This window comes from Pseudomonas sp. BB438 (genome assembly GCF_057180225.1).
In genome coordinates this window covers 4,600,282-4,710,891 of sequence record NZ_CM170001.1, presented here as the reverse complement: position 1 = coordinate 4,710,891, position 110,610 = coordinate 4,600,282, and the positions used below count along the sequence as shown (strand labels likewise).

Annotated in this window: 114 protein-coding genes and 5 tRNA genes (1 of these 119 only partly in view); 93 read left to right on the top strand and 26 right to left on the bottom strand. The window is 65.0% G+C overall.

Annotated elements, in window-relative coordinates; translation table 11 throughout:
- The 3 genes in view from flgK to AC1ZV1_RS21575 are tightly spaced (at most 22 nt apart) and all read left to right on the top strand, a layout consistent with a single transcriptional unit that may run on beyond the window.
- Positions 1-487: the end of a flagellar hook-associated protein FlgK gene (flgK, locus tag AC1ZV1_RS21585; protein ID WP_484293543.1), read on the top strand. It extends 1,511 nt beyond the left edge of the window; the window shows 487 of its 1,998 coding nt (coding positions 1,512-1,998); its start codon lies off the left edge, out of view; its stop codon occupies positions 485-487.
- A gap of 10 nt (positions 488-497) precedes the next feature.
- On the top strand, positions 498-2,093 hold the full coding sequence (locus AC1ZV1_RS21580; protein ID WP_484293542.1) for a flagellar hook-associated protein 3: 1,596 nt from the start codon (positions 498-500) through the stop codon (positions 2,091-2,093).
- A gap of 22 nt (positions 2,094-2,115) precedes the next feature.
- A complete protein-coding gene (locus tag AC1ZV1_RS21575) occupies positions 2,116-2,721 on the top strand; it encodes a class I SAM-dependent methyltransferase (RefSeq protein WP_484293541.1) in 606 nt (201 codons plus the stop codon).
- A 30-nt stretch (positions 2,722-2,751) separates the two neighbouring features.
- Here AC1ZV1_RS21575 and AC1ZV1_RS21570 read toward each other — a convergent pair whose 3' ends face one another.
- Positions 2,752-4,059, bottom strand: coding sequence for an FkbM family methyltransferase (locus AC1ZV1_RS21570; RefSeq protein WP_484293540.1), 1,308 nt, complete (start codon positions 4,057-4,059; stop codon positions 2,752-2,754).
- Positions 4,060-4,079: 20 nt separating this feature from the next.
- Positions 4,080-5,717: a tetratricopeptide repeat protein gene (locus AC1ZV1_RS21565; RefSeq protein WP_484293539.1), complete on the bottom strand. Its 1,638-nt coding sequence runs from the start codon at positions 5,715-5,717 to the stop codon at positions 4,080-4,082.
- 214 nt (positions 5,718-5,931) lie between these two features.
- Here AC1ZV1_RS21565 and AC1ZV1_RS21560 point away from each other — a divergent pair, with 214 nt between their 5' ends.
- From AC1ZV1_RS21560 to AC1ZV1_RS21485, 16 genes are all read left to right on the top strand, one after another.
- Positions 5,932-7,074 (top strand): flagellin N-terminal helical domain-containing protein, encoded by a 1,143-nt coding sequence (locus AC1ZV1_RS21560; RefSeq protein WP_484293538.1) that lies wholly within the window; start codon positions 5,932-5,934, stop codon positions 7,072-7,074.
- A gap of 77 nt (positions 7,075-7,151) precedes the next feature.
- Complete coding sequence (locus tag AC1ZV1_RS21555) at positions 7,152-7,493, top strand: flagellar protein FlaG (protein WP_484293537.1); 342 nt, start codon at positions 7,152-7,154, stop codon at positions 7,491-7,493.
- A 101-nt stretch (positions 7,494-7,594) separates the two neighbouring features.
- Entirely contained in the window at positions 7,595-8,995 is a 1,401-nt protein-coding gene (gene fliD, locus AC1ZV1_RS21550; protein WP_484293536.1) for a flagellar filament capping protein FliD, read from the top strand.
- A 138-nt stretch (positions 8,996-9,133) separates the two neighbouring features.
- Positions 9,134-9,514, top strand: coding sequence for a flagellar export chaperone FliS (gene fliS, locus AC1ZV1_RS21545; RefSeq protein ID WP_484293535.1), 381 nt, complete (start codon positions 9,134-9,136; stop codon positions 9,512-9,514).
- Between the two features lie 26 nt (positions 9,515-9,540).
- The gene (gene fliT, locus AC1ZV1_RS21540) at positions 9,541-9,837 is read left to right on the top strand and encodes a flagellar protein FliT (RefSeq protein WP_484293534.1); all 297 of its coding nucleotides are present in this window, start codon (positions 9,541-9,543) and stop codon (positions 9,835-9,837) included.
- Positions 9,838-10,106: 269 nt separating this feature from the next.
- On the top strand, positions 10,107-11,582 hold the full coding sequence (locus AC1ZV1_RS21535) for a sigma-54 dependent transcriptional regulator (RefSeq protein ID WP_484293533.1): 1,476 nt from the start codon (positions 10,107-10,109) through the stop codon (positions 11,580-11,582).
- Positions 11,583-11,704: 122 nt separating this feature from the next.
- On the top strand, positions 11,705-12,934 hold the full coding sequence (locus AC1ZV1_RS21530; protein WP_484293532.1) for a sensor histidine kinase: 1,230 nt from the start codon (positions 11,705-11,707) through the stop codon (positions 12,932-12,934).
- Positions 12,935-12,939: 5 nt separating this feature from the next.
- Positions 12,940-14,355, top strand: coding sequence for a sigma-54-dependent response regulator transcription factor FleR (gene fleR, locus AC1ZV1_RS21525; RefSeq protein WP_484293531.1), 1,416 nt, complete (start codon positions 12,940-12,942; stop codon positions 14,353-14,355).
- A 273-nt stretch (positions 14,356-14,628) separates the two neighbouring features.
- Positions 14,629-14,958, top strand: coding sequence for a flagellar hook-basal body complex protein FliE (gene fliE, locus AC1ZV1_RS21520; RefSeq protein WP_484293530.1), 330 nt, complete (start codon positions 14,629-14,631; stop codon positions 14,956-14,958).
- A 19-nt stretch (positions 14,959-14,977) separates the two neighbouring features.
- Complete coding sequence (gene fliF / locus AC1ZV1_RS21515; RefSeq protein WP_484293529.1) at positions 14,978-16,771, top strand: flagellar basal-body MS-ring/collar protein FliF; 1,794 nt, start codon at positions 14,978-14,980, stop codon at positions 16,769-16,771.
- Positions 16,764-17,780, top strand: coding sequence for a flagellar motor switch protein FliG (fliG, locus tag AC1ZV1_RS21510; RefSeq protein ID WP_045212107.1), 1,017 nt, complete (start codon positions 16,764-16,766; stop codon positions 17,778-17,780). Before fliF ends, fliG begins: the two co-directional genes overlap by 8 nt.
- A gap of 1 nt (position 17,781) precedes the next feature.
- Complete coding sequence (gene fliH, locus AC1ZV1_RS21505; protein WP_484293528.1) at positions 17,782-18,579, top strand: flagellar assembly protein FliH; 798 nt, start codon at positions 17,782-17,784, stop codon at positions 18,577-18,579.
- Positions 18,569-19,924, top strand: coding sequence for a flagellar protein export ATPase FliI (fliI, locus tag AC1ZV1_RS21500; protein ID WP_045212103.1), 1,356 nt, complete (start codon positions 18,569-18,571; stop codon positions 19,922-19,924). Before fliH ends, fliI begins: the two co-directional genes overlap by 11 nt.
- 28 nt (positions 19,925-19,952) lie before the next feature.
- A complete protein-coding gene (gene fliJ, locus AC1ZV1_RS21495; RefSeq protein ID WP_484293527.1) occupies positions 19,953-20,399 on the top strand; it encodes a flagellar export protein FliJ in 447 nt (148 codons plus the stop codon).
- A 61-nt stretch (positions 20,400-20,460) separates the two neighbouring features.
- Positions 20,461-21,297 (top strand): aminoglycoside phosphotransferase family protein, encoded by an 837-nt coding sequence (locus tag AC1ZV1_RS21490; protein ID WP_484293526.1) that lies wholly within the window; start codon positions 20,461-20,463, stop codon positions 21,295-21,297.
- Positions 21,285-21,938 carry a DUF1345 domain-containing protein gene (locus AC1ZV1_RS21485; RefSeq protein ID WP_484293525.1) on the top strand — a complete coding sequence of 218 codons (654 nt, stop codon included), beginning with the start codon at positions 21,285-21,287 and terminating at the stop codon, positions 21,936-21,938. Before AC1ZV1_RS21490 ends, AC1ZV1_RS21485 begins: the two co-directional genes overlap by 13 nt.
- A gap of 9 nt (positions 21,939-21,947) precedes the next feature.
- Here the strand turns inward: AC1ZV1_RS21485 and AC1ZV1_RS21480 are convergent, their stop codons facing one another.
- From AC1ZV1_RS21480 to AC1ZV1_RS21470, 3 genes are all read right to left on the bottom strand, one after another.
- Positions 21,948-22,565, bottom strand: a complete 618-nt coding sequence (locus AC1ZV1_RS21480; protein ID WP_484293524.1) for a LysE family translocator — start codon at positions 22,563-22,565, stop codon at positions 21,948-21,950.
- 48 nt (positions 22,566-22,613) lie between these two features.
- The gene (locus AC1ZV1_RS21475) at positions 22,614-23,414 is read right to left on the bottom strand and encodes an AraC family transcriptional regulator (RefSeq protein ID WP_484293523.1); all 801 of its coding nucleotides are present in this window, start codon (positions 23,412-23,414) and stop codon (positions 22,614-22,616) included.
- 148 nt (positions 23,415-23,562) lie between these two features.
- Positions 23,563-24,279 carry a TorF family putative porin gene (locus tag AC1ZV1_RS21470; protein WP_484293522.1) on the bottom strand — a complete coding sequence of 239 codons (717 nt, stop codon included), beginning with the start codon at positions 24,277-24,279 and terminating at the stop codon, positions 23,563-23,565.
- A gap of 250 nt (positions 24,280-24,529) precedes the next feature.
- Between AC1ZV1_RS21470 and AC1ZV1_RS21465 the strand changes: the two genes are divergently transcribed.
- The 31 genes from AC1ZV1_RS21465 to AC1ZV1_RS21315 all read left to right on the top strand — a co-directional run bounded on the left by AC1ZV1_RS21465 (position 24,530) and on the right by AC1ZV1_RS21315 (position 53,358).
- On the top strand, positions 24,530-24,835 hold the full coding sequence (locus tag AC1ZV1_RS21465) for an STAS domain-containing protein (protein WP_081519284.1): 306 nt from the start codon (positions 24,530-24,532) through the stop codon (positions 24,833-24,835).
- Positions 24,836-24,863: 28 nt separating this feature from the next.
- Positions 24,864-26,564, top strand: a complete 1,701-nt coding sequence (locus tag AC1ZV1_RS21460) for an ATP-binding SpoIIE family protein phosphatase (protein WP_484293521.1) — start codon at positions 24,864-24,866, stop codon at positions 26,562-26,564.
- A 55-nt stretch (positions 26,565-26,619) separates the two neighbouring features.
- Positions 26,620-26,961: an Hpt domain-containing protein gene (locus AC1ZV1_RS21455; protein ID WP_484293520.1), complete on the top strand. Its 342-nt coding sequence runs from the start codon at positions 26,620-26,622 to the stop codon at positions 26,959-26,961.
- Positions 26,962-27,027: 66 nt separating this feature from the next.
- Complete coding sequence (locus AC1ZV1_RS21450) at positions 27,028-28,335, top strand: flagellar hook-length control protein FliK (protein ID WP_484293519.1); 1,308 nt, start codon at positions 27,028-27,030, stop codon at positions 28,333-28,335.
- 461 nt (positions 28,336-28,796) lie between these two features.
- A complete protein-coding gene (gene fliL, locus AC1ZV1_RS21445) occupies positions 28,797-29,321 on the top strand; it encodes a flagellar basal body-associated protein FliL (RefSeq protein ID WP_484293518.1) in 525 nt (174 codons plus the stop codon).
- Positions 29,322-29,330: 9 nt separating this feature from the next.
- Positions 29,331-30,302, top strand: coding sequence for a flagellar motor switch protein FliM (fliM, locus tag AC1ZV1_RS21440; RefSeq protein ID WP_484293517.1), 972 nt, complete (start codon positions 29,331-29,333; stop codon positions 30,300-30,302).
- A gap of 22 nt (positions 30,303-30,324) precedes the next feature.
- Entirely contained in the window at positions 30,325-30,792 is a 468-nt protein-coding gene (gene fliN, locus AC1ZV1_RS21435) for a flagellar motor switch protein FliN (protein ID WP_081519290.1), read from the top strand.
- A 1-nt stretch (position 30,793) separates the two neighbouring features.
- Complete coding sequence (gene fliO, locus AC1ZV1_RS21430; RefSeq protein ID WP_484293516.1) at positions 30,794-31,273, top strand: flagellar biosynthetic protein FliO; 480 nt, start codon at positions 30,794-30,796, stop codon at positions 31,271-31,273.
- A gap of 77 nt (positions 31,274-31,350) precedes the next feature.
- A complete protein-coding gene (fliP, locus tag AC1ZV1_RS21425; protein WP_484297598.1) occupies positions 31,351-32,061 on the top strand; it encodes a flagellar type III secretion system pore protein FliP in 711 nt (236 codons plus the stop codon).
- A gap of 34 nt (positions 32,062-32,095) precedes the next feature.
- Positions 32,096-32,365, top strand: coding sequence for a flagellar biosynthesis protein FliQ (gene fliQ / locus AC1ZV1_RS21420; protein ID WP_045212070.1), 270 nt, complete (start codon positions 32,096-32,098; stop codon positions 32,363-32,365).
- Entirely contained in the window at positions 32,365-33,141 is a 777-nt protein-coding gene (fliR, locus tag AC1ZV1_RS21415; RefSeq protein ID WP_484293515.1) for a flagellar biosynthetic protein FliR, read from the top strand. The genes fliQ and fliR overlap by 1 nt, the downstream gene beginning before the upstream one ends.
- The gene (flhB, locus tag AC1ZV1_RS21410) at positions 33,141-34,277 is read left to right on the top strand and encodes a flagellar biosynthesis protein FlhB (protein ID WP_484293514.1); all 1,137 of its coding nucleotides are present in this window, start codon (positions 33,141-33,143) and stop codon (positions 34,275-34,277) included. The genes fliR and flhB overlap by 1 nt, the downstream gene beginning before the upstream one ends.
- A gap of 88 nt (positions 34,278-34,365) precedes the next feature.
- Complete coding sequence (locus AC1ZV1_RS21405; RefSeq protein ID WP_484293513.1) at positions 34,366-35,658, top strand: TPM domain-containing protein; 1,293 nt, start codon at positions 34,366-34,368, stop codon at positions 35,656-35,658.
- A gap of 94 nt (positions 35,659-35,752) precedes the next feature.
- On the top strand, positions 35,753-36,187 hold the full coding sequence (locus tag AC1ZV1_RS21400) for a hypothetical protein (protein ID WP_484293512.1): 435 nt from the start codon (positions 35,753-35,755) through the stop codon (positions 36,185-36,187).
- Positions 36,184-37,440, top strand: coding sequence for a TPM domain-containing protein (locus AC1ZV1_RS21395; RefSeq protein WP_484293511.1), 1,257 nt, complete (start codon positions 36,184-36,186; stop codon positions 37,438-37,440). Before AC1ZV1_RS21400 ends, AC1ZV1_RS21395 begins: the two co-directional genes overlap by 4 nt.
- A 74-nt stretch (positions 37,441-37,514) precedes the next feature.
- The gene (locus AC1ZV1_RS21390) at positions 37,515-38,099 is read left to right on the top strand and encodes a hypothetical protein (RefSeq protein WP_484293510.1); all 585 of its coding nucleotides are present in this window, start codon (positions 37,515-37,517) and stop codon (positions 38,097-38,099) included.
- A gap of 114 nt (positions 38,100-38,213) precedes the next feature.
- Entirely contained in the window at positions 38,214-40,337 is a 2,124-nt protein-coding gene (flhA, locus tag AC1ZV1_RS21385) for a flagellar biosynthesis protein FlhA (protein ID WP_484293509.1), read from the top strand.
- A 15-nt stretch (positions 40,338-40,352) separates the two neighbouring features.
- On the top strand, positions 40,353-41,663 hold the full coding sequence (gene flhF / locus AC1ZV1_RS21380) for a flagellar biosynthesis GTPase FlhF (RefSeq protein ID WP_484293508.1): 1,311 nt from the start codon (positions 40,353-40,355) through the stop codon (positions 41,661-41,663).
- A gap of 164 nt (positions 41,664-41,827) precedes the next feature.
- A complete protein-coding gene (fleN, locus tag AC1ZV1_RS21375; protein WP_017520297.1) occupies positions 41,828-42,655 on the top strand; it encodes a flagellar synthesis regulator FleN in 828 nt (275 codons plus the stop codon).
- Entirely contained in the window at positions 42,652-43,401 is a 750-nt protein-coding gene (fliA, locus tag AC1ZV1_RS21370) for an RNA polymerase sigma factor FliA (RefSeq protein ID WP_416745112.1), read from the top strand. The genes fleN and fliA overlap by 4 nt, the downstream gene beginning before the upstream one ends.
- 197 nt (positions 43,402-43,598) lie before the next feature.
- The gene (locus AC1ZV1_RS21365; protein ID WP_085988857.1) at positions 43,599-43,973 is read left to right on the top strand and encodes a chemotaxis response regulator CheY; all 375 of its coding nucleotides are present in this window, start codon (positions 43,599-43,601) and stop codon (positions 43,971-43,973) included.
- A 19-nt stretch (positions 43,974-43,992) separates the two neighbouring features.
- Positions 43,993-44,775: a protein phosphatase CheZ gene (locus AC1ZV1_RS21360; RefSeq protein WP_138520542.1), complete on the top strand. Its 783-nt coding sequence runs from the start codon at positions 43,993-43,995 to the stop codon at positions 44,773-44,775.
- A gap of 31 nt (positions 44,776-44,806) precedes the next feature.
- Entirely contained in the window at positions 44,807-47,020 is a 2,214-nt protein-coding gene (locus AC1ZV1_RS21355) for a chemotaxis protein CheA (protein ID WP_484293507.1), read from the top strand.
- Positions 47,021-47,092: 72 nt separating this feature from the next.
- The gene (locus AC1ZV1_RS21350; RefSeq protein ID WP_484293506.1) at positions 47,093-48,205 is read left to right on the top strand and encodes a protein-glutamate methylesterase/protein-glutamine glutaminase; all 1,113 of its coding nucleotides are present in this window, start codon (positions 47,093-47,095) and stop codon (positions 48,203-48,205) included.
- Positions 48,205-48,945, top strand: a complete 741-nt coding sequence (locus tag AC1ZV1_RS21345; RefSeq protein ID WP_236173954.1) for a flagellar motor protein — start codon at positions 48,205-48,207, stop codon at positions 48,943-48,945. The genes AC1ZV1_RS21350 and AC1ZV1_RS21345 overlap by 1 nt, the downstream gene beginning before the upstream one ends.
- A gap of 16 nt (positions 48,946-48,961) precedes the next feature.
- Positions 48,962-49,846, top strand: a complete 885-nt coding sequence (gene motD, locus AC1ZV1_RS21340) for a flagellar motor protein MotD (protein ID WP_484293505.1) — start codon at positions 48,962-48,964, stop codon at positions 49,844-49,846.
- Positions 49,847-49,891: 45 nt separating this feature from the next.
- Positions 49,892-50,680, top strand: a complete 789-nt coding sequence (locus AC1ZV1_RS21335) for a ParA family protein (protein ID WP_484293504.1) — start codon at positions 49,892-49,894, stop codon at positions 50,678-50,680.
- 97 nt (positions 50,681-50,777) lie between these two features.
- Entirely contained in the window at positions 50,778-51,728 is a 951-nt protein-coding gene (locus AC1ZV1_RS21330) for a CheW domain-containing protein (RefSeq protein WP_484293503.1), read from the top strand.
- 74 nt (positions 51,729-51,802) lie between these two features.
- Positions 51,803-52,282 (top strand): chemotaxis protein CheW, encoded by a 480-nt coding sequence (locus tag AC1ZV1_RS21325; RefSeq protein WP_484293502.1) that lies wholly within the window; start codon positions 51,803-51,805, stop codon positions 52,280-52,282.
- A gap of 1 nt (position 52,283) precedes the next feature.
- The gene (locus tag AC1ZV1_RS21320; protein ID WP_484293501.1) at positions 52,284-52,691 is read left to right on the top strand and encodes a DUF2802 domain-containing protein; all 408 of its coding nucleotides are present in this window, start codon (positions 52,284-52,286) and stop codon (positions 52,689-52,691) included.
- Between the two features lie 169 nt (positions 52,692-52,860).
- The gene (locus AC1ZV1_RS21315; RefSeq protein WP_484293500.1) at positions 52,861-53,358 is read left to right on the top strand and encodes a hypothetical protein; all 498 of its coding nucleotides are present in this window, start codon (positions 52,861-52,863) and stop codon (positions 53,356-53,358) included.
- Positions 53,359-53,364: 6 nt separating this feature from the next.
- Here the strand turns inward: AC1ZV1_RS21315 and AC1ZV1_RS21310 are convergent, their stop codons facing one another.
- Together AC1ZV1_RS21310 and fliK are read right to left on the bottom strand one after the other, a co-directional pair.
- Positions 53,365-53,706: an EscU/YscU/HrcU family type III secretion system export apparatus switch protein gene (locus AC1ZV1_RS21310; RefSeq protein WP_484293499.1), complete on the bottom strand. Its 342-nt coding sequence runs from the start codon at positions 53,704-53,706 to the stop codon at positions 53,365-53,367.
- Positions 53,703-55,313: a flagellar hook-length control protein FliK gene (gene fliK, locus AC1ZV1_RS21305; protein WP_484293498.1), complete on the bottom strand. Its 1,611-nt coding sequence runs from the start codon at positions 55,311-55,313 to the stop codon at positions 53,703-53,705. The genes AC1ZV1_RS21310 and fliK overlap by 4 nt, the downstream gene beginning before the upstream one ends.
- 461 nt (positions 55,314-55,774) lie before the next feature.
- Here fliK and AC1ZV1_RS21300 point away from each other — a divergent pair, with 461 nt between their 5' ends.
- The 11 genes from AC1ZV1_RS21300 (at position 55,775) to AC1ZV1_RS21250 (ending at position 63,850) form a co-directional block, all read left to right on the top strand.
- Complete coding sequence (locus tag AC1ZV1_RS21300; RefSeq protein ID WP_484293497.1) at positions 55,775-56,293, top strand: serine acetyltransferase; 519 nt, start codon at positions 55,775-55,777, stop codon at positions 56,291-56,293.
- A gap of 142 nt (positions 56,294-56,435) precedes the next feature.
- Positions 56,436-57,092: a cytochrome c biogenesis heme-transporting ATPase CcmA gene (ccmA, locus tag AC1ZV1_RS21295; RefSeq protein WP_484293496.1), complete on the top strand. Its 657-nt coding sequence runs from the start codon at positions 56,436-56,438 to the stop codon at positions 57,090-57,092.
- Positions 57,089-57,760, top strand: a complete 672-nt coding sequence (gene ccmB / locus AC1ZV1_RS21290; RefSeq protein WP_484293495.1) for a heme exporter protein CcmB — start codon at positions 57,089-57,091, stop codon at positions 57,758-57,760. Before ccmA ends, ccmB begins: the two co-directional genes overlap by 4 nt.
- 65 nt (positions 57,761-57,825) lie before the next feature.
- Entirely contained in the window at positions 57,826-58,572 is a 747-nt protein-coding gene (locus AC1ZV1_RS21285; protein ID WP_484293494.1) for a heme ABC transporter permease, read from the top strand.
- Positions 58,569-58,745, top strand: a complete 177-nt coding sequence (gene ccmD, locus AC1ZV1_RS21280) for a heme exporter protein CcmD (RefSeq protein WP_484293493.1) — start codon at positions 58,569-58,571, stop codon at positions 58,743-58,745. The genes AC1ZV1_RS21285 and ccmD overlap by 4 nt, the downstream gene beginning before the upstream one ends.
- Positions 58,742-59,227, top strand: coding sequence for a cytochrome c maturation protein CcmE (ccmE, locus tag AC1ZV1_RS21275; protein ID WP_484293492.1), 486 nt, complete (start codon positions 58,742-58,744; stop codon positions 59,225-59,227). Before ccmD ends, ccmE begins: the two co-directional genes overlap by 4 nt.
- Positions 59,228-59,229: 2 nt before the next feature.
- A complete protein-coding gene (locus tag AC1ZV1_RS21270) occupies positions 59,230-61,203 on the top strand; it encodes a heme lyase CcmF/NrfE family subunit (RefSeq protein ID WP_484293491.1) in 1,974 nt (657 codons plus the stop codon).
- A 2-nt stretch (positions 61,204-61,205) separates the two neighbouring features.
- The gene (dsbE, locus tag AC1ZV1_RS21265; protein ID WP_484293490.1) at positions 61,206-61,748 is read left to right on the top strand and encodes a thiol:disulfide interchange protein DsbE; all 543 of its coding nucleotides are present in this window, start codon (positions 61,206-61,208) and stop codon (positions 61,746-61,748) included.
- Complete coding sequence (locus AC1ZV1_RS21260) at positions 61,745-62,215, top strand: cytochrome c-type biogenesis protein (RefSeq protein WP_484293489.1); 471 nt, start codon at positions 61,745-61,747, stop codon at positions 62,213-62,215. Before dsbE ends, AC1ZV1_RS21260 begins: the two co-directional genes overlap by 4 nt.
- Positions 62,212-63,420, top strand: a complete 1,209-nt coding sequence (ccmI, locus tag AC1ZV1_RS21255; RefSeq protein ID WP_484293488.1) for a c-type cytochrome biogenesis protein CcmI — start codon at positions 62,212-62,214, stop codon at positions 63,418-63,420. The genes AC1ZV1_RS21260 and ccmI overlap by 4 nt, the downstream gene beginning before the upstream one ends.
- A gap of 22 nt (positions 63,421-63,442) precedes the next feature.
- Positions 63,443-63,850, top strand: coding sequence for a hypothetical protein (locus tag AC1ZV1_RS21250; RefSeq protein WP_484293487.1), 408 nt, complete (start codon positions 63,443-63,445; stop codon positions 63,848-63,850).
- A gap of 163 nt (positions 63,851-64,013) precedes the next feature.
- Here the strand turns inward: AC1ZV1_RS21250 and AC1ZV1_RS21245 are convergent, their stop codons facing one another.
- Positions 64,014-65,216, bottom strand: coding sequence for a GGDEF domain-containing protein (locus tag AC1ZV1_RS21245; protein ID WP_484293486.1), 1,203 nt, complete (start codon positions 65,214-65,216; stop codon positions 64,014-64,016).
- A 240-nt stretch (positions 65,217-65,456) separates the two neighbouring features.
- On the opposite strand from AC1ZV1_RS21245, the gene AC1ZV1_RS21240 reads away from it, so the two are divergent.
- The 3 genes from AC1ZV1_RS21240 (at position 65,457) to AC1ZV1_RS21230 (ending at position 68,963) form a co-directional block, all read left to right on the top strand.
- Positions 65,457-66,170, top strand: coding sequence for a lipoate--protein ligase family protein (locus AC1ZV1_RS21240; RefSeq protein WP_484293485.1), 714 nt, complete (start codon positions 65,457-65,459; stop codon positions 66,168-66,170).
- A 58-nt stretch (positions 66,171-66,228) separates the two neighbouring features.
- Complete coding sequence (locus tag AC1ZV1_RS21235; RefSeq protein WP_484293484.1) at positions 66,229-68,043, top strand: monovalent cation:proton antiporter-2 (CPA2) family protein; 1,815 nt, start codon at positions 66,229-66,231, stop codon at positions 68,041-68,043.
- An 83-nt stretch (positions 68,044-68,126) separates the two neighbouring features.
- Positions 68,127-68,963 carry an enoyl-CoA hydratase/isomerase family protein gene (locus AC1ZV1_RS21230; RefSeq protein ID WP_484293483.1) on the top strand — a complete coding sequence of 279 codons (837 nt, stop codon included), beginning with the start codon at positions 68,127-68,129 and terminating at the stop codon, positions 68,961-68,963.
- Positions 68,964-68,982: 19 nt separating this feature from the next.
- Here the strand turns inward: AC1ZV1_RS21230 and AC1ZV1_RS21225 are convergent, their stop codons facing one another.
- Together AC1ZV1_RS21225 and AC1ZV1_RS21220 are read right to left on the bottom strand one after the other, a co-directional pair.
- Positions 68,983-69,249: a hypothetical protein gene (locus AC1ZV1_RS21225; protein WP_484293482.1), complete on the bottom strand. Its 267-nt coding sequence runs from the start codon at positions 69,247-69,249 to the stop codon at positions 68,983-68,985.
- Positions 69,250-69,499: 250 nt separating this feature from the next.
- Complete coding sequence (locus AC1ZV1_RS21220; protein ID WP_484293481.1) at positions 69,500-70,222, bottom strand: RNA pseudouridine synthase; 723 nt, start codon at positions 70,220-70,222, stop codon at positions 69,500-69,502.
- 104 nt (positions 70,223-70,326) lie between these two features.
- Here AC1ZV1_RS21220 and AC1ZV1_RS21215 point away from each other — a divergent pair, with 104 nt between their 5' ends.
- On the top strand, positions 70,327-70,950 hold the full coding sequence (locus AC1ZV1_RS21215) for a hypothetical protein (protein ID WP_484293480.1): 624 nt from the start codon (positions 70,327-70,329) through the stop codon (positions 70,948-70,950).
- A gap of 12 nt (positions 70,951-70,962) precedes the next feature.
- Here AC1ZV1_RS21215 and AC1ZV1_RS21210 read toward each other — a convergent pair whose 3' ends face one another.
- The 3 genes from AC1ZV1_RS21210 to AC1ZV1_RS21200 form a co-directional block, all read right to left on the bottom strand.
- Positions 70,963-71,571 carry a DUF4893 domain-containing protein gene (locus AC1ZV1_RS21210; RefSeq protein ID WP_484293479.1) on the bottom strand — a complete coding sequence of 203 codons (609 nt, stop codon included), beginning with the start codon at positions 71,569-71,571 and terminating at the stop codon, positions 70,963-70,965.
- Between the two features lie 56 nt (positions 71,572-71,627).
- Positions 71,628-72,737: an AI-2E family transporter gene (locus AC1ZV1_RS21205; protein WP_484293478.1), complete on the bottom strand. Its 1,110-nt coding sequence runs from the start codon at positions 72,735-72,737 to the stop codon at positions 71,628-71,630.
- 208 nt (positions 72,738-72,945) lie between these two features.
- A complete protein-coding gene (locus tag AC1ZV1_RS21200; RefSeq protein WP_024765957.1) occupies positions 72,946-73,146 on the bottom strand; it encodes a hypothetical protein in 201 nt (66 codons plus the stop codon).
- Between the two features lie 157 nt (positions 73,147-73,303).
- Here AC1ZV1_RS21200 and AC1ZV1_RS21195 point away from each other — a divergent pair, with 157 nt between their 5' ends.
- Together AC1ZV1_RS21195 and AC1ZV1_RS21190 are read left to right on the top strand one after the other, a co-directional pair.
- A complete protein-coding gene (locus tag AC1ZV1_RS21195) occupies positions 73,304-75,073 on the top strand; it encodes an ABC transporter transmembrane domain-containing protein (protein ID WP_484293477.1) in 1,770 nt (589 codons plus the stop codon).
- A gap of 111 nt (positions 75,074-75,184) precedes the next feature.
- Positions 75,185-76,021 (top strand): CvfB family protein, encoded by an 837-nt coding sequence (locus AC1ZV1_RS21190; protein ID WP_484293476.1) that lies wholly within the window; start codon positions 75,185-75,187, stop codon positions 76,019-76,021.
- A gap of 4 nt (positions 76,022-76,025) precedes the next feature.
- Here AC1ZV1_RS21190 and AC1ZV1_RS21185 read toward each other — a convergent pair whose 3' ends face one another.
- From AC1ZV1_RS21185 to AC1ZV1_RS21175, 3 genes are all read right to left on the bottom strand, one after another.
- Positions 76,026-76,439: a DUF5064 family protein gene (locus AC1ZV1_RS21185; protein WP_484293475.1), complete on the bottom strand. Its 414-nt coding sequence runs from the start codon at positions 76,437-76,439 to the stop codon at positions 76,026-76,028.
- 76 nt (positions 76,440-76,515) lie between these two features.
- Positions 76,516-77,946: an arginine-ornithine antiporter gene (arcD, locus tag AC1ZV1_RS21180; protein WP_484293474.1), complete on the bottom strand. Its 1,431-nt coding sequence runs from the start codon at positions 77,944-77,946 to the stop codon at positions 76,516-76,518.
- Between the two features lie 189 nt (positions 77,947-78,135).
- Positions 78,136-78,690, bottom strand: coding sequence for a magnesium transporter (locus tag AC1ZV1_RS21175; RefSeq protein ID WP_484293473.1), 555 nt, complete (start codon positions 78,688-78,690; stop codon positions 78,136-78,138).
- A 238-nt stretch (positions 78,691-78,928) separates the two neighbouring features.
- Here AC1ZV1_RS21175 and def point away from each other — a divergent pair, with 238 nt between their 5' ends.
- The gene (def, locus tag AC1ZV1_RS21170; RefSeq protein ID WP_484293472.1) at positions 78,929-79,468 is read left to right on the top strand and encodes a peptide deformylase; all 540 of its coding nucleotides are present in this window, start codon (positions 78,929-78,931) and stop codon (positions 79,466-79,468) included.
- Positions 79,469-79,585: 117 nt separating this feature from the next.
- On the opposite strand, the gene AC1ZV1_RS21165 is transcribed toward def, so the two are convergent.
- Positions 79,586-80,443, bottom strand: coding sequence for a MurR/RpiR family transcriptional regulator (locus tag AC1ZV1_RS21165; protein WP_484293471.1), 858 nt, complete (start codon positions 80,441-80,443; stop codon positions 79,586-79,588).
- A gap of 186 nt (positions 80,444-80,629) precedes the next feature.
- Between AC1ZV1_RS21165 and zwf the strand changes: the two genes are divergently transcribed.
- From zwf to AC1ZV1_RS21150, 3 genes are read left to right on the top strand one after another with little or no spacing between them, the layout of a single operon-like run.
- Entirely contained in the window at positions 80,630-82,099 is a 1,470-nt protein-coding gene (gene zwf, locus AC1ZV1_RS21160; RefSeq protein ID WP_484293470.1) for a glucose-6-phosphate dehydrogenase, read from the top strand.
- Positions 82,086-82,802, top strand: coding sequence for a 6-phosphogluconolactonase (gene pgl, locus AC1ZV1_RS21155; RefSeq protein ID WP_484293469.1), 717 nt, complete (start codon positions 82,086-82,088; stop codon positions 82,800-82,802). The genes zwf and pgl overlap by 14 nt, the downstream gene beginning before the upstream one ends.
- A gap of 17 nt (positions 82,803-82,819) precedes the next feature.
- Positions 82,820-83,467 (top strand): bifunctional 4-hydroxy-2-oxoglutarate aldolase/2-dehydro-3-deoxy-phosphogluconate aldolase, encoded by a 648-nt coding sequence (locus AC1ZV1_RS21150; protein WP_484293468.1) that lies wholly within the window; start codon positions 82,820-82,822, stop codon positions 83,465-83,467.
- A gap of 146 nt (positions 83,468-83,613) precedes the next feature.
- On the opposite strand, the gene AC1ZV1_RS21145 is transcribed toward AC1ZV1_RS21150, so the two are convergent.
- From AC1ZV1_RS21145 to AC1ZV1_RS21130, 4 genes are all read right to left on the bottom strand, one after another.
- Complete coding sequence (locus AC1ZV1_RS21145; RefSeq protein WP_484293467.1) at positions 83,614-85,446, bottom strand: ABC transporter ATP-binding protein; 1,833 nt, start codon at positions 85,444-85,446, stop codon at positions 83,614-83,616.
- 76 nt (positions 85,447-85,522) lie between these two features.
- Positions 85,523-86,083 carry a peptidylprolyl isomerase gene (locus AC1ZV1_RS21140; RefSeq protein ID WP_484297597.1) on the bottom strand — a complete coding sequence of 187 codons (561 nt, stop codon included), beginning with the start codon at positions 86,081-86,083 and terminating at the stop codon, positions 85,523-85,525.
- Between the two features lie 29 nt (positions 86,084-86,112).
- Positions 86,113-86,904 (bottom strand): alpha/beta fold hydrolase, encoded by a 792-nt coding sequence (locus tag AC1ZV1_RS21135; protein WP_484293466.1) that lies wholly within the window; start codon positions 86,902-86,904, stop codon positions 86,113-86,115.
- Between the two features lie 31 nt (positions 86,905-86,935).
- Positions 86,936-87,862 carry a PA3225 family LysR-type transcriptional regulator gene (locus tag AC1ZV1_RS21130; protein WP_484293465.1) on the bottom strand — a complete coding sequence of 309 codons (927 nt, stop codon included), beginning with the start codon at positions 87,860-87,862 and terminating at the stop codon, positions 86,936-86,938.
- 55 nt (positions 87,863-87,917) lie between these two features.
- Here AC1ZV1_RS21130 and AC1ZV1_RS21125 point away from each other — a divergent pair, with 55 nt between their 5' ends.
- The 9 genes from AC1ZV1_RS21125 (at position 87,918) to AC1ZV1_RS21085 (ending at position 95,584) form a co-directional block, all read left to right on the top strand.
- A complete protein-coding gene (locus tag AC1ZV1_RS21125; protein WP_484293464.1) occupies positions 87,918-88,232 on the top strand; it encodes a cupin domain-containing protein in 315 nt (104 codons plus the stop codon).
- Between the two features lie 148 nt (positions 88,233-88,380).
- Positions 88,381-88,980, top strand: coding sequence for an FMN-dependent NADH-azoreductase (locus AC1ZV1_RS21120; RefSeq protein ID WP_484293463.1), 600 nt, complete (start codon positions 88,381-88,383; stop codon positions 88,978-88,980).
- A gap of 197 nt (positions 88,981-89,177) precedes the next feature.
- Positions 89,178-89,462 carry an integration host factor subunit beta gene (gene ihfB, locus AC1ZV1_RS21115; RefSeq protein ID WP_015478091.1) on the top strand — a complete coding sequence of 95 codons (285 nt, stop codon included), beginning with the start codon at positions 89,178-89,180 and terminating at the stop codon, positions 89,460-89,462.
- A 33-nt stretch (positions 89,463-89,495) separates the two neighbouring features.
- Positions 89,496-89,801: a lipopolysaccharide assembly protein LapA domain-containing protein gene (locus AC1ZV1_RS21110; protein WP_484293462.1), complete on the top strand. Its 306-nt coding sequence runs from the start codon at positions 89,496-89,498 to the stop codon at positions 89,799-89,801.
- The gene (locus AC1ZV1_RS21105) at positions 89,794-90,945 is read left to right on the top strand and encodes a tetratricopeptide repeat protein (RefSeq protein WP_484293461.1); all 1,152 of its coding nucleotides are present in this window, start codon (positions 89,794-89,796) and stop codon (positions 90,943-90,945) included. The genes AC1ZV1_RS21110 and AC1ZV1_RS21105 overlap by 8 nt, the downstream gene beginning before the upstream one ends.
- A 113-nt stretch (positions 90,946-91,058) precedes the next feature.
- Positions 91,059-91,964, top strand: a complete 906-nt coding sequence (locus AC1ZV1_RS21100; RefSeq protein ID WP_484293460.1) for a UDP-glucose 4-epimerase family protein — start codon at positions 91,059-91,061, stop codon at positions 91,962-91,964.
- Positions 91,961-92,986, top strand: a complete 1,026-nt coding sequence (locus AC1ZV1_RS21095) for an MraY family glycosyltransferase (protein ID WP_484293459.1) — start codon at positions 91,961-91,963, stop codon at positions 92,984-92,986. Before AC1ZV1_RS21100 ends, AC1ZV1_RS21095 begins: the two co-directional genes overlap by 4 nt.
- Positions 92,987-93,057: 71 nt before the next feature.
- Positions 93,058-95,046, top strand: coding sequence for a polysaccharide biosynthesis protein (locus tag AC1ZV1_RS21090; RefSeq protein WP_484293458.1), 1,989 nt, complete (start codon positions 93,058-93,060; stop codon positions 95,044-95,046).
- A gap of 196 nt (positions 95,047-95,242) precedes the next feature.
- On the top strand, positions 95,243-95,584 hold the full coding sequence (locus AC1ZV1_RS21085; RefSeq protein ID WP_484293457.1) for a ComEA family DNA-binding protein: 342 nt from the start codon (positions 95,243-95,245) through the stop codon (positions 95,582-95,584).
- Positions 95,585-95,698: 114 nt separating this feature from the next.
- Here the strand turns inward: AC1ZV1_RS21085 and AC1ZV1_RS21080 are convergent.
- Positions 95,699-95,774 (bottom strand) — tRNA-Asn (locus AC1ZV1_RS21080).
- Between the two features lie 69 nt (positions 95,775-95,843).
- Positions 95,844-97,040, bottom strand: a complete 1,197-nt coding sequence (locus tag AC1ZV1_RS21075) for an amino acid aminotransferase (RefSeq protein WP_484293456.1) — start codon at positions 97,038-97,040, stop codon at positions 95,844-95,846.
- A 184-nt stretch (positions 97,041-97,224) separates the two neighbouring features.
- On the opposite strand from AC1ZV1_RS21075, the gene uvrB reads away from it, so the two are divergent.
- A complete protein-coding gene (uvrB, locus tag AC1ZV1_RS21070; RefSeq protein WP_484293455.1) occupies positions 97,225-99,240 on the top strand; it encodes an excinuclease ABC subunit UvrB in 2,016 nt (671 codons plus the stop codon).
- A 140-nt stretch (positions 99,241-99,380) separates the two neighbouring features.
- Here uvrB and AC1ZV1_RS21065 read toward each other — a convergent pair whose 3' ends face one another.
- Positions 99,381-100,940: an MDR family MFS transporter gene (locus tag AC1ZV1_RS21065; RefSeq protein WP_484293454.1), complete on the bottom strand. Its 1,560-nt coding sequence runs from the start codon at positions 100,938-100,940 to the stop codon at positions 99,381-99,383.
- On the bottom strand, positions 100,930-101,964 hold the full coding sequence (locus AC1ZV1_RS21060; protein WP_484293453.1) for an HlyD family secretion protein: 1,035 nt from the start codon (positions 101,962-101,964) through the stop codon (positions 100,930-100,932). The genes AC1ZV1_RS21065 and AC1ZV1_RS21060 overlap by 11 nt, the downstream gene beginning before the upstream one ends.
- Positions 101,965-102,072: 108 nt before the next feature.
- On the opposite strand from AC1ZV1_RS21060, the gene AC1ZV1_RS21055 reads away from it, so the two are divergent.
- The 11 genes from AC1ZV1_RS21055 (at position 102,073) to AC1ZV1_RS21005 (ending at position 109,148) form a co-directional block, all read left to right on the top strand.
- Complete coding sequence (locus tag AC1ZV1_RS21055; protein ID WP_484293452.1) at positions 102,073-102,993, top strand: LysR family transcriptional regulator; 921 nt, start codon at positions 102,073-102,075, stop codon at positions 102,991-102,993.
- 61 nt (positions 102,994-103,054) lie between these two features.
- On the top strand, positions 103,055-104,539 hold the full coding sequence (gene gltX / locus AC1ZV1_RS21050) for a glutamate--tRNA ligase (RefSeq protein ID WP_045211929.1): 1,485 nt from the start codon (positions 103,055-103,057) through the stop codon (positions 104,537-104,539).
- Positions 104,540-104,820: 281 nt separating this feature from the next.
- A tRNA-Ala gene (locus tag AC1ZV1_RS21045) sits at positions 104,821-104,896 on the top strand.
- Between the two features lie 52 nt (positions 104,897-104,948).
- Positions 104,949-105,024: transfer RNA gene (locus AC1ZV1_RS21040), tRNA-Glu, on the top strand.
- 44 nt (positions 105,025-105,068) lie between these two features.
- Positions 105,069-105,144: transfer RNA gene (locus tag AC1ZV1_RS21035), tRNA-Ala, on the top strand.
- A 58-nt stretch (positions 105,145-105,202) separates the two neighbouring features.
- Positions 105,203-105,278: transfer RNA gene (locus AC1ZV1_RS21030), tRNA-Glu, on the top strand.
- 169 nt (positions 105,279-105,447) lie between these two features.
- Positions 105,448-105,987, top strand: coding sequence for a TetR/AcrR family transcriptional regulator (locus tag AC1ZV1_RS21025; RefSeq protein ID WP_484293451.1), 540 nt, complete (start codon positions 105,448-105,450; stop codon positions 105,985-105,987).
- Between the two features lie 13 nt (positions 105,988-106,000).
- A complete protein-coding gene (locus AC1ZV1_RS21020; RefSeq protein WP_484293450.1) occupies positions 106,001-106,840 on the top strand; it encodes an alpha/beta fold hydrolase in 840 nt (279 codons plus the stop codon).
- Between the two features lie 169 nt (positions 106,841-107,009).
- Positions 107,010-107,660, top strand: a complete 651-nt coding sequence (locus AC1ZV1_RS21015) for a bifunctional 4-hydroxy-2-oxoglutarate aldolase/2-dehydro-3-deoxy-phosphogluconate aldolase (protein ID WP_484293449.1) — start codon at positions 107,010-107,012, stop codon at positions 107,658-107,660.
- Positions 107,657-108,112 (top strand): acyl-CoA thioesterase, encoded by a 456-nt coding sequence (locus tag AC1ZV1_RS21010; RefSeq protein WP_138215021.1) that lies wholly within the window; start codon positions 107,657-107,659, stop codon positions 108,110-108,112. Before AC1ZV1_RS21015 ends, AC1ZV1_RS21010 begins: the two co-directional genes overlap by 4 nt.
- Positions 108,113-108,188: 76 nt before the next feature.
- A complete protein-coding gene (locus AC1ZV1_RS21005; protein ID WP_484293448.1) occupies positions 108,189-109,148 on the top strand; it encodes a tRNA dihydrouridine synthase in 960 nt (319 codons plus the stop codon).
- A 46-nt stretch (positions 109,149-109,194) separates the two neighbouring features.
- Here the strand turns inward: AC1ZV1_RS21005 and AC1ZV1_RS21000 are convergent, their stop codons facing one another.
- Complete coding sequence (locus tag AC1ZV1_RS21000) at positions 109,195-109,941, bottom strand: SDR family oxidoreductase (protein WP_484293447.1); 747 nt, start codon at positions 109,939-109,941, stop codon at positions 109,195-109,197.
- Positions 109,942-110,088: 147 nt separating this feature from the next.
- Between AC1ZV1_RS21000 and AC1ZV1_RS20995 the strand changes: the two genes are divergently transcribed.
- Positions 110,089-110,535 carry an Hsp20 family protein gene (locus tag AC1ZV1_RS20995; RefSeq protein WP_484293446.1) on the top strand — a complete coding sequence of 149 codons (447 nt, stop codon included), beginning with the start codon at positions 110,089-110,091 and terminating at the stop codon, positions 110,533-110,535.
- The last annotated feature ends 75 nt before the right edge of the window (positions 110,536-110,610 follow it).

Sequence of the window (110,610 nt, the reverse complement as noted above, 5' to 3'; positions counted from 1 at the left end):
GGGCAATTCGCTGGGCACCGGCAATATCGTGCCGGGCCAGAGCAACGACATCAGCATCACCGTGCCGGGCTCGCCGTCGTTCAGCTTCCAGACCACCATCGCCGGCTATCCGGGGCAGGGCGACAGTTTCGGCGTGGCCTTCAACAGCAATGGCGATGCCGACAACACCAACGCGCAGAAGCTCATCGACCTGCAGACCGCCAAGACCGTCGGCAGCGGCACGGGCAGTGGCAGCGGCATGAGCCTGACCGGCGCCTACAGCAGCCTGACCGAGACCGTGGGGGCCACGGCCAACCAGGCCAAGCTCGACGCCACCGCCACTGGCGCGGTGCTGACCAACGCGCAAAGCAGCCGCGACTCGCTGTCGGCGGTGAACCTCGACGAAGAAGCGGCCAACCTGGTGAAGTTCCAGCAGTACTACACGGCCTCCGCGCAGATCATCAAGACCGCGCAGACGCTCTTCGACACTCTGATCAACAACATCTGAGGAGGCCGAGATGGTAGTGCGAATTTCCACCCCGCAGATCTTCAACTCGAACATCGACAACTACAACCGTGGCTACGCCAGCCTGGCCAAGTTGCAGGAACAGATTTCCAGCGGCACGCGCATCCAGACGCCGGCCGACGACCCCGTCGGCGCCGCGCGCCTGCTGCAGCTGGAACAGCAACAGGCACTGTTGACCCAGTACAGCGGCAACATGACGTCCGCGACCAACAGCCTGAACCAGGAACAGAGCGTCCTCGACTCCATCACCACCGCCCTGCAGCGCGCTCGCGAACTGACGCTGCGCGCCGGCGACGGCTCGATGACCGACGAGGACCGCGGCGCCATCAGCGATGAGCTGGGTGAGATCCAGAACCAGCTGCTGACGCTGATGAACAGCAAGGACGCCAGCGGCAACTACCTGTTCTCCGGTAGCAAGAGCACCGTGCAGCCCTTCGTGCAGAACGCCGACGGCAGCTTCAGCTACCAGGGCGACCAGAGCACGCTCAAGCTGCAGATCTCCGACAACCTGACGATGTCGACCAACGACAACGGCTGGAGCATTTTCGAGATGGCGGCCAACGCCAGCCGCACCACCAGCTCGCTGACCAGCAATCCCAACGCTGATGGCGTGCAGCGTGCCTTCCTGTCCCAGGGCACGGTGACCAGCGACAGCAGCTACAACGCCAGCTTCCGCGACGGTGCGCCCTACACGCTGAAAGTGCTCAGCGGCACGCAGTACCAGATCCTCGACAAGGACGGCAACGACGTCACCAGTGACGCCACCACCAATGGCACCTATGACGCGACCTCCACCGACAGCAACGCCATCAACTTCCGGGGCGCGCAGTTCCAGCTCGACATCTCGCTGCAGAAGACCGACGACGCCACCACCATGGACAGCCTGGTGGGCGGGTACAGCTTCAGCTTCGGTGCGGCGACCGACAGCCTTTCGGTCAAACGCAGCGCCACCAACACGTCGACGGCACAGATCACCTCCGCGACGGTGAGCAACAGCACCAACTACACCACGCAGTTCCCCAGCAACGGCGTGCAGCTCAAGTTCACCAGCGCCACCGCCTACGAAGTCTATGCACTGCCCACCAGCCAGGGCGCGACGCCGCTGTCCACCGGCACGCTGGGCGCGACCTTCCCGCAGACCGTGACCGTGGCCGGGGTGGACATGAGCATCAGCGCGGCGCCGGCTGCCGGCGATCAGTTCAGCGTCACCGCCAGCTCGCCGGAGCGGCAGAACATCCTCAATACCATCGGTGATCTGCGCAAGGCACTGGATACCTCTGCCACGGGCGATCCACAGGCCCAGTTGAACATCCGCAACATGGTGGCGACAGCGGTGACGAACCTCGACAACGCCAGCAACCAGGTCTTGTCGGCCCAGTCGTCCATCGGTGCGCGACTCAATACGATCGATGTGCTCACCCAGGAAAACCAGAGCCTGGCGCTGACCAACACCACCACGCAATCGTCGATCCGCGACACCGACATGGCCGCGGCGACCTCGCAGTTGGTGCTGCAGCAGACCATGCTCGAAGCCGCCCAGGCGGCGTTCGCGCGGATCAGCCAGCTGAGCCTGTTCAACAAACTTTAAGCGTTTTGAGGGAGTAACGAGAGTGGCGACACTGGAAGAGCTGGCCGCGTTCTGGAACGAAGAGGGCCTGAGCCACGTCATCCCGGAAGTGGGAGGCGAATTTCCCGAAGGTTTTGATGTGCGGGCAATGCTCGGTCAAGTCATTGACGAGCGCGACGGTGTGCTTGAAGTAGGTTGCGGCTACGGCCGGCTGTGCCGAGCCTTCGCTCCGGAGCATTACCTGGGCGTGGACGTCAACGTCTCGGCAGTAGCGGCGGCGCGCAGCAATCATCCGGACTACCGCTTCGAATGCATCGAGCCCGGCGCTGAACTGCCGCGCACCGGTACCGCATTGATCTATACCGTGGCCTGCCACATTCCCGACGGTGAGCTGGCGCGTTTCCTGGCGCCCATCTGCACAGCGGCCGAACGCGTGGTGATTGCCGAAGTGATGGACGAGCGCTGGCGTCGCGACGGCAACCCGCCGATCTTCAACCGCGATCCGGAAGCCTATGTCGGCGCCATGCTGCGCCAGGGCTTCGAGCTGGAGCGCTACGGCAAGGCCGTGTATCAGCGCTACGACGTGCCGGCCTTCAATGTCGGGCGCGATGTGCGCCTGACTGTCCATGTCTACCGCCGCGCGCAGTGACCCCTTCCGGGGCCACCGCGCGCCGGGGCATCAGGCCTCGGCGGCCAGCAGGTAGTTGGTGCTGAGGTTGTACTCGAAGCTGCGCACCACGCGATAAGCGTTGCGTTGCGCCCAGTCGAGCAGGGCAGGGCGGTTCTCGTTCAGGGCCCGTACCAGGATCAGCGGGCGGTTGGCCGCGATCAGCTGCCGCGCGCCGCGCAGCACCGCCAGTTCGTAACCGCGTCGATCGATCCGCAGCAGCTCGCAACGTTCGCCTGGCAGCAGGCTGTCGAGCGCCGTACCGGCGGGCTGGATGTAATCCTTGAGTTCCATGCGGCCGAACAACGCTTCGTTCTCGTCCGGATTGTGACGCCCGGCGCCGATGGCGATGCAATGAGCGCGGAAGTGCTCGGCGTCGAGTCCATTGAGGCGCAGGTTGTGGTCGAGGTATTCCGCCAGTTCCGGCTCTGCTTCGAAGCTGTCGAGCCTGGCTGCTCTGCCGATCAGGGCCAGCACCAGTGCGTAACTGCCGATATGTCCGCCGACCTCCACTACGCTGGCCTCGCCTGGCAGGTGGCGCAGCACTTCTTCCAGCTCATCCAGATCGTGAAGGCGTTCGCTGGCCAGCAGCGCCTGCAGCGGATCGAGGGTGTTGCTCAGGCGCAGTGCCAGCGTGGTCTCGCCATAGGGAATGGATGCCACCACTTCGTTGTCCCGGCAGAATGCCGAGAACACCCTGTTGATCGCCTGGCGCCAGTCGCCGCCATGGGCTGACCGCGGGCCGCTGGAGTGCTGACCGCGGACATTGAGGAACAGCGGCGTGTCGATCTTCACGCAACGCTGCTCCTTCCACAGGCGCAGGTAGTAATCGAAGTCCTCGCCAGTATCCATGGCGGTATCGAAGGGGGCGGCTGCCGCCACGTCCTGGCGGACGAAGTGGCCCATCTGCAGGGTCAGGTAGGGATCGTTGAGCAGCACCTGCTCCAGGTTGTCGATCGGGCTGATCTGGCCTTCGCGGCGCAATGCCTGGCCGGCCTGCAGGTCGGCAACGTAGATGGCGCCCCAGATGGCGTCGTGGCTCTCCAGCAGGGGCGCGACGTCGACGAAGGCGCCGGGGCACATCAGGTCGTCGGCATCGAGGAAGAACAGCCACTCGATACCCCGCTCACCGGCTTCCTGCACGGCCAGGTTGCGCGCATGGGAGCGTCCCAGCGTGCCCTGGCTGTCGTCCATTTCCAGCACCTGCACTTCGTCGAAGGCCCCCAGGCCATTGGCCACGGCGCGGGCCACGGAGTCCTTGGCGCGGCCGGCGAGTTCCTGGTGGCCAGGGCCGACCGGCATGATGACGCAACACTTCATGGTAATTTCCTGCCTTCGATTCAGTGGGCTGTGCCGCCTTGCAGCTGCTCGGCGACGCGGGTCAGGGTAGCCCGCCATTCATTGAGTACCGGGTTGCGCACGCGCTGCACGCTCGGGTACCAGTAGCTGGGGCCTTCCTGCAGGCCCCAGCGCCAGTTCGGGTTCAGTTGCAGCAGCATATAGGTTGGAACGCCCAGCGCACCCGCCAGGTGGACCGTGGTGTTGTCGATGCTCACCACCGCTTCCAGGGCGCAGAGCTGCGCGGCCTGGCGGTCCATGTCGTGCAGCGGGTTGACGCTGTCGTCGTTGTAGATTTCGAAGCCGTTGGCAAGCGCTTCCTCGCGCTCGGCACGGGTGTCCCCGTACTGCAGGTTGATCAGTTGCACGTCGGGCAGCGCAGCCAGCACGCCGAGATCGGCGATGGGAATGCGCCGGCTCTGTTTCTCGTTGGACACGCTGGTGCCGCCGCGCCAGGACACGCCGATCAGGCGCTTGCCAGGGAAGCGCCGGCGGTAGTCGGCGCGAATTTCTTCGACTACCGCAGGGTCCGCCGACAGATAGTGCGGTTCGCGCGGGAAGCTCTCCAGGTTCGGGCGCAACAGCGCCGGCAGACTACCCATGGGAATCTGGTAGTCACTGCGAGGCCAGGTTTGCCGGTGCATGACCTGCGCGCCATCCTGCGCAGTGCCCTGCAACTCGCGGCGGACGAAATGGACCTGGGGAAAGCTGCGCTGCAGCAGTGCGTCGAGCCGCTCATAGATCTCGTAATGAACGGTGCCGCCCAGCTTGGCCAGCTCGCCGAGCATGCTGGCGAACATGATGTGGTCGCCGATGCCCTGTTCGGCCCATACCAGTAGCGTCTTGCCCTCCAGCGGTTCGCCCTGCCAGCGCGGAATGGAGAAATGCTGCTGGTGCTCCTTCTGGACTTCGGCCCAGCGCCATTCGTAGTGCTGCCAGCCGGGACCGAATTCACCCAGGCGCAGCATCAGCAGCGCGAGGTTGTTGTGGGTGGCGACGTGCTGCGGGTCCAGGCGCAGGACCTTGGCGTAGGCGTCGAAGGCTTCCTTGTAGCGGGCGACCTGTTCCTGGGCGACGGCGAAGTTGAAGTTCAGCGGCACGCTGTCGGGCGCCTGCTCGAGTCCGAGGGTGCAGCAGGCGATGCTGTCATGGAAACGACCGGTGTTGTAGTACAGCTGCGCCAGCAGGTTCAGCACCTGGGTCTGTTCTGCCGGCGGCAACTGGCGCTCCAGGGTCTGCAGGATCAGGCGTTCCGCTTCGTCGTGAGCTTCGATGCGGTTGAGCGCGGCAAGCAGCAGCTTGAAGCGCCAGAGGTTTGGCTCGGCCTCGTACCACTGCTGCGCCTTCACCAGGTTGCCGTTGAAGCGCGGACGCTTGGCCAGTTCGTCGAACAGGAGGCTGTCGATGCGTTCGTCGAAAGGCGACTCCAGTGCGCGCGCGACATGCGGCTCGGCTTCCAGGTCGCGGTTCTGTCCGAGCAGGAGGGCAGCCAGGTGCGCGTGGGCCAGGGCGAGCTCGGGCATCAGCTTGAGCAACTGCTGATAGAGAGGAATCTTGCGCTCGTCATCGTTGACGCGCTCGGCTTCCTCTAGCGCGCGGGCGATGCGCTGGAGCTCGGCCTGGATCTGGGATGAATGCATGGGCTGCTGCCTTGATGTGACGTTGCCTTGACGGATGCCGCAACGACTGCAAGAAGAGGGCCATGGCGCTTATGCAAGGGGTTTTGAAAAAAAATCCAAAAAAAAACTAAAGCCCCGCCGCTCCCCGACGATAACCCTAACGAAGGTTCTCCAGGCCACTTCGGGCGGTTGCCAGGGCTGGGAGCCACATAGCCCCAATTACGAGGATCTCGTCATGGCTCTTACCGTTAACACCAACATCGCCTCCCTGTCCGTTCAGAAGAACCTCAGCAAAGCGGCCAACTCCCTGTCCAACTCGATGACCCGTCTGTCCACCGGCCTGCGTATCAACAGCGCCAAGGACGATGCCGCCGGCTCGCAGATCTCCAACCGTCTGACCAGCCAGGTCAAAGGTCTCGATGTTGCGGTCAAGAACGCCCAGGACGCCAACTCCATCGCCCAGGCCGCCGAAGGCGCCCTGCAGGAATCCACCAACATCCTGCAGCGTATGCGTGAACTGTCCCTGCAGTCGGCCAACGGCTCGAACAGCTCCGAAGACCAGAACTCCCTGAACCAGGAATTCAAGTCGCTGACCGCTGAACTGACCCGTATCTCCAAGACCACCACCTTCGGTGGCGGCACCTCCGGCATCAAGCTGCTCGACGGCTCCGCTGGCACCAATGGCACCCTGACCTTCCAGGTCGGCGCCAACGCCAACGAAACCATCAGCTTCAGCCTGGGTGACATGGGCGCTGCTGCCCTGAAAGGTTCCTCGGCTCTGGCCTCGGTCAACGTCACCCTGACCACCGCGCTGGCCTCGGCCAACGCCGTGACCGCGACCGCCGGCACCATGGTCATCGACGGCACCACCGTCAACATCGCCAAGGGCTCGACCACCAAGGACATCATCAGTGCCATCAACACCAACGTCAGTGGTGTGACCGCGACCACCGACAGCGCTGGCACCGGCATCGTCCTGCACTCGGGCAACACCATTGTCGTCAGCGCCGGCACCGGCGCCACCGCGACCACCGCGAGCAGCACCAACACGGTGTCCTCGTCCTTCACCGTACAGCAGCTGGACATCACCTCTGCCAAGGGCGCCCAGTCGGCTACCCAGGTGATCGACGCCGCACTGAAGCAGATCGATACCCAGCGTTCCGCTCTGGGTGCCGTCGAGAACCGTCTGGACAGCACCATCTCCAACCTGCAGAACGTGTCGCAGAACGCCACCGCTGCACGCAGCACCATCCAGGACGTAGACTTCGCCTCGGAAACGGCTGAGATGACCAAGCAGCAAACCCTGCAACAGGCCGCCACCGCGGTTCTGGCTCAGGCCAACCAGCTGCCCTCGGGCGTCCTGAAGCTCCTGCAGTAACAGGGTCTGACGGCAAAAAAACGGAAGGAAGGGCGCCCAGCGCCCTTCCTTGCTTTGCGTGTGGAGGGTAAAACCTGATGGATACCAGCCTCGGAATCAACACCCCGCGTCCGGTCGACAGCACCGCTCAGGGCGGCAAGCCGGCCGGTGGCAACAGCTTGCCGCAGAGCGCCAAGGAATCGCCGGCCCTGGTCGGCAAGCGCAACCTCGATGAAGCGGTCAGCCGTCTGCGTGAGCAAGCCCAGTCGGTGCAACGCAACCTGGAATTCTCGGTGGACGACGCCAGTGGCGAGACCGTGGTAAAGGTCGTGGCCTCTGATACCGGCGAAGTCATCCGGCAGATTCCTTCGGAAGTTGCGCTCAAGTTGGCAGAAAGCCTGAAGGAAGCGGGTAATCTGCTGTTCAGCGAACGCGCCTGATCTCTGTTTTGCAGAGAGCTGGCGCGATTCTTGAATGAGGCGTCACCAGACGCAGGCGGCAAGCAGAGAACCGCCAGAAATTTGGACAGGAGGGTAGGCAAATGGCCGGGACTTCGATCAATGGCGTAGGGTCGGGATACGACATCGACTCCATCGTGACCTCGTTGGTGAACGCGCAGAAGGCGCCGAAACAAAGCCAGATCACCACGCAGCAGACCAAGGCCAATACCCAGCTGTCGGCGCTCGGTACGCTCAAGAGCGCTCTGTCCACCTTCAAGACTGCGCTGGACAAGCTCAATGACAGCAGCTCCTTCGCCGGTCTGGCGGTCAAGTCGTCCAGCACCGACACCCTGACGGCCACGCTCGGTACCGGCGCCACCGCCGGCACTTACAAGATTGTCGTCGACAACCTGGCCACCAGTTCCAAGGTCGCCACCCAGTACATCGACAAGTCTGCCAGCTTCGGCGCAGGCAGCCTGAAGATCACCCAGGGCAACAGCACCTATACGGTGAACGTGTCCGCCGGGTCCGATCTGTCGACCATTCGCGACAGCATCAACACCCAGCTCAAGTCCAGCGGTATCACCGCCAACATCATCACCGACGCCACCGGCCCGCGTCTGGTCCTGGGCTCCACCGTCACCGGTGCAGGCAGTGACATCAGCGTCGAGGCCAGCGGTGACAGCAGCCTGGACGTGCTCAATATCGATGGTGACGGCACCAAGGCCTCGGCGACTGCTGGCGGATATATCGATACGATCGCCAAGGACGCGAGCTACACGATCGACGGCCTGAAGATGACCAGCTCGACCAACACCATCAGCAGCGCCATCAGTGGTGTTTCCTTTACCCTGGCTGCGGCGGGTACCTCGACGGTGACCGTCGACACCAACAAGGACGGTCTGAAAACCTCGATCCAGTCCTTCGTCGACTCGTACAACGCCCTGATCACCTCGATCAACTCACTGACCAAGGTGACTAACACCACCGACAGCGACGGCAATCCGACGACCAGCGCCGCGGCGCTGTCCGGCGATGCCATGACCCGCTCGCTGCTCAGTGGCCTGCGCAATGAACTGGTGGGCTCTTCCTCCAGCGGCGGCACCATCAAGCTGCTCTCCCAGCTGGGCATTTCCACTCAGAACGACGGTACCCTGTCGGTCGACGACAAGAAGCTCGATACCGCGCTGACCAACAACTTCTCCTCGGTGCAAGGCTTCTTCACGGGCAAGGGCGGCCTGCTCGATCGCATGAGCAGCAGCCTCACGAGCTACACCCAGAGCAACGGCCTGCTCGACCAGCGCACCAGCAACCTGAACCAGACGCTGAGCGACCTGGCCACCCAGCAGACCGCGCTGACCAACCGCATGGACAAGCTGACCACCACGCTCATGGCCAAGTACAACGCCATGGACTCCCTGGTCGCCCAGCTCAATGCCACCAAGTCCAGTGTGCTGACCACGCTGAACGCGCTGAACAAGACCAGCAGCTCCGACAGTTGATTCCTGAGCAGCCCGCCGCTCTGTGGCGGGCTGCCCGGCAGTACGCCCGTGCAGATTTTTGCCTAAAGCTTTTCCCACCCTCGCCGATACGTTGAATATCGACGATTTGATCGTTCAGCGAATCAAAGGGGAAATCAGATGAACGCTTCGGCAGCACTGCGCCAGTACCAGAACGTGAACAACCAGTCGCAGGTGCACGACGCCTCTCCCCATCGTCTGATCCAGATGCTGATGGAAGGCGGCCTGAGCCGCATCGCCCAGGCGCGTGGTTCGATGGAGCGTGAGCAGTTCGCCCAGAAGGGCATGCTGATCGCCAAGACCACTGCGATCATCGCTGGCCTGCGCGAAGCGCTGAATTTCGAAGCCGGTGGTGAGGTGGCGGAGAACTATGCCAACCTGTACGACTACATGAGTCGTCGCCTGGGCGACGCCAACCGCAGCAACGATGTCGAAATCCTCGACGAAGTGTCCGGCCTGCTGCGCACCATCAAGGAAGGTTGGGACGCCATCGCTCCGTGATAGCGGCCTGCCAGGAGATACCGAACATGACCCTCGCCGTCCAGCAGATCGAACAGACCCGCCTCGCCCTCGGGGCCGCGCTGGCCCAGGAAGACTGGGAAGCCGTCGCCCGGCTCGACCTCGAGTGCCGCGAGCACGTCGATGCCGCCATGGTCGAACCGATGGATGACGACAGCGATCTCAAGCGCAGCCTGGAAGGGTTGCTGGCGCTGTACCGCGAACTGGTCCAGGCTGTCACGCGTCAGCGCGAGGATGTGGCCACCGAGATCGTCCGCGTCAATCGTTCCCACCAGGGTGCCAAGGTTTATCAGATGTTTGGCTGATCCATTCGGATCGGTTCTCTTTCGGCGGTGCTCGGTCAGATGCCGGTGGCCGCCGCCTCCTCTTCGAACTACCCTCCAGTTCGATTGCCATGACGGGGATCAACACCCTTCGTCGGGCTGCATCAAAAAAAACACGCCATAAATTTGACTCGAGCCACAAATTTGACTTAACTAGTGGCCAAATGCTGGCTAGCACGAGGAAATTGTGCTGTGGCCAGATCGTGTCAGCCGCCGTAGTACGGCCTTCAAGCCCGGGATGACAAGCTAAGATGTGGCGCGAAACGAAAATCCTCGTGATCGATGACAACCAGGACCGTTGCCGGGACCTCTCGGTGATCATCAGCTTCCTGGGCGAAGACCAGCTGTCCTGCAGCAGCCGTGACTGGCGCCAGGTCGTCGACCCGCTGCCCAACGGCAGCCGCGACGTCCTCTGCGTGCTGGTCGGCGCGGTGGAGAGCAAGGGCGGCGCGCTGGAGCTGCTCAAGCAGCTCGCGGCCTGGGACGAATACCTGCCCGTCCTGCTGATGGGTGAGCCGGTGCCTAACGAATGGCCCGAGGAGCTGCGCCGTCGCGTGCTGGCCAGCCTCGAGATGCCGCCCAGCTACAACAAGCTGCTCGACTCCCTGCACCGTGCCCAGGTCTATCGGGAGATGTACGATCAGGCCCGCGAGCGCGGCCGCCAGCGCGAGCCCAACCTGTTCCGCAGCCTGGTGGGCACCAGCCGTGCCATCCAGCAGGTACGGCAGATGATGCAGCAGGTCGCCGATACCGACGCCAGCGTCCTGATCCTTGGTGAATCCGGTACCGGCAAGGAAGTGGTTGCGCGCAACCTGCACTATCACTCCAAGCGCCGCGATGCGCCCTTCGTGCCGGTCAACTGCGGCGCGATCCCCGCGGAGCTGCTGGAGAGCGAACTGTTCGGCCACGAGAAGGGCGCCTTCACCGGTGCCATCACCAGCCGGGCAGGGCGCTTCGAATTGGCCAACGGCGGCACCCTGTTCCTCGACGAGATCGGCGACATGCCGTTGCCGATGCAGGTCAAGTTGCTGCGCGTGCTGCAGGAGCGCACTTTCGAGCGCGTGGGCAGCAACAAGACGCAGAACGTGGACGTGCGCATTATCGCCGCGACCCACAAGAACCTTGAAAAGATGATCGAGGACGGCAGCTTCCGCGAAGACCTGTACTACCGCCTCAACGTCTTCCCCATCGAGATGGCCCCGCTGCGCGAGCGCGTGGAAGACATCCCGTTGCTGATGAACGAACTGATCTCGCGCATGGAGCACGAGAAGCGCGGGTCGATCCGCTTCAACTCCGCCGCCATCATGTCGCTCTGCCGCCACGACTGGCCAGGCAACGTGCGCGAGCTGGCGAACCTGGTCGAGCGCCTGGCGATCATGCATCCCTATGGCGTGATCGGCGTGGGCGAGCTGCCGAAGAAATTCCGTCACGTCGATGACGAGGACGAGCAACTGGCAACCAGCCTCCGTGAGGAGCTGGAGGAGCGTGCGGCGATCACCGCCGGTCTGCCGGGTCTCGACTCGCCGGCCATGCTGCCGGCCGAAGGCATCGACCTGAAGGATTATCTCGCCAACCTGGAGCAGGGCCTGATCCAGCAGGCGCTGGACGACGCCAGCGGCGTCGTCGCTCGCGCCGCCGAACGTCTGCGCATCCGCCGTACCACCCTGGTGGAGAAAATGCGCAAGTACGGCATGAGCCGCCGCGAAGAGGAAATGGCGGAGGATTGACGCCTCCGCCTGACTCGTTTTTTCAAGTCATTGAAATATAACGAGTAAATTTTAGGCACGGGGTTTGCTAAGACTCATCCGACCGACAGATTCACGCCGTCGGACGGATGAGGAAACCCAGCATGATGCCCGCCACCAATCGCCAGACTGAACGCGCTGCCCAACTCCCTGCAGAATCGCTGCAGGTGCCAGTGGAGCAGCAGAGCCGTGCCCATCTGGAGCAGACGTTCGAGCTGTTCAGCCAGATGTCCAGCCAGCTCAGCCAGTCCTACAGTCTGCTGGAAGCCCGCGTCACCGAGCTGAAGGGCGAACTCGCCCTGGTCAGTGCGCAGCGCATGCAGGAACTGGCGGAGAAGGAGCGTCAGGCCAATCGCCTGCAGAGCCTGCTCGACGTGCTGCCAGGCGGCGTCATCATGATCGACGGCCAGGGCGTGGTCCGCGATGCCAATCCGGTGGCGGTCGCGCTGCTTGGCAAACCGCTGGTGGGCATGCTCTGGCGTGAAGTCATTGCCCGCAGCTTCGCCCCGCGTGCCGACGACGGCCACGAAGTTTCCCTGCGCGATGGCCGCCGCGTGTCCATCGCCATCCGCCCGCTGAACGGCGAACCCGGCCAGCTCATCCTGCTCAACGACCTGACGGAAACCCGTCGCCTGCAGGACCAGCTCGCCCGTCACGAGCGCCTGTCCGCCCTGGGCCGCATGGTCGCCTCGCTGGCCCACCAGATCCGCACACCGCTGTCCGCCGCCATGCTCTATGCCGGTCACCTGAGCGAAGGCGAGCTGCCGGTCCAGCAGCAACAGCGTTTCGCCGGCCGCATCAAGGAGCGCCTGCACGAGTTGGAAAGCCAGGTGCGCGACATGCTGGTGTTTGCCCGCGGCGAGCTGCCGCTACCGGATCGCCTGGCGCCCAGCCAGTTGTTCGCCAGCCTGCGTGCGGCGGCGGAGTCCCATGTCGCCGGGCTGAACATTCGCTGGCAGTGCGACGCCCGCGCCGGCGAACTGCTGTGCAACCGCGACACCCTGGTCGGCACTGTACTCAACCTGGTGGAGAACGCCATCCAGGCCGCCGGCCGCGACGTGCGCCTGAAGGTGCACCTGTATCAGCGCGACAACAGCCTGCGCCTGTCCATCAGCGACAACGGCCCGGGCATGAGCGCGGAAACCCTGGCGCGCCTGGGCGAGCCTTTCTTCACCACCAAGACCACCGGCACCGGCCTCGGCCTTGCCGTGGTGAAAGCCGTCGCCAAGGCCCACCAGGGCGAGCTGCGCCTGCACTCGCGTCCCGGTGTCGGCACCTGCGCCACCCTGATTCTGCCGCTGATCCTGGCTCAACCCGTCGTCCACGAGGAATGATTTCCATGGCCGCCAAAGTCCTGCTGGTCGAAGACGACCGCGCCCTTCGTGAAGCCCTCTCCGATACCCTGTCGCTCGGTGGACATGACTTCGTCGCCGTCGATTGCGCCGAGGCCGCGCTGCCGGCATTGGAGAAAGACGCCTTCAGCCTGGTGATCAGCGACGTGAACATGCCGGGCATGGACGGGCACCAGTTGCTCGGCCTGATCCGCAAGCGCCATCCGCAACTGCCGGTGCTGCTGATGACCGCCTACGGTGCTGTCGATCGCGCCGTGGATGCCATGCGCCAGGGCGCTGCCGATTACCTGGTCAAGCCATTCGAGCCCCGCGCGCTGCTGGAGCTGGTGGCGCGCCATGCGCTGGGGGCTGTATCCGCCAGCGTTGGCGAAGGCCCCGTGGCGCTGGAGCCGGCCAGCCAGCAACTGCTGGAGCTGGCTGCTCGTGTCGCGCGCAGTGATTCCACCGTGCTGATCTCCGGCGAGTCCGGTACCGGCAAGGAAGTCCTGGCGCAGTACATCCATCAGCAGTCGCCGCGCGCCGACAAACCCTTCGTCGCGATCAACTGCGCGGCGATTCCGGACAACATGCTCGAGGCCACGCTGTTCGGCCACGAGAAGGGCGCGTTCACCGGCGCCATTGCCGCCCAGCCGGGCAAGTTCGAGTTGGCCGATGGCGGCACCATCCTGCTCGACGAAATCTCGGAGATGCCGCTGGCTCTTCAAGCCAAGCTGCTGCGTGTGTTGCAGGAGCGTGAAGTGGAGCGTGTCGGTGCGCGCAAGCCGATCAGCCTGGACATCCGCGTGCTCGCCACCACCAACCGCGACCTGCTCGGTGAAGTGGCCGCGGGCCGTTTCCGCGAGGACCTCTACTATCGCCTGTCGGTCTTCCCGCTGGCATGGCGCCCGCTGCGCGAACGTCCCGCCGACATCCTGCCGCTGGCCGAGCGCCTGATGGCCAAGTACGCGCGCAAGATGAACCTCGCGCCGGTGACCCTGGCCGATTGCGCTCGCGCCGCGTTGCTGGCGCACCCGTGGCCGGGCAACGTGCGCGAACTGGACAATGCCATCCAGCGTTCGCTGATCCTGCAGCAGGGTGGCCAGGTGCAGGCTGTCGACCTGTGCCTGAGCGCGCCTATCGGCTTGGCGCCGCGTCCGCTGCTGGCAGCGGTGCCGATGGCGGCCGTGCCGCAGGTTCCGGCCAGCGTCGAAATTCCGTCACAGGTCTCTGCGGAAGCCGGGCAACTGGGCGAAGACCTCAAGCGCCGCGAGTTCCAGATGATCATCGATACCCTGCGCAGCGAGCGAGGACGTCGCAAGGAAGCCGCCGAGCGGCTGGGCATCAGCCCCCGCACCCTGCGCTACAAGCTCGCGCAGATGCGCGACGCCGGCATGGACGTGGAGGCCTATCTCTACGCCAGTTGAGTTGCAGACAGACCCCCTCTTGGCCCGCATTCGTGCGGGCCTTTTCTTGGCGCGTTCACCGCGCGAGCGAGCGTGCGCTCGCTCCAACGGCTGATGCCTGTCGCTGGCGGTGAAACAATCACCCCTGGTGTACTGGCGCGTCTCTGAAACGCCCATCCCAGAGCCCCATTCCGCATTTTTCCAGCGTCTGGAAAACCTGGCACCCAAGTTGCAAACACCTCTGCAAAGCGCTGCGCAGTGTCAAAAAACCGCGGCCAGTCGGAGGGGTAAGTGATGAGTCAGGGTATCGAGTTCAATCGTCTGCTGCTGGAAATGCGCTCCATGCAAATGGAGGCCATGGCCAAGGCGAAGACGCAGGCCGCGCCGGTCGAGACCGGCGCGCCGAGCTTCTCGCAGATGCTCGGCCAGGCGGTGGACAAGGTGAACGGTACCCAGCAGGTCGCTTCCGACATGGCGAATGCATTCGAGATGGGACAGAGCGGTGTCGATCTCACCGACGTGATGATCGCTTCGCAAAAGGCCAGTGTTTCTTTCCAGGCGATGACCCAGGTACGCAACAAGCTCGTGCAGGCGTACCAGGACATCATGCAGATGCCGGTTTGAGCGGCGAGGATCGTAGGTAATGGCTGAAGCCACCGTTGTTGACAGTCAGGTTCCCGCCAAGCTCGGTGCCGACGCGCCGAAGAAGCCGCTGCTGGGCCTGACGTTCCTCGAGAATCTCGCGGACATGCCGGTGCTGCGCCAGGTCGGCCTGCTGGTCGGCCTCGCCGCGAGTATCGCCATCGGTTTCGGCATGGTCCTGTGGTCCCAGCAGCCGGACTACAAGCCGCTCTATGGCAGCCTCAACGGTGTTGACGCCAACAAGGTGGTCGAGGCGCTGTCTGCCGCCGACATCGGCTACAAGATCGAGCCCAATTCCGGCGCGCTGCTGGTGAAGGCCGATGACCTGGGCCGTGCACGCATGAAAGTCGCCGGCGCGGGCCTGGCGCCGACCGACAGCAACGTCGGCTTCGAGATCCTCGACAAGGAACAGGCGCTGGGCACCAGCCAGTTCATGGAAGCGACCAACTACCGTCGCGGCCTGGAAGGCGAACTCGCCCGCACCGTTTCCAGCCTGAACAACGTGAAGGCTGCCCGTGTGCACCTGGCGATCCCGAAGAGCTCGGTGTTCGTCCGTGACGACCGCAAGCCCAGTGCCTCGGTACTGGTCGAGTTGTACCCGGGCCGCACGCTGGAGCCGAGCCAGGTGCTGGCCATCGTCAACCTGGTCGCCACCAGCGTGCCGGAACTGGATAAGTCCCAGGTCACCGTGGTCGACCAGAAGGGCAACCTGCTCTCCGACCAGCAGGAGCTCTCCGAGCTGACCATGGCGGGCAAGCAGTTCGACTTCACCCGCCGCATGGAAAGCAACTTCACCCAGCGCGTGCACAGCATCCTCGCGCCGGTACTGGGCAACGGCCGCTACAAGGCCGAGGTGTCCGCCGACGTTGACTTCAGCGCCGTGGAGTCCACCTCCGAGTCGTTCAACCCGGACCAGCCGGCCCTGCGCAGCGAGCAGGTGAACAACGAGGAACGGCAGAACAGCAACGGTCCGCAGGGCGTGCCGGGTGCGCTGTCCAATCAGCCGCCGGGCCCGGCCAGCTCGCCGCAGACCACAGGTCAGAACGCTGGCGCGGATTTCGTCGCGCCCGGTCAACCGCTCAAGGACGCCAACGGCCAGACGATCATCGATCCGAAGACCGGCAAGCCGGAACTGGCGCCGTACCCGACCGACAAGCGCCAGCAGAACACCCGCAACTACGAGCTGGATCGTTCGGTGAGCTACACCAAGCAGCAGCAGGGTCGCCTGCGCCGGCTTTCCGTCGCAGTGGTGCTGGATGACCGCATGATCGCCGATCCGAAGACCGGCGAAGTCAGCCACCAGCCGTGGTCGGCCGATGAGCTGGCGCGCTTCACCCGCCTGGTGCAGGACGCGGTAGGCTATGACGCCAGCCGTGGCGACAGCGTCAGTGTGATCAACGCACCGTTCGCCCCGGAACTGGGTGATGACATCGCTGCGCCGCCGTTCTACTCGCAGCCCTGGTTCTGGGACGTGGTCAAGCAGGTGCTGGGCATCGTCTTCATCCTGGTACTGGTGCTGGGCGTGCTGCGGCCGGTGCTGAACAACCTGTCGGGCAACAAGAGCAAGGCCCTGGTGGGCGGTGGCGCTGGAGGCGAAGGTGGCCTGGGCGAGTTGGGCGGTCTGGAGGGCGAACTGTCCGAAGATCGCGTGAGCCTCGGTGGCCCGGCCAGCATCCTGCTGCCCAGTCCGTCCGAGGGGTACGATGCACAATTGAATGCGATCAAGACACTGGTCGCCCAGGACCCGGGGCGCGTTGCCCAGGTAGTGAAGGACTGGATCAATTCCGATGAGTGAAGCGCGCATGAACGCCAAACTGAACAAGGTCGACAAGGCTGCCATCCTGCTGCTCTCCCTGGGTGAGACTGATGCCGCACAGGTGCTGCGCCACATGGGCCCGAAGGAAGTGCAGAAGGTCGGCGTGGCCATGGCGCAGATGCGCAATGTGCACCGTGAGCAGGTCGAGCAGGTGATGGGTGAGTTCGTCGAGATCGTCGGCGACCAGACCAGCCTTGGCGTGGGCGCTGACAGCTACATTCGCAAGATGCTCACCCAGGCCCTGGGCGAGGACAAGGCGAACAACCTCATCGACCGCATCCTGCTGGGCGGCAACACCAGTGGCCTGGACAGCCTGAAGTGGATGGAGCCGCGCGCCGTGGCCGACGTGATCCGCTACGAGCACCCGCAGATCCAGGCCATCGTGGTCGCCTACCTCGATCCGGACCAGGCCGGCGAAGTGCTCAGTCACTTCGACCACAAGGTGCGCCTGGACATCATCCTGCGCGTGTCCTCGCTCAACACCGTGCAGCCGTCCGCGCTCAAGGAACTGAACCTGATTCTGGAGAAGCAGTTCGCCGGCAACGCCAACTCCACCCGCACCACCATGGGCGGCGTGAAGCGCGCGGCGGACATCATGAACTACCTCGACAGCTCGGTCGAAGGCGCGCTGATGGACGCCATCCGCGAAGTCGACGAAGACCTTTCGGGCCAGATCGAAGACCTGATGTTCGTCTTCGACAACCTCGCCGACGTCGACGACCGCGGCATCCAGGCGCTGCTGCGCGAGGTGTCCTCCGATGTGCTGGTGCTGGCCCTCAAGGGCTCGGACGAGGCGATCCGCGAGAAGATCTTCCGCAACATGTCCAAGCGTGCCGCCGAGCTGCTGCGCGACGATCTGGAGGCCAAGGGCCCGGTGCGCGTCAGCGAAGTGGAGGGGGCGCAGAAGGAAATCCTCACCATTGCCCGTCGCATGGCCGAGTCCGGCGAAATCGTGCTGGGTGGCAAGGGTGGCGAGGAGATGATCTGACGTGGTACCGCCGGCGAAGGATGAAGACAAACTCAGCGAGCTGATCCGCGCGCGCGACGTGGCGGGCTTCGACCGCTGGTCGCTGCCCAGCTTCGACCCGGCACGCCCGGCCCCCGAGCCCGAGCCGGAACCCGAGCCGGACGTCGAGGAGCAGCCGCAGATCGAGGAAGTGCCGGAGGAAGAGGTCAAACCGCTGACGCTGGACGAACTCGAGGCGATCCGTCAGGAGGCTTATAACGAGGGCTTCTCCACTGGCGAGAAGGACGGCTTCCACGCCGGCCAGATCAAGGCGCGCCAGGAAGCCGACGCGGCGCTGCAGCCGCGCCTGCAGAATCTCGAAACCCTGATGTCGCACCTGCTCGACCCCATCGCCGAACAGGACCAGATGCTCGAGCAGGGCATGCTCAACCTGGTGACCCACGTGGTGCGCCAGGTGGTGCAGCGCGAGCTGGCCACCGACTCCAGCCAGATCCGCCTGGTGCTGCGCGAGGCGCTCAAGCTGCTGCCCATGGGCGCCAGCAACATCCGCATCCAGGTCAACCCGCAGGACTTCGAGCTGGTGAAGGCCCTGCGCGATCGCCACGAGGAAAGCTGGAAGATCATCGAGGACGACGGCCTGCTGCCCGGCGGCTGCCGCATCGAGACCGAACACTCGCGCATCGACGCCACCGTCGAGACGCGCCTGGCCCAGGCCGTGAAACAACTCTTCGAACAGCAGCGCGACCAGGCGACCCATGCGCTGGAGCCTGATCTGCACGTGGACCTCGCCGCTGCTCAGGACAGCTCCGATGCGCCTTGATCGCGTCAGCTTCGCCCGCCGTCTGCAGGGTTACAGCGATGCCGTGAGCCTGCCGACCCAGCCGGTGGTGGAAGGCCGCCTGCTGCGCATGGTCGGCCTGACGCTGGAGGCCGAGGGCCTGCAGGCGGCCGTCGGCAGCCGCTGCCAGGTGATCAACGACGGCGGCTATCATCCGGTGCAGGTGGAGGCGGAAGTCATGGGTTTCGCCGGCAGCAAGATCTACCTGATGCCGGTGGGCAGCCTCGTCGGCATCGCCCCTGGCGCCCGCGTGGTGCCGCTGCCGGACTCCGGTCGCCTGCCCATGGGCATGTCCATGCTCGGCCGCGTGCTCGACGGTGTCGGCCGTGCGCTGGATGGCAAGGGCGGCATGCGCGCCGAGGACTGGGTGCCGATGGATGGCCCGATCATCAACCCGCTGGCGCGCGATCCGATTCATGAGCCGATGGACGTCGGCATCCGCTCGATCAACTCCCTGCTCACCGTTGGCCGCGGCCAGCGTCTGGGCCTGTTCGCCGGTACCGGTGTGGGTAAGTCCGTGTTGCTGGGCATGATGACCCGCTTCACCAAGGCCGACATCATCGTGGTGGGGCTGATCGGCGAGCGGGGCCGCGAGGTGAAGGAATTCATCGAGCACATCCTCGGCGAGGAAGGCCTGAAGCGTTCCGTGGTCGTCGCCTCGCCGGCGGACGATGCGCCGCTGATGCGCCTGCGCGCCGCGCAGTACTGCACCCGCATCGCCGAATACTTTCGCGACAAGGGCAAGAACGTCCTGCTGCTGATGGATTCCCTGACCCGATACGCCCAGGCCCAGCGCGAGATCGCCCTGGCGATCGGCGAGCCGCCGGCGACCAAGGGCTATCCGCCGTCGGTGTTCGCCAAGCTGCCGCGCCTGGTCGAACGCGCCGGCAATGGTGAGAAGGGCGGCGGCTCGATCACCGCGTTCTACACCGTGCTCAGCGAAGGCGACGACCAGCAGGACCCGATCGCCGACGCCGCGCGGGGTGTGCTCGACGGTCACTTCGTGCTGTCGCGCCGGCTGGCCGAGGAAGGCCATTATCCGGCCATCGACATCGAGGCCTCGATCAGCCGGGTGATGCCGCAGGTCACCACCCCCGAACACTTGCGTGACGCCCAGCGTTTCAAGCAGCTGTGGTCGCGCTACCAGCAGAGCCGCGACCTGATCAGCGTCGGTGCCTACGTGGCCGGCGGCGATCCGGAGACCGACCTGGCAATCCAGCGCTTCCCGATCATGCGCCAGTTCCTGCGCCAGGCCCTGGACGAAAGCCAGAACCTCGACGACAGCCGCCTGTTGCTGGACGCCGTGGTCAGCGGCAAGGCTGGCTGATGGCGCGTTCGCAGGGATGGCGTAGCGCATGAACCGCCGCGCCGAACGCCTCGCCCCGGTGGTGGACATGGCGCTCAAGGCCGAGCGCGAGGCCGCGCGCCAGCTCGGCCAGATGCAGGGCCAGTTGCAGCAGGCGCAACGCAAGCTCGCCGAGCTGGAACGCTATCGCTTCGACTACCAGCAGCAATGGATCAGCAACGGCCAGCAGGGCGTCAGCGGTCAGTGGCTGATCAACTACCAGCGCTTCCTCTCTCAGCTCGAAGGTGCCGTCGAACAGCAGAATCGCTCGGTGGCCTTCCACGAGACCAACGTGGGCAAGGCCCGGGTCATCTGGCAGGAGAAGTACGCTCGCCTGGAAGGCCTGCGCAAGCTGGTCGAACGTTACCGTGAAGAAGCACGGCTGGCCGCCGACAAGTACGAGCAGAAGCAGCTCGACGAATTCGCTCAGCGCCTGAAGCCTTCACCCGAGCAATAGCGAACGGATTCCGCCGGACGCCGTGCTAGTCTCCAGTCAGTCTTCCTGGTTGGACCCCCTCATGCCTCTTCCCACGCCTGTGCCTGTGGATTTCCAGCGCGTCCTGCAACTCTGGCAGCTCGTTCCCCAGGGTGAGCCGATCATCACCCCCAGCAGCCACCTGCTGCCAGTCCGCTGGATGGGGCGGGCGGCAATGATCAAGCGTGCGCTGGATGTCGACGAACAGGGCGGCGGACGGGTGATGAGCTGGTGGTGCGGCGAGGGGGCCGCGCAGGTCTTTGCCTACGATGGCGACACGATCCTGATGGAGCGCGCCGAAGGTGGTCGTTCGCTGATGCACATGGCGCTTCACGGCGAGGATGACCAGGCCAGCCGCATCATCTGCGACACGCTGCGTCGCCTGCACTGGCCGCGCGCTACGCCGGCGCCCGCGTTGCTCGACCTGCGCCAGTGGTTCCGCGATCTGGCTCCGGCGGCCAGGCGTTATGGCGGCCTGTTCCCGCGCTGCCTGGACACCGCCGAGGCGCTGCTGGCCAGCGAGCATGACCGGCGCGTGCTGCATGGCGATGTCCATCACGACAACATCCTCGACTTCGGCGAGCGCGGCTGGCTGGCCATCGATCCCAAGCGGCTCTTCGGCGAGCGCCTGTTCGACTATGCCAACCTGCTGTGCAATCCGGACCTGCCGACCGCGCGCGAGCGCACGCGCTTCCTGCGCCAGCTCGACGTGATCGTCGAGCATGCGGGCGTCGACCGGCGCCGCCTGCTGGAATGGGTGCTGGCGTTCGCCGGGCTGTCCGCCGCCTGGTTCCTCGACGACGGCATGGCCGCCGACAGCGACCTGAGCGTGGCGCATCTGGCGGCTGCCGAACTGGACCGCAGCGCATGCTGCGCCTGAGTCGCGACCTGCTGAAGGCGCATCCGCGCCTGGTCACCTCCGTGGTCATCGGCATACTGGTGGCGCTGGCGTGCTATCGGTTCGCGCCGATGACCCGCGTGCTGCTGGGTTGGAACTGCATGGCCTGGCTGTATGTGCTGCTGATCGGCTGGCTGGCCCTGCGCACGGCGCCGGCGGAAGTGCGCCGCCTGGCCGAGATCGAGGATGAGAACGCCGAAGCCGTGCTGGTGCTGGTGATCGTTGCCGCCGTGGCGAGCCTGGGCGCCATCGTTTTCGAACTGGCCACTGCCGGGCATGCCAATGGTGACGACAAGGTCCTCCGCTATGCCTTCACCGCCAGCACGGTGCTCGGCTCCTGGTTCCTCATCGGCACCGTCTTCACCATGCATTACGCCCGCCAGTTCTATTCGGCCGACGCGGCAGAGCCGGTGTTGCGCTTCCCGGGCGGCGAGAAGAATCCGGATTACTGGGACTTTCTCTACTTCTCCTTCACCCTCAGCGTGGCCGTGCAGACTTCGGACGTGGAGATCGCCTCGCGCACGATGCGCAAGGCGGTGCTGGCGCATTCGGTGATCGGCTTCCTGTTCAACACCGCGGTGCTGGGCCTGGCGATCAATATGGGCGCGGGGCTGGTCGGCTAGCGCCGGCGATCAGGGCTGAAGCGCCTCGAATGCCAGGCGCAGCGCCAGCACCAGAAAGGCCAGGGTGAAGCTCCAGCGGATCAACGTCATCACGGTGGGGCGACCGATCACGTAGTCGCGCACCCAGGCCGCCAGCAGCCCATAGCCGATGAACACGACGAAGGTCATCAGCGCGAACACCAGACCCAGCAGCAGGAACAGGCTCCTGACGGCCTCGCTGCCGGCCGGCACGAACTGCGGCAGGAAGGCCAGGAAGAACAGGCCGAGCTTGGGATTGAGCAGGTTGAGCCAGAGCCCGGTGCCCACCAGTTGCCCCATGCTGCGCGGTTGGCTGGACGCATTCAGCGCGAGGGCGCCGCTGCCGCGAAATACCTGCCAGGCGATGAACAGCAGATAGGCCGTGCCCAGTAGCTTGACCACCTGGAAGCTGGTGGCGCTGGCCTGCAGGATCACCGACAGGCCGAAGGTGGCGAGCAGCAGTTGCGGGAGCATGCCCAGGGTGCAGCCCAGTGCCGCGAGGCTTGCTGCGCGCGCACCGAGGCCCAGTCCGACGGCCAGGGTGTAGAGCACGCCGGTGCCGGGCAGCAAAACGACGACGAACGCCGTCAGCAGGAATTCTGCGTTCATTCCCGAGGATTTCCTGTGTGGAGGTGGAACGGCCGTAGGCCGACGCACTCAGGGTGCGGTTGGTTGCCTGAGCGATGAGCGCCATTGTCCCGGCGTCAGTCCGAGCTGGCGGGCGAAAGCGCGGGTCATGTGCGACTGGTCGGCGAAGCCGGCGAGCAGGGCGGCGTCGGCCAGCGCATGGCCTTCGCCGATGGCCTTGTGGGCCTGCCTCACGCGGTATTGCAGCAGGTAGGCGTGGGGCGTGGTGCCCAACTCGCGGCGGAAGCGACGCAGGGCCGCATAGGGTGTCAGCCCGGCGATGCCGGCCAGCTCCACCAGAGCCGGTGCGTTGCGCGGGTCATCGTGAATCCGCTCGAGCATGCGCGCCACGCTTCGCGACGGAAGAGCTGCCAGCGATCTGTCGGTTCGCGAGTCGAGCAGTGCGCCGAACAGGTCGAGCACGCCTTCGATGGCCTCGTTCGCGCTCGCCCTCGGCAGGTGCTGCATCAGGCTGGCGATGCGACGGGCGAGCCGGGGTTCGGCGAGGGCGGGCAGGGAGAATTCCCGGCCAGCCATGTCGGCGCTGGCCAGTTGGGCGATCAACGCCGGCTCGACGTACAGCATGCACCACCGACGCGCTGCGCCGCGCAGGGGAATACCGTCGTGCAGCTCGTTGGGGCTGACGGTGATGATGTCGCACGGCCCGGCCTCGACCTGGCCACGGCCACTCCAGGAACGATGCCCGCCCTCGAGCATCACGCCGATGCCGTACTCGTCGTGGGCGTGGCGCGGAAAGCTGCGCTGCGTGAGGATCTCGACGGTGCGCAGGCCGGGCAGGGCGGTGGTGGCGCAATTCACGGTGTGCAACATCGCTGGATCACCTGGCGCGGTGGGGGCGGCCTCCGGGCGCTGGGTCCGCGGCGGAGGGCTCCCGTTGACGGGAAGAGTGACTGCAACCATAGCCCGGCGCCGGCGAGGGTTCTTGAATGAAATTGACGTTCTGCACGCGCCCCACGGCTCAGAAGAACGGCCGCGACGCCTTGAACATGAAGGCCGAGTCGCAATAGGCGTTGTGCCCGGAGTAGGCACTGCAGTCACCGCCGGTGAGGCTGCTGCCGCTGTAGGAGAAGTTCAGGTCGATGCCGTTCCAGGGGCGGCTGAAGTTCACCGACCAGTCGCCAAACTCACTGACACTGCCGCCGCTGCTCAGGCTGACCGGCGAAGCGAGGCTGTAGGTGGAGTACTTGAAGGTCACGTCGAAGCCGAGATCGGGTTGAACGCCCAGGTCGGTGTACAGCGTGGTGGTGCTGCGTCCGGCCTGGGCGCTGTAGGCCGCACCGAGGCGGCTGCCGAAGACCGAAAGACCGCCGTACAGGGCCTGGCTGTCGTAGTCGGGCTGTTCCGGACGGGCGTAGCGCAGGGTGCCGACCTCGTAGCCCAGCTTGCCATCGCCCAGCGGGTGCTTGAAGCCGGCGTAGCTGTCGATCTCCAGCGGCTTTTCCTGCTCCAGGTTCGAGGTCCAGCTGCCGACGTACCAGCCACTGTCGTGGGTGATGTCGAGACCGCCCTGGGCGCTGTTGGCCTGACCGGGCTGGACCAGGCCCTGGGCCATGCTGCGCGTTGGCGAGTTGGCGAACTTGAGTTCGAAGTCGCCAAGGTTGCGCTGCATCACCTGGGCGCTCGCGTACGGCGCTACGCACAACACGCAGGCCGCGATGAGAATGGATTTGTACATGCTGCCCCCTTCCTGCCGGGTGCGACCCCTCCGAGGCTTCTCACGAGCCTTCACTCCGCGTCGCACGGGTAAAAGGGTAAAGGCATTCGCCGTGCCCGTGTCGACCGGTGGTCCATTAATCGACCCTTGGGGTGATCGTTCGACCAGCCTGGCGAGGCGGTTTCCCATCGCTCGCCGAGGTTGCCGCTGTCATCGCTAGCTGCTACATCTTCAAGCTCGTGCGCGACCATCGATCGATAAGGAGCATCCCATGGCCATCACTTCCGTTCCCTCCGCTGACGGGCAGGAGCTCACCATCGTGGTCCAGGGGCGTTTCGATTTCGGCGCACACCAGGAATTCCGCAACGCCTACGAGCGTGTCGAAACGACGCCCAAGCGCTACGTGGTGGACTTGAAGGGCGCTACCTACCTCGACAGCTCGGCGCTGGGCATGCTCCTGCTGCTGCGCGACCACGCCGGCGGCGAGAGCGCGCAGATCAGCCTGGCGCACTGCAATCCGGACGTGCGCAAGGTGCTGTCGATCTCCAATTTCGAGCAGCTGTTCAAGATCAGCTGACGCGGCCCGGCCTGCAGTGGGAGCGGCCATGGCTGAATTCCTCACCGTCCTGATCGCCGACGACAACGCGGCTGACCGCCTGTTGCTGTCGACCATCGTCAGCCGCCAGGGACACCGTGTGATTACCGCCGCCAACGGCCTGGAGGCGCTGGCGTTGTTCGCCCAGGAGCGTCCGCAGCTGGTGCTGATGGATGCCCTGATGCCGGTGATGGATGGCTTCGAGGCAGCCCGGCGGATTCGCCGGCAGGCTGGCGAGGAACTGGTGCCGATCATCTTCCTGACGTCACTGAGCGAGCCCGAAGCGCTGGTACAGAGCCTCGAGGCGGGCGGCGACGACTTTCTCTCCAAGCCTTACAACCGCGTGATCCTCGAAGCCAAGATCCGCGCCATGGGCCGCCTGCATCACCTGCAGCGAACGGTGCTGGAGCAGCGCGACCTGATCGCCCGGCACAACGAGCACCTGCTCAACGAGCAGCGGGTGGCCAAAGCGGTGTTCGACAAGGTGGCGCATTCGGGCTGCCTGAACGCGGCGAACATCCGCTACCTGCAATCGCCCTTCGCGCTGTTCAATGGCGACCTGCTGCTGGCAGCGTTCAAGCCCTCCGGCGGCATGCATGTCCTGCTCGGCGACTTCACCGGCCACGGCTTGCCGGCAGCCATCGGCGCCATGCCGCTGGCCGAGGTGTTCTACGGCATGACGGCCAAGGGCTACCCCATGGCGGACATCCTTCGCGAGATGAACGCCAAGCTCAAGCGCATCCTCCCGGTTGGCGTGTTCTGTTGCGCCGCGGTGCTCAACCTGAGCTTCCAGCGCGGCCTGGTGGAGGTGTGGAACGGCGGGTTGCCCAATGGCTACCTGCACCGCCACGACAGCGGCGAACTGCAGCCGCTGGTGTCGCGCCACCTGCCGCTGGGCATTCTCGACCCGTCGGCCTTCAGTGACCATGTCGAGGTCTACGCAATGGAGGAGGGGGACCGCGTGTTCCTCTTCTCCGATGGGGTGCTGGAGGCGCGCAATGCGACCGGCGAAGCATTCGGTGAGGGACGACTGCTGCAGGTATTCGCCGAGCATCCTGCGCCGTCACGCCTGTTCGACGGCATCCAGGCGGCGGTGGCGCGCTTTCGTGGCGAGGCCCAGGACGACGTCAGCATGCTGGAGATCGCGCTGGTCCCGGAGGCCTCGCTGCAACGCCCGCCACTGGCGTTCTCCGACAACGGCCTGAGCAGCCCGCTGGACTGGTCCGCGAGTTTCGAATTCCGTGCGCCGACCTTGCGCAACTTCAATCCGCTGCCCTTCCTGCTGCAGCTGCTGATGGAAGTGCACGACCTGCGCCCGCGCGGCGGTGCGCTCTACACCGTACTCGCCGAGTTGTACTCCAACGCCCTGGAGCATGGCGTGATGGGCCTGGACTCCACGCTCAAGTGCGATGCTGCCGGGTTCGCCCGCTACTACCAGGAGCGCAGCAAGCGCCTGGTCGCGCTGCGCGACGGTTTCGTGCGCTTCCACCTCGATCTCGCGCCCCACGGCGACGGCGGTCGACTGCTGGTGCGCGTGGAGGACAGCGGCGACGGCTTCGACGTAGGTGCGGTGCTGGCCTCGCAGAAGACTGCTGCCGGCAGCCTCTGCGGGCGCGGGCTGACGCTCATCCGGCAGCTGTCTGACCGCTGTCAGTGGTCGAGCGATGGCAAGTCGGTCTCCGTGGAGTTCTTCTGGGCGGCTCAGGCATAATCGGGGCCTTCTTGTCCCCCTGAAGGGTGGCGAGCCATCCTCCAGGGAGTGCCCCATGTCCGAGCCACATCTCGATGGCGCCGTGCTGAGCAACTTGCTGTCGATCATGGAAGACGAGTACCCGCTTCTGGTGGAGACCTTCCTCAGTGATTCCGAGGAGCGCCTGCGCAGCATTCGCGAGGCCTTTGCCGCCGCTGATGCACCGGCACTGCGCCATGCCGCGCACAGCTTCAAGGGCAGCTGCGGAAACATGGGGGCTTCGGTGCTGAGCGGCCTGTGCAAGCGTCTGGAAGAGTCTGCACGGCTGGGCGACCTGGACACTGCGCAGAGCCTGATCGGCAAGGTCGAACACGAATTCTCCATTGTCCGTACCCTGCTGTTGCCTGGTCGTTCCTGACCTTCCTCGAGTTGGCCCGCGCCTTGCTATCTCCGTGTTGGATATTCACCTCAACGGAGACCTCCGATGGCTGTCGCCCCGGATATTTTATTGACGTCGACGCCTGACACGCGGCCCAAGGCGGCGCTCTCCAAGTCTGCCCAGAATTCGTCGAGCGCCAGCAGTGACAAGGGTTCCAGCTTCGCCGACGTCTATGCCAAGGAGCAGCGGCCGGCAGCCAGCGAGCGCGCCGACAAGCCTGTGAAGGCCAAGGCCGACAAGCCTCGGGACAGTGGCGGCAAGGACACCGCGAACAACGATGCCAACGCTCCGGCTGCCGCCGACCAGCCAAAGGTTGCCGAGGACGGCAAGCCCTTGCCGGCTGATGCGGCGAACAAGGCGGACGACAGCAAGGTGGCGGACACCGAGACCAAGACCGATGCGACCCTTGACCCGCTGCTGATGCTCGGCATGACCGGCCAGCTGCCGGAGCCCGAGGCGCCGCCGCTGGTGGTCAGTACCGGCACCAGCCAGCTCACCGAAGCCAGCAGCGATAGCGACCTGCAGAAGCTCAACGAGATTCCGGGGGTGAACCTGACCCTCGCCGTGGGCGCTGACGACCAGGCGCAGCAGGCGCAACAGGTCCAGCTCACCGGTCACCTGGCCGCCAAGGCGGGCGACAAGTCGCTGGATGCCAGCGGCAAGAACGACCTGAGCGCTGCTCTCGCTGCGCTGGCCCCCGATGCCGCCGCGAAGGGGGCCGATGGCAAGCTCACCGAGGGCGCGTTGAAGGACGCCACCGACCTGACCCAGCAACTGCCGGAGTTGCAGGCTGACGCCAAGCCGGAGATGCCGCGCAATGAAGCCTTCGCCGCTCGCCTGGAGTCCTTGACCCAGGCGCTGAACACGCCGCAGGCCATGACCAGTCGCCCGGTGAATCCGTTGGTGCCGGGGCAGGCCGTGTCGGTGCAGCAGAACGGCTGGACCGACCAGGTGGTGGACCGGGTGATGTGGATGTCCTCGCAGAACCTCAAGTCGGCCGAGATTCAGATGGACCCGGCCAACCTCGGTCGCCTGGAAGTGCGTATCCACATGACCGGCGACCAGACCCAGGTGAACTTCGTCAGCGCCAACGCCAACGTCCGCGAAGCGCTGGACAGCCAGCAGCACCGCCTGCGCGAGATGTTCAGCCAGCAGGGCATGCAACTGGACGTGAACGTCTCCGACCAGTCGGCCCGCGGCTGGCAGCAACAGCAGCAGAGCGATGGTCGTGGCAGCTCGCGGAGCGTCGCGGGTACCGGCAGCGAGGGCGACGAGCCGATGATCAGCGGCGTATCCGAAATCCGCCCGCAGACGGCGGCGCAGGGCAGGGGGCTGGTGGATTACTACGCATGATGGGGTGGCGCCTGCCGGGTGACGCTGTGCAGCCAGGAAGCGCCCTCTCCCTGAAGGGATAGGGGACTGTACGGCGTGCTTGGACAGTCGAGAGCCGGCCGGCCAGCACTGTCTTCGCCTGGCACGGATAGCTCCCTCTCCCTTCGGCGCGGGGCGCGCAGCCCGAGCGTGGGAGAGGGTATAAGCCCGAGCGCCACGTTAAGCCCGTGTTCGCGAGCAAGCTCGCTCCTGCAGACTGGTTCGGGCGCCGAGCCGGCTTTCCGTGGGAGCGAGCTTGCTCGCGAACCGCCTCAATACCCGACCTATCCGGCTCAGAGGAAAATTCTTACTCCTCCCCGTGACATCCTCCGTCTAGCCTGTAATATCCGCGGCGGCGCCAGTCGGACATTTCCGAACTGGCACAGCCCTTGCTGCTACCCCGGTATCAGCGCATCGCGCCGGAAAAGTGACGGATTATTGGCATGGCCAAGAAAGAACAGACGCCTCCTCTCCCCGATGGCCAGGCGCCCGGCAAGGGCAAGCTGAAGCTCATCATCATCATCGTGCTGGCCTTCCTGCTCGCAGTGGGCGCGTCGGTGGGCGGTACCTGGTTCTTCCTGAACAAGAATGCCAAGCCGGCCGCCGAGTCCGAGGCGAAGTCCGAGGAACATGGCGAGCCGACCAGGAAGCAGGCGGTGTACGAGATCCTCGCGCCGTCCTTCGTGGTCAACTTCAATCAGAACGGCCGCCAGCGCTATCTGCAGGTGGCCGTCGCCCTGATGGGCCGCGACCAGGCGCAGATGGACGCCCTGCGTGAGCAGATGCCGTTGGTGCGCAACCAACTGGTCATGCTGTTCTCCAGCCAGAATTTCGACAATCTCGTGACGCCGGTCGGCAAGGAAATGCTCCGCCAGCAGGCTACGTCCAGTCTTCAGGAACTGGCAAAGAAGGCGACCGGTCAGTTGACCGTGGAGCAAGTGCTTTTCACCAATTTCGTATTGCAGTAGGTACCCGCCATGGCCATGCAGGATCTGCTTTCCCAGGACGAGATCGACGCGCTGCTGCACGGCGTCGACGATGGTCTGGTGGAAACCGAGTCCGACGTCGAGCCGGGGGCGATCAAGTCCTACGACCTGACGAGTCAGGACCGCATCGTCCGGGGTCGCATGCCGACCCTGGAGATGATCAACGAGCGCTTCGCCCGCTACACCCGCATCAGCATGTTCAACCTGCTGCGCCGCTCGGCGGATGTCGCCGTGGGCGGCGTGCAGGTGATGAAGTTCGGTGAGTACGTGCACTCGCTGTACGTGCCCACCAGCCTCAACCTGGTGAAGATGAAGCCGCTGCGCGGCACCGCGCTGTTCATCCTCGATGCCAAGCTGGTGTTCAAGCTGGTGGACAACTTCTTCGGCGGTGACGGTCGTCACGCCAAGATCGAGGGCCGCGAGTTCACGCCCACCGAGCTGCGGGTGGTGCGCATGGTCATCGAGCAGGCCTTCGTCGACCTTGCCGAAGCCTGGCACGCGGTGATGCCGATCGCCTTCGAGTACGTGAACTCCGAGGTGAACCCGGCGATGGCCAACATCGTCAGCCCCAGCGAAGTGGTGGTGGTCTCCACCTTCCACATCGAACTCGATGGCGGCGGCGGCGACCTGCACATCACCCTGCCGTACGCGATGATCGAGCCGATCCGCGAGATGCTCGACGCCGGCTTCCAGTCCGACGTGGACGACCAGGACGAGCGCTGGATCAACGCCTTGCGCGAGGACATCCTCGACGTCAACGTGCCGCTGGGCGCTACCGTCGTGCGCCGCCAGCTCAAGCTGCGGGACATCCTGCACATGCAGCCGGGCGACGTGATCCCGGTTGAGCTGCCCGAGCACATGATCATGCGCGCCAACGGCGTGCCTTCCTTCAAGGTCAAGCTGGGTTCGCACAAGGGCAACCTGGCCCTGCAGATTCTCGATCCGCTCGTGCGCCCGCGCTGAGCGAATCCCAAGGGGACACACCATGTCAGACGAAGAAAACGTAACTCCCGAAGAACAGGCGCTGGCTGACGAGTGGGCCGCGGCGCTCTCCGAATCGGGTGACGCCAACCAGGACGACATCGACGCGATGATGGCCAGCGCCGCGGCTCCGGCCGTGCCCGCCGCGCCGCGCGCGCCCATGGAAGAGTTCGGCATGGCGCCCAAGGCGCCGACCATTGCCGGTCTCGAAGGCCCGAACCTGGACGTGATCCTGGATATCCCGGTGACCATCTCCATGGAGGTCGGCCACACCGACATCAGCATCCGCAACCTGCTGCAGCTCAATCAGGGCTCGGTGATCGAACTCGATCGCCTGGCCGGCGAGCCGCTGGACGTGCTGGTCAACGGCACCCTGATCGCCCACGGCGAGGTGGTGGTGGTGAACGAGAAGTTCGGCATCCGCCTCACCGACGTGATCAGCCCCAGCGAACGCATCAAGAAGCTGCGCTGACATGGCCCGCCTGCTCGCGAAACTGTCCACCCTGCCGCTGGCGGGATCGTCCCTGCTGGCGATGGCCGAAGAGGCCGCCAAGGCGCCGGCATCCAATCCGGCCATCGTCCATGCCAGCTCCACGCCGAGCCTGATCACCGGCAGCGCCGGCGCGCAGCTGATGCAGCTGCTGCTGGGCCTGGTGCTGGTGGTCGGCCTGATCTTCCTGCTCGCCTGGCTGGTGCGCCGTGTGCAACAGGTCGTGCCGCGTGGCAACCAGGCGATCCGTCTGATTTCCAGCCAGGCTCTCGGACCGCGTGATCGCCTGGTGCTGGTGCAGGTGGGCGAGGAACAGGTCCTGCTGGGCCTGACGCCCGGTCGCATCACGCCGCTGCACGTCATGCGCCAGCCGGTGCATGCCGCCGAATCCGAACCGGCGCAGCCGGAATTCGCCCAGCGCCTGCTGGAGTTGCTGAACAAGGACAAGGGCCGCCCACAGTGACCCGTTTGCCGAATCTCTCCGTTCTGGTCGGCGCGCTCAAGGCAGTCGCGCCGCTGCTACTGGGACTGCTGGCGCTGATGGCGCCGCAGGCCTTCGCCGCCGATCCGACGCAGCTGACGGCGATCACCGTGACCACCAACCCGCAGGGGCAGCAGGAGTACTCGGTCAGCCTGCAGATCCTGCTGATCATGACCGCGCTGAGCTTCATCCCGGCGTTCGTCATGCTGATGACCAGCTTCACCCGGATCATCATCGTGTTCTCCATCCTGCGCCAGGCGCTGGGCCTGCAGAGCACGCCGTCTAACCAGGTGCTGATCGGCCTCGCCATGTTCCTCACGCTGTTCGTCATGGCGCCGGTGTTCGACAAGATCAACACCACCGCGCTGCAGCCCTACCTGAACGAACAGATCCCGGCGCAGGAGGCGGTTACCCGCGCCGAAGTGCCGCTCAAGGCCTTCATGCTGGCGCAGACCCGGCAGTCGGACCTGGAGCTGTTCGTGCGCCTGTCCAAGCGCACCGACATTCCCAGCGCCGATGCCACACCCCTGACCATCCTGGTGCCCGCGTTCGTCACCTCGGAGTTGAAGACGGCATTCCAGATCGGTTTCATGATCTTCATTCCGTTCCTGATCATCGACCTGGTGGTGTCCAGCGTGCTGATGGCGATGGGCATGATGATGCTCTCGCCGCTGATCATCTCGCTGCCGTTCAAGATCATGCTGTTCGTCCTGGTGGATGGCTGGGCCTTGATCATCGGCACGCTCGCCGGCAGTTTCGGGACGGTCTAGCGATGAACCCTTCTGCTGAACGACAGGAGCAGCCATGACCCCCGAAGTCGCCGTCGACCTGTTCCGTGAAGCGCTCTGGCTGACTGCGGTGATGGTCGGCATCCTGGTGCTGCCGAGTCTGCTGGTGGGCCTGATCGTGGCGATGTTCCAGGCCGCCACGCAGATCAACGAACAGACCCTGAGCTTCCTGCCACGCCTGCTGGTGGTGCTGCTCACCCTCATCGTGCTGGGCCCCTGGCTGCTGCGGCAGCTGATGGAGTACACCCAGTCGCTGATCACCAGCATCCCGACGCTGATCGGCTGATGCTCGAGCTCAGCAACGCACAGATCGGCGGCTGGATCGGGGCCTTCCTGTTCCCGCTGTTCCGCATCGCCGCGATGTTGATGGTCATGCCGATCTTCGGCACCCAGCTGGTGCCTACCCGTGTGCGCCTCTACCTGTCGGTGGCGATCGCCGTGGCGCTGGTGCCCAACCTGCCGCCGATGCCGCAGGTGGACGCGCTGAGCCTCAAGGCGATGGTCTACATCGCCCAGGAAATCCTCGTCGGCGCCATGCTCGGCTTCGTCCTGCAGCTGATGTTCCACGCCTTCGTCATTTCCGGGCAGATCATCTCCATGCAGATGGGCCTGGGCTTCGCATCCATGATCGACCCCACCAACGGCATCTCGGTGCCGGTGCTGGGGCAGTTCTTCACCATGCTGGTGACCCTGCTGTTCCTTGCCATGAACGGCCACCTGGTGGTGTTCGAGGTGCTGGCGGAAAGCTTCACCACGTTGCCGGTGGGCGAGGGCCTGTCGAGCAACCACTTCATCACCGTGGCCGGCAAGCTGGGCTGGGTCCTGGGGGCCGGGCTGATGATCGCCTTGCCGGCGATCACCGCGCTGCTGGTGGTCAACCTGGCGTTCGGCGCGATGACGCGTGCGGCGCCGCAGCTGAACATCTTCTCCATCGGTTTCCCACTCACCCTGGTGATGGGCTTCGTCATTGTCTGGATTGGCAGTGCCGAGATTCTGACTCAGTACCAGGCGCTGGCCAGTGAGGGCCTGCGCCTGCTTCGCGAACTCGTGGGGGCCCGCTGATGGCCGAGAACGACAGTAGCGAAGACAAGACAGAGGAACCCACAGAGAAACGGCGCCGCGACGCGCGAGAGAAGGGACAGCTCCCTCGGTCCAAGGAGCTGAACACCCTGGCCGTGCTGCTCGCCGGCGCCGGTGCGCTGCTGGTGTTCGGCGCGAGCCTGGCCGACGCGCTGATGCGCCTGATGCGCGGCAGCTTCGAGCTGGACCGCGCGACGGTGATGAACAGCGAGAGCATGCTCAACCTGCTCATCGCCGGCGCCAAGATCGGCGCCGGGGCCGTCTGGCCGATTCTCGGCGTACTGCTCATCGCGGCGCTGGTCGGCCCGGTCGCCCTGGGCGGCTGGCTGTTCTCCGGCGAGGCGTTGGCGCCCAAGTTCAGCCGGTTGAATCCGCTGGCGGGCCTCAAGCGCATGTTCTCCCTGCGTTCGCTGACCGAGCTGCTCAAGGCGCTGGCCAAATTCGTGCTGGTGCTGATCGTGGCGATCCTGGTGCTCAAGTCCGACCAGAACGACCTCCTGGCCATCTCCCATGAGCCCATCGAACAGGCCATGGTGCACAGCGCGCGGATCGTCGGCTGGAGCGCCTTCTGGCTGGCCTGCAGCATCATTTTCATCGCCGCTGCGGACGTTCCCTTCCAGCTCTGGGACAACCGCAAGAAGCTGATGATGACCAAGCAGGAGGTCAAGGACGAGTACAAGGACTCCGAGGGCAAGCCGGAGGTCAAGGCCAAGGTCCGCCAGATGCAGCGCGAGATGGCCAACCGGCGGATGATGCAGGCGGTGCCGCAGGCCGACGTGGTCATCACCAACCCGACCCACTTCGCCGTGGCCCTGCAGTACGACGCGGAGAAGGGCGGTGCGCCCAGGCTGCTGGCCAAGGGCAACGACTTCATGGCGCTGAAGATTCGCGAGATCGCCCAGGAGCACAAGGTCACCGTGCTCGAATCGCCGGCCCTGGCGCGGGCGGTCTACTACTCCACCGAACTCGATCACGAGATTCCCGCAGGGCTCTACCTTGCCGTGGCCCAGGTACTGGCCTACGTCTATCAGCTCAAGCAGTACCGCGCCGGCAAGGGCAAGCGCCCGGGACCGATGCCGGACCTGCCGATTCCGCCGGACCTGCGTCGCGACGAGTGACCCGCCGGCACCATCCGTGCAGTAGGATGGCCGGTTCGTGCCCGGCGTCGAAGGCGCCGGGCGGCCTGTTCAGCCAAGGAAACGGTTCATGCTTCGGAATTCCTTCGCCGGCCTGCGCTTCGCGTTCTGGCTGTTCCTCTGCCTCCTCACCTGCGTCCAGCCCGGCTGGGCCGACGCGCCTGCTGATGGCGGCGTGCTGCTGCCGCTGAACGAGCGCGTCGTGGATGTTACCGGCACGCTCGACCCGTCCGCCAGGGCCCGTCTGATCGATAAGCTCAAGGCCCTGGAAGACCGGCGCGGCGCGCAGATCGCCGTGGTGATGCTGCCCACCGTCGGCACGATGGGCATCGAGGCCTTCTCCAACAAACTCTTCAACCTCTGGAAACTCGGCCGCAAAGGCGTCGACGATGGTGTGCTGCTGGTGGTGGCGAAGGACGACCACCTGATGCGCATCGAGGTCGGCTATGGCCTGGAGGGCGCAATTCCCGACGTGCTGGCCGGGCGCATCCTCCGTGAGCGCCTGGCGCCGGCCTTCCGCGCGGGCGACTACGCGGGCGGCATCGAGTCGGCGGTGGATGCGCTGATCATCCTGGTCGATGGCGAAACGTTGCCCGAACCGGCTCCCGAGCCGCTGAGCATCCCGCTGGAGGCCTGGCTGCTGCTGGCGTCGTTCGTGGTTGGCGGCGTCGGCGGCGTGCTGCTCGCGGCACGCCGCATGGGGTGGCGCGGAGCGCTGGCGATTGGCGTGGTCGTGGTCGTGCTGGTCGCGCTGCTCGCCAGCGGCACGGACAGGCTGGCGACCGTGGCCATCTCGCCCTTCTGCCTGCTGATCGGTGGTGCCACCTTTGGCGCGCTGTGGACGGTCCGCGTGGCGTTCTACACCGTGCTCGGGCTGATCGCCTACTGCATCCTGCTGGGCTTCCTGACGCCGCGTTTCGGCGTTGCCTTGTGGGGGTATGCGCTGGCCGCGCCGGTCGCGGTGCTGATGGTTCTTGGCCTGTGGTGGCTGCTGATCGCAATGATGCGTGATGTGTGGCATGGCGGGAGCACCGTGCGCAAAGGTCGGAAAGGCCGCAAGTCGCGCAAGGCTCAGGACAGCCGAAGGGCGTTCTACTGGCGCTTGGCGATCCTCGTCGGGGTCTACCTGCTGATTGGCGTTTTCGCCGGTGCGCCGGTGGCTCCGCTGAATTGGCTGCTGGTGCTGCCCTTCATGTGCCTGCCGGGATTGCTGGTGTTCGGCGCTGGGCAGGGCGGTGCGGGTGGTGGCTCAGGCTCCGGCGGCGGTTCGTCCGGTGGATCGTCCGGCGGCAGCTCGGGCGGTGGTGGATTCTCCGGCGGTGGTGGTTCCAGCGGCGGCGGCGGTGCCTCGGGCAGTTGGTGACGGCTGGCTGAGTGACCTGTTCGACGGCGCGCCACGCGGCTGATGTACTAGCATCCGGGGTTCCACCCTTGCCAGGAGGCACACGAGAATCGCTATGGAAAGCTCTGTCCGCGAGCGTCGAACAGGCGCTCTGGTCGCCGTCGGTGCCCTTGTTATCGGCCTGTCCACCCTGTGGAGCCTGCCGCTGTTGCTGCTGATCTACCTCCTTGCGCGCAAAGCGATGCCGCTTTTTGTGCGCGAGGTCTTCCTGCGGACGCTCGATCTCTACCTGTCGATGGGCATCTTCTATGGCGCAGGCTGTCTGCTGGTCTTCGCGGTGGGAACGGTCGCGAGTGACGGCGATCTGCGTTGGCTGCGGGTATTCAACCTGGGGCTGGCCGCACTGGTTGTGGTCCTCCCGTTCGGTTACGGCGTGGTCAGTCAGCTCTTCCTTGCTTTTCATGCGTGGCGCGGCCGCTTGCATGATCCCAAGTGCTCGATGGGTATCCTTCAGGCATTGCGTGGGCGCCCGCGAGTGACTGTGGCATGAGCCGCTGGAGGACTCTGGCTCTTTGCCTGCTCCTGCTCTTGGGGGCGCCCCCTGTATCGGCAGCGCAACCGGACACCTCCGTAATCACCGTGGACGCTGGCGATGCCGCCCAGCAGCCATCGCCCGTCGCCGTTCCCCGGCTGACCAGTCCGGTCACCGACCTTACCGGCACCCTGGGTCGCGACTGGGTCGTGAGCATGCAGCAACGGCTGTTGGCGCTGCAGCAGCGCAAGGGCTCGCAGGTCGCCATTCTGATGGTGCCCAGCACTGGCGAGGACAGCATCGAGCAGTTCGCCACCCGTGTCTTCGAACAGTGGCGCCTGGGGCGCCAGGGCGTGGATGACGGCGTGCTGGTGCTGGTGGCGAAGAACGACCGGACCCTGCGCATCGAGGTCGGCTACGGGCTGGAAGGGGCGATTCCCGATGTGGTCGCCGGGCGCATCATCCGGGAAACAATGGTTCCGGCCTTCCGCACTGGCGACTTTGCCGGCGGCATCGAGGGTGCGGTGAATGTGCTGGAGCGGTTGATCGATGGCGAGACCCTGCCGGAGGAGCATCGCAGTGGCGGGCTGACCTGGGAGGGTTGGCTCTTGCTGATCGGCTTGGCGGGTGGCGGTGTGGCCGGCGTCGTGTTGCGCCGTCGCTGGCTCGGTGTGAAGGTCGTGCTGCCGATATTGGCAGTGGCGACCGTGCTGATGGCCGCCAGCGCGGGGTTGAAGGGCCTGCCGGTGCTGCTCATGGCGATTCCCTTCAGCATGCTCTTCGGCGCCGGCATCGGTGCGTTGGCGGCGGGGTCGCGCGTGGCAGCCGGGATTATCGGCGGCATCATCGGCTATCTCGTCGCACTGGCGGTCTATGCGATGTTCTTCAACGGCGGATACGTGGTGTTCTACGCCCTGGCCTTGCCCATAGGCGGTATCCCGTGCGTTGTGCTGCTGTGCCTGCCGTTCGTACTGGCCTGGAAAGCCTGGCGGCGCAGCCGCGTGGAGTTCGGGATCCGACTGGTGCTGGCCCTGAGCATCGCTGGAATCGTGATCGAGGTGTCGGGTGTCCGCCAGCAGCCGTGGGCGTTCCCCGAGTCGCTGGTGCTGGTCCCCATGTTGCTCATTCCGCTGCTGTTCGCCTTTCTTCCCGGTACGTTTGGTGGCGGCTCCAATAGCTCCAGCGGCGGCAGCTCATCGTCCAGCGGCGGCAGCAGCTACTCCGGTGGCGGTGGCTCCAGCGGCGGAGGCGGTGCCTCCGGGAGCTGGTGACCGGCCGAAAGGCAGGGGAACCTTTCGCCGGACCTCATCGGTCGAACCTTCGAGGCGCTGACCGGAGAGGGACGATGGGCGAAGCGGGACACTTCAGGATTCTGGCGATGGCGGTGGGTGTCGGACTGTGCGGCGCCTGCGCACCCGACACACCGGTGACGCACTACCGCCTGCAGGTCTGCGGCGTGCAGCATGAGGCGCAGGTGACGGATCGCTGGTGGGGTTCGCTCTACGTCGCCCAGCTCAACGGCGACAACGAGCTGGTGGTCGGCGTGCCGTTGGCGGTGCAGGGGGAGGGCGGCCACCCGGCGACGCTCACCGCGCAGTTCCACCTGACCACCGCGCAGGATCAGCTGCGCCGTGATCCGTCGAAGCTCTCCGGGCGCTATGTTATCGGTTCGCCGCGGGATGGTCGGGCGAAGCTTGGCGAGGGCGCCGCGGTGCTGTTCCAGGAGAGCCCCGAGGATACCCTGCGGGCCAGCCACGGCGAGCTGGTGATCGACCGCGTGGCGATCGTCCGCAGCGAGGACGATACCGAGTACGGCGTGATGTCCGGTCACTACCGTTTCGAGGCGCGAAGCGACACCAATCAATCCACTTGTGCGGTGGCGGGCGGCTTCAGGGACGGTACCTTCAAACTGGTCAAGGACAGTTCCTGACGCCGATTCGAAGAAGTTGGAACGCTTCCTGCAAAACCCTGTGCGGATGCCCGGTTGGGCGTCAAAAGTTTGATCCGGTGGCCGGCTCGGTCACCCACTTGCAGGGGATTTCGGGTGGATCGTACGCAACTGATCGGCACTGTTCGCAGCAACCTGGCAGGGCTCAGTCGAGGCAATCTCGGCGTGCCGTTGCTGTTGCTCGCCATGCTGGCGATGATGACCCTGCCGATCCCGCCGTTCCTGCTGGATGTGCTGTTCACCTTCAACATCGCCCTGTCCATCGTGGTCCTGCTGGTCAGCGTGTATGCCCTGCGCCCGCTGGACTTCGCCGTCTTCCCGACCATCCTGCTGGTCGCCACCCTGTTGCGCCTGGCGCTGAACGTCGCGTCCACCCGCGTCGTGCTGCTGCACGGCCATGACGGCCATGCAGCCGCGGGCAAGGTGATCCAGGCCTTCGGCGAGGTGGTGATCGGCGGCAACTACGTCGTCGGTATCGTGGTCTTCGCGATTCTCATGATCATCAACTTCGTGGTGGTCACCAAGGGTGCCGGGCGTATCTCCGAAGTGAGTGCGCGTTTCACCCTCGACGCCATGCCCGGCAAGCAGATGGCGATCGACGCCGACCTCAACGCCGGCCTGATCGAACAGGCTGAAGCCAAGAAGCGCCGCGCCGAAGTCGCGCAGGAAGCCGATTTCTACGGCTCCATGGACGGTGCCAGCAAATTCGTCCGCGGTGACGCCGTCGCCGGCCTGCTGATCCTCTTCATCAACCTCATCGGTGGCGTGGCCATCGGTGTGATCCAGCATTCGATGAGCTTCGGCGACGCCGGCAAGGTCTACGCCCTGCTGACCATCGGTGACGGTCTGGTGGCGCAGCTGCCCTCGCTGCTGCTGTCCACCGCCGCTGCGATCATGGTGACCCGTGTTTCCAGCGCCGAGGACATGGGCCAGCAGGTCAACCGCCAGATGTTCGCCTCGCCCAAGGCGCTGGCCATTTCCGCCGCCATCCTGATTGCCATGGGCCTGGTTCCCGGTATGCCGCACGTGTCCTTCGTCGGCTTGGGCGGCCTGGCCGCCGGTGGCGCGTACCTGATCTGGCACCGCCAGCGCCAGGCCAGCCAGAAAGCCGAGCAGGAAGCCCAGACCCAGCAGGAGCTGCTGCCCGCGCAGCGCGCCGAACAGACCAAGGAGCTGGGCTGGGACGACGTGACACCAGTGGACATGGTCGGCCTGGAAGTGGGCTACCGCCTGATTCCGCTGGTGGACCGCAACCAGGGCGGCCAGTTGCTCGCGCGGATCAAGGGCGTGCGCAAGAAGTTGTCCCAGGACCTGGGCTTCCTCATGCCCTCGGTGCACATCCGCGACAACCTCGACCTGCTGCCCAACGCCTATCGTTTGACGCTCATGGGTGTCAGCGTGGCGGAAGCCGAGATCTATCCGGACCGCGACCTGGCGATCAACCCCGGCCAGGTGTTCGGCACCCTCAACGGCATCGCCGGCAAGGACCCGGCCTTTGGCCTGGAAGCCGTGTGGATCGAGGCCTCGCAGCGCGACCAGGCACAGTCCCTGGGCTATACCGTGGTCGACGCCAGCACCGTGGTCGCCACGCACCTGAACCAGGTACTGCACAAGCACGCCCATGAGCTGCTCGGCCATGAAGAAGTCCAGCAATTGATGCAACTGCTGGCCAAGACCTCGCCCAAGCTCGCCGAAGAGCTGGTGCCGGGGATGATTTCCCTGTCGACCCTGCTCAAGGTGCTGCAGGCGCTGCTGCAGGAACAGGTGCCGGTGCGCGATATCCGCACCATCGCCGAAGCCATCGCCAACGTGGCGGTGAAGAGTCAAGATCCCGCCGCGATGGTGGCGGCAGTTCGCGTCGCGCTGTCCCGTGCAATCGTGCAAACCATTGTGGGACTAGAGCCGGAGCTGCCCGTGATCACTCTGGAACCCAGGTTGGAACAGATATTGCTCAATAGTCTTCAGAAGGCCGGACAGGGCTCCGAAGACGGCATGTTGCTGGAACCCGGAATGGCCGAAAAGCTGCAACGCTCGATGGTTGAAGCGGCGCAGCGTCAGGAGATGCTCGGCAAGCCGGCGATTCTTCTGGTGGCAGGTCCCATCCGCGCGATGATGTCGCGATTCGCCCGGATGGCGGTTCCCACCATGAACGTGCTGGCTTACCAGGAAATCCCCGACAACAAACAAGTCACGATCGTTGCCACCGTTGGGCAGAATTGATTGAGGTCCCAGGCCATGCAGGTAAAACGCTTCTTCGCCGCTGATATGCGTCAGGCCATGAAACTGGTTCGTGACGAGCTGGGCCCGGACGCCGCGATCATCGGCAATCGCCGTGTCGCCGGTGGCGTTGAGCTGACCGCGGCGCTGGATTACCAGGCACCGGTGGCGGCGAGCAAGCCGAACCCGGCGCTGGAAGCCGAGCTGCGCAAGACCCAGGCGAAGATCGCCCAGGCCAAGGCAGACCTGTCGGCCCCGACCCGTGCCAGCGATGGCGTGCGCAAGGACCGTCAAATGTACGGCACCGAGACGCCGCGCCGCAGCGCTGCCGAAACCCTGGCTGAGGCCATGGCCGCACCGGTCGCCCCGACGCCGGCCGCTGCCGGCCAGCAGGCGCTGGAAGCCATGCGCTTCGAGCTCAATGGCCTGCGCGAACTGATCGAAGTGCAGCTGGGCTCCATCGCCTGGAACCAGCTGCAGAACCAGCGTCCGAAACAGGCTGGGCTGTGGCGCCGCCTGCAGCGCATGGGCCTGCCGGCCGACCTGTCGCGCAACCTGCTGGAGCGCGTGTCCTCCATCGCCGATCCGAAGCAGGCGTGGCGCATGCTGCTGGCGCACCTGGCACGCTCGATCAATACCCCGGAAGTCGATCTGCTGGAGCAGGGCGGCGTGATTGCCCTGGTCGGCCCCGCCGGCATGGGCAAGACCACTACCCTGGCCAAGCTGGCTGCTCGCTACGTACTGAAATACGGCGCGCAGAGCATTGCCCTGGTGTCCATGGACAGCTTTCGCATCGGCGCGCAGGAGCAGATCAAGACCCTGGGTCGCATCCTCAACGTACCGGTGACCCTGGTCGACCCGGGCAAGTCGCTGATCCAGGCCATGGCGCCGCTGGCACGCAAGCGCCTGGTGCTGATCGACACTGCGGGCCTGCCCGCCAACGATCCGGCGCTGCGCATGCAGCTCGAAGCGCTGTCGTCGCTGAGCCTGAACGTGAAGAACTACCTCGTGCTGGCCGCGACCAGCCAGAGCCAGGTCCTCAAGGCCGCCTGGCAGAACTATCGTTCCTGTGGCCTGGTCGGGTGCATTTTGACCAAACTGGACGAGGCGGGAAGCCTCGGCGAAGCTCTGGCTCTGGCTATCAGCCAGCATCTCCCGGTAGCCTATCTGGCTGATGGGCCGAAGATCCCGGATGACCTGCATGTGGCACGCGCGCACCAACTGGTCAGCCGTGCCGTGAGCCTGCAATCGCCGGAAGAGCCCTGCGAGGACGCCATGGCGGACATGTTCGCCGGCCTTTACCAACAGCCGGTGCGTCGCGCCAGTTGAAGATTGTGAGCCCCGGATGGGGCGTGGGGCGGCCAGTTGGGTCGCCCAAGCGATGCGGATGCTCTGTTAGACGATCCGCGAGCGCCGGAGGCGGTGGAGCACCGCAACCGGATTAGCCGAAACGCCAGAAGCGTGACGGTCGAACGACGAGACAAGGTATTGATATGGGTATGCATCCCGTTCAGGTAATCGCAGTCACCGGCGGCAAGGGTGGCGTGGGCAAGACCAACGTGTCGGTGAATCTGTCGCTGGCGCTGGCCGATCTGGGCCGTCGCGTCATGCTGCTGGACGCCGACCTGGGCCTGGCCAACGTCGACGTGCTGCTGGGGCTGTCGCCCAAGCGCACGCTGGCCGACGTCATCGAAGGCGAATGCGACCTGCGTGACGTGATCCTCCAGGGACCTGGCGGCATCCGCATCGTCCCGGCGGCGTCGGGCACCCAGAGCATGGTGCACCTCACGCCGATGCAGCACGCCGGCCTGATCCAGGCCTTCAGCGACATCAGCGACAACATCGACGTGCTGGTGGTGGACACCGCCGCCGGGATCGGCGACTCGGTGGTGAGCTTCGTCCGGGCGGCCCAGGAAGTGCTGCTGGTCGTTTGTGATGAACCAACCTCCATCACCGACGCCTACGCTTTGATCAAGCTGCTCAATCGCGACTACGGCATGACCCGATTCCGCGTGCTGGCGAACATGGCCCACAGCCCCCAGGAAGGCCGCAACCTGTTCGCCAAGCTGACCAAGGTCACCGACCGCTTCCTGGACGTGGCGCTGCAGTATGTCGGCGCCATCCCCTACGACGAGTCGGTGCGCAAGGCCGTGCAGAAGCAGCGTTCGGTGTATGAGGCGTTCCCGCGCAGCAAGGCGTCCCTGGCCTTCCGTGCGGTGGCGCAGAAGGTCGACAGCTGGCCGCTGCCGGCCAACCCACGAGGGCACCTGGAGTTCTTCGTCGAGCGCCTGGTGCAACATCCCACGGGTTCGGCCGTATGACCGCGGCCTCCGGAGCGCGTATGTACAGCAAGGCACAGGCGCACAACTCCCAGGAACTGCTGATCCAGAAGCACGCACCGCTGGTGAAGCGCATCGCCTACCACCTGCTGGGTCGTCTGCCCGCCAGTGTGCAGGTGGAGGACCTGATGCAGGCTGGCATGATCGGCCTGCTGGAGGCGGCGAAGAAATATGACCAGGGCAAGGGCGCGAGCTTCGAGACCTACGCCGGCATCCGCATCCGCGGCGCCATGCTCGACGAGGTACGCAAGGGCGACTGGGCGCCGCGTTCGGTCCACCGCAACACCCGCATGGTCAGCGACGCCATCCGTGCCGTCGAAGCGCGTACCGGACGCGACGCTAAAGATCAGGAGGTTGCTGCCGAACTCAATATGAGCCTCGAAGATTATTACGGCATCCTCAGCGACACCCAGGGCAGCCGTCTGTACAGCTTCGACGACATGTTGCAGGACGGCGACCAGGGCAGCGGCTTTGCCGAAGACGCGTCGCACCACGACAACGAGCCGTCCCACGGGCTGGAAGACGAGCGCTTCCAGGCAGCCCTGGCCGATGCCATCACCAAGCTGCCCGAGCGTGAGCGGCTGGTGCTGGCCCTTTACTACGACGAGGAACTCAACCTCAAGGAGATCGGCGAAGTGCTGGGCGTCAGCGAATCGCGGGTCAGCCAGTTGCACAGCCAGTGTGCCGCGCGCTTGCGCTCGCGTCTGGCGGAGTGGCGCGCTCGCTGAGCATCGGGTAGTTTCGCGCCTGCGTTTTCCTAGCGAAAAGGCTGAAGGGATTTTCCTTAGGCGCGTTAGAGGCTTACGAATTTTGGGGTGACGTTCTCTTGACGCGCCCCCAGCAAAGAGCGCGCGGCGCTCAATGAATTGACGGCACGCCCGCCAGGGCGCGTTTGGTATCGATGGAGGCAGGTTTGGACAAGAACATGAAAATTCTCATCGTGGACGACTTTTCCACGATGAGGCGCATCATCAAGAACCTCCTGCGGGACCTGGGGTTCACCAATACCGCAGAAGCCGACGACGGCACCACTGCGCTGCCGATGCTGCACAGCGGCAATTTCGACTTCCTCGTTACCGACTGGAACATGCCCGGCATGACCGGCATCGACCTGCTCCGTGCGGTCCGCGCCGACGAGCGCCTGAAGCACCTGCCGGTGCTGATGGTCACCGCCGAAGCCAAGCGCGACCAGATCATCGAAGCGGCCCAGGCCGGGGTCAACGGCTATGTGGTCAAGCCTTTCACCGCTCAGGTGCTGAAAGAAAAGATCGAGAAGATTTTCGAGCGGGTCGGCAGCTAAGGCTGGCCAAGAGGGCGTCATGGATTTCAACGAATCCGCGGGTGACTTCGAGTCGACCCTGAAAAAACACGCGCGCGAATTGGTCGAATGCCTCGAGCAGGGCGACGTACAGACCGCCGTGCAGCTGATCTCCGAGCTCAACCAGGCGCGTGATCGCGGGCTCTACCAGGAGGTAGGCAAGCTGACCCGCGAACTGCACAACGCCATCGTCAACTTCCAGATCGACCCCAGTTCCCCGCGCGCCCAGGAAGTCTCGCAGATCGCCGATGCGACCGACCGCCTGTCCTACGTGGTGACGATGACCGAGAAAGCGGCCAATCGCACCATGGACCTGGTGGAAGAGTGCACCCCGGTGGTCATGCACATCGAGACCCAGGCCAAGGAACTGCAGGAAGACTGGTCGCGCTTCATGCGTCGCGAACTGGGCCCCGAGGCCTTCCGCGACCTGGCCAAGCGTGTCGAGCAGTTCCTCTACATCAGCGCCCAGGATAGCCGCAAGCTGTCCGCGCACCTGAACGACATCTTGCTCGCGCAGGACTTCCAGGACCTCACCGGGCAGGTGATCAAGCGCGTCACCAAGCTGGTGACCGAGGTCGAGTCGAACCTGGTGAAATTGGTCTGGATGGCGGGTCAGGTCGATCGCTATGCCGGCATCGAGCATGACCACGAGAGCATGCGCGACGCGGTGGAAAAAGAAAGATCGTCCAAGGGTGAAGGTCCGCAGATTGCTGCCGATACAAGAAAGGACGTCGTATCCGGTCAGGACGATGTCGATGACCTGTTGTCCAGCCTTGGTTTTTAAGCGTCCGCTGACGCTGTAGAGGGAGCACCGAATGAGCTTCGACGCCGATGACGAAATCCTCCAGGACTTCCTGGTGGAGGCCGGCGAGATTCTCGAGCTACTGTCCGAGCAACTGGTCGAGCTGGAAAGCCGTCCGGATGACATGGACCTGCTCAACGCAATCTTCCGTGGGTTCCATACCGTCAAAGGTGGTGCCGGCTTCCTCCAGCTGAACGCGCTGGTCGAGTGCTGCCACATCGCCGAGAACGTGTTCGACATGCTGCGCAAGGGCGAACGCCGCGTGGATGCCGAGCTGATGGACGTGATGCTTCAGGCGTTGGATACCGTCAACGTCATGTTCCAGCAGGTCCGCGACGCGCAAGAGCCGACCCCGGCGACTCCCGAGTTGCTGGCTGCGCTGTCGCGCCTGGCTGACCCGAACGCCGCTCCGGCTGAAGCGCCGGTTGCCGCTCCGGCCGTTGCCGAGCCCGTCGTCGAGGAGGCTCCGGCTGCTGCTGCCTATGGCGACATCACCGACGCCGAGTTCGAGCAACTGATGGATGCTCTCGAGCCGGCTGCCGAGGCGCCCGCCGCGCCGGTTGGCGCCGGTGGCGACGACATCACCGATGACGAATTCGAAGCACTGCTTGACCAGTTGCATGGCAAGGGCCAGTTCAGCGGTGCTGCCAAGGAGGCCGTCAGCACGGCTCCGGCACCGGTTGCCGAGACGCCGGCCGCCGGCGCTGGCGACGAGATCAGCGACGACGAGTTCGAAGCGCTGCTCGACCAACTGCACGGCAAGGGCCAGTTCACCGGCGCCAAGGAAGAGCCAGCCGCTGCCCCCGCTGCCGCAGAAACAATCGAGGAAGCTCCGGCTGCCGCTGCCGCCGACGACAATATCAGTGACGACGAATTCGAGAAGCTGCTCGATGAGTTGCACGGCAAGGGCCAGTTCACGGGCGCCAAGGAAGAGCCGGTCGCTCCTGCCAAGCCTGTAGCGCCTGCGCCCAGGCCTGCCGCCGCGCCGACGCCGACGGCTGCTGCCAAGCCTGCCGCGGCCAAGCCGGCTGCTGCCGCTGCGGAGAAACCAGCCAACGAGGCGGAAACCACCGTACGCGTGGACACCGCCCGCCTGGACGAGATCATGAACATGGTCGGCGAACTGGTGCTGGTGCGTAATCGCCTGGTGCGCCTGGGCCTGAACAGTGGCGACGAGGCGATGGCCAAGGCCGTCTCCAACCTCGATGTGGTCACCGCCGACCTGCAGTCGTCGGTCATGAAGACCCGCATGCAGCCGATCAAGAAGGTCTTCGGCCGCTTCCCGCGGCAGGTCCGCGATCTGGCGCGCAACCTGAAGAAAGAGATCAACCTCGAGCTGATCGGCGAAGAGACCGACCTGGACAAGAACCTGGTCGAGGCCCTGGCCGACCCGCTGGTGCACCTGGTGCGCAACGCGGTGGACCATGGTATCGAGGGTCCGGACGAGCGCGAAGCCGCCGGCAAGTCGCGTTCGGGCAAGGTGGTGTTGTCCGCCGAGCAGGAAGGCGACCACATCCTGCTGTCGATCTCCGACGACGGCAAGGGCATGGACCCGGACGTTCTGCGTGCCAAGGCCGTGGAGAAGGGCCTGCTGGACAAGGACGCGGCCGATCGCCTGTCCGAGTCCGACTGCTACAACCTGATCTTCGCCCCGGGTTTCTCGACCAAGACCGAGATCTCCGACGTCTCCGGCCGTGGTGTCGGCATGGACGTGGTGAAGACCAAGATTTCCCAGCTCAACGGGATCATCAACATCTACTCGACCAAGGGCCAGGGCTCGAAGATCGTCATCAAGGTCCCGCTGACCCTGGCGATCATGCCGACCCTGATGGTGATGCTGGGCAACCAGGCCTTCGCCTTCCCGCTGGTCAACGTCAACGAGATCTTCCATCTCGATCTGTCGAACACCAACGTGGTCGACGGCCAGGAAGTGGTGATCGTCCGCGACAAGGCGCTGCCGTTGTTCTACCTCAAGCGCTGGCTGGTGCCGGGCGCGCAGCATGACGAGCCGGGCGAGGGCCACGTGGTGATCCTCTCCGTGGGCACCCAGCGTATCGGCTTCGTGGTCGATCAACTGGTGGGCCAGGAGGAGGTGGTGATCAAGCCACTGGGCAAGATGCTGCAGGGCACGCCGGGCATGGCGGGGGCAACGATCACCGGGGACGGGCGCATCGCGCTGATCCTCGACGTGCCGAGCATGCTCAAGCGTTACGCCCGTCGTATCTGACCGCCATGGGCGGGCCGTGGGATGACCCCGCGTCCGCCCGTGTGATGGAAGACGTTTTTTTCAGGAGTGTCTATGGCTGTCAAAGTCCTGGTGGTGGACGATTCGGGGTTCTTCCGCCGTCGTGTCTCGGAGATTCTGTCGGCTGATCCGCAGATCCAGGTGGTCGGCACGGCGACCAACGGCCGCGAGGCGATCGATCAGGCGCTGGCGCTCAAGCCCGACGTGATCACCATGGACTACGAGATGCCACTGATGGATGGCATCACCGCCGTGCGGACCATCATGCAGCGCTGTCCGACGCCGGTTCTGATGTTCTCTTCGCTGACCCACGAGGGCGCGCGGGTTACCCTGGACGCGCTGGACGCCGGCGCCGTCGATTACCTGCCGAAGAATTTCGAGGACATCTCGCGCAATCCGGACAAGGTCCGTCAGTTGCTCTGCGAGAAGGTCCATACCATCGCCAAGAGCAACCGCCGCTTCGCTGCGTACTCCTCGTACTCGTCGAGCCCGGCCGCTCCCGCTTCGACGCCCGCTGCCAGCACGGCGCGCCAGGCCGCTCCCGTGTCGTCGGGCGGCGCTCACGCGCCTGCGGCAGCGGCGACTTCCGCCGCCCCAAAGCGTAAGCCCTACCGGCTGGTAGCCATCGGCACGTCGACCGGTGGGCCGGTGGCGCTGCAGCGGGTCCTGACCCAGCTGCCTGCCAACTTCCCCGCGCCGCTGGTGCTCATCCAGCACATGCCGGCGGCCTTCACCAAGGCGTTCGCCGAGCGCCTGGACAAGCTGTGCAAGATCACCGTCAAGGAAGCCGAGGATGGCGACATCCTGCGTCCCGGCGTGGCCCTGCTGGCGCCCGGCGGCAAGCAGATGATGGTTGATGCCCGCGGCGCGATCCGAATCCTGCCCGGTGACGAGCGCCTGAACTACAAGCCCTGTGTCGACGTGACCTTCGGCTCCGCGTCCAAGGCGTATGGCGACAAGGTTCTGGCGGTGGTCCTCACCGGCATGGGCGCCGACGGCCGTGAAGGCGCGCGCATGCTCAAGCAGGGCGGTGCTCAGGTCTGGGCGCAGGATGAAGCCAGCTGTGTGATCTACGGCATGCCCATGGCGATCGCCAAGGCGGGCCTGGCTGACGCGGTCTACAGCCTGGACGACATCGGTCGCCACCTGACCGAGGCCTGTGGCTGATGGATGTCCTCAGCCTGGTCGGCCTGATCCTCGCGCTGGTTGCCATCATCGGTGGCAACTTCCTCGAGGGTGGGCACGTCGGTGCCCTGGCCAACGGCCCGGCGGCACTGATCGTGGTGGGCGGCACGCTCGCCGCCGCGTTGCTGCAGACGCCGGTGGCGGTGCTCAAGCGCGCCCTGACCATGTTGCGCTGGATGGTCCTGCCACCCAGGGTGGACCTGGTCGGCGGCATCAATCACGTGGTCGGCTGGAGCATGACGGCGCGCAAGGAAGGCCTGCTGGGCCTGGAAACCGTCGCCGACGCCGAGCGCGATCCCTATGCGCGCAAGGGCCTGCAGTTGCTGGTGGACGGCACCGAACCCGAGGCCATCCGCAGCATTCTCGAAGTCGACCTGTTCAACCAGGAGAGCCGGGACCTGGCGGCTGCCAAGGTGTTCGAGGCCATGGGCGGCTACTCGCCAACCATCGGCATCATCGGTGCGGTGATGGGGCTGATCCACGTGATGGGCAACCTGGCCGACCCGAGCCAGTTGGGCAACGGCATTGCCGTCGCCTTCGTCGCCACCATCTACGGCGTCGGCCTGGCCAACCTCCTGCTGCTACCGATCGGCAACAAGCTCAAGAGTATCGTCCTGCGCCAGTCCTGCTACCGCGAGATGCTCATGGAAGGCCTGCTGTCCATCGCCGAGGGCGAGAACCCGCGCTCCATCGAGCTGAAGCTGCAAGGCTTCGTCGGCTGAGGGGGAGGGGATGCGCATGCCTCGCCGCAGACGTCATGAGGAACACGAGAATCACGAACGCTGGCTGGTGTCCTACGCGGACTTCATCACCCTGCTGTTCGCCTTCTTCGTGGTGATGTACTCGATCTCCTCGATCAACGAGGGCAAGTACAAGATCCTCTCGGAAACCCTGACCGGCGTGTTCAACCAGCCGGACCGCTCGATCCGTCCGATTCCCGTCGGCGAGGAGCGCCCGCGCACCCAGCAGCCGGACCAGTCGATCACCGATCCGCAGGACGAAGGGCAGGCCCAGGGCAACCCGGACACCCTGCAGCAGATCACCCAGAGCGTGCGCGAGGCCTTTGGCGACCTGATCTCCACCGATCAACTGTCGGTGCGCGGCAACGAGTTCTGGATCGAGATCACCCTCAATTCCAGCCTGCTGTTCCCCAGCGGCGACGCGATTCCCAACGACGCCGCCTTCGCGATCATCGAGAAGGTCGCCAGGATTCTGGCGCCTTACCGCAACCCGGTGCATGTCGAGGGTTTCACCGACAATGTACCGATCCATAATTCGCAGTACCCGACCAACTGGGAACTGTCGGCGGCGCGCGCCGCCAGCATCGTCCGCATGCTTGCCCAGGACGGCCTCGACGCCGGTCGGCTGGCGGCGGTGGGTTATGGCGAATTCCAGCCAGTGGCGGACAATGCCACGGCGGATGGCCGCGCACGCAACCGCCGGGTGGTGCTGGTGATCTCCCGCAATCTGGAGGTGCGCCGCAGCATCAGCGGGGCGGGCAGTGGCAAGGCGCAGCCGGATCCGGCGTTGCGGCATGCTGGCACGCAATCTGCACCAGTGATTGCCAGCGAGGCGCCCGGCAGTGGCGCCGTCAATTCTTCGTCATCGGCAGGGACTGAATGATATGAACACCCTGAACCGAAACACGGCCTGCGGGGAGCCAGCACTATGAAAGTCTGGGCGGTAGCCAACCAGAAAGGTGGCGTCGGCAAGACCACATCCTCCATCGCATTGGCGGGCCTGCTGGCGGATGCCGGCAAGCGGGTGCTGATCGTCGACCTGGACCCCCATGGCTCGATGACCAGCTACTTCGGCCATGATCCGGACACCCTGGAACACAGTGTGTTCGACCTGTTCCTGCACCAGGGCAACGTGCCCGAGGGACTGCCCGAGTCGCTGCTGCTGCCGACCAGCCACGAGAACATCCGCCTGCTGCCATCGAGCACGGCGCTGGCAACCCTGGAGCGCCAGTCGCCCGGGCAGAACGGCCTGGGCCTGGTGATCGCCAAGAGCCTGGCGCAGCTGTGGAACGAATTCGATCACGCGATCATCGACAGCCCGCCGCTGCTGGGCGTGCTGATGGTCAACGCCATGGCGGCCAGCCAGCATCTGGTGATCCCGGTACAGACCGAGTTCCTCGCTCTCAAGGGCCTGGAACGCATGGTCAACACCCTCAAGATGGTCAACCGCTCGCGCAAGCAGGCGCTGCCGTTCACCATCGTGCCGACCCTGTTCGATCGCCGCACCCAGGCCTCCCTGGGCACCCTGCGCGTGCTGCGCGATACCTACCCGGAAACCCTCTGGCAGGCGTTCATCCCGGTGGATACCAAACTGCGCGACGCCAGCCGCCTGGGCACGGTGCCCTCGCGCAATGACGGCAACAGCCGTGGCGTGATCGCCTACCGTGCGCTGCTCAAGCACCTGCTGGCCCACGTGCCGGCGAGTCAGGTGGCGTGAGCATGGCGTGCCTGAACGAAAGAATCCGACGGATGCGCTCAAGAGCGGCGCGTCCGCTGCCGATAGGCTGGACAGTTACCTTGCGCGGTCATCAATCATGAGTCGTTCCGCTACCGCCACTCGCCCCCAGCTTGCGCTGCAGTCCTACCTGGATGCGCTGCTGCAGGAGGCCACGTTCGAAGACTTCGCGCCGGCACCGGTGGCGCAGCCTGTTGCGGCGCCTGTCGCGCCGGCTCCCGTGGCCCCGGTTGCGCTGGTGGTCAGCGAGCCGGTCGCGCCGCTGATCGCCGAGCCCCAGGCTGCGGTTGTCGCGGAAACCAGTGTCAGCCTCGACGAGTTCGAGGCGGCAGTGCTGGAAGAGCAGGTCCGCGATGCGCGCCTGAGCGTTGCCGTTCGTGCGTCGGTTGCCCAGTCTCCGGTGGCCGAACTGAGCCTGCCCGAGCCGCTCCCGGTCGCCGAGGCGCCGGTCCTTGCGGAGCGCGCTGTCAACGAATTGCCGCTGCCGATCGGCCAGGTCATCGACCTGCACCAGCCGGGCAGCGCCGAGATGCCCGCCGCACCGCTGAAGCTGCTGGATGATGGCCGGCCAGTGTGGGCCGCCGAGCCCTTCGAGTGCCTGCTGTTCGACGTTGCCGGGCTGACCCTGGCGGTGCCGCTGGTGTGCCTGGGCTCGATCTATCCGTTGGCGGGACACGACCTGACTCCGCTGTTCGGCCAGCCGGACTGGTTCCTGGGCATCCTGCCGGGCCAGAACGGCAACCTGAAGGTACTCGACACCGCGCGCTGGGTGATGCCCGAGCGCTACCGCGACGATTACCGCGAGGGGCTGCAGTACGTGATTTCCGTGCAGGGCTACGAGTGGGGGCTGGCGGTGCACCAGGTCAGCCGCTCGGTGCGCCTGGATCCGTCCGAGGTGAAGTGGCGCTCCCAGCGCCAGCAGCGCCCGTGGCTGGCCGGTACGGTGATCGACCAGATGTGCGCGTTGCTCGATGTCTCGGCCCTGGCCGAACTGATCGCCAGCGGCGCGGCGAAGCGCCTGCAGCCTTGAGGCTGGGTGCAAACCTGACTTGAAAGAAAACCTCCGCGCCGCAGGCGGCGTGGAACCAGAAGAGGCGAGGGGATATGAAAAAAACGTCAGCGCAAGGTGCCGAAGATCCGATTCTGCAGTGGGTCACCTTCCGCCTGGACAACGAGACCTACGGCATCAACGTGATGCAGGTCCAGGAAGTGCTGCGCTACACCGAGATCGCGCCGGTCCCCGGTGCCCCGAGCTACGTGCTGGGCATCATCAACCTGCGCGGTAACGTGGTCACCGTGATCGACACCCGCCAGCGCTTCGGCCTGGATCCGGCGCCGATCTCGGACAACACCCGCATCGTCATCATCGAAGCCGACAAGCAGGTGGTGGGCATCCTGGTCGACAGCGTCGCTGAGGTCGTCTATCTGCGCCAGTCCGAAATCGAGACCGCGCCGAATGTCGGTAACGAGGAATCGGCCAAATTCATCCAGGGCGTCTGCAACAAGAACGGCGAGCTGCTGATCCTGGTCGAGCTGGACAAGATGATGACCGAGGAAGAGTGGTCGGAGCTGGAGAGCATCTGAGGTGCTGATCGCCCTGGTTGTACTCGGTATCGCCTGCGCGGGCCTCGCAACGGCCTGCGTCTGGTTGTCCGGCCGACAGCGGGCCCAGGAGGCCCAGTCGGTACAGCTGGCCAAGCAATTGGCGGTGTTCGAGCAGCGCCTGAAAGAGCAGGGCAAGCGCATCGAGTCGTACCAGCAGATCAATATCCGCATGGGCGAAGAGCTGCGCGAGCTGAGCAAGCAGGTCGCGCCGCTGCCCGAGCGTCTGGGGCGCATCGAGCAGCGTGACCCTACCAGCCTGTCCTTCAGCCAGGCCGCGCGCCTGGTCGGCATGGGCGCCAGCCCTGAGGACCTCACCCAGAGCTGCGGCCTGTCACAGGCCGAAGCCGAGCTGGTCGCCCGCCTGCATCAGGGCAAGGCGCGGGACTGATCCCACGCCACGTCCGCTTCTGCCTGCGCGCAGAACGGCGATTCCTTCACCGCCTGTCGGTCTCCCTGCATTGTAAGGATTCCACTACGGGCAATTAGGACTCGTCTGATAATAGTGGCGGCAAATCGTCGCTAAATTGGCCTCGTCAAACTTTTCTGAGGCCATCGATATGGCGACCACTTCCCGGCGGGTCATGGTGCTGTGCTCACACCCTGGCCGGCTTCTGAGCTACAGCGTGCTGCTCAATCGGCTGGAGTTCTACCACCTGAGCCTGTGTCTGAACCTGGATGAGGTGCGCAAGGCGCTCGCCTCCCGGCAGCGCTACAGCCTGTTCATCCATGACGACTTCCGTCCCGGCCCCAACGAATTGCTGAGCCTGAAGGCGCTGAGCCGTAGCAACACCTTCCGCCAGTTCCTGCTGGTCGGGAATTACAGCACCGAGGAAAAGCGCGGTCTGCTGCAATGGGCCTGGGCCAACCGTGTGCCGCTGCTGGATGTGCTGGACAAGCCGTTGTCCCTGGCGCAACTCCGCGAAGTGACCAACAGCATGGTCCTTTACCACAGCGAGGACGAGCAGCCGATCCGCCAGTCGGTCAGCGAGTTCAGCGATTTCGCTCCAGCCAACGAGCTGCCGCCGTTCCGTACCGGCTGCGAATGCCGCGGCTGACCTGGGCTACCTGCGCCGGGACTGCGGTCCTTCCAGCAGCAGGGGAATCGCGTCCGGCGGCGTGTCCGGTGCGTCGTTCAGTGGGCTTTTGCCCTTGAGGTACCAGGCGAAGGCGATGATCTCGGCGATGGTGCGGTAGAGCGCCTCGGGAATCGCATCGCCCAATTCCAGGCGCGCCAGCAGGCGCACCAGCTCGCCGTTCTCGTAGATCGGCACCTCGTGGTGACGGGCGATGGCGAGAATGGTTTCCGCCAGTTCATCGTCCCCCTTGGCGGTGAGAGTCGGCGCATTCTGCCCGTCGTAATTGAGTGCGATGACCTGGCGTGGCGCCTTTCTGTTCTTCTTCATGCGGTCTCATCCACCCAGCGCTGCTCCACGGATGTCCGTGCGCCCTGGGGGGCTTTGCCCTGGCGGCAGCTCAGTTCGCCCACGGTCAGGCCTGCGTCGTTCAGGCGCTGACGCAGGGTGCCCAGTTCGCCATCGATCAGACTGGCGGTAGCGGCGCGTTCGGCCCACAGCTGGGTACCGATGCTGCCGTGGGCCAGGGTGGCCTGGACCTGCAGTGGGCCGAGACTGTCCAGGTCGAAAGCCAGGTCGACGCGCCAGAGCATGTCGCGGGTCTGTTGTTCCCGCTCTCCCGTCGCGCTGTCTTTTTCTTCCTGCTGGATGCGCACCTGGATCGGCACCATCTGATGCTGGTGGCGCAGGGGAATTTCCAGCTGCCAGGTATTCACTACCGTGCCATCGGGGAGGACGTCGCTCTGCGCGAGACTGCCCAACTGGTGTGTCTGCAGGCGGGAAACCGCGGCAGCAGCGAGTTTGAGCAGGGACTCGAGGTCGCCTTCTTCCTCCAGTTCGTTGGCCAGCCGGCTGGGCAGCGGGAAGCTGGCCGGTGGCAGCGTGCGTCCACTGGTCTGGCCGATCACGCCGAGGGCGTTGCGGACGAAGGCGGGCATGGCCTGCGCCAGGTTGTTGGCACCGGCCAGCGCATTGCTGGGCAGGTTGCTCAGTACCGCAGCTGCGCTGCCACTCTGGACGGCTGGCAGCAGTTGGGCGATCAACCGCAGCAGGTTGGCCTTGAGGTCCTGGGGAAGGCCCTCGACGCCTCGCAGCAGTTGGCCTTCGAGGAACACGCCGCTCTGCTGGAAAGCTTGAGCAACGCCCTTCGCATCGCTGAGCTGGCGCACGTCCGGGAGTGCGCCAAGCAGCTTGTCCACTGCCTGACGCAGCTCGGGACTCACGTCCGGGGCACTGCCGGTGCCTTGCAGTGCCTTGAACAGCCCCTCCAGCGATCCCTGGCGGGCTTGCTGCGAGCTGAGCTGCAGGCTCAGATCGAGCTGGTCCAGGCGGGCGTTCATGGGCAAGAACTGCAGTGCCTGTTGGTCCTGGACGCGAGCGCTGAGCAGGCTGTTCAGCGGCAGCGGATTGGGCGACTCGATGCTCAGCTGGCGCCCAGCCAGCGGCGTATTGAGCAGCGTGACCAGGACCTTGTATATCGCCTGTTCGGCCTTGCCCTGGGCAATCAATTGGCTGGCGTCCACCTTGCCCTGGATCAGCGTGCCAACTGGCAGCACGTCGAGGTCGAGGCTGCCCAGCGGCGACTGGCTGGAGCTGCTCAGGCCAATCGAGCCAAGGCTCGGCTGGCTCAGCAGGGTGGCAGCGAGGTTGGTCTGGGTCAGCGTCGAGAGCTGCAGCGTGCTGCCCTTGGGCAGTGCCTGGGGGCTCTCCGCGACCACGAGTGCCTGCTGGCCGCTGGTCATGGTCAGGCGCAGCAGCAACTGGAAATTCACCTGCCCGTCGCGTACCGCCAGTACTTCCGCGTGGGCCTTGTCTCCCGGCGGCAGCAGGTCACCCAGGCTCTGTGCGAGCTTGAGCGTCAGCTCGGCGGCGTTCTGCGCATTGCGCAGCGACGGCGTGGGTGGTAGCGGACGGGAAGCGCCAATTTCGCTCGGCATCGGGGACCTGTAGGCGGTGTGACGGGATTGCGCCCAATGTATCGGCGGCGATTGTGCGCACTTTAGACCGTTCGGACGGTTGGAGCCGCCCCAAACGACCCCGATCGAGGACGGCGAGGGCCCGTTTTCGTTGCCCAGGGATTTTAAGAGAGGGTTAAGGATTCAGGGGCACAATGACAGCATCGCTCGCCGTGGACGCGTCGAAAACCCGCGTGTTGCAAAGGCTGCAGCGATTGTTGCTTTCTGGTGAACGCAGCGTTGTTTTGTGCCGCTGGGCGCTATCAGAGTAATATTGCGTTTTCATTGCCGCAGGGACCGCAGGCTGAATCACGTGGAATGCAGTAATGACCTTCGCGGAATTGAAACGGCTGTGGCGAATCGAGATTCTGGGTGGCGAGCAAAGCCGCTTCAGCTGGACTCGGCTTCATCGTCGCTGCCGGCAGCGTGCCCGGTATCGTTACATGTTCTGGTTCCGCGTCGCCCAGTACCTGCACTCCAGCCCCAGCGCCTTCTGGCAGAAGCGCGCCAAGCGCCTGGGTGATCGCCTGGCCGAGCGCTTCGGCATCGAGATTCCCATCACCATACCGATCGGTGAGGGGCTCTACATCCCACACCTGGTGGGCATCGTGATCACCCGCAAGGCGGTGATCGGCAAGAACTTCAGCATCTTCCAGAACACCACCATCGGCCAGAAGAACGACGGCAGCGCACCGATTGTCATCGGCGACAACGTCAGCCTTGGCGCCAACGTCTGCATCATCGGGGACGGCCTCAGCATTGGCGACAATGTCTCGGTGGGAGCGGCAGCCTTCGTCAATCGTGATATCCCGGCCAACCACGCCTACATCTCGCGGCACACCCATAGCCTGATCGAGCAACAGGAGCGTTCGCCGATCAGCACCATGCATACCCGTCGTGCCCGCGACGAAGAGGCGCAGCCGGACGATCACGATGGCCCAGGAGCCCGGCGCAGGGCCTGAGGCGCGTTACACCCTGTCGAAAAACCTGACGTCGGGCGTAGGAACGGCTGTGTATAATGCGCCGCCCGAGGCCGTGCTTGGCGGCTCGGGCGGTATGGCCGCATTTTTGCACCACTGACTGTTTTCTGCCCGACGGTTGCCAATGCCCTTGAACCATCCCCTCCTCGAAACCGTGGCGCTCGCCTGCGAGCGGGACTGGCGCATGCTGTTCGAACGTCTCGATTTGCGACTGGGCGCTGGCGAGATGCTACAGATTGTCGGCCCCAACGGCAGCGGCAAGACCAGCCTGTTGCGTCTGCTCAGCGGGCTGATGCAGCCCACTGCCGGTGATGTACTGCTCAATGGCCAGCCGTTGACCGAGCAACGCCACGAACTGGCCCGCCTGCTGCTGTGGATCGGTCACGCCGCGGGTATCAAGGGCTTGCTGACCGCCGAGGAAAACCTCGCCTGGCTCTGCGCTCTGCACCAGCCGGCCAACCGTGATGCCATCTGGCAAGCACTGGAAGCCGTCGGCCTGCGCGGCTTCGAGGACGTTCCCTGTCATACCCTGTCTGCGGGCCAGCAGCGCCGCGTGGCCCTGGCGCGCCTGTACCTGGACGCGCCGCCGTTGTGGATCCTCGACGAACCCTTCACCGCCCTGGACAAGCAGGGCGTGGCGCAGCTGGAAGAACACCTGGCTGGCCATTGCGAGCGCGGTGGTCTGGTCGTGCTTACTACCCACCACACGCTGGAACGCATGCCAAAAGGCTATCGCGCGCTCGATCTGGGCCAGCATGCACGGGAGGTGGCGGCGCGATGAGCAACGTCTTCACCCTGCTGCTCGCCCGCGAAGCGCGCCTGTTGTTCCGCCGTCCGGCGGAGCTGGCTAATCCTTTGGTGTTCTTCGGCATCGTCATCGCACTGTTCCCGCTGGCAGTCGGCCCCGAATCGGAAATGCTCAAGAGCCTCTCGCCGGGCCTGGTCTGGGTCGCGGCATTGCTGGCGGTGCTGCTGTCGCTGGACGGCCTGTTCCGCAGCGATTTCGAGGATGGTTCCCTGGAACAGTGGGTCCTTTCGCCGCACCCCCTGCCACTACTGGTCCTGGCCAAAGTGCTGGCACACTGGCTGGTTTCAGGGCTGGCGCTGGTGCTGCTGTCGCCGCTGTTCGCCCTGATGCTGGGCCTGCCGGTGCGCTGCCTGCCCGACCTGTTGCTGTCGTTGCTGCTGGGCACGCCGATTCTTAGCCTGCTGGGCGCGGTCGGCGCGGCCCTTACCGTGGGCTTGAAGCGAGGCGGCCTGCTGCTGGCCTTGCTGATTCTGCCGCTCTACATTCCGGTGCTGATCCTGGGCAGCGGAGCGCTGCAGGCGTCGCTGCAAGGGCTGCCCACCGCCGGGCACCTGTTGTGGCTGGCCAGCCTGACGGCGTTAGCATTGACGCTGACGCCCTTTGCCATCGCCGCCGGGCTGAAGATCAGCGTCGGCGAGTGAACGAACGATCGCCGGGCTGGGAAGCGGCACCGGCGGCAGACTAGAGCTTTGAATTACAGAGCCTGATGATGAACTGGACTTGGTTTCACAAGCTTGGCTCGCCCAAGTGGTTCTACGAGATCAGCGGACGCTGGATGCCCTGGTTCGCGGTCGCCGCGATCGTGCTGATGGTTGCCGGCACCGTCTGGGGCCTGGCCTTCGCGCCGCCGGATTACCAGCAGGGCAACAGCTTCCGCATCATCTATATCCACGTGCCGGCGGCGTTCCTCGCCCAGTCCTGCTACGTGATGCTGGCCGTGGCCGGCGCGATCGGGCTGATCTGGAAGATGAAGATCGCCGACGTCGCCGTGCAGTGCGCCGCGCCCATCGGCGCCTGGATGACCTTCGTCGCGCTGGTCACCGGCGCCATCTGGGGCAAGCCGACCTGGGGCGCCTGGTGGGTCTGGGACGCGCGCCTGACCTCCATGCTGATCCTGCTGTTCTTGTATTTCGGCATCATCGCCCTCGGCCAGGCCATCACCAACCGCGACAGCGCGGCCAAGGCCTGCGCCGTGCTGGCCATCGTCGGCGTGGTGAACATCCCGATCATCAAGTACTCGGTGGACTGGTGGAACACCCTTCACCAGCCGGCCACCTTCACTCTTACCGAGAAGCCGCCGATGCCGCCGGAGATGTGGATCCCGCTGCTGATGATGGTCGCTGGCTTCTACTGCTTCTTCGCCGTGGTGCTGATGATGCGCATGCGCCTGGAGGTGCTGAAGCGCGAAGCCCGCGCGAGCTGGGTCAAGGCCGTGGTGGAGCGCGCGCTATGAGTTTCGAGTCCTTCTCCGATTTCGTCGCCATGGGGCACCATGGCCCTTACGTGTGGTCCGCCTACGCCATCTGCCTGGTGGTCCTGGCGATCAACGTCGTCTCGCCGATCGTGGCGCGCCGGCGTTACCTGCAAGAAGAGGCGCGTCGTCTGCGCCGGGAGGCCAGCAAGTGAATCCGGTCCGCAAGAAGCGTCTGTACATCGTCCTGGCCATCGTCGCCGGCGTCGGTGTCGCCGTCAGCCTGGCGCTGTCCGCGCTGCAGGAAAACATCAACCTGTTCTACACCCCGACCCAGATCGCCAACGGCGAAGCGCCGCACGATACGCGCATCCGCGCCGGCGGCATGGTCGAGAAGGGCTCGCTCAAGCGCTCGGCGGATTCGCTGGACGTGGAATTCGTGGTCACCGACTTCGCCAAGGAAGTCACCGTGAAGTACCGCGGCATCCTCCCGGACCTGTTCCGCGAGGGGCAGGGCATCGTTGCCCTGGGCAAGATCGACGAAGCCGGCGTGCTGACCGCCGATGAAGTCCTGGCCAAGCACGACGAGAAGTACATGCCGCCGGAAGTCACCAAGGCGCTCAAGGACAGCGGCAAGCTGGAACACTACGAAGCCAGCCAGAACGGCAATGCCGCACCGCAACAGGGGAGCAACTGACGATGATTCCCGAACTCGGTCACCTCTCGCTGATCCTCGCGCTGTGCATGGCGCTGGTGATGTCGTTCTTCCCGCTGGTCGGTGCCTGGCGCGGCGATCGCCAGTGGATGAGCCTGGCACGCCCGGCTGCCTGGGGGCAGTTCGCCTTCCTGCTGTTCTCCTTCGGCTGCCTGACGTGGGCCTTCCTCCACGATGATTTCTCGGTCGCCTACGTCGCCAGCAACTCCAACAGCGCGCTGCCCTGGTTCTACAAGTTCAGCGCCGTGTGGGGCGCCCACGAAGGCTCGCTGCTGCTCTGGGCACTGATCCTCGGCGGCTGGACCTTCGCGGTGTCGGTATTCTCCCGCCAACTGCCGGAAGTGATGCTGGCGCGTGTGCTGGCCGTGATGGGCATGATCAGCACCGGTTTCCTGCTGTTCCTGATCATCACCTCCAACCCCTTCAGCCGCCTGCTGCCGCAGGTGCCGGCCGACGGCAACGATCTCAATCCGCTGCTGCAGGACCCGGGGCTGATCTTCCACCCACCGATGCTCTACATGGGCTACGTGGGTTTCTCGGTGGCCTTCGCCTTCGCCATCGCCGCGCTGCTTGGCGGACGCCTGGACGCGGCCTGGGCACGCTGGTCGCGCCCCTGGACCCTGGTGGCCTGGACCTTCCTCGGCGTCGGCATCGTGCTCGGCTCCTGGTGGGCCTACTACGAACTGGGCTGGGGGGGCTGGTGGTTCTGGGACCCGGTGGAAAACGCTTCCTTCATGCCTTGGCTGGTGGGCACCGCGCTGATCCACTCGCTGGCCGTGACCGAGAAACGCGGCGTGTTCAAGAGCTGGACCGTGCTGCTGGCCATCGCGGCCTTCTCCCTGAGCCTGCTGGGTACCTTCCTGGTGCGCTCCGGCGTGCTGACCTCGGTGCATGCCTTCGCCTCGGACCCCGAGCGTGGCGTATTCATCCTTGCCTTCCTGCTGCTGGTGGTCGGTGGCTCGCTGACGCTGTTTGCCCTGCGCGCGCCGGTGGTCAAGAGCCAGGTCGGCTTCGCCCTGTGGTCACGCGAGACCCTGCTGCTGCTGAACAATCTGATCCTGGTGGTCACCGCCTCGATGATCCTGCTGGGCACCCTCTACCCGCTGGTGCTCGATGCCATCAGCGGTGCCAAGCTGTCGGTCGGCCCGCCGTACTTCAATGCGCTGTTCGTGCCGTTGATCGCCATCCTCATGCTGGCCCTGGCGGTCGGCGTGCTGGTGCGCTGGAAGGACACCCCGACGCGCTGGCTGCGCAACATGCTCACCCCGGTCCTGATCGGCACCGTGGTGCTCGGCGGTCTCGGCAGCTTCCTGTATGGCGAGCTGCACTGGGAAGTCCTGACGGTGTTCATGCTGGCGGCCTGGGTGGTGCTGGCCGGCGTCCGTGACTTCTTCGACAAGGTTCGCCACAAGGGCGTGATTGCCGGTGCCGCGGGCCTCAACCGCAGCTACTGGGGCATGCAACTGGCGCACTTCGGTATCGCCATCTGTGCCATCGGCGTGGTTCTCACCAGCCAGTTCAGCGCCCAGCGCGACCTGCGCATGGCGCCGGGCGAGTCGGTGGAGCTGGCCGGTTACCAGTTCCGCTTCGAGGGCACCCATCACTTCGAAGGCCCGAACTTCACCTCCGACAAGGGCACCATCCGCGTGACCCGCAACGGCTCTGAAGTTGCCGTGCTGCACCCGGAGAAGCGCCTGTACAGCGTGCAGAACTCGATGATGACCGAGGCCGGCATCCACGGCAGCCTGACCCGCGACCTCTACGTCGCCCTGGGTGAGCCGCTGGACAACGGCGCCTGGGCCGTGCGCGTGCACATCAAGCCCTTCGTGCGCTTCATCTGGCTCGGCGGCCTGCTGATGGCCCTGGGTGGCGTGCTGGCGGCGCTGGACCGTCGCTATCGCCTCAAAGTGAAAACGCGTGTACGCGAGGCCCTGGGCCTCGCCGGACAGGGAGCCTGAGTGTGAAGCGTGCGATCCTGCTGTTGCCCCTGGCGATCTTCCTGGTCGTCGCGGTGTTCCTCTTCCGTGGCCTGTGGCTGGACCCCAGCGAACTGCCCTCGGCGCTGATCGGCAAGCCGTTCCCGGCGTTCTCCCTGCCCAGCGTCACCGAGCCGGGCAAGACCTACACCGAAGCCGATATCAAGGGCAAGCCGGCGCTGGTCAACGTCTGGGGTACCTGGTGCCCGACCTGCCGCTTCGAACATCCGGTGCTCACCGATCTCGCCGCCAAGGGCGTGGTGATCTACGGCATCAACTACAAGGACGATGGCGCCGCAGCGCAGAAGTGGCTCAAGGAGCTGCACAACCCCTACCTGATGAACATCGCCGACGCACAGGGCACCCTGGGCCTCGACCTGGGCGTGTATGGCGCACCAGAGACCTACATCATCGACAAGGACGGCATCATCCGGCACAAGCTGGTCGGCGCCGTCGACGAGAAGGTCTGGCGCGAGCAGTTGGCACCGATCTACCAGGGACTGGTCGACGACGCGGAGGGCAAATGAAGCGCCTTCTTGCTGCCGCGGCGCTGGGCCTAACGCTGACCGGCATCGCCCACGCCGCCATCGATACCTACGAGTTCGCCAATGACGCCGAGCGCGAGCGTTTCCGCGACCTGACCACCGAGCTGCGTTGCCCCAAGTGCCAGAACCAGGACATCGCCGACTCCAACGCGCCGATCGCCGCGGACCTGCGCAAGCAGATCTACACCCAGATGGCGGCCGGCAAGAGCAACCAGCAGATCGTTGACTACATGGTCGACCGCTACGGCGAGTTCGTGCGCTACAAGCCCGAAATCAGCGAGCGCACCTGGCTGCTCTGGTTCGGTCCCGCCGCGCTGCTGGGCCTGGGCGTGATCGTCATTGGCGCCATCGTCGTGCGCCGCCGTCGCCCGGCCGCTGCCGCTTCCACCACGCTGTCCGCCGAGGAGCAGGCGCGTCTCGACCAATTGCTGGATAACCAAGACAAATGATCGATTTCTGGCTCGCTGCCGGCCTGCTGTTGCTGGTGGCCCTGGCATTTCTCCTCGTCCCTCTGCTGCGCGGCCGCAAGGCCCAGGCCGAGGAAGACCGCACCGCCCTCAACGTCGCCCTGTACCAGGAGCGCCTGGCCGAGCTGGCTACCCAGCGTGACGCCGGCACCCTTGACGTCGCGCAGTTCGAGGCTGGTCGCGCCGAAGCCGCCCGGGAGCTGCTCACCGACACCGAGGGAGCCGGCGATGACCGCCGCTCACGCCTCGGCCGCGCAGCGCCGCTGGTGGCTGCGCTGGTGTTGCCGTTCCTCGCCCTGGGGCTCTATCTGCATTGGGGCGCTAGTGACAAGGTCGAGCTCGCCCGCGAATTTGCCACCGCGCCCAAGTCCATGGAGGAGATGACCGCTCGCCTGGAGCGCGCGCTGAAGGCCCAGCCGGATTCTGCCGAGGGCTGGTACTTCCTCGGGCGTACCTATATGACCCAGAACCGCGCTGGTGACGCCTCCAAGGCCTTCGAACAGGCTGCACGCCTGTCCGGACGGCAGCCGGAGGTGCTCGGCCAGTGGGCCCAGGCGCTGTATTTCGCCGGCGACAAGGCACTCAGCCCGCAGGTCCGTGATCTGGCCGACGAAGCGCTGAAGAAGGACCCGCAGGAAGTCACCACCCTCGGCCTGCTCGGCATTGCTGCCTTCGAGGACGAGAAGTACGCCGACGCCATCGACTACTGGGGCCGCCTGGTCGCCGTGCTGCCGCAGGACGATCCGTCCCGCGACGCCATCGCCGGTGGTATCGAGCGTGCCCGCCAGCGCATGGTCGAAAAGGGCCAGACCCCGCCGGACGCGCCAGTTGCTGCCACCGCTGGCGTGACCCTGAAGGTGAAGGTCGACCTGACCGACGCCGTGAAGGGCCAGGTCAAGCCCGACGACAGCGTGTTCGTTTTCGCACGCGCCGTGAGTGGTCCGCCAATGCCGCTGGCGGTTAAGCGTCTGAGGGTTTCCGACCTGCCCAGCGAGGTGTCGCTGAGCGACGCCGATGCGATGATGCCGCAGCTCAAGCTCTCCCAGCATCCGCAGGTGCAACTGGTGGCGCGCATCTCACGCGCTGGCAATGCCACTGCCGGGGAATGGATCGGACGAAGCGCTTCGTTGTCTACTTCCCAGGCGGGCGAGCAGAGCGTGACAATCGACAGCCCGGATCAGAAGTAATACGACACGAGAGGGTTGAGCGATGAAGGGCAGAGTGCTGGCGTTGAGCGCCATGCTGGTACTGGGGGGGTGCGTGGTGCAACCGCAGCAGCCGGAGCAGCCGCCCGTGCAGACGTCGCCGCCCTCGCAGCCGAGCAAGCCGATCCCGCCGGCCAGGACATCCAGCTCGCCCATCACGCCGCAGCCGTCCAAGCCGTCGGCTGCGTCCAGGCGACCGACCCAGTTCGCTCCGCCGCCTGGCGGCCAGGGACGCTGGGATGCCAGCCTCGGCGTATACGTGATCCAGGGGCAGAAGGATCTCTATTACCGCCAGCGCACCTACTACCATTGGGACAGCGGCTGGTATTGGAGCGTCGGTCCGCAAGGGCCCTGGACCGAGACCGACAGCAGTGGCGTGCCGCCGGGACTGACGCGCAAGTACGCGCAGTAAGACGGTTTTCTTGTTTTGCCGAGGGGGACGTCAGGTCCTTGCTCGCGGACGGTCAAGCCCTCTGCGGTGCTCACCACCCTCTCCCTTTAGGGAGAGGGTTGGGGAGAGGGGCTTTCCTGCCGTCCTCCCCCCTTGGCATCCGCTGTACTCCGTTCTTAGTTCTTCAATCGAACGTCCCCATCTCCGTCCCCAGCTCGATGACTTCCACCCGGTTGCGGCCGCACGCCTTGGCCTTGTACAGCGCCTTGTCCGCCGCTGCGTAGAGCCCCTCGTAGGTGCCCGGTATGCCGGCTTCCAGGCAGGCGATGCCGAAGCTCGCGGTGAGGTAGAGCAGGCCGTCCTTTATCGGCAGCGGGGTTTCCTCCAGTAGCCGGCGCACCTTTTCGGCGATGGTGCGTGCCTGGAATTGCGCGGTGTCCGGCAGGAGCAGCAGAAACTCCTCGCCACCCAAGCGCGCCACGCTGTCGCCGGTGCGCGTGTAGTTGCGCAGGAGCGTGGCGGTGTGGCGGATGACTTCGTCCCCCAGCGGATGGCCGTAGCGGTCGTTGATGAACTTGAAATGATCCAGGTCCACCATGAGCAGGCTGATCGGCGCCGGCTGGCGTGCCGCGCGCGACAATTCCATGCTTACCAGTTGATCGAACTGTCGGCGGTTGAACAGTCCGGTCAGCGGGTCGTGGCCGGCGAGGTATTCCAGCTGGCGGTTCTTCTCCTCCAGTTCCAGCCGTTGCTGGCGCAGGAACTCGCGCTGGCGCAGGTTGCGAACGTGGCCGTGCCAGAGGATGAACGACAGCACCAGGCCGATGCCGCAGATGGTCAGTCCGCCCATCTGGTTCGACAGGCGCAGCTGCGGGCTGGACTGGGTGAGGGCCATGGTCAACTCGAAGGCGGCCAAGGCGAGGATGTAGAGGATGACGGCCAGACTCGGGCGCAGCAGGATGAGCAACGCCGTGGCGACCGCAGCCATGAGGAAGGGGGTGATGCTGCTGGTGACCTGCTGGTCGGCGCCGGTGATGGCGATGCCGAATCCCAGCACCAGGGCGCTGCCCAGCACGGTGAGGGTCTGCATGTAGCGCAGCGACGCGTTGCGGCGTGGTGGCGCGGCCAGCCAGGCGAGCAGGCCAAGGAGGGTGAAGAGCACGGCGACCACGGCGTGGACGCGGATGATATCCAGCCGCCAGCCGTCGTATTCGGGGCTGGAGCCCTGCAGGTTGAGGCGGAATACCAGGATGTGGATCAGGTCGAAGGGCACCGCCAGCAGGGCGGAAAAATACAGGCGCCGCAGGTTTTCCCGGGCGATCGGCAGCGCCAGTGTGTCGTTGACGGCAATGGCGTGGTGCAGACGCTGAAGCAACGTCCTGGACACGGGCTCTGGCCTCCTGCGCAAGTGCCGGCCTGTAGCAGGATAGACGCAGCGCCGCTTCGCTGTGGGGCGGAGTGAAATCGACGTGACTTGGCGCGATGTCGCGGTTGTCACAGGCCGCTACGCTGAAATTTCCGAGCACGGCAACAAAATGGCCCGCAAGATTGTCGGATAAGCCCTCGGCGGGCATAGTCCGCACCCCGGTTAATCCTAGGACGCTCTCATGAAACCATGGTTGCTCTCATGAATAAGGTGCAACGACTGTCGGCACAGCAAGGTCTGGACGCCGAACGCGCGCTGCTCGATGCCGCCTTTGCCGGTGAGCGCGACAGTGGCCTGCTGTTCTGGAGCCCGCTGGAGCAATCCCTGGTGATGCCACGCCGGCTGAGCCGCCTGGAGGGCTTTGCTGCCGCCGAGGTGGCCTGTGCCGGGCTGGGCTGGCCGATCGCCCTGCGTGACACCGGCGGCGAGCCGGTGCCGCAGTCTGCAGGGGTGCTCAACGTCGCCCTGGTCTACGCGATTCCGCCCAGCGACAACGAGCAGACGCGCATTGAAACCGCCTACCTGCGTCTCTGCCAGCCGCTCTGTGACTGGCTGGCCGCCCTCGGCCTCGATCCGGGGCTGGGGGAAGTGGATGGCGCGTTCTGCGATGGCCGTTACAACGTCAACCTGGGAGGGCGCAAGCTGGTGGGCACCGCCCAGCGCTGGCGCCGTCGGCCCAGCGACGGGCGCTACGTGGTGCTGGCCCACGGCGCCATCCTGATGGAAAACCAGCGCGAACCAATGGTCGCGGCGGTCAACGCCTTCTATGAAAACTGCGGGCTCGAGGCCCGTGTGCGTGCCAGCAGCCACGTGGCGCTGGCGGAGCGCTACGAGCAGCCCTGGGATCAGGTGGATGCCCTGGCCGGGCAGTTCCAGCGACACCTGCTGGCCGAGGGTGTGGCGCTGGACGTGTGAGATGAACGACGTGGGTGGATCTTCGCTTCGCCCCAACCCTTCCAAGGAGTCTTGATAGATGGAACATGGGACGAACTACCTGCAGTCGGCAGTGGTCTTCCTGCTCGCGGCGGTATTCATGGTGCCGCTGGCCAAGCGTCTGCAACTGGGCGCGGTGCTCGGCTACCTGCTCGCGGGGGTATTCATCGGCCCGTCGCTGCTGGGGCTGATCGACAACCCCGAAAGCGTCGCCAGCCTCTCCGAGCTGGGCGTGGTGCTGCTGCTTTTCATCATCGGCCTGGAGCTCTCGCCCAAGCGCCTGTGGGTGATGCGCAAGCAGGTGTTCGGCGTGGGTCTGGCCCAGGTGCTGCTCACCGCGCTGGCCATCGGTAGCGTCGCGGTGCTGGCCTTCGATATGCCGGTGAACACTTCCGTGGTGCTGGGCGGCGGCCTGGCGCTGTCGTCCACTGCCTTCGGCCTGCAGATCCTCGCCGAGCGCAAGGAGCTGAACAGCCCCTACGGCCGTCTCGGTTTCGCCATCCTGCTGTTCCAGGACATCGCCGCGATCCCGCTGATCGCGATGATCCCACTGCTGGGCGCACGCGCCGATTCGACGGCACCGGGCGGTGACCTGGCCCATGTCATGGAAGTGGTCGGCAGCATCGCCGTGGTGGTGATCGGTGGGCGCTTCCTGCTGCGTCCGGTGTTCCGTTCGGTGGCCCGTACCGGCCAGGCTGACCTGTCGACCGCCACCGCATTGCTGGTAGTAGTCGGTACTGCCTGGCTGATGGAGTGGGCCGGCGTGTCCATGGGCCTGGGCGCCTTCCTCGCCGGCCTGCTGCTGGCGGACTCGGAATACCGCCACGAACTGGAAGCGCAGATCGAGCCCTTCAAGGGCCTGTTGCTGGGTCTGTTCTTCATCAGCGTGGGCATGAGCGCCAACCTTGGCCTGCTCAAGAGCGAGCCGCTCGTGGTGCTCGGCCTGACCCTGCTGCTGGTGGGTATCAAACTGCCGCTGCTGTTCCTCATCGGCCGCCTGGCCGGCGGCTTGGACAAGGTCTCGGCGATCCGTCTGGGCGTGCTGCTGGGTGCCGGCGGCGAGTTCGCCTTCGTGGTGTTCAAGCTGGCCTTGGCCCAGGGGCTGATGGACAGCAAATTGCACTCGCTGCTGGTGCTGTGCATCACCCTGTCCATGGCGATGACGCCGCTGCTGGTGCTTGGGCTGGCACGTGGCATCAAGCCCAAGCCGGCCGTCCTGCGCGAGCCGCCGCCCGAATACCGCCAACTGCCGGATGACGCGCCGCGCGTGGTCATCGCCGGCATGGGCCGGATGGGCCAGGTGGTCGCCCGTATCATGCGTGCCCAGGGCGTGCCCTTCGTCGCGCTGGATACCTCGGTGGACACCATCGAGCTGACCCGCAGCTACGGCAACATCCCGATCTTCTACGGCGATCCGTTGCGTCCGGAGATCCTGCGCGCCGCCCAGGTGGAAAAGGCCGAGTTCTTCGTCGTCGCCACCGACGACCCGCAGACCAACATCGAGACCGCACGGCTGGTGCGCAAGCTCTATCCGCACATGAAAGTCATCGGCCGGGCACGTAACCGCCAGCACGTTTACCACCTGCTGGACGCCGACGCGACGCCGGTGCGCGAGACCTTCCACTCGAGCCTGGAGATGAGCCGCCTGCTGCTCACTGGCCTGGGCCTGAACGAGGAGCAGGTCGCCGCGCGCATCCGCCGCTTCAAGCGGCACGACGAAGCGGTGCTGATGGCGCAATATCGCGTCTACGACGACGAGACCGCGGTGATCCAGACCGCCCGCGAGGCACGCAAGGAGCTGGAAACCCTGTTCGAGGCGGACCACCTGGAAGACCAGGGTATCGGTCACCACTGACGGGCCATTCCGCGAATCGATAGTGCTGGGGCGCCCTGTGCGCCCCAGCGCATGCTCGGACCTTCGCACTGGAGGCCCCATCGATGAGCGACTACCGCACGTTCACCCGTGAAGACCGCGACGGCGTTGCCGTCGTGAGCTTCCGTCACCCGCCGATCAACCTGGTCGATCGGGCCATGGTCATCGACCTGTTGCACCTGGCCGATGAACTGGAGCGCGATGCCGACATTCGCGTGGTGCTGTTTCGCAGTGCCAATCCGGACTTCTTCCTCGCCCACTACGATCTCGGCAGCCAGCTGGATGCGCCGCCGATGAAACTGCCCGCCGGCATGGCCAGCCCGCTCAGCGCGCTGTTCAGTCGATTCAGCCGGTTACCGCAGGTGACCATCGGCGAGCTGCGCGGCAGGGCGCGTGGGGCCGGCAGTGAATTCCTCCTGGCGCTCGACATGCGCTTCGCCTCCCGCGAGCGCGCGTTGCTCGGCCAGCCGGAAGTGGCAGTCGGCCTGTTGCCCGGCGCGGGCGGTACGGTGCGCCTGGCGCAGTTGCTGGGGCGGGGCAGGGCGCTGGAGGTCTGCCTGGGCGGCGAGGATTTCGATGCGGCGACGGCGGAGCGCTACGGCTGGATCAACCGGGCGCTGGCGGACGCAGAGCTGGAAGGGTTCTGCACGGCGCTGGCGCTGCGTATCGCGGCCTTCCCGGCTGCGGGCATCGCCCATGTGAAAGCGGTGGTGGAGCAGGTGACGGCGGCGGATCAGGCGGCGTTGGTGGAGGAGTCGCAGCGCTTCGTCGGGGACATGTCCGCAGCGGCGACGCTGGAGCGGGTGCGCTGGATGATGGACAACGGCGGTCAGCGCGACGGGGGGCTCGAGCGTGATCTGGGGGCCGCGCTCGGGCGCTACCCGCAGGCGGTCTCGGACTGACTCGCTGGCGAGGACCGACTCACGCGGTCTTCGCCAGGATCGGATCGTTCGCCACCGCGACCACTACGGGCCGGGCCAGCTGGTGTTTCACCGCCGGACGCGGCTGACGGCTGACCGACGGACGACGATCGGGAATGACCACGGCCGAGCCTGGCGAGCGCAAGGTCAGCACGGCGATACCGCTGAGCAGCAGGACGGTGGCCAGTACCACGCTGGCCAGGGCGATGTAGAGCAGCAGCTCCACCAGGGAGCCGACGAGCAGCAGGAAATCGAGAATGACTTGCATGATGGTGTCCTCTTGACGATCCGTCGGGGGCGATAGTCGCGGGTAGCTCGTTCGCCCCTGCGGCCCGACTGCGGGGCCGGCGAATCTCCTGCCAGCGAGTTGATGGGGCAACGATGCCGCGCGCGGACTATCAAGAGAACTGAATGCGTCGACTGTTCACTATCGACGCCATCGATAGCGGCTGTAAGCCGCATAGCAGAGCGGCGCCCGGGCTACTCGCGGGCGCCTGCGACCTTGGTCGGGTAGACGCTCAGAACTTCTCGCCCGGCTGCAGGAAGCGCCACTGACCGGCTGGCAGCTTGCCCATGGCCACGCCGCCCAGGCGCAGGCGGCGGATCGACAGGGCGTGCAGGCCGACTGCGCGGCACATCGCCGCGATCTGCCCGGGGCGGAACTGCTTGCCGGCGAAGCGCAGGCGATTCTCGCTCTGCCAGCTGACCTTCAGCGGCGGCAGCTCGCGTCCGTCGATCACCAGGCCGCGGCACAGGCGCTTCAGGCCATTTTCGACGATCTGCCCGCTGACCTCGACCACGTACTCGTGCTCGATGTTGTCCGCCTCGTCCACCAGCCGGCGTTGCACGCCGCGGCTCTGGGTGTAGACCAGCAGGCCGCTGGCGTCGGTCTCCAGCACCGTGGTGTTGAGCTGGTGGCCGAAGTGTTTGCGCAGCAGGCGCTGCTGCAGATTGTCCTCGGCCCAGCGCTTGTCCGGCGTCAGCAGCTGCTGAGCGGAGTTGGCGCCGTTGCCACTGCCTAGGCCGACCGGCTTGTGCACGAGGAGGGTCACTGGCGGAATCGGGTCGGGAGAGGCGCCAGGCAGCAGTTCGATACGCTGGGTGTCGACCTTGAATTGGGGTTCTTCCACGCGCTGGCCGTCCACCGTGACCCAGCCTCCCTCGATGTACAGCTCGGCTTCGCGGCGCGAACAGGGCAGCAGCTCGGCGAGGCGCTTGGAGAGGCGGATGGCTTCGGGCATGTCGGGGAACCAGGCAGGGGAAAGCCGCCATTGTAACCGCAAGCCAGCGGAATGATCCGTGCGGTGTCCGGTCACAACCTCAGACTCCACAACGAGGAAGCGCGATGCGGATCTCCCTGATCGACGGCCTGGGCTGGGACCTGGACGAGCACGGCAGTGGCGGGCTGACCAACCGGCGTGGTGAGAAGGTGCATCTGCGCCAGGGTGACATGGACGGTGCCTGCGGACCGTATTGCCTGGTGATGGCCATGCTCGCCCGCAATCAGTTGGGGCGGCGACAAGCCAAGGGGCTGGCGCCGGTGGATTCGCGCACCCGCTACGGGCGGCTGATGGAGGCGCTGAACGAGCACGAGACGCTGGTGCGCGTCGGCACCACGGGCGCAGACCTGCTGGAGCTGCTCAAGGTCATCAGTGACAAGGAGTACCGTGTCGAGCGCGGCAATGGCACGCGGATGGTGGCGCTGACCCGGCGGCACCTGGAGGAGAACATCCCGGTGGTGCTGGGCTTCCATGGCCGCAAGGACAGCGATATCCGCCACTGGTGCCTGGCGGTCGGGATGAGCGATGACGCCTTCTTCCTGCTCGACCCGGCCCATGATCTTCAGCGCGGGTTGGCCTGGAATGCAGTGCTCACCACCCAGGCCCATGGTTCGCGCTTTGGTTATCGCTACCTCAACGCGAAGGGTACCTGGGCGGTGACGCTCAAGGAGATGGTGGCGCTGCTCTGAGTCCTTGCAGGCTCAGCGGGTGAAGCGGAACAGGTTGTAGCCGCCGAGCTGTTCGGGCACCAGCAGCACGAAACCGTCGTGCGAATTGCGCACTACGCCGACGACATCGGTCTCGCGCGCCGCTGTCTGGTCCAGCCCGCTGTAGCTGACCTGCGGGTCGTCGTTCACCGAGGCGCCGCCAACGAACACCAGTTGCTTGTCATCCAGGCGCTGCAGGTAGCCGCTGATGCGCTGCGAGCCGCTGGTCTTTTCCAGGAATAGGCCCCTGGGTGTCTGGTGCACCGTGCACGTGAAGTTCGGGTAGCCGTACAGCGCTTCCGCTTCGAGCTGTACCGAGCGGCATTTCCAGTTGCCAGTCAGTGCGCTATCCGCGAGCGGTTCCGGGTCTTCCAGGACGATGCGGTAGAGGTTCAGGGCTTCATTGCGGGTGGTTTCGTCTTCACTCTGCTGGAGCTGGTCGAGCAGTTGCTTGACCTGCGAGTCGAGTGTAGTCAGGCGTTGCTGGTCGGCGGCGTTGACTACCGCCGGCCATACGGTGGTGGTGTCGTCGGCGAAAGCCAGCGGGGAGAGCAGCAAGCCCGCGGCAAGCAGTGCGGCGGTAAGTGAGCAGTGTTTCGACATCGTGCGCATTCCATTGCTGAGTAAGCGCCCGCGCCTCAGGGCCGCGGGCGAGGGGGCTAGGGAGCCGGCTCCACGGGGGAGTCGACGGGCGGCGCGACAGGCGCCTCGCGTTCGTGAACCCAGGACATGAACAACTCGTAACCCAGGGCCAGCACCACCGGACCGACGAACAGGCCGATGATGCCGTTGCTGAGCATGCCGCCCAGGGCGCCGATCAGGATCACCGCCATCGGCACCTTGCTGCCGCGACCGAACATCAGCGGCTTGAGCACGTTGTCCGAGAGGCCGCCGGCGACGGTCCAGACGGTGAACAGGATAGACACCAGCAGCGAATCGTTGGTCATGAACACGTAGGCGATCGCCGGCAGGGTGATCAGCACCACCGGCAACTGGGTGATGCCCAGCAGCAACACGCCCAGGGCCAGCAGGCCGGCGCCGGGGATGCCCATGACGATGAAGCCCAGGCCGAGGATGAGCGTCTGGATGAAGGCCACGCCCACCACGCCCTGGGCCACTGCACGAATGGTGGCGGTACACAGCTCGGCCAGGCCTGGACCACGATCCGGTCCGGAGATGCGGATGGCGATGTCGCGGGAGGTGCGGCTGCCCAGCGTGCCGTAGGCCATGATGATCCCGGCGATGACGAAGGCGGCGAGGAACTGCATCAGCCCCATGCCGACGCCTGCCGCCTGCCCGGCGACCTTCTTCGCTACGCCCTGCAGGTGCGGCGCCAACTGGTGCGCCACGCCCATGAAGTCGGTGGCCACGCGATGCCAGAAGGGATAGACGTACTGACCGATCACTGGCCAGTTCTGCACCGAGTCCGGCGGCATCGGCACCTGCAGGGTGCGGTTCTGGATGGCATGCACCAGGTCCCGCACCGAGTCGGCCATGGACAGCCCGATCACCACCACTGGCACCAGCAGGATCACCAGGCCCAACACCACGATCAGGCTCGCCGCGCTGTTCGGGCGGTCGCCCAGCCAGCCGCTGAGCAACTGGTGCATGGGGTAGAGGGTGATGGCGAGGATCACCGACCAGAGCATCAGGTCGAGGAAGGGATGGAAGATGCGGAAGCAGAACACGGCCAGCAGCAGGATCAGGCCGGCGCGGATCAGCACATCGAGCAGGTTGCGCGACAGCAACTTTTCCGGAGAGGGCAGCATGGGGTGCTCCTTGCGAGTGGCCTGGGGTTGGCCAAGTCCTGACTATCGGCGGACTCTGCCCCAGTGCACGGTGCGGAGGCAATACGGGACGGTCGGAATTGCGGAGGCTTTGGTGTAAAGCGGGGTACAACGCGGGAGGGGAACGCCGGGAGGGTGACGCAGAGAGGGCGGGCAGCCTGCCGGTAGCCGGCAGGCCTGCCTGCGAATATTACTTCTTGCCGAGACTGATGTGGCGGCTCGGTGCACCGTAGTTTTGACCAGTCACGCCCTTGGCGATCTGCTGGATCTCACCGCCGGAGTTCAGGAAGGCGGCGATCTGGGCTTCCAGAGCTTCGCTGGTCGCGGTAGCGGCTGGAGCTTTGGGGGCGGCTTTCTGGCGGGTGGAGGGCTTGGTAGTCATATCTGCCATACCTGTCTGCGCAAATTGGCCGCCCATTGTACATCAAACGAGCACCTCTCGGGGCGTTTATGGAACGAACGGTCCCATCGCCCTGCCCGCAACCTCTTTCGCGCGGCGTATGGCGGCGGTGCTACCCTCTGCCCATTCCGGCCGTACAGAGCCTGCCATGTCCCTGTTGTCGTCCCGTCAGCGCAACGCCCTGCGCCTAGCCCGCTCGTTTCTTGCACCGTACCGCTGGCGCGCCCTCGGGGCCCTGCTGGCGCTGCTGTTCACCGCCGCCATTACCCTGTCCCTGGGGCAGGGCATCCGTCTGCTGGTGGACCAGGGCTTCATCACCCAGTCCGAACAATTGCTCAGCCGTGCCATCGGTATCTTCTTCGTGCTGGTGCTGTGCCTGGCGGTGGGTACGTTCGTGCGTTTCTACCTGGTGTCGTGGATCGGCGAGCGCTTCGTGGCCGACGTCCGTCAACGCGTGTTCGATCACCTGATCGAGCTTCACCCCGGCTTCTACGAGAACAACCGTGCTTCGGAGATCCAGTCGCGCCTGACCGCCGATACCACGCTGCTGCAGTCGGTGATCGGCTCCTCGCTGTCCATGGCGCTGCGCAACGTGCTGATGCTGCTGGGCGGGGTGATCCTGATGTTCTTCACCAACGCCAAGCTGACCAGCATCGTGGTCGCTTCGTTGCCGCTGGTGATCGCGCCGATCCTGCTGTTCGGCCGCCGCGTCCGCAGCCTTTCACGGCTCAGCCAGGACCGCGTGGCGGACGTGGGCAGCTATGTCGGCGAGTCCCTCGGCCAGATCAAGACGGTGCAGGCCTACAACCACCAGGCGCAGGACCGCGCGCGCTTCGGCCGCACCGTAGAAGACGCCTTCGACACCGCGCGCAAGCGCATCACCCAGCGCTCCTGGCTGGTCAGCGTGGTGATCCTGCTGGTGCTTGGCGCCGTCGGCGTGATGCTCTGGGTGGGGGGCATGGACGTGATCGCCGGACGCATCAGTCCCGGCGACCTCGCGGCCTTCGTGTTCTACAGCCTGATTGTCGGCATGGCCTTCGGCACGCTGAGCGAGGTGATCGGCGAACTGCAGCGGGCGGCCGGCGCGGCCGAGCGCATCGCCGAACTGCTGCGGGCGAGCAGCGAAATCGTCGCCCCGACCAGCGGCCTGCTGCGCCTGCCCGAGCGCATCGTCGGCGGCATCGAATTGCAGGCCGTGCGCTTCGCCTATCCGTCGCGTCCGGAGCAGTGGGCCATCGACGGTATCGACCTGTGCGTCGAGCCGGGCGAGACCTTGGCACTGGTCGGCCCGTCGGGCGCCGGTAAGTCGACGCTGTTCGACCTGCTGCTGCGTTTTTACGACCCGCAGCAGGGACGCATCCTGATCGACGGCCAGCCCATCGCCCAGCTCGACCCGGCCGACCTGCGCCGCAGCTTCGCACTGGTGTCGCAGAACCCGGCGCTGTTCTTCGGTACGGTGGAGGAGAACATCCGCTACGGCCGGCCCGGCGCCAGCGATGCGGACGTCGAAGCGGCTGCCCGTGCGGCCCATGCCCACGAATTCATTCTGCGCCTGCCGCAGGGCTACCGGACGCACCTGGGCGAGAGTGGTCTGGGATTGTCCGGCGGCCAGCGCCAGCGCCTGGCGATTGCCCGTGCGCTGCTGGTGGATGCGCCTATCCTGTTGCTCGATGAGGCCACCAGCGCCCTGGATGCCGAGAGTGAACACCTGATCCAGCAGGCGCTACCGGACCTGATGCGCGACCGCACCACGCTGGTGATCGCCCACCGGCTCGCGACCGTGCTCAACGCTGACCGGATCGCGGTGATCGAGCACGGCCGCCTGGTGGCGCTGGGGCGACATGCCGAGCTGGTGCTCAGCAGTCCGTTGTACGCGCGCCTGGCCGAGCTCCAGTTCGGCCAGGTGGAACACCTGTAGCGGGCCAATCCCGCGATGCGCGTCGATGACGCACACCCGATCCGGCAACCGGCGGCAGCCATATCGCGGCAATGCGCGTAGAATGCCCGCCCCGTTCACGAGGTAAGCGTCATGGCAGTCATAGGTCGGTTCAATTCGTTGCAGGTGGCCAAGCACACCGATTTCGGTCTCTACCTGGATGGCGAGAGCCACGGCGAAATCCTGCTGCCCAAGCGCTATGTGCCGAAGAACGAACCCACCGAAGTGGGCGACTGGCTCAACGTGTTCATCTACCTGGACAGCGAAGACCGCCTGATCGCCACCACGCAGAAGCCCAAGGTGCAGGTTGGCGGCTTCGCCAGCCTGAAGGTGGTGGAGGTCAACCGTGTCGGCCTGTTCCTCGACTGGGGCCTGCCCAAGGACCTGCTCCTGCCGCACTCGGAAGAGAAACGCCCGCTGCAGGTCGGTGACTACTGCGTGGTCTACGTCTACCTCGACGAGCGCAGCCGCCGCATCACTGCCACCGCCCGCCTGGATCGCTACCTGGACAACGTTCCGGCCAACTACAAGGTCGGCCAGCAGGTCGATCTGCTCGTCGTCGAGCGCACTGACCTCGGCTACAAGGCCATCATCGATGGCAAGCACTGGGGCCTGATCCACAAGAACGAAGTGTTCAAGTTCATGCGCAATGGGCTGCGCGAGACCGGCTACATCAAGGAAATGCGTGCCGACGGCAAGATCAGCCTGAGCCTGCAGCCGGCTGGTGCCGGCCTGTCCGATGCCCTCAGCGAGCAGATCCTCAAGGCCCTGCGCGAAGCCGGCGGCACCCTGGCGCTCAGCGACAAGAGCCCGCCGGAGCTGATCGCGCAGCAGTTCGGTGTCAGCAAGGGCAACTTCAAGAAGGCCATCGGCGGCCTGTTCAAGCAGGGCCTGATCGTCATCCACGACGATCGCATCGACCTGGCCTGACGCTTCAGCCGCGCCCGCGGACGATGGACTCGGCCACCGCGCAACGCGGCTCGGCCGGGGCCAGCGAGCCCATGCGCTGCAGGTCGACCGGCGTGCCGGGCTTGGCTTTCAACTGACGACGCAGGTCGTCGAACACCCGGTCATGTTCCTTGCGAAAGCGCAGCACCGGCCCGCGGCAGACCCGCAGGCCGTGGCGACGCAGGATGCGCGTGGCGCTGCCGGCGAAATTGAAGGCGAGGTCGCCGGGCAGGTCGAAGCCATCCTTGAACGGCTGGCCGTCGATCTCACCCTCCAGTTCGAACTTCACCGTGGCGTCGCGGCTGGCTGCGTTTTCCACGCTGTAGCGCAGGTGGATGCGGTATTGCTGCTGGTCGATCCCAGCGCTGGAGTGGAGGGTGACCTCGGTGGGCGTGGTCATTCTTTTTCTCCTGAACAGCACGTTGCTCCATGAAAAGCGAAGCCCGCGGCCTGAGCCGCGGGCATCGGGCCGAGCTTCAGATGCTCAGCTCGCCCGCATACAGACCGTAGCCGGCGGCCAGGGTCGCGGCCAGCAGGATGGCGAAGATCAGCCATTCCGCCTTACTGAACACACGCTCGCCGCGCTCGCGCTTGGCCATGATGAACAGCACCACGCCCGGGGTGTAGAGCAGTGCCGAGAGCAGCAGATGGTCCATGCCGCCGGCGTACACCAGCCACAGGCTGTAGATGAGGGCGATGGCGCCGATTACCAGGTCCTTGCGACGCTCGCGCAGCAGGCCTTCATAACCTTCGCCGCGCAGGCTCAGCAGCACGGCGTAACCGGCCGAGAACAGGTATGGCAGCAGCGCCATGGAGGCAGCCAGGTACACCAGGCTGGTGTAGGTGCTGGCAGCGAACAGGGTCACCACCAGGAAGACCTGCACCGTGGCATTGCTCATCCACAGTGCGTTCACCGGCACATCCTTGTCGTTCTCGCGGGCGAGGAATCTGGGCATGGTGTGGTCGTGGGCGGCGGCGAACATGATCTCGGCGCTGAGCAGGATCCACGCCAGCAGCGCACCGAACAGCGAAACGATCATGCCGGCGATGATCAGCACTGCACCCCAATGGCCGACCACGTGCTCCAGCACATAGGCCATCGACGGGTTGGACAGGCCGGCCAGCTGCGCCTGGTTCATCATGCCCATGGACAGCACGTTCACCAGCACCAGCAGCGCCATTACCGAGACGAAGCCGATCACCGTCGCGGTGCCGACGTCCGAACGCTTTTTCGCGTGGCCGGAGTACAAGTTGGCGCCCTCGATGCCGATGAACACCCAGACGGTGATCAGCATCATGTTGCTCACCTGGCTCATCACACTGTCGAAATCGACGTGGCCATGGCCCCAGAAGTCGGCGGTGAACAGGTCCATGTCGAACGCCACCAGGCCGATCAGGATGAACAGCACGATGGGCACGACCTTGGCGACCGTGGTGACCTGGTTGATGAAGGCCGCCTGCTTGATCCCGCGCAGGATCAGGAAGTGCAAGCCCCACAGCAGCAGGGACGAGCACGCGAAGGCGATGACTGTGTTGCCTTCGCCGAACACCGGGAAGAAGTAGCCCAGTGCGCTGAAGATCAGCACGAAGTAGCTGACGTTGCCGAGCATGGAGCTGATCCAGTAGCCCCAGGCCGAGTTGAAGCCGATGTAGTCGCCAAAACCTGCCTTGGCATAGGCGTAGACGCCCGCGTCCAGTTCCGGCTTGCGGTTGGACAGGCTCTGGAATACGAAGGCGAGCATCAGCATGCCGATGCCGCTGATGGCCCAGCCGATCAGCACGGCGCCGGGGCTGGCGCTTTTTGCGACGGTTTGCGGCAGCGAGAAGATGCCGCCGCCGATCATGGAGCCGACCACCAGCGCGGTGAGCGCGGCGAGACCGAGTTTCTGGTTGGGCGATGTGGACATTTCCCAGCCTCCTGAAATGAGTGGATTCGGATATTTTCGAATCCGTCCAGAGGCGCTCGGCTGACTTATATCAATAGCAGGCTAACGGTTTCTGAATATGGCCTGAACAGGATTTTCATTGCTCATCGACACGCAGGGCGCTGGCCGCGGGTCGTTCAAGCCACGGTGGGTCTATTTGCTGGCGACGCGCTACATCATGTGGCGGAAGCGGTTCCAGGTCTGCTCGACGGACAGCCACCAGGTCGGCATGGCATTGCCGAAACCGGCGATCTCCAGGCGCGGATGGTGGCGCACCACCATGTCCAGCACCGGCTCCTGCTCGGGCTTCACGTCGACGAAGAACACATGCCGGCCTTCATGCAGGTTGTCCTGGAAACGGCGCACGTCGCCGCTGGGACGTTGCAGCCCGAAGAAGCTGCTTTCCCACAGACTGAAGCCCAGCAGCACCGCGGCGAGAAAGAACACCGGAATCCAGCCGGCTGCCGTCTGCGTCCAGCCGCTCAGGTAGCCGACAGCCAGGACCATCACGGCCAGCACGGCACCGATCATCAGGCCAATCTTGCCCCAGTGCAGCACGTCCTTCTTCATCATCGAGGGCACTTCGTGGAGACGGTGCTCCTGCAGTTCCGCGTCGCTGTCGCTGAGTACATGCATCTGTTCGATGCCGATGCCGCTTTCACTCAGTTCCTGTTCGACCTGCTCCAGGTCGTCCAGGTTGTCGCTGATGTAGTAATGCCTGTTCATGACGAACCTCCCGCCCCCTCGGAATGAAAGATCCCCCAAGGTTTGAACGCCATCTGCCGTGAAATTCGGCAAATACCCGTCGTTCGATGGTTGTCGTCGCAGGTCAGTCTAACACTGCGCCGCTGCGGGCTCCGGGGGGCTGCCCGGCGGTCGCGGGCTTGCCAGAGCGACCAGGTAAGCCGAGGATGCAGCTCTCTTTGGAAGCAGCCGCTGCCACTCAGCGGCGAACGAGGCCGAGATGATCCGCGAGATTCTCAAGATGGGCGACGAGCGCCTGCTGCGCATTGCCCCGCCGGTGCCCGAGTCGATGATCGGCAGCACCGAATTGCTGCAACTGATCGACGACATGTTCGAAACCATGCACCACGTCGGCGGCGTCGGCCTGGCTGCCCCGCAGATCGGCGTTGACCTGCAGTTGGTGATCTTCGGTTTCGAGCGCAGCGAGCGCTACCCCGACGCCCCGGCAGTGCCGCCGACCATCCTGCTCAACCCGGTGATCACACCGCTCGGCGAGGAGTTGGAGGAGGGCTGGGAAGGCTGCCTCTCGGTGCCGGGCCTGCGCGGTGCGGTGAACCGCTACCAGCGCATCCGCTACCAGGGCATCGATCCGCAGGGGCAGCCCATCGATCGCACCGTGGAGGGCTTCCATGCCCGCGTGGTGCAGCACGAATGCGACCACCTGATCGGTCGCCTGTACCCCTCGCGCATTACCGACTTCAGCAAGTTCGGCTATACCGAGGTGCTGTTCCCGGGGCTTGATCCGAACGCGGATGACTGATCGGCGGACGGGTGCAGGGATCACCCTGTCGGGGCGCGCCGCTCTTTAGAGGCGCAGGGGTTAACGGTGCGTGGGACGCGATGGCGGGCATGGCCCGCTCCTGCGCTGGGGGAGGGCTCAGTCTTCCTCGTCGAGCTGGTAGCGCGTCGGTACCAGACTCTCCTTGATCCTGCGCAGGTGCGGCTGGAAGTCCACGCCGCGGCGCAGGGTCACGCCCGTGGCGAGCACGTCGAGCACGGTGAGCTGGATGATCCGCGAGGTCATCGGCATATAGATGTCGGTGTCCTCGGGCAGCGGGATGTCCAGGCTCAGGGTGCTGGCGCGGGCCAGCGGCGAGTCGGCGGCGGTCAGGCCGAGTACCGAGGCGCCGTTCTGCCGCGCCAGGTGCGCCACGTCGACCAGTTCGCGGGTGCGCCCGGTGTAGGAAATCACCACGAACAGGTCGCCGGTGTGCGCCACCGAGGCGATCATCCGCTGCATGAGCACATCGCTCTGTGCCGACACGGCGAGGTTGAAGCGGAAGAACTTGTGCTGTGCGTCCAGCGCCACGGAGCTGGATGCGCCAAGACCGAAGAAGTGGATCTGTCGGGCCTGGATCAGCAGGTCCACGGCGCGGTCGATGACCTTCGGGTCGAGCAGCTTGTAGGCGCTGTCCAGCGAGGCGATGGTGCTGCTGAAGATCTTCCGCGTGTAGGCCTCGGGCCCGTCATCGGCGGCCACCGCCTGAGTCACGAAGGCGGCGCCGCTGGCCAGGCTCTGCGCCAGCTGGATCTTCAGCTCCGGGTAGCCGCTCATGCCGAAGGAGCGGCAGAAGCGGTTCACCGTCGGTTCGCTGACGCTGGACGCCTGGGCCAGCGCGGCGATGCTGAAGCGCGTGGCCTGCTGCGGGTCGCGCAGGATGATCTCGGCGACCTTGCGCTCGGCCTTGTTCAGCTCTTCCAGACGGCTCTGGATCTGCTCCAGCAGGTTTTTCATCCGTGCTCCTTGGGCAATCGACGGTTGACCGGTTGGCTACGGTCAGCGGCGCTATCCTAACGTCAGGCCGGCAGGCGACCAACAACGGTGCAAAGCGGCAAAAATATGTTGTTTAATTACTACATATTTGTCTTAATGCCGGCGTAGAAGGCTAACTATCGTTCAAAATTTGGTTGGTAACAACAAATGCCTGAAGTCCGCGTTCTGCCCTGCACCCTCGCGCTGTTCGGCGCTCTGGGTGATCTTGCCCTGCGCAAACTGCTGCCGGCGCTCTACCAGCTCGACCGCGAAGACCTGCTGCACCGCGATACCCGCATTCTCGCCCTGGCCCGCGACGACGGCGCCACCGAGGCTCCCCTGGCGACCATCGAGCGCCGCCTGCGCCAGGCCGTGCCGGCGAAGGAATGGGACGAAACCGTCTGGGCCCGCTTCCAGGCGCGCCTGCATCACCTGAGCATGGATTTCCTCGATGCCGGTTCCTACCAGGCGCTGGCCGAGCTGGTGGGTGAGGAGAGGACCCTGGTCGCCTACTTCGCCACCGCGGCCTCGGTATTCGGCGGCATCTGCGAGAACCTGGCCGCCGCCGGCCTGGCCGAACGTACCCGGGTCGTCCTGGAAAAACCCATCGGCCATGACCTGGAGTCGTCCCGCGCGGTGAACGACGCGGTGGCGCGCTTCTTCCCGGAAAACCGCATCTACCGGATCGACCATTACCTGGGCAAGGAGACGGTACAGAACCTCATCGCGCTGCGCTTCGCCAACAGCCTGTTCGAGACTCAGTGGAACCAGAACCACATCTCCCACGTGGAGATCACCGTGGCCGAGAAGGTCGGTATCGAAGGCCGCTGGGGCTATTTCGACAAGGCCGGCCAGCTGCGCGACATGGTGCAGAACCACCTGCTGCAGCTGCTCTGCCTGATTGCCATGGACCCGCCGGCAGACCTCACCGCCGACAGTATTCGCGATGAGAAGGTGAAGGTGCTGCGCGCACTGGAGCCGATCGCGCCCGAGCAACTGGCGACCCGCGTGGTGCGCGGCCAGTACACCGCGGGTTACATCGACGGCAAGGCGGTGCCCGGTTATCTCGCCGAAGAGAACGCCAATCCCAACAGCGATGCCGAGACCTTCGTCGCCCTGCGCGTGGATATCCGCAACTGGCGCTGGTCCGGCGTGCCGTTCTACCTGCGTACCGGCAAGCGCATGCCGCAGAAGCATTCGCAGATCGTCATCCACTTCAAGGAGCCGCCGCACTACATCTTCGCGCCGGAGCAGCGCTCGCTGATCAGCAACCGGCTGATCATCCGCCTGCAACCGGACGAGGGCATTTCCCTGCAGGTGATGACCAAGGACCAGGGCCTGGGCAAGGGCATGCAACTGCGCACCGGCCCGCTGCAACTGAATTTCTCCGAAACCTTCCAGACCGCCCGGACACCGGATGCCTACGAGCGGCTGTTGCTGGAAGTCACGCAAGGCAACCAGAACCTGTTCGTCCGCAAGGATGAGATCGAGGCCGCCTGGAAGTGGTGTGACGGCCTGATCGACGGCTGGGGCCGCCTGGGCGAAGAGCCCAAGCCCTATCCGGCCGGAAGCTGGGGGCCGCAGGCCTCGGTTGCCCTGATCGCACGCGACGGGAGGGACTGGTATGGCGATCTTTGAACCCAAACTGGCTGAAGGTATGGCCTGGAAGACCTGGAACAACGCCGCCGAGCAGGCTCGCGGCCTGGCCGACGCGGTAGCCGATGCGCTGCGCGAGGCATTGATCGAACGCGGCCGTGCGCTGCTGGTGGTGTCCGGCGGGCGTAGCCCGGTGGCGTTCCTGGAGGCATTGAGTGGCGCGGTGCTGGACTGGTCGAAGGTGGCCGTCAGCCTTGCCGACGAGCGCTGGGTGCCCGAGTCGCACCCGGACAGCAATGCCGGCCTGCTGCGCCGTCACCTGTTCAAGGGCGCGGCGTCCAAGGCGCAGTTCATCGGAATCTATCAACCCGCGGCCAGCCTCGAAGAGGCCGCCGACAAGGCCGATCGCTACCTGCATGAACTGATGCTGCCGATCGACGTGCTGGTGCTGGGCATGGGCGATGACGGCCATACGGCGTCACTGTTCCCCGGCAGCACCAACCTGGTCGAGGCGCTCGACCCGGCCGGCACTCGCCGTTGCCTGCCGATGTGGGCACCGACCGTGCCGCATCAGCGCCTGACCCTCACCCGAACTGTGCTGCAAGGCGCGCGGGTGCAGATCCTGGCGATCCAGGGCGAGTCCAAGCTGGCCACCCTGAGCCAGGCGCTCAGCGATAACGATGACCAGCGCATGCCGATCAATGCGTTCCTGCGTTCACCTCTTTCGATCCACTGGTGCCCCTGAGGCCCGGAGTTACCGCAATGTCTGAACAACACATCCAGCAGATCGATGCCCTGGCGCAGCGCGCGCGCATCCTGCCGGTGATCACCATCGACCGCGAGGCGGACATCCTGCCCATGGCGGATGCCCTGGCAGCTGGCGGTATCACCGTTCTGGAAGTGACCTTGCGGACGTCGCTGGGCCTCACCGCGATTCGCCAGTTGAGCGAACAGCGCCCGGAGCTGATCGTCGGCGCCGGGACCGTGCTCGACCCGGAAACCTTCGCCCAGGCTGAGGCGGCGGGGGCGACGTTCATCGTCACGCCCGGTTGCACCGATGAGTTGCTGCAGTACGCGGTGACTCGCCCGGTGCCGCTGCTGCCTGGCGTGGCCACCGCTTCGGAAATCATGGCGGCGTACCGCTATGGCCTGCGCCGTTTCAAGCTGTTCCCGGCGAAGGTCGCTGGCGGCGTGGAAGCGCTCAAGGCGTTCGGCGGCCCGTTCCCGGACGTACGTTTCTGTCCCACCGGCGGCGTCGGTCCGGACAACCTCAATGACTACTACCGGCTGGCCAACGTGATGTGCGTGGGTGGCAGCTGGATGCTGCCCAAAGCCGCCATCGACAGCGGCGACTGGGCCACGGTCCAGCGCCTGAGCCGCGAGGCGCTGGCGCTTCTGGATACACACTGAGCTGTCCTGATCTGGACATGCCCGGCCTTGTGCCGGGCTTTTTTATGGGCGCTTCTGCGGCTGAACGGTGTTGCGCGCGAACACCCCACGACGCGGGACTGTTCACGAAAGGACCGGGCGTGAGTCCCGATGTTGCCAGGGCGGCTTCAATCCACCCCGACGAACCCTCCCGTCTGGTGCCGCCACAGCCGCGCATACAGCCCGCCATGGGCCAGCAACTCGGCATGGCTGCCACTCTCGACCACACGGCCGTGCTCCAGCACCACCAGCCGATCCATGCGCGCGATGGTGGAGAGTCGGTGAGCGATGGCGATCACCGTCTTGCCCTGCATCAGGCTCTCGAGGCTCTCCTGGATCGCCGCTTCCACTTCCGAGTCCAGCGCCGAGGTGGCTTCGTCGAGGATGAGGATCGGCGCGTCCTTGAGCAGCACGCGGGTGATCGCGATGCGCTGGCGCTGCCCGCCGGAAAGCTTCACGCCGCGCTCGCCGACGTGGGCGTCGAGGCCGAAACGTCCCTCTGCATCGCTCAACTGCGGTATGAACTCCGAAGCGCGGGCCTTCTGGATTGCGTCCTGCAACTCCGCTTCGCTGGCGTCCGGGCGGCCGTAGAGCAGGTTGGAGCGGATCGAGCGATGCAGCAGCGAGGTGTCCTGGGTGACCATGCCGATTTGCGCGCGCAGGCTTTCCTGCGTCACCTGGGCAATGTCCTGGCCGTCGATCAGGATGCGCCCGCCCTCCAGGTCGTAGAGGCGCAGCAGCAGGTTCACCAGGGTCGACTTGCCGGCGCCGGACGGGCCGACCAGACCGATCTTCTCACCGGGACGCACGGTCAGGTCGAGGCCGCTGATCAGGCCGCCGCCCTTGCCGTAGCTGAAGTCCACCTGGTCGAAGCGCACCTCGCCGCGGTTCACCACCAGCGGTTTGGCGTGGGGGACGTCGATTACCTGGCGGGGCAGGGCGATGGTCTGCATGCCGTCCTGTACCTGGCCGACGTTCTCGAAGATGCCGCCGACCACCCACATGATCCAGCCGGACATGTTGTTGATGCGAATGACCAGGCCGGTGGCCAGGGCGATGGCGCCCACCGAGATCAGCGACTGGGTCCACAGCCACAGGGCCAGGCCCGTGGTGCCGGCGATCAGCAGGCCGTTGAAAATGGTAATGGTGACGTCCATCGAGGTCACCACGCGCCCGGCGCGCTGGGCCTTGCGGGTCTGGTCGTCGATGGCTTCGCGGGCGTAGTCCTCTTCCTGGCGCGTGTGGGCGAACAGCTTGAGGGTGGTGATGTTGGTGTAGCCGTCGACGATGCGCCCCATCAGCTTGGAGCGCGAATCCGAGGCGGCCACCGAGCGGCTCTTCACCTGCGGCACGAAGTAGGCCAGCGCGCCGACGTAGCCGACTACCCAGAGCACCAGCGGGATCATCAGGCGCCAGTCGGCTTCGGCGAACAGCACCAGGGCACTGATGGTGTAGATCACCACGTGCCAGATGGCGTCGACCACCTGAACGGCGGAATCGCGCAAGGAGTTGCCTGTCTGCATGATGCGCTGGGCGATGCGCCCGGCGAAGTCGTTCTGGAAGAAGCCCAGACTCTGCTTGAGCACGTAGCGGTGGTTCTGCCAGCGGATCAGGTTGGTCATGCTGGGGTTGATGCTCTGGTGCACCAGCATGTCGTGCAGGCCGTTGAACACCGGGCGCAGGATCAGCGCGACCACGGCCATCCAGATCAGCTCGCGACCGTGCAGGGTGAAGAAGTCGGCAGGGGCGGTGCCCTGGGCAAGGTCGACGATGCGCCCGAGGTAGCTGAACAGCGCGACTTCGATCAGCGCGACGATCAGACCGACGAAGAGCAGGGCGAGGAAGACCGGCCAGACCTGGCGCAGGTAATAGACGTAGAAGCGGATGACGTCAGAGGGCGGCATGCGCTCGGGGACGTCGCGGAAGGGATCGATCAGACGCTCGAAACGACGGTAAAGCATGATGGCTCTCGGTTGTGTCGGCGAGCCCGTCCTGGGCTCGCCTTGAATGGCCTCCGTCAGCCGTGGTTCCGCAGAATCACAGACGCTTGGCGGAGAGGATGACCACCGGGGTGGTCGGTACGTCCTGGAACATGCCTTTGTTGCCGGTCTTCACGCCGGCGATCTGGTCGACCACGCCCATGCCGCGCACGACCTTGCCGAACACCGCGTAGCCGAAATCGCGGGCGCCGTGGTTGAGGAAGTCGTTCCCGGTCAGGTTGATGAAGAACTGGCTGGTGGCGGAGTTCACGTCGCTGGTGCGTGCCATGGCCAGAGTGCCACGCTCGTTGAGCAGGCCGTTGTCGGCCTCGTTCTTGATCGGCGCCTGGGTGTCCTTTTCTTTCATCGCCTCGGTGAAACCGCCGCCCTGGATCATGAAGTTGGGGATCACGCGGTGGAAGATGGTGCCGTTGTAGAAGCCGCTGTCCACATAGGACAGGTAGTTCTTCACGGAGATCGGTGCCTTGTCGGCGTACAGCTCGATCTCGATTTCGCCCGAGGTGGTGGACAGCAGAACGTGCGGCTTGTTGGCGTCGGCAGCGAACACCGAACCGGCCAGGACCAGGGAGCAGGTGGCGAGCAGGAAGCGTTTGAGCAGGGTCATTTGGCGGATGTTTCCTGAAGGTTCTAGGGATGGTCGACCTGCTCGATGAAGTCGAGCAGGGTGGTATTGAATCGTTCCGGCTGGTCCAGCGGCGTCGCGTGGCGCGAGTCCTCGATCACCACCAGGCGAGCGTTCGGGATGCGCCCGACGTAGGCCTGCTTGAGCGAAACCGGGGTGTAGTCGCGGTCGGCGCTGATCACCAGGGTTGGACAGGTTATGCGCGCCAGGCGTTCCTGCACACCCCAGCCGATGATGGCGTGCAGGCTGGAGAGGTAGGCGCGCTTGTCATTTTGCGGCCAGCGCTGCTGGATCTTGCGGCGCAGCTCGCTCTGTTCGGGCTTGGGGAAGAGCATCTTGCCTAGCGCCTTGCCCACCGTGTCCAGGCCCAGCACATGGGCGAGGAACAGCCGGCGCGCCACTTCCAGGTATTCGCGCAGAGTGCGCGGTTTCACCTCGGGCGCACTGTTGACGATGGTCAGGCTGTTCAGCCGCTCCGGCCAGCGGGTGGCCAGTTCGAAGCCGATCATGCCACCCATGCTGATGCCCACCAGGTGCACGCGGCCCAGGTTCAGGTGATCCAGCAGGGCGACCACGTCCTCGGCGAAAGCGGCGATGCTGTAACGCTGGCGCGGCTTGTCCGACTGGCCGTGGCCGCGGACGTCAAGGGCGATCACCCGGTGACGCTTTTCCAGCTCCGGCACCTGGTATTCCCAGTCACGGGTGCTGGAGCCGAGCCCGTGCACCAGCAGGACCGGCGTGCCGAATCCGCTTTCCTCGTAGTGCAGGCGATGACCGGCGTGGTCGAAGAACGGCATGACGGGCTCCTTGTACGTGCGGCCTGCAGGGTCAGGCCGGGCTTTCCGGGGCGGCGAAATGGGCGTCGAGCGGCACATTGGCGTAGGCGGTCAGCAGTTCCACGAGGATCTGCGTAGCCGGGCCCAGCGGTTTTTCCTTGTTCGGATAAAGATAGAAGCGGCTCTCGCGCACGCCGCCCTGTTTCATCGGCAGCGGCTTGAGCTGACCGTCGCGCAGCTCGCGCTCGATCATGTGCCGCGGCAGCCAGGCGAAGCCCAGGCCATTGCTGACGAAGGTGGCGGCGGTGGCCAGGCTGCCCACCGTCCAGCGCTGTTCCGCACCGAGCCAACCGACGTCGCGCGGCTGCAACCGGCCGGAGTCGCGGATCACCACCTGCATCTGGGTTTCCAGGTCCTGGTGGGTGACTTCGCGCTGCAGGCGATGCAGGGCATGGTCCGGGTGGGCGACGGCGACGAAGTCGACGATGGAAAGATCGGCGCCCAGGTGACCGGGAATGTTCAGGCCGCTGATGGCTAGGTCTGCGTGCCCCTGCACCAGCGCTTCCTCCACGCCCGACAACACTTCTTCGCGCAGCAGCACGCGGCAGCCGCGGCTCTGCGGCATGAAGGCCGACAGCGAGCGCACCAGGCGCACGGTGGGGTAGGCGGCGTCGACGACCAGGCGTACTTCCGGCTCCCAGCCCTGTTCCATGTGGTGAGCGAGTTCTTCCAGTTGGCCGGCGGATTTCACCAGTTGCCGCGAGCGGCGCAGCAGTACTTCGCCGGCCTCGGTGAGCACGGCCTTGCGTCCGTCGATACGCAGCAACGGCACGCCGAGTTGCTCCTGCATCCGCGCCACGGTGTAGCTGATCGACGACTGTGAACGGTGCAGGGCTTCCGCCGCCTGGGCGAAGCCGCCGTGATCGACCACGGCCTGCAGGGTTCTCCACTGATCCAGGGTAACGCGGGGCGCTTTCATCCTCGCTTCCTCTTGTCTAATCTGGCGGTCCGCAGAAGACCAACAAGAGACCGCCATGAAAAAATTCTGTTGCGCCGTTCTGGCACTGTTGCCATTGACCGCCCTGGCCTATCCCATTGAAGTGCAGAAGAGCCTCAATGGCGCCGAGGTGGACATCGAGACCCAGGACATCGGTGACCAGATGGGCGCGATCCTCCTGCGCAACGCAGGCCAGCAGCCGGTGACCTGCACCGCGGTCTTCGTCAACGGGCCCGAGACGCCCCATGTGCGCAAGGCCACCCTGGCGCCGGGCAAGGAAGCCAACCTGACCTCCAGCTTCAGCCGTGCGGTGATCAAGCTGCGTATCAAGCTGACCTGCAATCCTTCCTGAGTGTTCTTGCCCGACAAGACTAGAAGCAGTCGGGAAAGAAATCAATTTATTCGATAATTAGAAGCGATTATTTACGCTTTTTTATCGATTTGCTCATCTCTAGGATGACCTCCATCGACACATTCAACGACCGATGGAGGTCCAGTCCATGTCCCGCGTTCTGGTAATCGAAAGCAGTGCCCGTCAGGAAGGTTCCGTTTCCCGCCAACTGACTCGCGATTTCATCGCCCTGTGGCAGGCTGCTCACCCGTCCGACGATATCCAGGTCCGCGACCTGGCCGTCGAGCAGGTTCCGCACCTGGACGCTAACCTGCTGGGTGGCTGGATGAAGCCGACGCAGGAGCACAGTGAGATCGAGCGCGCCGCGCTGGAACGCTCCAACCTGTTGACCGCGGAACTGCAAGCCGCCGACGTGCTGGTCCTGGCCGCGCCGATGTACAACTTCGCCATCCCCAGCACCCTGAAGTCCTGGCTGGACCATGTGCTGCGCGCCGGCGTTACCTTCAAGTACACCGAGACCGGCCCGCAGGGGCTGCTCACTGGCAAGCGCGCTTTCGTGCTGACCAGTCGCGGCGGGGTCTACGCCGGTGGCGCGCTGGACCACCAGGAGCCCTACCTGCGCCAGGCGCTGGGGTTCGTCGGCATCCACGACGTGACCTTCATCCACGCCGAGGGCCTGAACATGGGCGGTGAATTCGCCGAGAAGGGCCTGGCCAAGGCCAAGGCGCAACTCGCCGCCATCGCCTGATCCGGTCTCTCCCTTGCGCGTCCTCCGCTCCTGGGCGCGACCGTGGCCGATCCCTTCCTCGGGGATCGGCCATTTTTTATTGCGTAAAGACTTGACCGGGTGAAAACACATCCTTCCCGTTCGGGCTGTTCAAAGCATGACCAGCATGCTAAAAGAACCTAGAGCTGATCTAGCCGCTTGAAAAAGAAGGGAAAACCATGACCAAGTCGGAGTTGATCGAGAGAATCGTCACCCATCAGGGGCAGCTTTCCGCAAAGGATGTGGAGCTGGCGATCAAGACCATGCTTGAGCAAATGTCCCAGGCTCTGGCCACTGGGGATCGCATCGAAATCCGGGGTTTCGGTAGCTTCTCGCTGCATTACCGTGCGCCGCGCACCGGCCGTAATCCGAAAACCGGCGAGTCCGTGCGCCTGGACGGCAAGTTCGTCCCGCACTTCAAGCCTGGCAAGGAGCTGCGCGACCGCGTCAACGAACCCGAGTGACCCCGGGGTATTCGCCTTCAAGAAGGAGTGTCCATGCTTCGGGCAAAACGTTTCCTGCTGATTCTGGCGCTGGTCGTCCTGGCCGCCGTCGTCGTGGTTTTCGTACTGGAAAACCTGCAATCGACCCAAGTGACCTTCCTCGGCTGGCAATCGCCGCAGTGGCCGCTGGTAGTGTTCATCTCTCTTTCCTTCATTGTCGGCGGCGCAATCGGCCTGCTGCTGAGCATTCCCTTCCGCGCGAAGGCGCATGCCCGCATGAGCGGCCTGCGTTCCGAAGTCACCCGATTCCGCAAGGAGAATGACGCGCTGCGTGAAAAGTCGCTGACGGACCATGTCTAGCGTCATTGCCACGCTGTTCTTCTTCTGCGCCCTGGCCATCGGCTGGTGGATGGGGCGTCGCTCTCTTTCCAGCTCCAACACGCCTGCCGAAGCGAATCTCCGAGCCCGCGTTCACAGCATGCACAACCTGCTTGAGCGGCACTCCGACGACGCGCTGGAGAGCCTTTCCCAAGGGTTGGTCGTCAGTCCCGAAACGCTGGAAAGCCACCTGCATGTCGGCAACCTGTTCCGTCGTCGCGGTGATATCGAGAAAGCCATTCACATTCACCAGGACCTGCTGGGGCGAGCGGGCGAGGATGGTTCGCTGGTCGCGCAGGTGCGCCTCGAACTGGCGCGCGACTATATCGCCGGCGGCCTTCTGGGCAGTGCGGAAGAATTGCTGGACGAATTGACACAACAGCGCGACGAACCCATCTCCCTCGAGGCGCTGGATGAACAGCGGCTGATCTGCGAGCGTGAAAAGAACTGGTCGCGAGCCATCGAGTTGGCTGCCCGATTGGTGCCGAGCCGCCCCGAGCTGGCTGCGGCATTGGCCAACTATTACTGCGAGTTGGCCCAGGAAAAGAGCAAGACGGGGGATCGCAGCGCCATGCAGGAGCTGCTGCGCGAGGCTCGTCGTGTCGACAAGCGCTGCGTGCGCGCGTTACTGATGCGGCTGGACTGCGAGTTGTGGCGCAAGGATCAGCCCGCCGCCGTGAGCACGATTGGTGAGCTGGCCAGCGATGCCAAAATTTTCCTGGGAGAGATCGTGCCGTTGTTGCGGCGCTACGACGGAGTTGCCCGTCCTGAATTGCTGGCCTGCCTCCGGGGGTTGGCTTCAGGTGACGAGGTGCCGCCGACGATCCTGGCGCTACTGGCCGAGACCGAGCCGTCGGGAGAGGCGTCCACCTGGCGCGACGCCCTGCTGGAGCGGGTTGAACGGCGTCCTTCCTGGCAGGGAATTGGCGAGTACCTTGAAGTGGTCGGAAAAGACCACGGAAAAGAGCCAGCGGCCGGAAAAATCGCTCCAATAATCATTGGTTTGTATAGGACAATGCCGCGTTATCGATGCGGCAAGTGCGGTTTCGCTGGTCGCGAGCTGCACTGGCAATGCCCCAGCTGTCACGCTTGGAACTCGCTGCGACCGGTTATCTCACCGCTCTGACGCGTTCGCTCAAAACATGGAAGACGCCGTTGGCGTCAGGTTCTGCAGGTACTGGATTGAAGGTTCTACTGACAGGCGCGACGGGATTTGTCGGTCGAGGCGTGCTGGTGCGCATGTACCAGGAAGAGGATGTGCAGATTCGCGTTGCCCTGCGCGGCACCGCAGCGCAGTTCCCGGATGGCGTCGAGGTGGCGTACATCGACGGGCTGAGTGTGGCTCAATCCTGGGCACAGGCCCTCAGCGGCGTCGATGCGGTAATCCACTGTGCTGCACGCGTCCACGTGATGGACGAGCAGGCGGCCGACCCGCTCGCCGAGTTCCGTGCAGTGAATGTCGAGGCGACTCGACATCTGGCGCAGGAGGCTGCGGCGGCTGGGGTAAAGCGCTTCGTCTTCGTCAGCTCGATCAAGGTCAATGGCGAGGAAACCGAACCGGGGCGCCCTTTTACCGCCGACGCCACTCCTCGGCCACAGGACCCTTACGGTCAATCCAAGCTTGAAGCCGAGCAGGCGCTGTTCGCGGTCGCCGAAGAGACCGGGCTGGAGGTCGTCGTGGTCCGCCCGCCACTGGTCTACGGCCCGGGTGTGAAAGCCAACTTTGCCCGCCTGATGGGCGCCTTGCGGCGCCGCCTGCCGCTGCCGTTCGGTGCGATCGATAATCGCCGCAGCCTGGTGGCGCGGGATAACCTGGTCGATCTGTTGCTGCTTTGCGCTCGGCATCCTGCGGCGGCTGGGCAGGTATTCCTGGTCAGCGACGGAGAGGATCTCTCCACGGCGCAGCTGTGTCGTGGCCTGAGCAAGGCGCTGGGGGTTCGTCCGCGCCTGCTGCCGGTCCCGGCGGGGGTATTGCGTCTGCTGGGACAGATGACCGGGCGGAGCCAGCAGGTTCAGCGCCTGTTGGGTTCGCTACAGGTGGATATTTCCGCTACGCGCAGCCGGCTGGATTGGGAGCCGCCGGTGCGTGTCGAGCAGGCGCTGGAGAAAGCGGCGCAGGTGCAGCGGCGGGAGCCGGCACGATGAGCATGGGTGTCCTGCTGGCGGCTGTTTTTATCGCCTCCTGGGCAATGACGGCTTGCGTGCGACGGTATGCCCTGGCGCGCAGCATCATGGATATTCCCAATGCTCGCAGCTCCCATCAGATACCCACGCCACGCGGTGGTGGAGTTGCCATTGTGCTGGGCTTTCTTGGCTGCCTGCCGCTGGCCGGCCTGCTCGGTGCGGTCGACGGCAAGAGCCTGTTGGCCCTTTTGCCGTCGGGCGCACTGGTGGCGGTCATTGGCTTCCTGGACGATCACCGTCATATTCCGGCGCGCTGGCGGTTGCTGGGGCATTTCATCGCGGCGATCTGGCTGCTCTGCTGGCTGGGTGGGTTGCCGGCGCTGGAAACGCCCTGGGGCGTGCTGGACCTGGGGATTGGGGCGAGTTTCCTGGGGGTGGTGTTTCTGGTCTGGCTGCTCAACTTGTACAACTTCATGGACGGCATTGACGGTATCGCCGGGCTGGAAGCCATGAGTGTTTGCCTGGGCGGGGCACTATGCGGCTGGCTTGCCGGGTCGCCGCAGCTGGCCTGGCTGCCGTTGATTCTGGGCATGGCGGCAGCGGGATTTCTGGCGTGGAATTTCCCCCCGGCGCGGATCTTCATGGGCGACGCGGGAAGTGGTTTCCTTGGCCTGATTCTTGGGGGGCTGGCACTGCAGGCAGCATCGGTGTCGCCGCCGCTGATCTGGAGCTGGCTGATTCTTCTTGGCGTGTTCGTGGTAGATGCCACGTTCACGCTGATCCATCGTCTGATGCGTGGCGAGCGCGTCTACGAGGCGCATCGCAGTCACGCCTATCAGCGTGCATCGCGCCGCTATGGGAGCCATCTGCGGGTGTCGCTATCGGTATTGGCGATCAATCTGTTGTGGCTCATGCCGCTGGCGTTGCTGGTTGCGCTGGGACATGTTTCGGGGCTGCTGGCGCTGATTGTGGCCTATGCTCCTTTGGTGCTTGTCGTAGCTCATCTGGGTGCAGGTCGTCCGGATGAACAGGATGTGAGCTGAACTCCGCCGGTTTTGGTGGTCAATGTAGCGGGTGGACACGTTCCTCCGTTTGGGATTGAGGACAAGCGCTGATGCTCCGAGAACGCCTGCTGAGGCTTCCGAGACGACATAAACGGTTACTGCAGGTTGCCACCGATATTTGCCTGGTGTGGTTCGCCCTGTGGATGGCGTTCATCGTGCGGCTGGGGACCGACGATCTGATGTATCCGTTCCATGTCCATGGCTGGCTGTTCATGGCGGCGCCGGCGGTGGCGATTCCGTTGTTCATTCGCTTCGGCATGTATCGGGCGGTGATGCGCTACCTGGGCAATGATGCGCTGATCGCGATCTGGAAGGCGGTGACGATCTCCGCGTTGCTGTTGTCGCTTGTGGTCTACTGGAATCGCTCGGTTACCGAGATGGTGCCGCGTTCCCTGGTGCTGAATTACTGGTGGTTGAGCCTGCTGATGATCGGCGGCCTGCGCCTGGCCATGCGTCAGTACTTCATGGGGGACTGGTACAGCACGGTGCAAGCGGTCCCCTTCCTCAAACAGCAGGACGGCCTTCCCAAGGTAGCCGTCTATGGTGCGGGCTCTGCAGGCAATCAACTGGTAGCGGCATTGCGCCTGGGACGTGCGATGCGTCCGGTGGCCTTCATCGATGACGATGACGAGATTGCCAACCGCATTATCGCTGGCCTGCGGGTCTACAAGCCCAAGCATATCCAGCAGATGATCGACGAGACCGGCGTTCAGGAAGTGCTGCTGGCCATCCCGTCAGCGACCCGCGCCCGTCGCCGTGAAATCCTCGGCTTGCTCGAGCCCTATCCGGTCCATGTGCGAAGCGTTCCCGGGTTCATCGAGTTGGCGAACGGTCGTGTGCGAGTGGATGACATCCAGGAAGTGGATATTGCCGACCTGCTCGGGCGCGACCCGGTCGAGCCGCGCAAGGAGCTGTTTGAACACTGCATCCGCGGCGAAGTGGTGATGGTCACCGGCGCTGGTGGCTCCATCGGCTCGGAGCTCTGTCGACAGATTCTTGGCTCGGGGCCGACCGTGCTGGTGCTGTTCGAGCACAGCGAATACAACCTCTACCGCGTCCATCAGGAGTTGGAGAGCCGGGTGAAGCGCGAGTCGCTGGCTGTGCAACTGGTGCCGATCCTCGGTTCCGTGCGCAGCGCCGAGCGACTGCTGGACGTCATGCGCACCTGGAAGGTCGCCACGGTCTATCACGCCGCGGCCTACAAGCATGTGCCCATCGTCGAGCACAATATCTCCGAAGGCGTGCTGAACAACGTAATGGGCACCCTGCATACCGCCCAGGTAGCGGTACAGGCGGGTGTGGAGCACTTCGTGCTGATCTCCACCGACAAGGCGGTGCGCCCGACCAATGTCATGGGCAGCACCAAGCGCCTGGCGGAGATGATCCTGCAGGCGTTGAGCCAGGAGTCGGCGCCGGTGCTGTTCGGTGACAAGTCCGGCGTGCATCAGGTCAACAAGACCCGTTTCACCATGGTCCGCTTCGGCAATGTGCTGGGCTCGTCCGGTTCCGTTATCCCGCTGTTCCGCGAGCAGATCAAGCGTGGAGGGCCAGTCACCGTGACCCATCCGGGCATCACCCGTTACTTCATGACCATTCCCGAGGCGGCCCAGTTGGTGATCCAGGCAGGCTCCATGGGGCGGGGTGGTGACGTGTTCGTACTGGACATGGGGCAGCCGGTGAAGATCCTCGAGCTGGCGGAGCGGATGATCCACTTGTCCGGCCTCAGTGTGCGTTCCGAGCGCACCCCGCACGGGGATATCTCCATCGAGTTCAGCGGTCTGCGCCCTGGTGAGAAGCTCTACGAAGAGTTGTTGATCGGCGATGATGTCAGTGCAACCGAGCACCCAATGATCATGAAGGCCAACGAGGAGCTGATGCACTGGGAGGGCTTCAAGCTGGTGCTCGCCGACCTGCTCAAGGCGGTGGATCAGGGCAACTATGCGCGGGTACGGCAGCTGCTGCGAGAAACGGTCAGCGGCTATTGTCCCGAAGGCGATATCGTTGATCTGATTCATCAGCAGCGGCGAATGGAACCCTGAGCCAGGGCTGCCCCTAGCAGACGAGCTGGTAATTGCATCTGCGAGTATCGTCGGCGATTTCTCTGAGATATGTCGGCGGCACCGGAAACTGTCGCCGACTCCTTGAACCAGCCTTTTCAAGCCCCGTCCTGGCGATATGTTCAGTGAGCGGCGCGTTCGCGCCTGCCTAGAAACTGACAATTCCAAGGACCGATCCATGAAGAAGAACCTGCTTTCCGTCGTCAGCCTGATCCTGCTTGCCTGTCTCTCCCTGGGAGGCATCGCTCAGGCTGCCCCGAAAGCCGAGCCGGCGCCAGCGACTGGAGTAACGCCTTCTGCTGCCAAGCCGTCGGCCTCCCAGTTGGAGACGGTGAACATCAACACGGCGTCCGCCGAAGAACTGCAGAAGTCCCTGAAGGGAATTGGTGAGGCGAAGGCTCAGGCCATTGTCGACTACAGGGTGAGCAATGGGCCGTTCGTCACTGTCGATCAGCTGCTGGAGGTCAAGGGGATCGGCAAGGGAACTCTGGACAAGAACCGCGACAGGATCTCGCTCTGACGCATGAGCGGGCGACCTGAGGAAGCCGGTTTTGACCGGCTTTTTCAGGGGGCGCGAGACAATTTCTGCGGCCCAATAAAAAAGCCCCCGGCATATGCCGAGGGCTTTGAATTTTGGCTCCGCGACCTGGACTCGAACCAGGGACCCAATGATTAACAGTCATTTGCTCTACCGACTGAGCTATCGCGGAACAACGGTGCGTATCTTACTGATTAAAAAGGGGAAGTCAACACAATGCCGATGACTTCCCCTGATTTTTTTACAGCACCTGTACGATGGCGCGGGTGACGGTGTCCAGGTTGCCGTTGTTCAGCGCGGCGACACAGATGCGACCGGTGCCGACGGCATAGATGCCGAACTCGCTCTTCAGGCGCTCAACCTGCTCGGCGGTCAGGCCGGAGTAGGAGAACATGCCGCGCTGCTCGGCAACGAAGCTGAAGTCGCGCTGGGCACCCAAGGCGGCCAGTTGCTCGACCATGGCGACGCGCATCGCGCGGATGCGGGTGCGCATTTCGCTCAGCTCCTCCTCCCAGACCGCACGCAGTTCCGGGCTGTTCAGCACGGCAGCGACGACACTGGCGCCATGGGTCGGCGGGTTGGAGTAGTTGGTGCGGATCACGCGCTTGACCTGGGACAGTACGCGGCTAGCTTCCTCGCGGCTGTTGGTCACGACCGACAGGGCGCCAACGCGTTCGCCGTACAGCGAGAACGACTTGGAGAAGGAGCTGGACACGAAGAAGTTCAGGCCCGACTTGGCGAACAGGCGGACGGCGGAGGCGTCTTCGTCGATCCCGTCACCGAAGCCCTGGTAGGCGATGTCGAGGAACGGTACGTGGCCCTTGGCCTTGAGCACGTCCAACACCTGCTTCCAGTCGTCCATGGTCAGGTCGACGCCCGTCGGGTTATGGCAACAAGCATGCAGAACCACGATCGACTGAGAAGGCAGGGCGTTGAGGTCTTCCAGCAGGCCGGTACGGTTCACGCCATTGGTGGAGGCGTCGTAGTAGCGGTAGTTCTGCACGGGGAAGCCGGCCGATTCAAACAGGGCGCGGTGGTTCTCCCAGCTCGGGTCGCTGATGGCGACGGTGGCGTTGGGCAGCAGGCGCTTGAGGAAGTCGGCACCGGTCTTCAGGGCGCCGGTACCGCCGACGGCCTGGGTGGTGACCACACGGCCTTCGGCCAGCAGCTCGGAATCAGCGCCGAACAGCAGCTTCTGCACGCCCGAATCGTAGGCGGCGATGCCTTCGATCGGCAGGTAGCCGCGCGGAGCGTGGGCCTCGATACGGGCTTTCTCCGCGGCCTGCACGGCGCGCAGCAACGGGAGACGGCCTTCCTCGTTGTAGTAAACGCCCACGCCCAGGTTGATCTTGCCCGGACGGGTATCAGCGTTGAAAGCTTCGTTCAGGCCCAGGATCGGGTCGCGGGGGGCCATTTCGACAGCGGAGAACAGACTCATGTTGGCAGCAGCTCTAAGGCGGGAGTGAAGTGCAATTGCAACCCACCCGCACACGGCGCTGGGGGTTGCGTCGACGGGCCGGTATTATATAGGCCTCTACAGCAGGCGGCGAGTTGTCGCGCGTGCTTTTCGACTGGTATGACGCTTTGGCGACCGAAGCGTCACACGCCAATGCGAGGTTCCCATGTCGATTTTTCAGCTGGATTCGCGATTCGAGCCCGCCGGCGATCAGCCCGAAGCCATCCGACAGATGGTTGAGGGGCTGGAAGCGGGATTGTCGCACCAGACGCTGTTGGGGGTGACCGGCTCCGGCAAGACCTTCAGCATCGCCAACGTCATTTCCCAAGTGCAGCGCCCGACCATGGTGCTAGCGCCGAACAAGACGCTGGCCGCTCAGCTCTACGGCGAGTTCAAGACCTTCTTCCCGAACAACGCGGTGGAGTACTTCGTCTCCTACTACGACTACTACCAGCCCGAGGCCTACGTACCCTCCTCGGATACCTATATCGAGAAGGACTCCTCGATCAACGACCACATCGAGCAGATGCGGCTGTCGGCGACCAAGGCGCTGCTGGAGCGCAAGGACGCCATCATCGTCTGCACCGTGTCGTCGATCTACGGCCTGGGTGACCCGGCGTCCTACCTGAAGATGGTTCTGCACCTGGATCGCGGCGACAAGATGGACCAGCGCGAGCTGCTGCGCCGTCTCACCAGCCTGCAGTACACCCGCAACGACATGGACTTCGCCCGGGCGACCTTCCGCGTGCGCGGCGATGTGATCGACATCTTCCCGGCGGAATCGGACCTGGAAGCCATCCGCGTCGAGCTGTTCGACGACGAAGTGGAGAACATCGCCGCCTTCGACCCGCTGACCGGTGAGGTGCTGACCAAGCTGCCGCGCTTCACCTTCTACCCCAAGAGCCACTACGTCACCCCACGGGAGACGCTGCTCGAGGCGGTGGAGCAGATCAAGGAAGAGCTGAAGGTCCGCCTGGACTACCTGCGCACCAACAACAAGCTGGTGGAAGCCCAGCGCCTGGAACAGCGCACCCGTTTCGACCTGGAGATGATCCTCGAGCTGGGCTACTGCAACGGCATCGAGAACTACTCACGCTACCTCTCCGGGCGCGGCCCGGGTGAGCCGCCGCCGACCCTCTACGATTACCTGCCGGACAACGCCCTGCTGGTGATCGACGAGTCCCACGTCAGCGTTCCCCAGGTTGGCGCCATGTACAAGGGCGACCGCTCGCGCAAGGAAACCCTGGTGGAGTACGGCTTCCGCCTGCCCTCGGCGTTGGACAACCGCCCGCTGCGCTTCGAGGAGTGGGAGGCGATCAGCCCGCAGACCATCTTCGTCTCCGCGACGCCTGGCCCTTATGAGGACCAGCACGCCGGGCGCGTGGTCGAGCAGGTGGTGCGCCCCACAGGGCTGGTCGACCCGGAAGTGGAAATCCGTCCGGCAACCACCCAGGTGGACGACCTGCTCTCGGAAATCGGCAAGCGCGTGGCGCTGGACCAGCGTGTGCTGGTCACCACCCTGACCAAGCGCATGGCCGAGGACCTCACCGACTACCTGGGCGACCACGACGTGCGCGTGCGCTACCTGCACTCGGACATCGACACCGTGGAACGAGTGGAAATCATCCGCGACCTGCGCCTGGGCAAGTTCGACGTCCTGGTGGGCATCAACCTGCTGCGCGAGGGCCTGGACATGCCCGAAGTGGCGCTGGTGGCGATTCTTGACGCGGACAAGGAAGGCTTCCTGCGCTCCGAGCGCTCGCTGATCCAGACTATCGGCCGCGCCGCGCGGAACCTGCACGGCAAGGCGATCCTCTACGCCGACAGCATGACCGGGTCGATGCAGCGGGCGATCAACGAGACCGAGCGCCGCCGCACCAAGCAGCTGGAGTTCAACGCCAAGCACGGCATCGTGCCCAAGGGCGTGAAGAAGGACATCAAGGACATCCTCGAGGGTGCCGTGGTGCCGGGTGCCAAGGGCAAGCGCCGCAGCCTGGCGAAAGTGGCGGAGGAGAGCGGCCGCTACGAGAACGAACTGCGCACGCCGGAAGAAGTCGGTAAGCGGATCAAGCAGTTGGAAGAGCGCATGTACCAACTGGCCCGCGACCTGGAGTTCGAGGCCGCGGCCGGCGTGCGCGACGAGATTGGCAAGTTGCGCGACCGCATGGTGTCGATGGGCTGATCGTTGGAGGAAGGTCGGGCATCGATGGCTTTTCGTAGGAGTGAGCTTGCTCGCGAACCGCATGACACCGCCAGACTCCGGCGTGAAGCGGTGTTCGCGAGCAAGCCCGCTCCTGCAAGGGGTGGTGCGGCCGGTGGCGGTCAGTGCGCCCCGGCTCCGGCGCCAGCTCCCATGCCCGCCGGCAGGGGGCGGGTCAGCAACACTGCCACCATGCTGATCGCCAGCACGATGCCGATGGCATGGAAGGCGTCGTTGTAAGCCATGATCGCCGCCTGCTGATGGACGATCTCGCTGATCTTGCCCAGGGCTGCCTGCTGCGTGCCCAGCTGTGAGGTCAATTGCGCCAGGCGTTCGTCCACCGCGCCGTTCACCGGCACCACCGCTTCGCGCAGGTAGTCGTAATAGACCTTGGCGCGGCTATCCAGCAGGGTGGCCAGCAGGGCAATGCCGATCGCGCCGCCGAGGTTGCGCAGGATGTTGAACAGGCTGGAGGCCGAGCCCGCGTCCTGTGGCTGCAGGTAAACGGTGGCGATCAGCGAGATGGTGACCATCACCATTGGTTGGCCCAGGGCGCGCAGCAGCTGGATCTGGTTGAACTGCGGGCCGGCGAAGTCCGGATTGAGCACGCCGGAGAAGAAGCTCGCCATGCCGAACAGGCCGAAGCCGACGGCGCAGAGCAGGCGCGGTTCGATGATCTTCATCAGCTTGGGGATCAGCGGGATGAGGAACAGTTGCGGCACGCCCATCCACATGATCACCTCGCCGATCTGCATGGCGTTGTAGCCCTGGATCTGCGCGAGATACAGCGGCAGCACGTAGATCGAGCCATACAGCCCCATCCCCAGGCCGATGCTGGAAATGCTCGAGAGGCCGAAGTTACGGTTGCGCAGAATGCCCAGGTTGATCAGCGGGTTTGGCCGCGAGGTCTGCAGGATCACGAAGAGGATCAGGCTGACCAGGGCGATGCTACCGAGGCTGACGATCAGGTTCGACTCCAGCCAGTCCTTGCGGTGGCCTTCCTCGAGGAACACCTGCAGGCAGCCCAGGCCGATGGCCATGGTGACGATGCCCGCGTAATCGGTGCTTTTCAGCAGCTCCCAGTGCGCCGGCTTCTTCTCCAGGCCATAGAGCAGGCCGGCGATCATCAGCAGACCCGGCGGGATATTGATGTAGAAGATGTACTCCCAGCCGAAGTTTTCCGTCAGCCAACCGCCCAGCGTCGGGCCGATGGAGGGCGCGAAGGTGGCGGTGATGGCGAACAGCGCCATGCCTTTGGGCCGGTGGTGTTCCGGTAGTTTGATCAGTGCCAGGGTGAAGGCCAGGGGGATCAGCGCGCCGCCGGTGAAGCCCTGCATGGCGCGGAACACGATCATGCTCTCCAGGTTCCAGGCGAACGAGCAGAGCAGCGACGAGAACAGAAAGCCGACCGAGATCATCCAGGCCAGTCGGCGTGCCGAGAGCAACTGCACCAGCCAGGCGGTGAGCGGGATCATGATGATCTCGGCCACCAGGTACGAGGTGGAGATCCACGAGCCTTCTTCCAGGGTGGCGGCCAGCGCCCCCTGGATGTCCTTGAGCGACGAATTGGTGATCTGGATGTCGAGCACCGCCATGAACGCGCCGAGCATGGCGCTGAACACGGCGATCCAGTCGCGGCGGGTCGGCTCGCCGACCGGCCGGATCAGTTGATCACCGGCCACCCAGCTCGACCTCTGCCTCAACGGACATGCCCGGGCGGATCAGCCCCTTGAGCGGATTGTCGTCGGCGAAGGTGATCTTGACCGGAATGCGCTGCACGACCTTGGTGAAGTTGCCGGTGGCGTTGTCCGGCGGCAGCAGGCTGAACTGTGCGCCGGAGGCGGCGAACAGACTCTGCACCTGGCCGTCGATGGGCTGGTCGGGGAACGAGTCGAACACCAGCTTGGCGGTCTGGCCGGGGCGCATCTTGCCGATCTGGGTTTCCTTGAAGTTGGCCTGGACCCAGATGCCGTCGTCCGGCACCAGCGACAGCAGCTGGCTGCCGACCTGCACGTACTGGCCGACGCGGGCGCCGCGCTGGCCGACCAGGCCGCTGACCGGTGCGCGGATTTCGGTGCGGGCGAGGTTGATCTCGGCCTGGGCGATGTCGGCACGTGCGCTTTCGATTTGCGCCTGCAGGCGCTGGACATCGGTACCCAGGGTTTCGCGTTGCACACGCTGGGCCTGCAGGTCGGCCTGGGCCTTGGCCACCTGGGAGCGGGCGACGTTGGAGTCGGCGGCCAGGGTGGTCACGCGCTCTTCCGACACGTAACCCGGCTTGCGCAGGGCCTGAGCGCGGCCGAGGTCGACTTCGGTGCGGCCAAGGGTGGCCTGGCTGGCGTTCACGTCGGCAGCGCTGGCGGCGATCATGCTGGTCTGGCCCTTGAGCTTGCTGCGCGCCTGTTCCAGTTCCGCTTCGCGGGTGGCCAGGGTGGCCTTGGCGCGGTCGAGCGCGAGCTGGAAGTCGGCCGCTTCGAGCTTCACCAGCAACTGGCCTTTTTCCACGTGCTGGTTGTCCTGCACCAGTACCTCGTCGACACGCGCGCCGAGCTGGCTGGCGATGCGGGTGATCTCACCCTGCACGTAGGCGTTGTCGGTGCTCTCGACGAAGCGGCCGATGAAGTACCAGCGCGCCAGGAAGGCGAGGGCGACCACGGCGAGGATGACGAAGAACACGGACAGGCGGCGTTTCAATTGTGCGGGCATAGGTAAACGAGCGTTTGGTTGGCCAAAAATGTTTGCCAATGTAACAGTGTTCCGTTGCGGCACGTAGCCGCTACACTTCGGAAACTTTGTTGCTTATAGGGAACAATCATGGGGCTGGATGATGCGCTGATCTTTACGCGCGTGGTGGAGCTGCACAGTTTCACCCAGGCAGCGCAGAGCCTTGGAATGCAGAAATCCACGGTGAGCCGGCGTATCGCGCTGCTGGAAGAGCGCCTGGGGGTGCGACTGATCAACCGCACGACTCGAAAGTTGCGCCTGACCGAAGTGGGGCAGGCCTACTACGACCGCTGCCGGCAGATCATGCATGACTTCGCCGAGGCCGAGCAGGCGGTGATGCAGCTGCAGCAGGCGCCGTCGGGATTGTTGCGGATCAGCGCGCCCATCGAGTTCGGCCAGATGTACCTGGCCAAGGTGGTGGGCGACTTCATGAACCTGTATCCACAGATCACCGCCGAGGTCGAGCTGACGTCGCGCACCGTCGATCCGCTGGAAGAGGGCGTGGACATCGTCATCATGGTCGGCCAGCCGGAGGATTCGACGCTGATCGCCCGGCGCATGCTGACCACCAACCGCTGCCTGTGCGCCAGTCCGGATTACCTGACGCTGCACGGCCGCCCCGAAACCGTCGAGGAGCTGGCCGGCCACCGCGCCGTGCTGCTGCAGGCCGATTCGCAGCGTTACTGGCCGTTGCGCGGAGAGACCGTGCCGTGCCACCGCGCGCTGTCCTGCAACAACATCACGTTTGCCCGCGAGGCCGTGCTGGCGGGGGTGGGGATTGCTTCGCTGCCGGAGCTGATCGTCGACGAGCAATTGGCCAGCGGCCGCCTGGTACGCCTGCTGCCGCAGGTCCAGCTGCCGGTGGGCGAGCTGTACGCCGTGTACCCGTCGCGGCGCTTCCAGGCGATGAAAGTGAAGGCCTTCCTCGATTTCCTGATCAATAACCTGCCCATCGATCCCGGTCGCTGGCTGGAGCCGAAGGCGGCCCGCCTGATACCATCGCACCCATGAGCGCGCGCGCCGTCGCGCGCTGTCCGCTTCACACGAAGAATTGCTGCACACGAGAGCCTTCATGACCACAGTCCGCACCCGTATCGCGCCGTCTCCCACCGGCGACCCGCACGTCGGCACCGCGTATATCGCGCTGTTCAACCTCTGCTTCGCCCGCCAGCACGGCGGTCAGTTCATTCTGCGCATCGAGGACACCGACCAGGTGCGCTCGACCCGCGAATCGGAACAGCAGATCTTCGACGCGCTGCGCTGGCTGGGCATCGAGTGGGATGAGGGCCCGGACGTTGGCGGCCCGCACGGTCCGTATCGCCAGAGTGAGCGTGGTGCCATCTATAAGCAGTACAGCGACGAACTGGTCGAGAAGGGCCACGCCTTCCCCTGCTTCTGCTCGTCCGAGCGCCTCGATGCACTGCGGGCCGAACAGCAGGCGCGCAAGGAGACCCCGCGCTACGACGGCCACTGCATGCACATCCCGAAAGAGGAGTCGGCCAAGCGCATCGCTGCCGGCGAATCCCACGTGGTGCGCATGAAGGTGCCGACCGAGGGCGTCTGCGTGGTGCCGGACATGCTCCGTGGCGACGTTGAAATCCCGTGGGACCGCATGGACATGCAGGTGCTGATGAAGGCTGACGGCCTGCCCACCTACTTCCTGGCCAACGTGGTCGACGACCACCTGATGGGCATCACCCACGTCCTGCGCGGCGAAGAGTGGCTGCCCTCTGCACCCAAGCTGATCAAGCTGTACGAGTACTTCGGCTGGGAGCAGCCGGTGCTCTGCTACATGCCGCTGCTGCGCAACCCGGACAAGAGCAAGCTGTCCAAGCGCAAGAACCCCACCTCGATCACCTTCTACGAGCGCATGGGTCTGCTGCCCCAGGCGTTGCTGAACTACCTCGGCCGCATGGGCTGGTCCATGCCTGATGAGCGCGAGAAGTTCAGCCTGGCCGAGATGATCGAGCACTTCGACCTGTCCCGCGTGTCGCTGGGCGGTCCGATCTTCGACATCGAGAAGCTCTCCTGGCTGAACGGCCAGTGGATCCGCGAGCTGTCCGTCGAGGACTTCGCGAAGGAAGTGCAGAAGTGGGCGCTCAACCCCGAGTACCTGATGAAGATCGCCCCGCACGTGCAAGGTCGCGTGGAGAACTTCAGCCAGATCGCTCCGCTGGCCGGCTTCTTCTTCAGTGGTGGCGTACAGCTGGACGCCAAGCTGTTCGAGCACAAGAAGCTCGACGCCACCCAGGTTCGCCAGGTGCTGCAGCTGGTGCTGTGGAAGCTCGAAGCGCTGCGCCAGTGGGAGAAGGACCGCATCACCGCGACCATCCAGGCCGTGGCCGAACACCTGGGCCTCAAGCTGCGTGACGTGATGCCGCTGATGTTCCCGGCAATCACCGGCCAGGCCAGCTCCGTGTCGGTGCTCGATGCCATGGAGATCCTTGGTGCCGATCTGTCGCGCTATCGTCTGCGCCAGGCCCTGGAGCTGCTGGGCGGTGCGTCGAAGAAAGAAGCCAAGGAGTGGGAAAAGATTCGCGACGCCATCGGCTCCTGAGTTCTTTCCTACACTGAAAAAGGCCGGGTGCTGCGAAGCCCCCGGCCTTTTTCATGACGGCGCCAGCGGTTGAAGACGAACCGGAGGAGGGCAGGTGAGGCGCGGACTTCGCCGGGCGGAACCTGGGGTGGTCACATAAGTGATTGTTCTGTGGGAGAAAAAAATAAGAAATCTGAAAAAATGTTGTTGACAGGGGTTCGCCTCGCCCCTAAGATGCGCCCCGTTCCAGCGACGAACTGAACTGACAGGGCGAAGCGGAACGGTAGATCCAGCGGTACTTTGGGGCTATAGCTCAGCTGGGAGAGCGCTTGCATGGCATGCAAGAGGTCGACGGTTCGATCCCGTCTAGCTCCACCAAATTACCAGTAGGTCTTGCCTGGTCCGGGCAAGGCCGAAATCGAAGGTTTGCGTCCCCTTCGTCTAGTGGCCTAGGACACCGCCCTTTCACGGCGGTAACAGGGGTTCGAGTCCCCTAGGGGACGCCACTTATCCAGCGACGATGCGCTCGCATCGTCAGCCAGAGTCATCTGGGGCTATAGCTCAGCTGGGAGAGCGCTTGCATGGCATGCAAGAGGTCGACGGTTCGATCCCGTCTAGCTCCACCAAATTCCCGTACGGGATGAAGCCAGAATCCACCGCCTGGTGGGTTTCTTCGAAGGATATGTCCCCTTCGTCTAGTGGCCTAGGACACCGCCCTTTCACGGCGGTAACAGGGGTTCGAGTCCCCTAGGGGACGCCATTTTTATCGCTCTGCGATGCCTATAGGGCCACTGAGACTTTCAGTGGCCCTTTTGTTTTTCTCCCTGTTGAAAATTTTCCTCCGACCAGTGGTCGCGTTTTCCGCTTGCCGATTTTTATTATGAGAATAATATTTCTTCCATAATATTTTCCCGAGCGAGCAGCCAGCCATGAGCGACAAGAAAGCCCAGACCCGCGAACGCATCCTGTCCGCCGCCACCAGCGCATTGCTGCAGCGCGGGCCGGTCGGCCCCAGCGTGGGCGAGGTGATGTCGGCGGCAGGGCTGACGGTGGGTGGCTTCTACTCGCACTTCGAGAGCAAGGACGCGCTGATGCTGGAGGCGTTCCGCGAGTTGCTCGCCAAGCGCCGCGAAGGGCTCAAGCGCTTCGATCCGCAACTGAGCTTTGCCGAGCGCCGCGCGCTGACGGCGCAGTACTACCTGTCGCGCAAGCACCGTGATACCGAGGAGGAGGGCTGCCCGATCCCCAGTTCACTGAACGAGATTGCCGATCTGCCGGAAGCCTTCCGCCAGACCCTGGAAGAGCACGTGGAGCTGATGGTCGCGGCACTGGCCGGCCGCCCCGAGGAAATCGACACCGTGCTCAGTGACATGGCCCTGATGATTGGTGGGCTAGCGCTGGCCCGTGCCCTGGGCGATGGCGACCTGTCCGATCGCGTCCTGCGTGCCGCGAAGAAAGCGGTGATCTGAGGAGATACTGCAGATGAACAGTTTGAGCTGGGTTCGAGGAATCAACGCCACTATGGGCCGCGTCGCGCCGACATGGGCGGCGCAGCGCATGCGTCAGCTGTTCGTGACGCCCAATGAATATGCCCCGCGTGACTGGGAGCTGCCGCTGCTGGCCAGTTCCGAGCGCGTCACTCTGCGCTTCGGCCTGTCCGCGCTGCGCTGGGGCGAAGGTCCGGCCGTGCTGCTGATGCATGGCTGGGAAGGACGGCCTACCCAATTCGCCACGCTGATCGAGAAGCTGGTGGGCGCCGGTTACGGCGTGATCGCCCTCGACGGGCCGGGGCATGGCCGCTCGCCCGGCCATGAGGCCGATATCGTGCTGTTCGCCCGCGCACTGCTGGAAGCCTGCAGCGAGCTGCCTCCGCTGCGCGCCGTGATCGGCCACTCCATGGGCGGCGCCAGCGCACTGCTGGCTACCCAGATGGGGCTGCGTACCGAAACGCTGGTGACCATCGGCGCGCCAGGCAACGTGCTGGGCGTCCTGCGCGGCTTCTCTGGAATGGTCGGGTTGCCGCCGCTGGCGCGCTCCCGCTTCATCCGCCTGATGGAGGCGCGCACCGGCATCGCCGCCAGGCAACTGGACGTCGCGCGTTATGAGCTGGATTTCCCCGGCCTGGTGGTACACGCCGAGGACGACAAGTACGTGCGCGTGGGCGAGGCCACAGCCATCCATGAGGCCTGGCCGCGCAGCCGTCTGCTGCGCCTGAAAAGCGGTGGGCATCATCGCGTACTGGCCGATGCTGTGGTGACCGAGGCGATTCTGGAACTGCTGGAAGAGGTGGAGATGCCGCTGCCCCTGGCGCTGGCTTCCTGAACCATTCACCAGCCTGATAACGGCGGCTAAAGGGCCGCCGTTTTCGTTGCATGATGGCCCGTTGCGGGTCGTCAGGCCCCGCGCGCTGGCGTAGACTTTCGGGCATTTCCGGCTGCCCCGGCCTGGGCGCGAGGTCTTGCGCACGCGGGTGGCCGACGGGGGGAATTGCATGAATCTGTCGCTGGATTGGGTGCTGCAGAAGGCGCGCCCGGTCATGCCGGTATTGGTGATCGATGACGTGGCGCTGGCTGGTGATCTGGCCCGTGCCCTGTACGACGGTGGCGTGCGGGTGCTGGAAGTGACCCTGCGTACCCCGCAGGCGCTGGACGCGGTGGCCGAGATCCGCCGCGAACTGCCGGACATGATCGTCGGCGCCGGCACGCTGATCCACACGGAGCAGTTCCAGGAAGCCCGCGACGCCGGCGCGCAATTCGCCGTCAGCCCCGGCTGCACGCCGCGCCTGGTGGCGGCGGCGGAAGACGCGAAGATGCCGTTCCTGCCGGGCGTGATGACGCCTTCCGAGGTGCTGGTGGCATTGGAGTACGGCTATCGCTCGCTGAAGCTGTTCCCGGCCGACGGCAATGCCGCGATCAAGATGCTCAAGAGCCTGAAGGCGCCTTTCGCCGGCATCCGCTTCTGCCCGACCGGCGGCATCACCCAGGAAAACCTGCTCAACGTGCTGCGCCTGCCCAATGTCGCCTGCGTCGGCGGCACCTGGATCGCGCCGCCCAGCCTGGTCCGCGCCCGCGCCTGGGACCAGATCACCCAACTGGCCGCCGAGGCGATCGCGTTGGCCTCAAGCTTGGAGCACGCTTCATGAGTTGGCAGTTGCCCGACCCGTTCGTCATCGATATCGAGGTCAAGTCCGAGGACATCGACGGCCTCGGCCACGCCAACAATGCCGTCTACGTCAGTTGGCTGGAACGTTGCGCCTGGCGCCATTCCCAGAGCCTGGGGCTGGACCTGGCCGAGTACCGCCGGCTTGATCGCGCAATGGCCGTGGTGCGCCATGAGGTGGACTACCTGGCTGCTGCCTACGAAGGCGAGCAGTTGCAACTGGCGACCTGGATCGTCCAGTCCGACCAGCGTCTGAAGATGACCCGCCACTTCCAGCTGGTGCGCCCGGCGGATGCCCTCACCCTGCTGCGTGCGCAGACCACCTTCGTCTGCATCGAACTGTCCAGTGGCAAGCCCAAACGCATGCCGGTGGAGTTCATCGAAGGTTACGGCCGCGCGCTGCTCTCCCCGGAAACCGTGGCAGCCGGCGCGTGATCCGTCGTGCCGCGCTTTTCCCGGCGCGGCGCATTCCCTACAATCCGCGGCCTTCGCCATAGCCTGAGACTCCCCCGTGCAGATCGCCCTGGCCCCGATGGAGGGGCTGGTAGATGACATCCTCCGCGATGTGCTGACCCGCGTCGGCGGCATCGACTGGTGCGTCACCGAATTCATCCGCGTCAACGACCGACTGCTGCCTCCGTCGTCCTTCCTGGCGCTCGCCCCGGAACTGGCACACGGCAGCCGCACTCGCGCGGGCGTGCCGATGCGCGTACAGCTGCTCGGTTCCGACCCGCAGCTGCTGGCGGAGAACGCGGTGCAGGCCTGCGAGCTGGGCGCCCCGGTGATCGACCTGAACTTCGGCTGCCCGGCCAAGACAGTGAACCGCTCCCGCGGCGGCGCGGTGCTGCTGAAAGAGCCCGAGCTGATGTTCAGCATCATCGAGGCCGTGCGCCGTGCGGTGCCTGCGCACATTCCCGTGACCTCGAAGATGCGCCTGGGCTACGACAGCCCGGACGGTGCCATCGACTGCGCCCGCGCCCTGGCCGACGCCGGTTCCGCCCATGTGGTGGTGCACGCGCGGACCAAGGCCGACGGTTACAAGCCGCCAGCGCATTGGGAGTGGGTGGCGAAAGTGGCCGATGCGGTGAAGGTGCCGGTATTCGCCAACGGCGAAGTCTGGACCCTCGAGGACTACCACCGTTGCCGCTCCATCAGTGGCGTGACGGACATCATGCTGGGGCGCGGGCTGGTTTCCCGCCCGGACCTCGCCCGGCAGATCGCCGCCTGGCGCGACGGTCGCGACGTAGTGCCGATGCCCTGGTCCGACGTGCGCGTGCTGCTCGACGACTTCTGGCGCCAGGCGCGCCGCAAGCTGGCGCCGCGTTACGCGCCCGGGCGCCTGAAACAGTGGCTGGGGATGCTCACGCGCAGTTATCCCGAGGCCGTGGAGCTGTTCGCCCAGGTGCGCCGCGAGCATGACTGCGAAGTGCTCGATCGGATGCTGCAGGTCCAGATCGAAGTCGCCGCCTGATCTGCTCTTCGTAGGAGCGAGCCAGCTCGCTCCGATAAGATCGTGATCAGCGCCCACCGCTGACGTCGACGAAACTGCCGGTGCTGTAGCTCGACTCGTCCGAGGCCAGGAACAGGATCGCCCGCGCCACTTCTTCCGCCTCGCCGCCCCGGCCCAGGGGAATTGCCGACTGCAGGCGCTCCACGCGCCCTGGCTCGCCGCCGCTGGCGTGGATGTCGGTCCTGATCAGTCCCGGCCGCACGGCATTCACGCGGATGCCTTCGCTCGCCACTTCCTTGGCCAGGCCGATGGTCAGGCTGTCCACCGCGCCCTTGGCGGCGGCGTAGTCGATGTATTCGTTGGGCGAACCCAGGCGTGATGCCATGGACGAGACGTTGACGATGCTTCCGCCGCTGCCGCCGTGCTTGCGTGCCATGCGCTTCACCGCTTCGCGGCAGCAGAGGAAGGTGCCGGTGACGTTCACCGCGAACACTCGTTGCAGGCGCGCCACGTCCATGTCTTCCAAGCGCATCTGGCGCTCGAGGATGCCGGCGTTGTTCACCAGCACGTCGAGGCGGCCGAGGGTCTCGCCCACTTCGCGGAACAGCCGCAGCACGTGCTCTTCATTCGCCACGTCGGCGGCAAACGCGCGTGCCTCGCCGCCGGATTTCTCGATCTGGGCGACGAGCGCCTCGGCTGCTTCGCGCTCGCGGCGGTAGTTGAGCGCCACGGCGAAGCCGCGCTCGGCTGCCAAGAGCGCGGTGGCGGCGCCGATGCCGCGGCTGGCGCCGGTGATCAGCATGACCTTTTTCACGATGAGATCCTTTTTTCGAAAACGGGCTTGAAACGGATTCTGCCGTCCCTATCTATGTCCCTGCGGGAAGCCGAAGACGGGTCCCGCGCCGGAGTTCTGACCTCAGGCTCCAGATCATACCTTGCTGAAATATTCAGGAGATTCGCCATGAGCAACGTCCTTTCCCTCGCCCCGCTGTTCCGCCAGTCCGTCGGTTTCGATCGTTTCAACGATCTGTTCGAATCCGCTCTGCGCAGTGAAGGCGGCAGTTCCTACCCGCCCTACAACGTCGAGAAGCATGGTGACGACCAGTACCGCATCGTCATCGCCGCCGCCGGCCTGCAGGAGGAAGACCTGGAGCTGCACGTGGAGCGCGGTGTGCTGACCGTCAACGGCGGTAAGCGCGAAAAGGCTTCCGAGAGCGTCACCTACCTGCACCAGGGCATTGCCCAGCGCGCCTTCAAGCTGTCGTTCCGCCTCGCCGACCATATCGAGGTTCAGGGCGCATCGCTGAAGAACGGCCTGCTCAGCGTCGACCTGGTACGCATCGTTCCGGAAGAAGCCAAGCCCAAGCGCATCGCCATCAACGGCCAACAACCGGCCATCGAAGGCTGAGTAGCACCCCGGCGTTAGCCGGGTCGTAGCCGCAAAACAAAACGCCCGTCTCGCAAGAGACGGGCGTTTTCGTCT

Coding starts and splice junctions, on each gene's coding strand:
- AC1ZV1_RS21580 (WP_484293542.1), top strand. CDS start 498: ATGGTAGTGCGAATTTCCACCCCGCAGATCTTCAACTCGAACATCGAC.
- AC1ZV1_RS21570 (WP_484293540.1), bottom strand. CDS start 4,059: ATGAAGTGTTGCGTCATCATGCCGGTCGGCCCTGGCCACCAGGAACTC.
- AC1ZV1_RS21565 (WP_484293539.1), bottom strand. CDS start 5,717: ATGCATTCATCCCAGATCCAGGCCGAGCTCCAGCGCATCGCCCGCGCG.
- AC1ZV1_RS21560 (WP_484293538.1), top strand. CDS start 5,932: ATGGCTCTTACCGTTAACACCAACATCGCCTCCCTGTCCGTTCAGAAG.
- AC1ZV1_RS21555 (WP_484293537.1), top strand. CDS start 7,152: ATGGATACCAGCCTCGGAATCAACACCCCGCGTCCGGTCGACAGCACC.
- fliD (WP_484293536.1), top strand. CDS start 7,595: ATGGCCGGGACTTCGATCAATGGCGTAGGGTCGGGATACGACATCGAC.
- fliS (WP_484293535.1), top strand. CDS start 9,134: ATGAACGCTTCGGCAGCACTGCGCCAGTACCAGAACGTGAACAACCAG.
- fliT (WP_484293534.1), top strand. CDS start 9,541: ATGACCCTCGCCGTCCAGCAGATCGAACAGACCCGCCTCGCCCTCGGG.
- AC1ZV1_RS21535 (WP_484293533.1), top strand. CDS start 10,107: ATGTGGCGCGAAACGAAAATCCTCGTGATCGATGACAACCAGGACCGT.
- AC1ZV1_RS21530 (WP_484293532.1), top strand. CDS start 11,705: ATGATGCCCGCCACCAATCGCCAGACTGAACGCGCTGCCCAACTCCCT.
- fleR (WP_484293531.1), top strand. CDS start 12,940: ATGGCCGCCAAAGTCCTGCTGGTCGAAGACGACCGCGCCCTTCGTGAA.
- fliE (WP_484293530.1), top strand. CDS start 14,629: ATGAGTCAGGGTATCGAGTTCAATCGTCTGCTGCTGGAAATGCGCTCC.
- fliF (WP_484293529.1), top strand. CDS start 14,978: ATGGCTGAAGCCACCGTTGTTGACAGTCAGGTTCCCGCCAAGCTCGGT.
- fliG (WP_045212107.1), top strand. CDS start 16,764: ATGAGTGAAGCGCGCATGAACGCCAAACTGAACAAGGTCGACAAGGCT.
- fliI (WP_045212103.1), top strand. CDS start 18,569: ATGCGCCTTGATCGCGTCAGCTTCGCCCGCCGTCTGCAGGGTTACAGC.
- fliJ (WP_484293527.1), top strand. CDS start 19,953: ATGAACCGCCGCGCCGAACGCCTCGCCCCGGTGGTGGACATGGCGCTC.
- AC1ZV1_RS21490 (WP_484293526.1), top strand. CDS start 20,461: ATGCCTCTTCCCACGCCTGTGCCTGTGGATTTCCAGCGCGTCCTGCAA.
- AC1ZV1_RS21485 (WP_484293525.1), top strand. CDS start 21,285: ATGCTGCGCCTGAGTCGCGACCTGCTGAAGGCGCATCCGCGCCTGGTC.
- AC1ZV1_RS21480 (WP_484293524.1), bottom strand. CDS start 22,565: ATGAACGCAGAATTCCTGCTGACGGCGTTCGTCGTCGTTTTGCTGCCC.
- AC1ZV1_RS21475 (WP_484293523.1), bottom strand. CDS start 23,414: ATGTTGCACACCGTGAATTGCGCCACCACCGCCCTGCCCGGCCTGCGC.
- AC1ZV1_RS21470 (WP_484293522.1), bottom strand. CDS start 24,279: ATGTACAAATCCATTCTCATCGCGGCCTGCGTGTTGTGCGTAGCGCCG.
- AC1ZV1_RS21465 (WP_081519284.1), top strand. CDS start 24,530: ATGGCCATCACTTCCGTTCCCTCCGCTGACGGGCAGGAGCTCACCATC.
- AC1ZV1_RS21460 (WP_484293521.1), top strand. CDS start 24,864: ATGGCTGAATTCCTCACCGTCCTGATCGCCGACGACAACGCGGCTGAC.
- AC1ZV1_RS21455 (WP_484293520.1), top strand. CDS start 26,620: ATGTCCGAGCCACATCTCGATGGCGCCGTGCTGAGCAACTTGCTGTCG.
- AC1ZV1_RS21450 (WP_484293519.1), top strand. CDS start 27,028: ATGGCTGTCGCCCCGGATATTTTATTGACGTCGACGCCTGACACGCGG.
- fliL (WP_484293518.1), top strand. CDS start 28,797: ATGGCCAAGAAAGAACAGACGCCTCCTCTCCCCGATGGCCAGGCGCCC.
- fliM (WP_484293517.1), top strand. CDS start 29,331: ATGGCCATGCAGGATCTGCTTTCCCAGGACGAGATCGACGCGCTGCTG.
- fliN (WP_081519290.1), top strand. CDS start 30,325: ATGTCAGACGAAGAAAACGTAACTCCCGAAGAACAGGCGCTGGCTGAC.
- fliO (WP_484293516.1), top strand. CDS start 30,794: ATGGCCCGCCTGCTCGCGAAACTGTCCACCCTGCCGCTGGCGGGATCG.
- fliP (WP_484297598.1), top strand. CDS start 31,351: ATGGCGCCGCAGGCCTTCGCCGCCGATCCGACGCAGCTGACGGCGATC.
- fliQ (WP_045212070.1), top strand. CDS start 32,096: ATGACCCCCGAAGTCGCCGTCGACCTGTTCCGTGAAGCGCTCTGGCTG.
- fliR (WP_484293515.1), top strand. CDS start 32,365: ATGCTCGAGCTCAGCAACGCACAGATCGGCGGCTGGATCGGGGCCTTC.
- flhB (WP_484293514.1), top strand. CDS start 33,141: ATGGCCGAGAACGACAGTAGCGAAGACAAGACAGAGGAACCCACAGAG.
- AC1ZV1_RS21405 (WP_484293513.1), top strand. CDS start 34,366: ATGCTTCGGAATTCCTTCGCCGGCCTGCGCTTCGCGTTCTGGCTGTTC.
- AC1ZV1_RS21400 (WP_484293512.1), top strand. CDS start 35,753: ATGGAAAGCTCTGTCCGCGAGCGTCGAACAGGCGCTCTGGTCGCCGTC.
- AC1ZV1_RS21395 (WP_484293511.1), top strand. CDS start 36,184: ATGAGCCGCTGGAGGACTCTGGCTCTTTGCCTGCTCCTGCTCTTGGGG.
- AC1ZV1_RS21390 (WP_484293510.1), top strand. CDS start 37,515: ATGGGCGAAGCGGGACACTTCAGGATTCTGGCGATGGCGGTGGGTGTC.
- flhF (WP_484293508.1), top strand. CDS start 40,353: ATGCAGGTAAAACGCTTCTTCGCCGCTGATATGCGTCAGGCCATGAAA.
- fleN (WP_017520297.1), top strand. CDS start 41,828: ATGGGTATGCATCCCGTTCAGGTAATCGCAGTCACCGGCGGCAAGGGT.
- fliA (WP_416745112.1), top strand. CDS start 42,652: ATGACCGCGGCCTCCGGAGCGCGTATGTACAGCAAGGCACAGGCGCAC.
- AC1ZV1_RS21365 (WP_085988857.1), top strand. CDS start 43,599: ATGAAAATTCTCATCGTGGACGACTTTTCCACGATGAGGCGCATCATC.
- AC1ZV1_RS21360 (WP_138520542.1), top strand. CDS start 43,993: ATGGATTTCAACGAATCCGCGGGTGACTTCGAGTCGACCCTGAAAAAA.
- AC1ZV1_RS21355 (WP_484293507.1), top strand. CDS start 44,807: ATGAGCTTCGACGCCGATGACGAAATCCTCCAGGACTTCCTGGTGGAG.
- AC1ZV1_RS21350 (WP_484293506.1), top strand. CDS start 47,093: ATGGCTGTCAAAGTCCTGGTGGTGGACGATTCGGGGTTCTTCCGCCGT.
- AC1ZV1_RS21345 (WP_236173954.1), top strand. CDS start 48,205: ATGGATGTCCTCAGCCTGGTCGGCCTGATCCTCGCGCTGGTTGCCATC.
- motD (WP_484293505.1), top strand. CDS start 48,962: ATGCCTCGCCGCAGACGTCATGAGGAACACGAGAATCACGAACGCTGG.
- AC1ZV1_RS21335 (WP_484293504.1), top strand. CDS start 49,892: ATGAAAGTCTGGGCGGTAGCCAACCAGAAAGGTGGCGTCGGCAAGACC.
- AC1ZV1_RS21330 (WP_484293503.1), top strand. CDS start 50,778: ATGAGTCGTTCCGCTACCGCCACTCGCCCCCAGCTTGCGCTGCAGTCC.
- AC1ZV1_RS21325 (WP_484293502.1), top strand. CDS start 51,803: ATGAAAAAAACGTCAGCGCAAGGTGCCGAAGATCCGATTCTGCAGTGG.
- AC1ZV1_RS21315 (WP_484293500.1), top strand. CDS start 52,861: ATGGCGACCACTTCCCGGCGGGTCATGGTGCTGTGCTCACACCCTGGC.
- AC1ZV1_RS21310 (WP_484293499.1), bottom strand. CDS start 53,706: ATGAAGAAGAACAGAAAGGCGCCACGCCAGGTCATCGCACTCAATTAC.
- fliK (WP_484293498.1), bottom strand. CDS start 55,313: ATGCCGAGCGAAATTGGCGCTTCCCGTCCGCTACCACCCACGCCGTCG.
- AC1ZV1_RS21300 (WP_484293497.1), top strand. CDS start 55,775: ATGTTCTGGTTCCGCGTCGCCCAGTACCTGCACTCCAGCCCCAGCGCC.
- ccmA (WP_484293496.1), top strand. CDS start 56,436: ATGCCCTTGAACCATCCCCTCCTCGAAACCGTGGCGCTCGCCTGCGAG.
- ccmB (WP_484293495.1), top strand. CDS start 57,089: ATGAGCAACGTCTTCACCCTGCTGCTCGCCCGCGAAGCGCGCCTGTTG.
- AC1ZV1_RS21285 (WP_484293494.1), top strand. CDS start 57,826: ATGATGAACTGGACTTGGTTTCACAAGCTTGGCTCGCCCAAGTGGTTC.
- ccmD (WP_484293493.1), top strand. CDS start 58,569: ATGAGTTTCGAGTCCTTCTCCGATTTCGTCGCCATGGGGCACCATGGC.
- AC1ZV1_RS21270 (WP_484293491.1), top strand. CDS start 59,230: ATGATTCCCGAACTCGGTCACCTCTCGCTGATCCTCGCGCTGTGCATG.
- AC1ZV1_RS21260 (WP_484293489.1), top strand. CDS start 61,745: ATGAAGCGCCTTCTTGCTGCCGCGGCGCTGGGCCTAACGCTGACCGGC.
- ccmI (WP_484293488.1), top strand. CDS start 62,212: ATGATCGATTTCTGGCTCGCTGCCGGCCTGCTGTTGCTGGTGGCCCTG.
- AC1ZV1_RS21250 (WP_484293487.1), top strand. CDS start 63,443: ATGAAGGGCAGAGTGCTGGCGTTGAGCGCCATGCTGGTACTGGGGGGG.
- AC1ZV1_RS21240 (WP_484293485.1), top strand. CDS start 65,457: ATGAATAAGGTGCAACGACTGTCGGCACAGCAAGGTCTGGACGCCGAA.
- AC1ZV1_RS21235 (WP_484293484.1), top strand. CDS start 66,229: ATGGAACATGGGACGAACTACCTGCAGTCGGCAGTGGTCTTCCTGCTC.
- AC1ZV1_RS21230 (WP_484293483.1), top strand. CDS start 68,127: ATGAGCGACTACCGCACGTTCACCCGTGAAGACCGCGACGGCGTTGCC.
- AC1ZV1_RS21225 (WP_484293482.1), bottom strand. CDS start 69,249: ATGCAAGTCATTCTCGATTTCCTGCTGCTCGTCGGCTCCCTGGTGGAG.
- AC1ZV1_RS21220 (WP_484293481.1), bottom strand. CDS start 70,222: ATGCCCGAAGCCATCCGCCTCTCCAAGCGCCTCGCCGAGCTGCTGCCC.
- AC1ZV1_RS21215 (WP_484293480.1), top strand. CDS start 70,327: ATGCGGATCTCCCTGATCGACGGCCTGGGCTGGGACCTGGACGAGCAC.
- AC1ZV1_RS21210 (WP_484293479.1), bottom strand. CDS start 71,571: ATGTCGAAACACTGCTCACTTACCGCCGCACTGCTTGCCGCGGGCTTG.
- AC1ZV1_RS21205 (WP_484293478.1), bottom strand. CDS start 72,737: ATGCTGCCCTCTCCGGAAAAGTTGCTGTCGCGCAACCTGCTCGATGTG.
- AC1ZV1_RS21200 (WP_024765957.1), bottom strand. CDS start 73,146: ATGGCAGATATGACTACCAAGCCCTCCACCCGCCAGAAAGCCGCCCCC.
- AC1ZV1_RS21195 (WP_484293477.1), top strand. CDS start 73,304: ATGTCCCTGTTGTCGTCCCGTCAGCGCAACGCCCTGCGCCTAGCCCGC.
- AC1ZV1_RS21190 (WP_484293476.1), top strand. CDS start 75,185: ATGGCAGTCATAGGTCGGTTCAATTCGTTGCAGGTGGCCAAGCACACC.
- AC1ZV1_RS21185 (WP_484293475.1), bottom strand. CDS start 76,439: ATGACCACGCCCACCGAGGTCACCCTCCACTCCAGCGCTGGGATCGAC.
- arcD (WP_484293474.1), bottom strand. CDS start 77,946: ATGTCCACATCGCCCAACCAGAAACTCGGTCTCGCCGCGCTCACCGCG.
- AC1ZV1_RS21175 (WP_484293473.1), bottom strand. CDS start 78,690: ATGAACAGGCATTACTACATCAGCGACAACCTGGACGACCTGGAGCAG.
- def (WP_484293472.1), top strand. CDS start 78,929: ATGATCCGCGAGATTCTCAAGATGGGCGACGAGCGCCTGCTGCGCATT.
- AC1ZV1_RS21165 (WP_484293471.1), bottom strand. CDS start 80,443: ATGAAAAACCTGCTGGAGCAGATCCAGAGCCGTCTGGAAGAGCTGAAC.
- zwf (WP_484293470.1), top strand. CDS start 80,630: ATGCCTGAAGTCCGCGTTCTGCCCTGCACCCTCGCGCTGTTCGGCGCT.
- pgl (WP_484293469.1), top strand. CDS start 82,086: ATGGCGATCTTTGAACCCAAACTGGCTGAAGGTATGGCCTGGAAGACC.
- AC1ZV1_RS21150 (WP_484293468.1), top strand. CDS start 82,820: ATGTCTGAACAACACATCCAGCAGATCGATGCCCTGGCGCAGCGCGCG.
- AC1ZV1_RS21145 (WP_484293467.1), bottom strand. CDS start 85,446: ATGCTTTACCGTCGTTTCGAGCGTCTGATCGATCCCTTCCGCGACGTC.
- AC1ZV1_RS21135 (WP_484293466.1), bottom strand. CDS start 86,904: ATGCCGTTCTTCGACCACGCCGGTCATCGCCTGCACTACGAGGAAAGC.
- AC1ZV1_RS21130 (WP_484293465.1), bottom strand. CDS start 87,862: ATGAAAGCGCCCCGCGTTACCCTGGATCAGTGGAGAACCCTGCAGGCC.
- AC1ZV1_RS21125 (WP_484293464.1), top strand. CDS start 87,918: ATGAAAAAATTCTGTTGCGCCGTTCTGGCACTGTTGCCATTGACCGCC.
- AC1ZV1_RS21120 (WP_484293463.1), top strand. CDS start 88,381: ATGTCCCGCGTTCTGGTAATCGAAAGCAGTGCCCGTCAGGAAGGTTCC.
- ihfB (WP_015478091.1), top strand. CDS start 89,178: ATGACCAAGTCGGAGTTGATCGAGAGAATCGTCACCCATCAGGGGCAG.
- AC1ZV1_RS21110 (WP_484293462.1), top strand. CDS start 89,496: ATGCTTCGGGCAAAACGTTTCCTGCTGATTCTGGCGCTGGTCGTCCTG.
- AC1ZV1_RS21105 (WP_484293461.1), top strand. CDS start 89,794: ATGTCTAGCGTCATTGCCACGCTGTTCTTCTTCTGCGCCCTGGCCATC.
- AC1ZV1_RS21100 (WP_484293460.1), top strand. CDS start 91,059: ATGTACCAGGAAGAGGATGTGCAGATTCGCGTTGCCCTGCGCGGCACC.
- AC1ZV1_RS21095 (WP_484293459.1), top strand. CDS start 91,961: ATGAGCATGGGTGTCCTGCTGGCGGCTGTTTTTATCGCCTCCTGGGCA.
- AC1ZV1_RS21090 (WP_484293458.1), top strand. CDS start 93,058: ATGCTCCGAGAACGCCTGCTGAGGCTTCCGAGACGACATAAACGGTTA.
- AC1ZV1_RS21085 (WP_484293457.1), top strand. CDS start 95,243: ATGAAGAAGAACCTGCTTTCCGTCGTCAGCCTGATCCTGCTTGCCTGT.
- AC1ZV1_RS21075 (WP_484293456.1), bottom strand. CDS start 97,040: ATGAGTCTGTTCTCCGCTGTCGAAATGGCCCCCCGCGACCCGATCCTG.
- uvrB (WP_484293455.1), top strand. CDS start 97,225: ATGTCGATTTTTCAGCTGGATTCGCGATTCGAGCCCGCCGGCGATCAG.
- AC1ZV1_RS21060 (WP_484293453.1), bottom strand. CDS start 101,964: ATGCCCGCACAATTGAAACGCCGCCTGTCCGTGTTCTTCGTCATCCTC.
- AC1ZV1_RS21055 (WP_484293452.1), top strand. CDS start 102,073: ATGGGGCTGGATGATGCGCTGATCTTTACGCGCGTGGTGGAGCTGCAC.
- gltX (WP_045211929.1), top strand. CDS start 103,055: ATGACCACAGTCCGCACCCGTATCGCGCCGTCTCCCACCGGCGACCCG.
- AC1ZV1_RS21025 (WP_484293451.1), top strand. CDS start 105,448: ATGAGCGACAAGAAAGCCCAGACCCGCGAACGCATCCTGTCCGCCGCC.
- AC1ZV1_RS21020 (WP_484293450.1), top strand. CDS start 106,001: ATGAACAGTTTGAGCTGGGTTCGAGGAATCAACGCCACTATGGGCCGC.
- AC1ZV1_RS21015 (WP_484293449.1), top strand. CDS start 107,010: ATGAATCTGTCGCTGGATTGGGTGCTGCAGAAGGCGCGCCCGGTCATG.
- AC1ZV1_RS21010 (WP_138215021.1), top strand. CDS start 107,657: ATGAGTTGGCAGTTGCCCGACCCGTTCGTCATCGATATCGAGGTCAAG.
- AC1ZV1_RS20995 (WP_484293446.1), top strand. CDS start 110,089: ATGAGCAACGTCCTTTCCCTCGCCCCGCTGTTCCGCCAGTCCGTCGGT.